Raw genomic sequence first — 87254 nt, 5'->3', positions numbered from 1 at the left:
GCGCGGCTTCTTCTTCCCCATGCTCTCCATGATGGACATCATCCTTCCGGGGCCGAAGCCCCTGATCTCAGGTGTCCGTCAAAGCGGATCAAGCCCACTCTGCCGTGAGCCGTGCCATGACCTTGTCGGAGCGGCGCTTGCGACTTGCTCGCGCAGCGAGAGCCCCTGTGAGACTTGCAACGGCCAGGGGGGAGAAGGCGGTTACTAGCTGCGCAACTGAGTCCAACTGCAATGGGGGCTCCACGGGGCATCATGGTGATGCGGCTCACGATAGCGCCTTGGGCTCTCCGAGCGACCGCCTCCGGAGGGCGGCCGGTCATCATGGGCTGTGACCTGGTCTTATGCCTGCTGGGCCGGTGCTGCTTGCTCTGCCTCTGAGGGGCCGCTGTTCCCCGTGGTTCCCCGCCCGATCGGGCACAGTTAGGGGCACGGGCTAGACTGCCGGTGCCCTGCGTCGATCGGTGCCACAACCCTAACGTGCCGGTCCGTTGTGGAGGGGGCCAGCCGGTTCGAGTCGGGCCAGGGGGGGCTATCGCGCATGCCCTGCGAATCGGTCTCACACCACACGCCCAAGCTGCCGCCGGCAGATCTCGGGCTGAGCGGGGTGGTTCCCTCCTCGATCGGGCAGCTTCGCCGCACCCGGGTTCTCCAGGGGCCGCCAAGGCTCACGTCGTGACGCTTGCGCTTGGCCTTGGCGGCCCCTGGAGGTTCCGGGTACGCCCTTGGGTGTCCGGTCGAGGAGAGGGCCGTCCCGCGACCCACCACGTTCACCACGACGACGGTGCACCCTCGCGCCTGCCGGCCTCCCCCTCCGAGAGAGGGCCGGGGTGTGGGGCAGAGCCCCATATCTGTCATGGCGGGCTTGCTACAGCCGCGTGCCCGGCGGAGCCGGGCCGGAAGCGGGGCGAAGACAGGAGCGTCGGCCCGGCGGTGAGCCGGGGCGCGCGCGGCGAGCGGTAGCGAGCCGCCTTGAGTAAGTGAAGAAGGTATACGACAGCCCCCGGGGCTGGCCGGTTTCCTGTGCTCCTTGGGCGCCGCGCCGAGTTCGGCAGGTTCGCGGATTCTCCGGATCTTGGAGACTGCACGGCGGTAGCGTCACCCTGGGCAATCAGTCCGTGACTCTCAGACCTGGAGGCATGCCGTGACCGACTCGGCCGATCAAATCAGTGCGAGTTACCCCGTCCCCACCTACCGCTTCAGGGTGGCTGTCGACGGGGAGGAGATGGCCTTCCAGGGCGTCTCAGGCCTGTCGCTGAGCTTCGAAAAGATCGAGTACAGGGATGGCATGGGTGGGCGGTTCCAGATGCCAGGCCAGCGGGAGGCACTGAACATCTCCCTGAAGCGTGGCGTCGTGAGCGGTCAAGCGCAGTTCTACGAGTGGATGAACTCCATCTCCCTGAACAAGGTGGAGAAGAAGGACATCTCCATCAGCCTGACCGACGACGCCGGCACCGGACTCTTCGTGACCTGGAACGTGGTCAACGCGTTCCCCGTCAAGTTGACCGCCCCTGACTTCGATGCAAGCAGCAACGAGATCGCTATCGAGCAGCTGGACCTTGTTGCCGATCGCGTTACCGTGCAGTTCCACCAGTGACGTTCCGTCAACCCGCTGGTCATGCTGCCGACCGCACGGCCGGCGAGACCTGCCCGTAGCCCGGTCTGGCCATAATTCGGGCCGTCATGTCCAGCCACGAGCACGTTCAGCCGTCTCCCATGGGCCACCATGCCGCCTTCCGAGCGAAGCGCGCCAGGTTCCGGGAGGCGGCTGCCTGCTATCCGGCCGCTTTGGCACGACGGTTGTGTTCTGAATCCTGCTGGGCTTCGAGCGGGTAGGCCAGTGCGACGGTCTCGGCGCCGAGGCGGGTCTCTTCGAGCATGAGCGCCCGGCCGTCGGCCTGGCCATAGGTGATGCGGTGGACCACGAGCAGTACAGCGGCTTCGGACAGCCGGAGGGCTTCGCGTTCGTCGGGCTGCGGGACACGGGCGCTGACCTGCTCGCGCCACGTCAGGTCATGGCCTGCGGCAGCGAGGACGGCATACGCCTTGGCTGGGATGACGCCGGGGGTCTTGGCGAGCGGGGTGTTCTCGATGCGTTCCATGGGGAGCCACTGGCGGTGGAGGGCGCGGCCGGGGCCGGCGGGGTCGGTGATCAGGCGGTCGGCGCCGATGAGCAGTTCTTCGGGGTCCATGCCGAGGAGGGGGCCGGTGATGGCGTCGGTGCGTGTTCGGAACACGGCGGGTTCCTCGGCGCTGTCGAACCAGGTGTCGGTGGGGGTCCGGTAGCGGGTGCCGCGCCGGGTGATGGTGCGGTCGATGGTGTGGGTGGGGCCGAGGGCTGTGGTGCGGACGAAGGTTCCCCGGCCCTGCTTCACGTCGAGCTGGCCTTCGCTGCGCAGGGCTGCGACGGCGAGGCGGACGGTGGGGCGGGAGACGCCGTAGAGGGTGGCGAGGTCGGTCTCGGTGGGGAGCTGGGTGCCGGGGGGCCACTCGCCTGAGGCGATGGACTGGCGCATCGCTGTCGCGACCTGCTTGTGGAGTGCCTCGTTGCGGATGATCGCCATGGCTGTGGCCCCTTTGGTGCGGGCGCCGGGGGATGCCCGCTTCGTGTGAGTTCTTTTTTGAGTGGCTGTGGGTGATCGTTCGCCCAGCTCGGGCGGCATGTGGAGAGTCTGTCGTCAGACGCTATGCGTCAAACGTAAGCATGAATCGCTTGCGCTCGGGCGTCAAGCAAGCGCATCATCAGGACAGCAAAGGTAAGTACGTTTGACGACAAGCGTCATGCGCCCTCTGCTGACCTGAGGAGAGTGCCCGATCATGCAGTCCATTCCCGTGGACGGAACCCGGCTCGGCACGATGACCTGCATCGTCGCCCCGGAGGTGCGGATCGCCAACCGGGAGACCGGTGAGGTGAAGAAGGACCGGGACGGTCAGACCGTCTACACGGTCGGCGTCGCGGTGCGCCAGGAGCAGCGGCGGGCGTCGCTGATCGAGATCAGCGTGTCCGGTGAGCCGGTGGGCGTCACCGAGGGCGTGCGGGTCGCCGTGACGGGTCTGACGGCGTTCTCGTGGGCGATGGGTGACCGGCACGGTCTGTCGTTCCGCGCGGACTCCATCACCCCCGCCCCCGCTGCCCCGGCGGCTCCCGCTGCTTCGGCCGCCGGTCGTAAGGGCGGTGACGCGTGAGCCCGCAGAACCGGGTGCGGCTGCGGTCGCTGCTCTGGGCGCTGTCCGACCTGGGCGACGACATCGACCCGTTCGACCCCGACGACTCCGGCACCGTGCTCTTCGAGGAGATCGCCGGCAAGGCGGACCAGGCGGCCGGGCTGGCCCGGGACCTGGCCACCGACGCCCACAACCGCACGGCTGAGAACGGGGGGATGAGCTGATGGCTGTTCAGCTGCTCTGGCTGGGCCTGCTCGCCGTGGTGCTGGGGCTGCTGATCGCCGCCCCGTCCCTGCGCCGCAATCACCCGTACGTCTGGTGGGGCCTGTTCGGCTACCCGCAGGCGGTGTTACGCATCCTGGTGACCTGGCGGCGCCTCACCACGAACGTGGGTCTGGCGGTGCCCCGGCGTCCGGCCCGCGCCATGGTCGGCGGGATGGTCGTCCGGGGTGATCCGTTGAAGCCGATGCCTCCCCGGCTGGGTGTGCCGAAGCTGCGGCGCGGCGGCCTGGCCGTGGGGGTGCGGCTGCATCCGGGGCAGGTCCCCGAGCACGTCACGGCCATCGTCGACGCCCTCACCCACGCCTGGCGGGTGCACTCGCTGCGGGTGGTCTCCGACGCGCGCGGCTTCGTCACCGTGACCGCGCTCGCCTGGGACCCGCTCGCCGCCCCCACCCTCCCGCACACCCTCGGCGCGCAGTTGCTGCGGGCGGTGGTCGGCCTGCTGGAGGACGGCCGGCCGTGGGTGGTCGACTTCCGGAAGGTCCCGCACTGGCTGGTCGTCGGCGCGACGCGCTCCGGCAAGTCCACCCTCATCGCCGCCCTCGTCAAGCAGCTCGCCCCGCAACGGGTGGCGCTGTTCGGGATCGACCTCAAGGGCGGCATGGAACTGTCCCTGTTCGAGGACCGGCTGTCCGCCCTCGCCTCCGACCGCACCCAGGCCGCCCGGCTGCTCGCGGAGCTGGTGGCGGAGGCGCAGGCGCGGATGGAACTGTGCCGCGCGGCCGGTGCTCGGTCCATCTGGGAACTGCCCGCCAAGCTCCGCAAGGTCCCGGTCATCGTGATCGTGGACGAGGTCGCCGAGCTCTACCTGACGGCAACCCGGGACGACAAGGCGGAGGTCGGCGAGATCTCCACGAACCTGCTGCGGCTGGCCCAGCTCGGCGCGGCGCTGGGGGTGCATCTGGTGATCGCCGGTCAGCGGGTCGGCTCCGACCTCGGTCCCGGGGTCACTGCCCTGCGGGCCCAGCTGGCCGGGCGGGTCTGCCACCGGGTGAGCGATCCGGGGACGGCGGAGATGGCGCTCGGCGACCTCGACAAGGACGCCCTGGCCGCCGCCCAGCGGATCACCCTCGCCGAACAGGGCGTCGCGATCACCGCAGGCGACGACGGCCGATGGATGCGGGCCCGCTCGGTGCACGTCACCCCCGCGCAGGCCCGGCGCGCCGCCAGGAAGTACGCGCACCTCGCCCCCTCGTGGCCGGGCCTAGCCGAACCGGAAGTCACCCACGAACCCACCGGCACCGAGCCGGAGGAAGGGGTGTACCTGTGAGCCTCGCCGCGCTCCTGATCTTCATCCTGGCGCTCGTCACCTACCTGCTGGTCCGCTCCGGTGAACTGCGCACCTGGCAGGTCGCGCTGGTCGGCCTGCTCGGGATCTACCTGGACCGGGTCCACTACACCGACCCGATCATCTACGCCGTCACCTGGCTCGCCGAGGGCCTCACCCACACCCACTGAGAGGACTGATCTCCGTGACACCCGCGACAACCACCGGCCGCACCACCACCAGCTCCACCCCGGCGCCTCGCGCCCCACTTCACCTCAATGCTGTCCCCGGCCCGGCTCCCGAACGCCTCGCCTGGCCGGGGCACAGCGCCCACCTGCCCTGGAGACACCCAACATGACCCCCGGCCCCGGCAACCCCTGGACCGACCCCACCGCGCGCCGCGCCCACCTCACCCGTGAGGCGCGGCTGCGCGCACTCCCCGACCTCGACCGCGACCTGGTCCGCCTCGGCGCCATGCCTGACCTCAACCGCTGGCTGGAACAGATCACCGCTACCGGCGGCTGCGCCCACCCCGTCTACCTGACCGGACACAGCACCACCACCGACCGGGCGACCGGTGATGTCCTGCGGCGCTACTCCACCGCCACCGAACCCGGCGGCCGCCTCGCCGTCCGCTGTCGCAACCGCCGCGCGTCCCGCTGCGCGCCCTGCTCCCGTGAGCACTCCGGGGACACCTTCCACCTGGTGCGCGCGGGCCTGTCCGGCGGCAAGGGCGTCCCCGAGTCGGTGCGCACGCATCCCCGGCTGTTCGTTACCCTCACCGCGCCCTCGTTCGGCCCGGTCCACCGCGCCGGTACCTGCCACCCGGTGCGGCGCGGATGCTGCGAGCACGGCGGGCGGCGCGGCTGTGGCCAGGCCCACCCGGACGGTGACGTGGTGACCGGTCAGCCGCTGTGCGCCGGCTGTTATGACTACGTCGGGCACGTGCTGTGGAACTCGGCCGCCCCGGCGCTGTGGAAGGCGTTCCGGGACAACCTGTACCACCACCTGGCCGCCCGCGCCGGGGTCGGCCGGACCGCCGTCCGCTCGCTGGTGAGGGTGTCGGCCGCCAAGGTCGCCGAGTACCAGAAGCGCGGAGCCGTTCACTTCCACGCCGTCATCCGCCTCGACGGACCCGACGGGCCCACCTCCCCGCCCCCGGCCTGGGCCACCACGGACCTGCTGCTGGAAGCGGTCCGGTCGGCGGCCGCCGCCGTGGCGCTGGCACCACCGGACTCGGCCGCCTACAGCGACGTGCGATTGCGGTTCGGCACCCAGCTCGACGCCCACCCGCTCACCGACGGGGACGGCGGGCGGATCACCGACGAAGCGGTGGCGGCGTATGTCGCCAAGTACACGTCCAAGAGCGTGGAGACGGCCGGGGCGGTGGACCGGCGCATCGACTCTTTCGCGGAGATCCGGCACCTGAAGGTCACGTCGCACGTCCGGGCGCTGATCTCGACCGCGTGGCGGCTCGGGGGCCTGCCGGAGCTGGAGCATCTGCGGCTGCGGGCCTGGGCGCACATGCTCGGCTACCGGGGCCACTGCCTCACCAAAACCCGCGCCTACTCCACCACCTACGGCCAGCTGCGGGCCGACCGCGCCGACCACGCCCGCACCCAGGCCGGCGGCCGTGAGCTGTTCGCCGACCGGGACGACGGCACGGTCACCGAAGCCGCCTGGCGCTTCATCGGGACCGGTCACACCCCCGCCGAAGCACTCATCGCCGCCGGAATCGCCGAAGACATCGCCACAAACCGCGAGATCGCGCGGGAAGAGCTGGCGACCAGCTCCCAAGCGGCCCGAAGTGCGGTCAGGAGTCCAGCATGACGACGGTCAAGGTCACTTGGACTCCCGGCAGACAACTGGCCCCCGAGGAGAGAGCTCGCCTGCTACGACTCCTGTTCGGGCCCCGAGTTGAGCAGGCAGACAACGTTCGAAAGACCAGATGACGCGTCAGATCTCGCTATAGGCTGCCGTCAACAATGTGCCCCGGCGACGGCTGCAACCGTCCCGGGGCTGGCCGACCGGTTGGAGTCGACATGGCCAATAAAAGCACACTCGCTCACGGCGCGGCCGGCGTAGTCGCGCGGGCAATCTCAGCTCCCGGGCTGCGTGCGGTGGACTACCTGAGGGTGAGCACCGAGGAGCAGAAGCGGGGCTACGGCATCGCAAGCCAGGGCAAGAAGACCAAGAATCACATTGCTCGCAAGGGCTGGGACCACCAGGGCACCTACAAGGACGAGGGTGTCAGCGGAAGCCTCGAAGCGGCCGACCGGCCAGACCTGAAACGGCTGATGGAAGACGCGGCCAGTGTCTCGCGCACCTTCGACGTAGTGGTGGTCAACGAAGGCCGGGCCATCGGGCGAACCGGACGCGCATTCTGGCGCTGGGTCTGGGCCCTCGAAGACATGGGCATCTTCGTGGCCATCGTGGACGGAGGCATCGACAACACCACCCCAGACGGCCGCCGCGAGATGCGTCGGCAGGCGGACTACGCCGAGACGGAATACGAAACCATCCGCACTCGCACTCAGGGTGGCATCCAGGAGAAGGCGGAAGAGGGCGGACTGACCGGAGGCAAGCCACGGTACGGGTACCGCATCGAGAACCAGGGCCAGAAGGGCCAATCTCGCATCGCCGTCGACCGGTGTGATCACGGAGCAGGCTGCCGGATTGTTCACGAGTACAACGTGCTGCACAGGGCATGGGAGCTGGTTGCCGTGGACAAGCTCAACATTCGCCGTGCAGCGCTCACTCTGAACGCCGAAGGGCTCCTCACCCGGTCTGGCAAGCCTTGGTCCAACAGGAACCTCTGGTCCCGCCTGACGGAGGCCGCCGACGAGCCTCAGGTCGTCTTTCGCCACCCGGGCCGGGCGAAACTTGGGGCGGATGGAACTCCGCTGTACGGAAATACGGTGGTGATCAATCTGGCTCCCCTCTTCACGCCGGAGGAGCGTGGGAGGCTGCGCGCTGCGATGGCCGATAACAGGCGCGGTCGCAAGTCCAGAGGGCCGAACGCGCATTATCCCCTCTCAGGGCACGTCGTCGGCCTGTGCAAAAGCCGATACAGCGGGCTCAAGCGGAAAGAGCGGGACGGCCGGGTCTACCGCTGCGCCGGCAAGGTCGAGAAGCATGCAGGCGCTGCGCTGTGCGCTTGCCCGACTATCAACGCCGACGAACTTGAGAAGCTCGTATGGGAGGAGACGTGCAAGCTCCTCGGTGATCCGAAACGTCTCAAGCTCATGTCCGAGGACTGGCTGAGGCTCGCAGACGGAAACCGCGTCAACTACGACGAACGGATCGCCGATCTTGGTCGCCAGATCGAGGAACAGGAATCGGCTCTGGCCATCACAATGGTTGTAGCTGCCAAGCAGGCAGCGCGACGCGGACTGTCGGGAGAAGCGGCCGAGGAAGCCGTACAGAGGGTATTGAAGCCCCTCGCTGACGAAGTGGGCGGCTTGGTCGAGCTGAGAGACGAAGCCATGGCGTGGAAGGCCGAGACCGAGCTCGCTGAGAAGCGCGCGTCAGACCTCCAGGAACTGGCAAGGGCAGCCCGCACGCGACTCCAGGACATGCCTTCCGACGACCAGGCAGAAGTCCTGGACCTTCTCAACATTCAGGTCACAGTCACCGGCATGCCGCCCATGGGCCGGCGGGTGGACTGCTCGCTGGCGAGGTGGTTCTCAGATCGCGAGCGTGGTGTTCCTGTGCTCTCGGATGCCGCGTGGCGGAAGGTCGAGCCTGTCCTCATGGCCTCGGAGAAGCGCCAGCGGAGCAACCGACTCCCGCACCGGACGGTCCTTGACGCACTTCTCTTCAAAGCCAGGACCGGGGTGCCTTGGGCTGGCCTTCCAGAGGAATTCGGGAACCCAACCGGTCTTCAGACCCGCTACCACCGATGGGTGACCACCGGAGTATGGGCCGAGGCGATGGAGCTGCTCGGGGCAGAGGAGAGCACTCCACTGGCCGAGACGGTCTACCCGCTGCCTCCCATGGAGATCGAGGGCGTGGTTGACCCAAGGCTGTTCGTAGGAGTTGACGGCGCACCCGAGGAAACCGTCCCGGTCGACGTGGTGGACGTGTTCGTGAACTCGTCGCTGGCCGGCGAGGTCGCCGACCAGGCGGTGGCGAAGGGCGCCAAGGCCGTCTGGTTCCAGCTCGACGTGATCGACGAGGCGGCCTACGCCCGGACCCGCGAGGCGGGTCTGGACATGGTGATGAACCGCTGCCCGGCGATCGAGCTGCCACTGCTCTGAGCCGGCATCAGCCACGGATGCCGGCGGAGCCGCTACGCGGCGAGGCGGATCCGCTCGCCCTCCGCGGGGTCGCCGTAGTGGGCCCAGATCGTGTTGAGCTCGTGCTGGTAGTACATCGAGTGCAGGCCGAAGACGAAGATCAGGATCAGCCCGATCCACGGGTTGCAGCTCTCCTGCATCCCTGCGGCGCGCTGCATCTGCGCGATCCGCTTGCCGGTGTTGAAGGTGGAGACGAACGGCGGGACGATCAGCACCCAGCCGATCAGGATCGCCAGGACCGAGACCATCGGGCTGGAGTCGATCCGGGCGTCGAACTCCTTGGCCTCCCGGTTGATCTTGTAGTACCAGACGAAGTGGTAGATCCCGAGTGTGATGAACGGCCAGATCAGCCACACCAGGACGATGTTGCGGTACTTTCCGGCCCGTCCGGTCACAGCGGTCTCCGTAGGCGCAAGGGGATGTGTCTCCCGCTCAGTCTGGGCGCCCGGCGGTGCCCGCGCCCGGTCCGGTGGTCCGTCCGGGCGCGGGGTGGCGGTCAGCCGTCGAGCTGGGTGATGGTGGCGATGGAGGGCCTCCGGGTGAGCTGGAGCTCGCGGGCGGCCGACTCCGCGTCACGGAGCACCCGTACCGCATTGTGCCAGGTCAGCTTCGCCAGATCGCCCTGGGACCAGCCCCGGCCGAGCAGTTCGGCGATCAGGTTGGGGTAGCCGGCGACGTCGTCCAGGCCGGACGGCGTGAACGCCGTGCCGTCGAAGTCCCCGCCGATGCCGATGTGGTCGATCCCGGCCACCTCGCGCATGTGGTCGAGGTGGTCGGCGACGGTGCCCGGGGTGGCGATCGGGCGGGGGTGGCCGGCCTCGAACTCGCGCTGGCAGGCCATCCCGGCAGGTGTGGTGTCGAGGTGGTGGAAGCCGTGCGCGCGCATGTTCTCGTCCGCCGCGAGGGTCCACTCGATGGCGGCGGGCAGGATGAACTTCGGGACGAAGGTGGCCATCGCGACGCCGCCGTTGACGGGCAGCTGGGCGAGTACGTCGTCCGGGACGTTGCGCGGGTGGTCGCAGACGCCGCGCGCGGAGGAGTGCGAGAAGAGGACGGGGGCCTCGGCGACGCGCAGCGCGTCCCGCATGGTGTCGGCGGAGACGTGTGAGAGGTCGACCAGCATGCCGAGCCGGTTCATCTCCCGGACGACCTCCTCGCCGAACCGGGTCAGCCCGCCGGCCACCGGCTTGTCGGTGGCCGAGTCGGCCCAGGGCAGGTTGTCGTTGTGGGTGAGCGTCATGTACCGCACGCCCAGCTGGTGCAGCGCGCGCAGGGTGGCGAGCGAGCAGTCGATGCTGTGGCCGCCCTCGGCACCCATCAGCGAGGCGATCCGCCCCTCGGCGCGGGCCGCCTCCATGTCGTCGGCGGTGAAGGCCAGGCGCAGCCGGTCCGGGTAGCGGTCGGTCAGCGCGCGGACGAAGTCGATCTGCTCCAGGGTCGCGCTGAGCGCGCGGTCGCCGGCGAGGTCGGAGCGGACGTAGACCGACCAGAACTGCGCACCGACCCCGCCCGCGTGGAGCCGGGCGAGGTCGGTGTGCAGCCGGGAGCGCTGGTCGGCGGCCAGGTCGAGCGCGTCGAGGTCGTAGCCGGCCTGTTCGCGCATCGCCCACGGCAGGTCGTTGTGGCCGTCCACCACCGGGGCTTCGCGGAGGACGGCACGGGCCTGGTCGATCAGTTCAGGGGTCATGACCCCTGTTGTACTACTTACCGAAACCGAAGGAGGCGGACCCCGCCACCTTGGCGCGGAGCTTCTTGCCCTTCTCGGTGGCCTGGCTGTTCAGCTCGGTCTGGAAGTCGATCATCCGCTCGGTCAGCTCGGAGTCGAAGGCGGCCAGCGTCCGGACGGCCAGCAGACCGGCGTTGCGGGCACCCGCGATCGAGACGGTGGCGACCGGCACGCCGGCCGGCATCTGGACGATCGACATCAGGCTGTCCATGCCGTCCAGGTACCGCAGCGGCACCGGGACGCCGATCACCGGCAGCGGGGTGACGGAGGCGAGCATGCCCGGCAGGTGGGCGGCGCCGCCGGCGCCCGCGATGATCACCTTGAGGCCGCGCTTGTGGGCGTTCTCGCCGTACGCGATCATCTCGTGCGGCATCCGGTGGGCCGACACGACGTCGACCTCGTACGGGATCTCGAACTCGTCCAGGGCCTGGGCGGCGGCCTCCATCACGGGCCAGTCGGAGTCCGAGCCCATGACGATGCCGACAAGGGGAGCAGTGGGGGTGCTCGTCATTCGGTGATCGTTCCTCGCAGGTAGGCGGCCGCGTGGCGGGCGCGCTCGCGGACGTCGTCGAGGTCGTCCCCGAAGACGTTGACGTGGCCGACCTTGCGGCCGGGCTTCACGTCCTTCCCGTACATGTGGATCCGCAGGCCCGGGTCGCGGGCCATGCAGTGCAGGAAGGCGTGGTACATGTCCGGGTAGTCGCCACCGAGCACGTTGACCATCACGGTCCACTTGGCGCGCGGGCGCGGGTCGCCGAGCGGCAGGTCGAGGACGGCGCGCAGGTGGTTCTCGAACTGCGAGGTGACGGCGCCGTCCTGGGTCCAGTGGCCGGAGTTGTGGGGCCGCATGGCCAGCTCGTTGACCAGGATCCGGCCGTCGCGGGTCTGGAACAGCTCGACCGCGAGGTGGCCGGTGATGTCCAGGTCGCCGGCGATCCGCAGTGCGAGCGCCTGCGCCTCGGCGGCGAGCTCCGGCGCGAGGTCCGGGGCGGGGGCGGTGACCTCGGCGCAGACGCCGTTCTCCTGGAGGCTCTCCACCACCGGGTACGCGACGGCCTGGCCGCTGGGCGAGCGGACCACGTTGGCGGCCAGCTCGCGGAGGAAGTCGACCTTCTCCTCGGCCAGCACCGGGACGCCCGCGAGGAAGGGCGCGGCGGCCTCGGTCTCGTCGGAGACGACCCAGACGCCCTTGCCGTCGTACCCGCCGCGCACGGTCTTCAGGACGACGGGGTAGCCCTCGCCCTCGCCGGCGAAGGCGGTCACGTCCGCCGGGTCGGCGACCAGGCGATGGCGCGGGCAGGGGACGCCGATCGAGTCCAGCTTGGCCCGCATCACGCCCTTGTCCTGGGCGTTCACCAGCGCCTCCGGGCCCGGGCGGACGGCGATGCCGTCCGCCTGCAGGGCGCGCAGGTGCTCGGTGGGAACGTGCTCGTGGTCGAAGGTGATCACGTCACAGCCGGCCGCGAAGCGGCGCAGCGTGTCGAGGTCGCGGTAGTCACCGAGGACGACGTCGGAGACCACCTGCGAGGCGGAGTCCTGGGGAGTGTCCGCGAGGAGCTTGAACCTGACGCCGAGCGGGATGCCCGCCTGGTGCATCATCCGGGCCAGCTGCCCGCCGCCGATCACACCCACCACTGGAAAATTCGCGCTGCCCGTGAAAGTCACGCTGCCCAGGATATCCGGGCCGGTGGGAGCCGTTGTACCGGCGGCCGCGCGACCGCCGCGGCACGACGGGTGCGGACGGGTGTGACCCTCCCCGTGCCGTCCGGTGCCAGGGGGCTCATGGAGTGCTCATCCGGAGCGAGTAGCCTGGATGGCCGGACCCCGGGAAAGCACTATCCGATCATGTGCGCATACGAGGGGCCGTTTCGCGCTGCGCCATCGCGCGAGTTCCGGGCACGCCACCTCGCACGCGAGCACAGGAGACAACACCAGTATGACCACCAGCACCGACACCAACCCCTCGCTGTTCGAGCGGCTCCGGGGGCTCTCGGGTGAAGTGATCAAGTTCGGCGTCGTCGGTGTGGTCGGCGTGGTCGTCAACGCCGGGATCTTCTGGATGTGCCTCCAGGGCACCGGAGCGGTCAAGTCGCTCTCCGGCTTCATCGCCACCTCGGTGGCCATCGGCACCAACTACCTGGGCTACCGCTACTGGCTGTACAAGGACCGGGACGCGGCCTCGCGCAAGCGCGAGATCACGCTCTTCCTGATCTTCAGCGGCATCGGGATGCTGATCGAGAACGGCATCCTCGCCTTCTCGGTGCACGTCCTGCACTACACCTCCTCGTCCAGCCAGCTGATCGCCAAGAACGTGGTCGGCCTCGCGGCCGGCACGATCTTCCGCTTCTTCTCGTACCGCACCTGGGTCTTCAAGGCGATACCCGAGCTGGCGGAGCCCGAGGTCGTCGCGGCGCCCGAGCTGCAGTACGCCAAGTAACGCGGAGCACCGAGCCGGGCGGTACGCGGAGCAGCGCGTCCGGCGGGGCGGGATCCACCACCGAACCACGAGGCCCACCGGGCGGGGAACCGCCGGGTGGGCCTCTTCGTGTGTCCGGGCCGCGCCCGTCCGGTCGCACCTCCCGGCACCACCGCTGCCTACTGCTCCTCCTGCTCCTCTTCCACGGCTTCCTGCGCCGTACGGCTCCGCCCGAGGAAGAGGGCGAAGACCGGCGGGTGGAGCGAGAGCAGTTCCAGCCGTCCGCCGTCCGCCTCGGCGAGGTCACGGGCGACGGCGAGGCCGATGCCGGTGGAGTTGCGGCCGCTGACAGCCCGCTCGAAGACCCGGTTGCCCAGTTCCGGCGGTACGCCCGCGCCCTCGTCCTGGACCTCGGCGACCACCGAGTTGCCGAGCGGCCGGACCCGCAGGGTGATGGTGCCGGCGCCGTGCATCAGCGAGTTCTCGATCAGGGTGGCGAGCACCTGGGCGACCGTGCCGGGGGTGCTGGTCACCAGGACGCCGTGCGGGCCCTCGATCCGCAGGCGGCGGCCGGTCTCGCGGAGCGACGGGCCCCACTCCTCGACCTGCTGCTTGATCACGTCGTCGAGGTCGAAGGTGACGGCCGTCGGGTTGAGCGGATCACGCTGGTTGGTCAGCAGCCGCTGCACCACGTCGGTGAGGCGTTCGACCTGCTGGAGCGCGATCGTCGCCTCCTCCTTGACCGTGTCCGGCTCCTCGGCGAGCGCGGTGATCTCCTCCAGCCGCATGGAGAGGGCGGTCAGCGGTGTGCGCAGCTGGTGCGAGGCGTCGGCCGCGAGCCGGCGCTCGGCCGTGAGCATCCGGGCGATCCGCTCGGCGCTGGTGTCCAGCACCTCGGCGATCCGGTCCAGCTCGGGGACGCCGTAGCGGCGGTCGCGCGGCCGGGGGTCGCCGGAGCCGAGGCGTTCGGCCGTCTCGGCAAGGTCGATCAGCGGGCGGGCGAGCCGCCTGGCCTGCCAGACGGCCAGCGCCACCGCCGCCTGGACGGCGAGCAGGGCCACCACGCCGAGCAGCAGCAGCATGTTGCCGATCTCGTGGTCGACGTCGCTGCGCGACTGGACGACGGTGACCACCTCGCCGCTCGCGCCGGTCTCGGAGGCCGTCAGCGCCGGGCCGGTGACCGGGCGCCCGGCCGCGATCAGGGGCTGGCCGGGGATGTCGACGGTGACGAAGGAACCGTCCGTGACCTGGGCGGCGAACTTCTCCCCGGTGACGGGCTCGCCGGCCGCCAGCCGGCTCTCCACCAGTCCGAGCACCCGCACCGACGCGGCGTCCACCCGGTCGTTGGCGGCGTTGACGATGCTCTGCTTCTCCACCAGCGCGAGGGGTACGCAGAACACCACCACGACCACCAGGACGACGCCCAGCAGTGAGTTGATCATCCTGCGTTTCACGCCGGTACGGCTCTTCTCAGGTCAGGCAACAGGTGCATCGATCGGGACGGGGCATCCGGGGTCGGCCCGCTGCGTCAGTTCTTCGCGTCAGTTCTTCTCGAAGCGGAAGCCGACGCCGCGCACGGTGGCGATGTAGCGCGGGTTGGCCGCGTCGTCGCCGAGCTTCTTGCGGAGCCAGGAGATGTGCATGTCGAGGGTCTTGGTCGAGGTCCACCAGGTGGTGTCCCAGACCTGGCGCATGATCTCCTCGCGGGTGACCACCCGGCCGGCGTCCCGCACCAGGACCCGCAGCAGCTCGAACTCCTTGGCGGAGAGGGTGAGTTCCTCCTCGCCGAGCCAGGCGCGGTGCGATTCGATGTCGATCTTCACGCCGTGTGCGCCGGTGGTGAGCTGGTCGACGTTGCCGCGGCGCAGCAGGGCGCGGACCCGGGCCAGCAGCTCCGCCAGCCGGAACGGCTTGGTGACGTAGTCGTCGGCGCCGGCGTCCAGGCCGACCACGGTGTCCACCTCGTCGGCCCGGGCGGTGAGCACCAGGACGGGGCAGCTCTTGCCGTCGGCGCGCAGTCGGCGGCACACCTCCAGACCGTCCATCTCGGGCAGGCCGAGGTCGAGGACCACGAGGTCGACCTCCTCGGTGAGCCCGGCGTTGAGCGCGGCGGGGCCGTCCTCGCGGACGAGTACCTCGTAGCCCTCGCGTCGCAGCGCACGGGCGAGCGGTTCGGAGATTGCCGGGTCGTCCTCGGCCAGCAGCACACAGGTCATGGGGCGATGGTAGTCCGCTGGGCGCCCGGTGATCAGTCCCCCTGGACAGCCCGCTCGGAATGCCCGGAGCCGCTGTGAGGTAGTTCACAGAGAGTCACCATCGCGGGATGACGGCCGACCGCCGAGCGGCCACCGCCCCTCCCCTTCTTCAGTGCGGATTCGCCGATTCGACCTTGGCTTCAAAGGGGCAAGCCCGGCACTACCATGGATTGGCACCCGCAGAGCCTGGTGCCCTTTGCTGAACTGATACGTATTTCACGGGTTTTGTCCGCCGATATCACCCAAAAGTGCGACGTACAGTGGTCCGGTCCCCGTGTCATGTACTGCGGCCCACCACTGCCACCAGCAGCGGGCGAAGCCGCCGCAGTGCTCGGACCCGTCCGCCTCCACCCCCCTTGGCGGACCGGTCCCACGCAGCAAGGAACCAGATTCATGGCGGCAACGACCCTGGATGTCGACTCCCCCCAGTCGACCTCCCCCAGTGGCGGCAAGACCTTCCTCGGGCACCCCCGTGGCCTCGCCACCCTCTTCATGACCGAGACGTGGGAGCGCTTCAGCTACTACGGCATGCGCGCGCTGCTGGTGCTCTACCTGGTCGCACCGACCGCGAAGGGCGGCCTCGGCTTCAACACCGCGACCGGTCTGGCCATCTACAGCGTCTACACCGCGATGGTCTACCTGCTCGCCCTGCCCGGCGGCTGGCTCAGCGACCGGCTCTGGGGAGCCCGCAAGACGGTCGCCGTCGGCGGCGGCATCATCATGGTCGGCCACTTCCTGCTGGCCGTCCCCGCCGAGGCGTCGTTCTTCGCCGGCCTGGCCCTGATCGCCGTCGGCTCGGGCATGCTCAAGTCCAACATCTCGACGATGGTCGGACACCTCTACCCGGACCGTAACGACGCCCGTCGTGACGGCGGCTTCACGATCTTCTACATGGGCATCAACCTCGGCGCCTTCCTCGCGCCGCTGGTGATCGGCACCGTCGGGCAGAAGGTCAACTGGCACCTGGGCTTCGCGCTCGCCGGTGTCGGCATGGCGATCGGCCTGATCCAGTTCCTGGTCGGCAGCCGCCACCTCAGCAAGGCGAGCGACGTCGTCGCCTCGCCGCTGCCCGCCGCCGAGCGGACCGCGATCCTGCGCAAGGCCGGCCTGTGGCTGGCCGTCGCGGTCGCCTGCTACGCGGCCGTCGGCCTGTCCGGCGTCTTCACCATCAACTGGGTGCTGACCCCGCTGTCGCTCGCCGGCATCGCCATCCCGGTCCTGGTCTTCACCCGGATCAAGCGCGACCCCGAGCTGAGCCAGGACGACACCCGCAAGGTCAGCGGCTTCATCTGGTTCTTCATCGCCGCGGCCGTCTTCTGGATGATCTACGACCAGTCCGGTTCGACCCTGACGGTCTTCGCCTCCGACAACACCGCGGGCACGCTGTTCGGCATCGGCTTCCCCTCCAGCTGGTTCCAGTCGCTGAACCCGCTGTTCATCATGGCGCTGGCCCCCGTGGTGGCGTGGCTCTGGGTGGCGCTCGCCAAGAAGGCGAAGAACCCGAGCACCTCGCGCAAGTTCGTCTACGGCCTGATGGGCATCGGCCTCTCGTTCGCGGTGATGATGGCCGCGATGGCCGCCGCCTCCGGTGGCGTCAAGGTCTCGCCGCTCTGGCTGGCCCTGGTCTACCTGGTCCAGACCGTCGCCGAGCTCTGCCTCTCCCCGGTCGGCCTGTCCGTCACCACCAAGCTGGCCCCGCAGAAGTACGCGAGCCAGATGATGGGCGTCTGGTTCCTGGCGGTCACCGCCGGTGACTGTGTCGCGAGCCTGCTCCAGCAGTTCCTCGGCGACGCCTTCCTGAGCACCGCCTCGTTCGCCGTCCAGGGCACGGCGGCCGCACTGGCCGGCTTCGCGGTCTGGATGTACCGCAAGCGGATCGGCGCCCTGATGGGCGACGTGCACTGACGCACCCGTAACGAAAGAGCGGCCCGGCACGGATTCCCCGTGCCGGGCCGCTCTTTCGTGGCGTCGGGCGCGAGCCCCACGCCCGTGGCGGTTCAGACCTCCCGTACGCCGGCCCGCCAGACGGCGGCGGTCAGCGGGACGCCCGGGCGGTAGGCCAGGTGGACGTGCGAGGGGGCGTCCAGCAGCAGCAGGTCGGCGCGGGCACCGACCGTGATCCGGCCGACGTCGGTACGGCGCAGCGCCCGGGCGCCGCCCACGGTGGCGGCGTGCACGGCCTCGTCGGGGGTCATGCCCATCTCGCGGACGGCGACGGCGACGCAGAAGGCCATCGAGCTGGTGAAGCTGGAACCCGGGTTGCAGTCGGTGGAGAGCGCGACGGTGGCGCCCGCGTCGATCAGACGGCGGGCGTCCGGGTAGGGGGCGCGGGTGGAGAACTCCGCGCCGGGAAGCAGGGTCGCGACGGTGTCGCCGCTCGCCAGCGCGGCCACGTCCGCGTCCGTGAGGTGCGTGCAGTGGTCGGCGGAGGCCGCGCCGAGCTCGACCGCGAGCTGCACGCCCGGGCCGTACGAGAGCTGGTTGGCGTGCACCCGGGGGATCAGGCCGCGCTTCGCCCCGGCGGTCAGGATCGCCCGGGCCTGGTCGCCGTCGAAGGCGCCGTTCTCGCAGAAGACGTCCACCCAGCGGGCGTGCGGGGCACAGGCGTCCAGCATCTCGCCGGTCACCAGGTCGACGTAGCCGGCCGGGTCGTCCGCGTACTCGGGGGCGACGACGTGCGCGCCGAGGTAGGTGGTCTCCGGGGTGTGTGCGGCGGCGATCCGCAGTGCGCGCGCCTCGTCCTCGACGGTCAGGCCGTAGCCGGACTTGCACTCGATGGTGGTGGTGCCCTGGCGCAGCGCCTCGCCGACGAAGCGGGCCAGGTTGGCGTCCAGCTCGGTGTCGGTGGCGGCGCGGGTGGCGGCCACCGTCGTCCGGATGCCGCCGGCGGTGTAGGCCTGACCGGACATCCGGGCGTTGAACTCGGCGGTGCGGTCGCCCGCGAACACCAGGTGGGCGTGCGAGTCGACGAAGCCCGGCAGCAGCGCACGGCCCTCGGCGTCGAACCGTTCGTCGGTGGCGGGCGCGGCAGCGGCCGGGCCGACCCAGGCGATCGTGCCGTGCTCGACCACCACGGCGGCGTCCTGGACGAGGCCGAGGAGGCCGCCGCTGCCCTGGGCGGGATCGTTGGTGACCAGGCTGCCGACGTTGGTGAGGAGGAGGCTCAAGGCTGACCTTTCGAGAGTGGTGCACTACAAGGGGCGCGTGGGGGTACCTCCCGGCCGAAGGCTGGGGGAGAACTGCGCGAAACCGGGAGGCGCGGACCTTCCACCGGTTACGGCGGGTAGTGCCACCGAGGTTCGGTTTCGAGTGCGGCATGGAGATCTTCCGGTTTCGCGCAGTTCCCCGCGCCCCTGAAGAACTCCCCCGCGCCCCTTAAGGAATTCCTCGCCGTTACTGCTGGAGGGCCGCGATCGAGTCGCGGAGGGCGGTCGGGACGTCCGGGACGAGTTGGTGGACGCCGTCGCGGACGATGTGCCGGCCGCCGACCACCACGTGGCGGACGTCCGCGGCCGAGGCGGCGAAGACCGCCGTCTCCGCGCCGAGGGCGGGCCGGGGGCCCGCCGTGCGGACGGAGTCCAGGGCCACCACGGTGAAGTCGGCGAGCGCGCCGGCTTCGATCCGCCCGGCCTCGGGGAGGCCGAGGGAGGCGTGGCCGGCCTCGGCACCCGCGTGCAGCAGCGCGGCGGCCGTCCAGTGCCCGCGGGTGCGGGTCCGCAGGCGTTCGTTCAGCTCCAGCGCGCGGGCCTCCTCGAACGGGTCGATCACCGCGTGGCTGTCGCTGCCGAGGGTGATCGGGCAGCCCGCGCTCGCCAGTTGCCGGGCGGGGCCGATGCCGTCGGCGAGGTCGCGTTCGGTGGTGGGGCACATGCAGATGTTGGTGGCGGACTCCGAGAGCAGCCGGATGTCCTGCTCCGTCAGGTGCGTGGCGTGGACGGCCGAGGTCCGGGGGCCGAGCGCGCCGTGGTCGGCGAGCAGCCTGGTCGGGGTGACGCCGTGGGCGGCGAGGCAGGCCTCGTTCTCGGCGGTCTGCTCGGAGAGGTGGACGTGCAGCGGGGCCTGGGCGGCCTCCGTCCACCGGGCGACGGTGCCCAGTTGGTCGGCGGGCACGGCGCGGACGGAGTGGATCGCCGCGCCGATCCGGGCGTGCCCGGCCGGCTTGAGCGCGGACACCCGCTCCGCCCAGGCCTCGGCGTCGCCGTCGCTGAACCGCAGCTGCGGTTCGGTCACCGCGGCGCCGAAACCGGAGGAGAGGTAGCAGGTGTCCAGCAGGGTGATCCGGATGCCCGCGCGCTCCGCCGCTTCGATCAGCGCGTGGCCCATGGCGTTGGGGTCGCTGTAGCGGGTACCGCCGGGCGCGTGGTGGAGGTAGTGGAACTCGCCCACGTTGGTGATGCCGGCCAGCGCCATCTCGGCGTAGACGGCGGTGGCGAGCGCCAGGTAGCTGTCCGGGTCGAGCGCGCCGGCGAACCGGTACATGGTGTCCCGCCAGGTCCAGAAGGTGCCCGAGCCGACCTGGACGTTGCCGCGCAGCGCGCGGTGGAAGGCGTGCGAGTGGGCGTTGGCCTGGCCGGGCAGCAGCAGGCCGTTCAGCCGGACCGCGCCGGCCGGGCAGGGGCCGCTGTCCGGGGTGACGGCGGCGATGGTGCCGCCGGGGCCGGGCGTGATCAGCACGTCCCGCTCGACCACCGGGCCGTCGGCGTGCGACACCCAGGCGTACTGGGCCCAGTAGGTCAGCTCTTGCATGCGAGGTCCTCCAGGACGTCGGCGAGCGCCGTGACACCCGTCAGGCAGTCGGCCTCCTCGGCGTGCTCGGCCGGGGAGTGCGAGACGCCGGTGGGGTTCCGCACGAACAGCATGGCGGTCGGGATCACCGAGGCCAGGATGCCCGCGTCGTGCCCGGCGCCGGTGGGCAGCACCGGGACGCCGCCGAGGCGCTTGGCCAGGCGGTCGCGCAGCGGACCGTCGAAGTCGACGACCGGCGTGTAGGACTCCCGGGTCAGCTCGACCCGGACGCCGTCCCGCTCGCCCCGCTCGTACGCGGCCTGCCGGATCTCCTCGACCACCTGCTCCAGGGTGGCCTCGTCGGCGGCCCGGGAGTCCAGCCAGCCCCGGATCAGCGAGGCGATGGCGTTGGTGCCGTTGGGTTCGACGGCGACCTTGCCGAAGGTCGCCAGGGCGCCCGCGAGCTTGGCCTTCTTACGGGCGGCGAGCACGGTGTTGGCGTACGTGAGCATCGGGTCGCGGCGGTCCTCGATCCAGGTGGTGCCCGCGTGGTTGGCCTCGCCGTGGAAGTCGAAGCGCCAGCGGCCGTGCGGCCAGATCGCACTGGCCACGCCGACGGGGTGCTCCTGGGTCAGGTAGCGGCCCTGCTCGACGTGCAGTTCGACGAAGGCGCCGATCCGGCCGAGCCGGTCCTCGTCCGCGCCGATCGCGGCGGGGTCGTAGCCGGCCTTCTCCATCGCGTCGGGCAGCCGGACGCCGTCGGCGTCGCGCAGCTCGTACGCCTGCTCGCGGCCGAGCACGCCGGCGGTGAGCCGGGAGCCGATGCAGGCCACGCCGAACCGGGCGCCCTCCTCGTCACCGAAGTTGACGATGGCCAGCGGCTTGTCGAACTCGGCTCCGCGGGAACGGAGTTCGTCCAGCGCGGCGAAGGAGGAGACCACGCCGAGCGGGCCGTCGTAGGCGCCGCCGTCCGGGACGGAGTCCAGGTGCGAGCCGGTGACGACGGCGTCGCCGGCGTTCGGGTCGCCGAGCCAGGCCCACTGGTTGCCGTTGCGGTCCAGCTCGTACGCCAGGCCGCGCGCGCGGGCCTGCTCCTCGAACCAGGCGCGGCACTCGGCGTCGGCGGAGTTCCAGGCGAAGCGGCGGTACCCGCCGGACGAGGCGGAGCGGCCCACGGGGAGCAGCTCCGCCCACATCCGACGGAAGGAGTCCGTCACAGCTCGCCCATGGGGACGCGCACACCGCGCTCGGCCGCGACGTCGCTCGCCAGGTCGTAACCGGCGTCGACGTGCCGGATGACGCCCATGCCCGGGTCGTTGGTGAGCACCCGGCGGATCTTCTCGCCCGCCAGCGCGGTGCCGTCGGCGACCGTGACCTGGCCGGCGTGGATCGAGCGGCCGATGCCGACGCCGCCGCCGTGGTGGATCGAGACCCAGGACGCGCCGGAGGCGACGTTGACCATGGCGTTGAGCAGCGGCCAGTCGGCGATCGCGTCGGAGCCGTCGAGCATCGCCTCGGTCTCGCGGTACGGCGAGGCCACCGAGCCGCAGTCCAGGTGGTCGCGGCCGATCACGATCGGGGCGGACAGCTCACCGGAGGCGACCATGTCGTTGAAGCGCTCGCCGGCCTTGTCGCGCTCGCCGTAGCCGAGCCAGCAGATGCGCGCCGGGAGGCCCTGGAAGTGCACCTTCTCCTGGGCCATCTTGATCCAGCGGTGCAGCGACTCGTTCTCGGGGAAGAGGTCGAGCACGGCCTTGTCGGTCTTGGCGATGTCCTGCGGGTCGCCGGACAGCGCGGCCCAGCGGAACGGGCCCTTGCCCTCGCAGAACAGCGGCCGGATGTACGCCGGGACGAAGCCGGGGAAGGCGAACGCGCGGTCGTAGCCCGCGAGCTGGGCCTCGCCGCGGATCGAGTTGCCGTAGTCGAAGACCTCGGCGCCGGCGTCCATGAAGCCGACCATGGCCTCCACGTGCCGGGCCATCGACTCGCGCGAGCGCTGGGTGAACTCGGCCGGCTTGGCGGCCGCGTAGTCCGCCATGTCGTCGAAGTCGACGCCGATCGGGAGGTAGGCCAGCGGGTCGTGGGCGCTGGTCTGGTCGGTGACGATGTCGATCGGGGCGTCCATCGACAGCAGCTGCGGGAAGAGCTCGGCGGCGTTGCCGAGCAGGCCGATCGAGAGCGGCTGCTTCTTGTCGCGGGCGTCGGTGGCCAGCTCCAGGGCGTGGGCGAGGCTGGTGGCCTCGACGTCCAGGTAGCGGTGCTCGATCCGGCGGGCGATCCGGGACGGGTCGCAGTCGATACAGATCGCCACGCCGCCGTTCATGGTGACGGCGAGCGGCTGGGCGCCACCCATGCCGCCGAGACCGGCGGTCAGCGTGATGGTGCCGGCCAGGGTGCCGTTGAACTTCTTGTTCGCGACGGCGGAGAAGGTCTCGTACGTGCCCTGGAGGATGCCCTGGGTGCCGATGTAGATCCAGGACCCGGCGGTCATCTGGCCGTACATGGTGAGCCCGAGGTTCTCCAGGCGGCGGAACTCCTCCCAGTTGGCCCAGTCGCCGACCAGGTTGGAGTTGGCGATCAGTACGCGCGGCGCCCACTCGTGGGTCTGCATCACGCCGACCGGACGGCCGGACTGGACGAGCATCGTCTCGTCCTGCTTGAGCGTCTGGAGCGTGCGCACCATCGCGTCGAACGAGCGCCAGTCGCGGGCCGCCTTGCCGGTGCCGCCGTAGACGACCAGCTTCGACGGGTGCTCGGCAACCTCGGGGTCGAGGTTGTTCATGAGCATCCGCAGGGCCGCCTCCTGCTGCCACCCCTGCGTGGTCAGGTTCGTCCCACGCGCCGCGCGCACCTCGCGCGGACCACTGCCCGCCTGCTGCTGCACCATGCTCCCGGCCTCCTTGCGGATGGATTCATTCAAGACTGACAAGACTGAATATATCCAATCAGTCCGCCTTCGGCCAGACCTCGGCACTGCACACGACATACGCACACACCGCGGGCGTGGGTGGGAGCCACGCCCGGACAGCCACCCGAACAGGGCAGCGACTGCATACCGCTATTCAGAACCCGAGGTCAGGCCGCCGCGTCCCCGTCCCAGTCGATGCCGTTCTCGGCGAGCCAGCGGCGGTCGGCGGCGTCCGGATCGGCGGGCTCGGCCGGGCGGGGCGGGCGGGGGATCTCCTGGACGGGCCCCAGGCCGTACTTCTCGGCGGCGGCGGAGGCGGCCGGGTTCGGTTCGATGACGCCGACGTGCACGGCGCCCTCGTCACCCGGTTCGAGGATGGTGAGCTTCGGATCGGGCGGGCGGCGCAGCGCGATGCGGCGGCCGCAGGTCGGGCAGGACCACTCGTCGGCCCCGCTGGCGAGTCTTCCGGTCAGCTTCATCTCGTGGATCACACGCATGACGAACCCCCCGTCCGGCCCCGGCGGTGGGGCCTGCTGAGGGGATGCCCGCTCACCGGCCGCTCCAGCCACGTCTACGCCAACCTGTGTCCATTTTCCGGGCGCGGGCCGGCCGGGCAGAGGCGCACGGGGACACCTGGTCAGGTCGGCCGCTACTCCAGGAAGAGCCCCCGCGCCGCCGCCGACTGCTCGATCGACTCCAGGCGGGCCTCCGCACCGGGGAGTTCGTCGCACATGGTCTGCAACAGGACCCGGCCGAGCATCATCGGCGCGCACGCGGTGTCGAAGACCAGCCCGGTGCCGACGGCGGCCGGGAGCAGCAGGTCGGAGAGCTTGGCGACGGGCGCGAACGCGCTGTCGGCGACGGTGAGGACGGTCAGCCCGCAGGCGCGGGCCGCGACCAGCGCGTCCATCAGCTCGCGCGGGTACCGCGGCAGCGCGAAGCAGAGCACCGCGGTGGCCCCCGCGGAGGCGGCCTGTTCGAGGCGGTCGGCGAGCATGCTGCCGCCCTCGTCGAGCAGCCGGACGTCCGGGTGCACCTTGGCGGCGAAGTAGGCGAAGCCGCGCGCCTGCGCCGACGCGGCCCGCAGGCCGATCACCGGCAGCGGCCGGGAGGCGGCCAGCAGCCTGGCCGCCCGGACGATCGGCTCCGGGTCGGCGAGCAGGTCGGCGAGCAGCCGCAGGTGGGCGATCTCGGCCAGCACCGCCTGCTGGTGCTCGTTGCGCACCACGTCGGCGGGGCTCTCGGGCGCGCCCTGCTCACCCGCGCCGAGGCCGAGTTCGCGGAGCTGCTTGCGCAGCGCGGGGTAGCCGTCGAAACCGAGGGCCACCGCGAACCGGGTGACGGAGGGCTGGCTGACACCCGCGAGTTCGGCGACCTCGACGCTGGAGAGGAACGGCGCCTCGGTGGCGTGCCGGACCAGCGAGTGCGCGATCCGGCGCTGGGTCGGGGTGAGCCGGTGCCCCTCGAACAGCTGGAGCAGCCGGGCCGAGGGCCCGACGGTACCGGTCTCGTCCGTCGCGGTCATCGGTCTCTCCTCCGAACGGTGGAACTGGGACGCGCGAACGCGTGCTCAGCAGCGTGCAGCAGTCCTGGCAGGTGGGCAACGACGTCTCGTACGGCGGGACAACGCCCGGCGACCCTGAGTGGCCCCTGATTTGTCCCTGAGAACGGGGGTTCCGGATGGACCGGGCCGCCGGGCGGCGGCCACCATGAGCGCATGGACACTCGCCAGGACGAAGTGAAGCGTGATCTCGACGCCGCCGTGCAGACCCGCAAGGAGCTGGGCAAGGAGTACGAGGCGGAGATCGTCGACTCCTTCCTGGCCCGGCTGGACAGCCGGCTGGACGCCCGGGTCGAGCAGCGGGTCGCCGAGCGGCTGGCCGGGGACAGCCCGCGCAAGCCGGGCAAGGACGGTACCAGCCAGCAGTTCAAGCTGCAGGTGGTGTCGCTGGCCATGGGCATTCCGCTGTCCGGCATCGCCGGGGGCCTCGGCGGCCTCACCGGCCTGGTGGTCTGCTGGGCCGGGATCGTCGGGGTCAACGTGGCCGGAGCCCTGTCCGACCGGCGTACGTCCCGGGAGCGCGCTCGGGGCGAGTGGTCCTGAACGCAATCGGGTTCCCAAGGGGCGCGGGGAACTGCGCGAAACCGGAAGTGACGGCGCCGCACCTTCCGCTTCGCGCAGTTCCCCGCGCCCCTGTTGTGGCTACCGTGAGCCGACCGCAGGTCAGGCCAGCGGGCCGGTGACGTTCTCGACGGCGCGGACCACGTCGCCGGAGGCGACCAGCGCGGCGGCGGCCTCCAGGTCCGGCGAGAGGTAGCGGTCCCGGCCGGGGCCCTCGACGCCGGCCGCGCGGGCGGCGGCGACGGCGGCGGCGGTGGCGGGGGCCAGCGGGCCGCTGCCGTTGTCGAGGCGGATCTCCAGCGCGCGGGCCGAGGCGGTCAGCTCGACGGCGAGGATCCGGCCGAGGTTCTCGACGGCCTGGCGCAGCTTGCGCGCGGCCGACCAGCCCATCGACACGTGGTCCTCCTGCATCGCGGAGGACGGGATCGAGTCCACCGAGGCCGGGACGGCGAGGCGCTTGTTCTCGCTGACCAGGGCGGCCTGGGTGTACTGGGCGATCATCAGACCGGAGTCCACGCCCGGGTCGTCGGCCAGGAAGGCCGGCAGGCCGTGCGAGCGGGCCTTGTCGAGCAGCCGGTCGGTGCGGCGCTCGGAGATCGAGCCGAGGTCGGCGGCGGCGATGGCGAGGAAGTCCAGCACGTACGCGACCGGGGCGCCGTGGAAGTTGCCGTTGGACTCGACGCGGCCGTCCGGGAGCACGACGGGGTTGTCGACCGAGGCGGCCAGCTCGCGGGAGGCGACCAGTGCGGCGTGCGCGAGGGTGTCGCGGCCGGCGCCGGCCACCTGCGGGGCGCAGCGGATCGAGTAGGCGTCCTGGACGCGCGGCTTGTCGTCCTGGTGGTGCCCGGTCAGGGCGGAGTCCTTGAGGACGGCCAGCATGTTGGCGGCGCTGAGCGCCTGGCCCGGGTGCGGGCGGATCACGGAGTGCAGCTCGGGGGCGAGCACCTTGTCGGTGCCGAGCAGGGCCTCCAGCGACATCGCGGCGGTGATGTCGGCGGTGGTGAACAGCCGGGAGAGGTCGGCGATGGCCATCACCAGCATGCCGAGCATGCCGTCGGTGCCGTTGATGAGGGCCAGGCCCTCCTTCTCCAGCAGCTCGACGGGGGTGATGCCGGCCTCGGCGAGCAGCTCGCCGGCGTCGCGCTCGGTGCCGTCCGGGCCGAAGGCGGTGCCCTCGCCCATCAGGACCAGCGCGCAGTGCGAGAGCGGCGCCAGGTCGCCGGAGCAGCCGAGCGAGCCGAACTCGCGGACGGCGGGGGTGATGCCCGCGTTCAGGACGGCGGCCATCGTCTGGGCGACCAGCGGACGCACGCCCGTACGGCCGGAGGCGAGGGTCTTCATCCGCAGGAACATCAGCGCGCGGACCACCTCGCGCTCGACGACCGGGCCCATGCCGGCGGCGTGCGAGCGGACCAGCGAGCGCTGCAGCTGGGCGCGCAGCTCCGGGCTGATGTGGCGGACGGCGAGCGCGCCGAAACCGGTGGAGACACCGTAGACGGGGCGCGGTTCGGCCGCGAGGGCCTCGATCCGGGCGCGGGCGGTCGCCATCTCGGCGAGCGCGTCCGGTCCGATCTCGACCCGGGCGTTGCCACGCGCGACGGCGAGCACGTCCTCGGCACTGACATCGGCCTTACCGACCTGGACGAGCGGCGCGTCGGGGTCCACAGCACTGTGCATATCCATATACACAATCACACCAGGTGAATGAAGATATGACAACCTGCCCACGGGGTCCGTCCTGCGGATCCACCCGGATTAACCAGTCTGCCCCGGCGTGACGCACGCTGGTGGGGCGGAACGAACGGAGGCAGAGAACTGATGGGGCGAGCGACGGCGCGACGGCTGGTGGTGCGGCTGGGTGGTGCGGAGCGGGCGGCACGGCCGGATTCGCTGGCGGCGGAGGAGCCGTTGGAGATCCGGGTCGGCGGCGAGGCGCTGACCGTGACGATGCGGACCCCCGGACACGACTTCGACCTGGTGGCCGGCTTCCTGGTCGGCGAGGGCCTGGTGCACGACGGCGACGGGCTCGCCGCGCTGCGCTACTGCGCCGGGACGGACGAGAACGGCGCCAACACCTACAACGTCGTGGACGCGACGCTGCGGGGCGGCGGCACGCTGCCGCTCTCGACCCACCGGAACCTGCTGACCACCAGTGCCTGCGGCCTCTGCGGGCGCGACACCGTCGAGGCCGTCCGCACCCACGTGCGCTGGCCGGTGGCCGCCGACGGGCTCCGGGTGAGCCCGGAGCTGCTGTACGGACTGCCGGACCGGCTGCGGGCCGCCCAGCGGACCTTCGAGTCCACCGGCGGGCTGCACGCGGCCGGGTTGTTCGACGCCGAGGGCCGGCTGCTCTGCGCCCGCGAGGACGTCGGGCGGCACAACGCGGTCGACAAGGTGATCGGCTGGGCCCTGCGCGAGGGACGCCTCCCGCTGACGGGCCACGTCCTGCTGGTCAGCGGCCGGGCCTCGTTCGAGCTGACCCAGAAGGCGGCGCTGGCGGGCATCCCGCTGCTGGCCGCCGTCTCGGCGCCGTCCTCGCTGGCGGCCGACCTCGCCGAGGAGCTGGGCCTGACCCTGGTCGGCTTCCTGCGCGGGCAGAGCGCCAACGTCTACACCCGCGCGGACCGGATCGGACCCCCGGAGACCACCTGAGCGACGGCTGCGCGGCCCGCCCGGCGTCGCGGCACCGCCCAGGGGCCGCGTGGGGGCCTTCGTCAGCGGCGGAGCTTCCTGCGGACGACGACGATCACGACGACCACCAGCGCGACGAACAGCAGCAGCAGCCCGATGATCACGCCGGCGACCTTGCTGAAGATGCTGGTGCCGGTGCTCCGGCCGGTGTTGCCGCCGTTGTGCGAGAAGAGGTGCGTGGTCGTGTGGGAGGTGGAGTGCGAGGAGGAGTGCGAACTCTTGCTGTGACTCTTCGACCTCTCGACGAAGGCGGCCGTGGCGGCCTCGGGGCGCGACGCGGTCGTGGCGACCGCAGGCCGTGCGGCGGCCGACGCCTGCGCGGCCGACGCCACCGTCGCCCCGCCGCCCGCGAGGGCCAGCACCAGCAGCAGCCCGGCCAGATGTCTTCGCATGTGCTCCACCCTGTTCCCTACGCGGACTTCGACGGCGCAACTGTGCCATGCGTGGGAGTGGGGCGGACAGCCCGGTCCGGCTCTGTTCCAGAGCCGTGACGCGCGGCCGTCGGCGGCTCAGGGCGGCGGGGAGGCCGGGCCGGAGAGGGCGACGGCGACCAGGGTGCGCAGTGAGCCCGCGATCTGGCCGAACGGCAGGGTCGCCTCGTCCGCGAACAGTTCGACCAGCCAGCCGCCGGCCGGGTTGCCGCCGCCGGCCACCACCATGCCCCGGTACCCGCTGACCACCATCATGGCCTCCTCCGCCGGGTCGTTCCCGGCCGCGCCGGCCCGGAGCGCGAACGAGCCGCCGCGCACCGCACGGCGGGTCTGCGGGTAGTGGCCGAGGTCGAAGACCGCGTCGGGCGCCTCGATCTGGGCTCGCTGGGTCTCCGCGCCGCTGCTGCTCGGGCCGCTGGTCATCCGGTACACCGCGTGCTGGGCCGTCCGCATCAGCTGGGAGCCCGGCGGTACGTAGCTCACCCACCAGCCCACGGCGTCGAGCAGCCGCGCGGTGGTCTCGGCGACGGTGACCAGCCGGGCGAGGGTGTCCGCCTGGCGGCCGGCCCGGGAGGCCGCGCTGCGGTCGAGGGCGGCGAGCACGACGGTGATCAGCTGTCCGGGGTCGGCGCTGCGGGTGGCGCCCCGGAAGCGGCGGCGGTCGCCGGCCCCGGCCCGGCCGGAGCCCGGCCGGGTGCGGCCGTCGGCGCGGTGGTGCGGGTCGGCCGCGTCGGCGAGCAGTACGGTCGGGTCCGGCGCGAGGCCGGGGCCGTGGCTGCGGCCGGCCACCACCGGGTGGGCGGCCCGGGCGGCCTTGGCGCGGTACTGCGCGGCGTCGGCGAGCCGGAACAGGCGGTCGGGCGTGGTGACCGGGCCGATCGCGTCGCCCGTCGAGGCGAGGCCGCAGGCGACGCCCTCGCCGTCGGCCAGCTGGAACGCGCGGGCGCACAGCTCCTCCGCGACGGCGACCACCTCGTCGGCCTTCTGTCCCTCCGCCAGCAGGCAGAACTCGTCGCCGCCGAGCCGGGCGGCCAGGCTGCCGGGGAGCTTGGCGGCGCACAGCGACAGCTGGTGGGCGAATCGTTCCAGCAGCCGGTCACCGACCTCGTGCCCGAGCAGGTCGTTGACCCGCTTGAGCCCGTTCACGTCGCAGACCACCAGGCTGACGACGGTGTTGTCCCGGTTGTGGGCCTGCAGGGCGCTCTCCAGCCGGGCGTCGACCGCCCGGCGGTTGGCCAGCCCGGTGAGCGGGTCGGTGAAGGCCAGGCGGCGCAGGTCGGCGAGCCGCTCGGTCTGGGACAGCCCGGCCGAGATCTGGGCGGCCAGCAGCGTCGCGTAGTCGGCGTCCGCCTCGGTGAAGACCGGCAGCCCGAGCTTCCGGGCGAGGTAGAGCTCGCCCCAGGCCTGTCCGTGCAGCACGATCGGCGCGACCAGGCAGCACTCCCGCCCGCGCCGGCGCAGCCCGGCGGCGCGCTCCCGGCAGAACGCGCCGGCGCCCGGGTGGGCGTAGGGGGCGTCCGCCGGTGCGCTGGGCGCGGTGTCCTCGGCGGTCTGCACCCAGGCGCGCGGCAGCCGCCGGGTGGTCCAGTGCTCCTCCAGGTACGTGACGATCTCGGGGAAGTCGGCCACCGGGTACGACTCGTCGGCCGGCAGTTCCTCCTCGCCGGCCGCCAGCTCGCCGTGGTTGGCCAGGACCCGCAGCCGCCCGGACTCGCGGTCCCAGACCGAGACGGCCGCCATCGTCGCGCCGAGTGCGGTGGTGGCCCGGACGGCGGCCGCCCGGACGGCTTCGAGCGGGGTGAGGGCCGCGGCCATGTCCTGGGCCAGTTCGACCACCGCCTGAAGCCGCAGATCCGTGGCCGACGGCACGTGCACGTGCTCCGCCATGGTCGCCTCACCGCTCACCGAGTCGCCTCATCCCTGCTGCTTGACCGCCGTTCTGGCTCAAGATTAGGGCGCTTTGACGGACAATTGCCCGATTTGAGCTTGCCCGTACGCAACTGGTCAACCCGAGCAGGGGCGCGTGGGGGCACCTCCCGGCCGAAGGCTGGGGGAGAACTACGCGACCAGGGCTCTACGGAGGTGCACGGTTGATCGCGCAGTTCCCCGCGCCCCTGATCTGGTTGACCAGTTGCGTACGGTTCAGTCCGCCCGCGTGTAGCGCGAGAGGAGCCAGGGCTCGACGAGGCCGAGGCCCCGGACGGGGCGGCGCCACATGGGCTGGAGGTGGAAGCGGTGCTGTTCGACGCCGTCCAGCCGGGTCGGGGGGCGGTCGGTGTCCGGGTCGGCCGCCGAAGGCGGTACCGCTCCGCCCAGCTCCAGCGCCGCGGCGAACTCGCCGTCCACCAGCACCGCGTCCTTGGGCGCGATCGAGGTGAGCCGGCTGGCCAGGTTGACCGTGGTCCCGAAGACGTCCCCCATCCGCGAGGTGACCGCGCCGAAGGCCAGCCCGACCCGCAGTTCGGGGATGGACTCCTCCTTGGCGAGCGTCTCCACCAGGGTGAGGGCGATCTCGGCGGCGGTGGCCGGGTCCTCGGAGACGAAGAGGATCTCGTCGCCCAGGGTCTTGATCACCCGGCCGCCGTAGCCGGCGATCAGGTCGGAGCAGGTGTTCTCGAAGCTCTCGACCAGCTCGCCGAGCTCCTCCTCCTCCAGCCGGCGGGAGAGCCGGGTGAAGCCGACCAGGTCGGCGAAGCCGACCGCGAGCCGGCCGCTGGTGATCTCGGTGTCCTCGGCGGCCTGCACCACCCGGCCGGTGACGGCGGCCAGCTGGCGGCGCCAGACGTAGACCAGGAACTGTTCCAGCTCCGGCAGCAGCAGCTCGACCAGCGGGTAGGCGACCTCGGCCCGGGTCAGACCGGGTTCGACGGCCTGGGTGAGGTTGTCGAGGAAGGTGTCCATCTGCCAGCCGGCCAGCCGGGCCGTGGTCTGACCGGTGGAGCGGGCCACCTGGATCGCCATCGACTCGCTGAGCAGACCGGACTCGACCAGCCCGGCGAGGCGGCGCAGCGCGATCACGTCCCCGTCGGTGAGCGCCCGGGACTGGCCGATGTCGGGGAAGCCCATCGCCCGCCAGAAGCGGGTGGCCAGCTCCATCGGCACGTCGGCGGCGCGGGCCGCCTGGTAGGGCGTGTACCGGCGCGGTGCGTCGAGGATCAGCCGTTCCAGGTCCAGCGCGACCGTCTGGTCCTCCGCCGGCCCCGCCTCGTCGCCGCCACCGAGCTCGTCTGTCACCGGTCCATCCCCGTGCGGTCGCCGCACTTGCCTCATGTCCTGCCTGTCCAGGGGCGCCCGACCACCGCGCGGGTAGTGGCGCGCCTCACACCGCTGCCAGGTGGAATGTTCGCACGGAATCGCGTAATCCGGGGCATCCTGCCGGGACAACGGCCCGCCGAGGGGTTCCGGCGGCTCGGGGTCAGGCCTCCTCGGGTCGTACGTGTACGACGTCGCCGGCCGCCACCGGGTGGCGGGTGCCGTCCGGGGTGCGGACCACCAGGCGGCCGTCGCCGTCCACGGCGACCGCCTCGCCGGTCAGCTCGCGGTCGCCGGGCAGCAGCACCCGGACCGGACGGCCCAGGGTGGTGCAGCGGGCCGCGTAGGCGGGCAGCAGGCCGCTGGCGTGCGGATCGCCCGCCGCCGCGACCCACTCGCCGTACAGCTCCGCGAACGAACGGAGCAGGGCGCGCAGCAGGGTCTCCCGGTCGGTGACGGCCGCGCCGGCCAGGACGAGCGAGCCGGCCGTCGGGACGGGCAGCTCGGCCTCGCGCAGCGAGACGTTGACGCCCAGCCCCGCGATCACCGCGCCGTCGCTCAGTTCGGTGAGGATGCCGCCGACCTTCCGTTCGGCGCCGTCCACGGTGACCTGGAGGTCGTTGGGCCACTTCAGCCCGATCTCGGTCTCGGCGACCCGGCCGAGAGCCGAGGCCGCCGCCACGCCGACCAGGATCGGCAGCCAGCCGTACCGCTCCATCGGCACGCCCGCCCGTCGCCCGCCACCACCCTCCGCCTGACGCGCTTCGCGCGGCACCTCCCCCGGCCGCAGCAGGACGGAGAGGAAGAGCCCGGAGCGCGCCGGGGCCGTCCACTGCCGCTCCAGCCGCCCGCGCCCGGCGCTCTGCGCCTCGGCGACCAGCACCGCGCCCTCGGCGGCGCCCGCCCTGGCCCGGGCCGCGAGGTCGGTGTTGGTGGAGCCGGTCTCGGCGACCACCTCGACCGAGGTCCACAGGCCGCCCGGGACGACCAGGTCGTGGCTCAGCCGGGCGGCGTCCAGCGGCGGGCGGTCGAGGTCGGTCCAGGGGGAGGACCCGGCGTGGCCGAAGCCACGCAGTCCACTGCGGCGCGGTCCACTCGGACGGGAGGGCTCGGTCATGCCTCAGAACTCTAGACCCGGCGGCCAGGTCGGACTCGGACGGCGCCAGGCCGCACCATCGTGCCGCAGAACGCGCGCCAACACACTGTGTCGCTGGCCATAACGGGAATCGCTCCGCGCTGGCTACGCTACTCAACGGTAGTTCGCTGCGCCGCCCTGCCCTCACCCAAAGTACCGACAGGTCGCGGCCCATGGATTCAGGGAGAGCCACCGGATGTCCGAGGCCCCGCACGACCCCCACACCACCGCCGGAAAGCTCGCCGATCTGCGGCGCAGGCTCGACGAGGCGGTGCACTCCGGCTCCTCCGCGGCCGTCCAGAAGCAGCATGCCAAGGGCAAGCTGACGGCCCGTGAGCGGGTGCTGGAGCTGATGGACGAGGACTCCTTCGTGGAGTTCGACGAGTTCGCCCGGCACCGTTCCGTCAACTTCGGCCAGGCCGCCAACCGCCCGTACGGGGACGGCGTGGTCACCGGTTACGGCACCGTGGACGGCCGTCAGGTCGCCGTCTTCGCGCAGGACTTCACCGTCTTCGGCGGATCGCTCGGCGAGGTGTTCGGCGAGAAGATCGTCAAGGTGATGGACTTCGCGCTGAAGACCGGCTGCCCGGTGATCGGCATCAACGACTCCGGCGGCGCGCGGATCCAGGAGGGCGTGGTCTCGCTCGGCCTGTACGGCGAGATCTTCCGCCGGAACGTGCACGCCTCGGGTGTCATCCCGCAGATCTCGCTGATCATGGGCCCGTGCGCGGGCGGCGCGGTGTACTCCCCCGCGATCACCGACTTCGTGGTGATGGCCGACCAGACCTCGCACATGTTCATCACCGGACCGGACGTCATCAAGACCGTCACCGGCGAGGACGTCGGCATGGAGGAGCTGGGCGGCGCCCGGACCCACAACGCCAAGTCCGGCGTCGCGCACCACCTGGCCGCCGACGAGAAGGAGGCCATCGAGTACGTCAAGAACCTGCTCTCGTACCTGCCCTCCAACAACCTCAGCGAGCCCCCGGCCTACCCCGAGGAGGCCGACCTCACGGTCTCCGACGAGGACCTCGAACTCGACGTCATCGTGCCGGACTCGGCCAACCAGCCGTACGACATGCACAAGGTGATCGAGCACATCCTCGACGACGGCGAGTTCCTGGAGACCCAGGCGCTGTACGCCGGCAACATCATCACCGGCTTCGGCCGGGTCGAGGGCCACCCGGTCGGCATCGTCGGCAACCAGCCGATGGACCTGGCCGGCTGCCTGGACATCGCCGCCAGCGAGAAGGCCGCGCGGTTCGTCCGGACCTGCGACAGCTTCAACATCCCGGTCATCACCTTCGTGGACGTGCCCGGCTTCCTGCCCGGCACCGGCCAGGAGTGGGACGGCATCATCCGGCGCGGCGCCAAGCTGATCTACGCGTACGCCGAGGCGACCGTCCCGCTGATCACCGTGATCACCCGCAAGGCCTTCGGCGGCGCGTACGACGTCATGGGCTCCAAGCACCTGGGCGCCGACCTCAACCTCGCCTGGCCGACCGCGCAGATCGCCGTGATGGGCGCGCAGGGCGCGGCCAACATCGTCTACCGCCGCGAGCTGACCCAGGCCGCCGCGGCCGGCGAGGACGTCGACGCCCGCCGCGCCGAGCTCGTCGCCGAGTACGAGGACACCCTGCTCAACCCGTACCTGGCCGCCGAGCGCGGGTACGTGGACGCGGTGATCGCGCCCTCCGAGACCCGTCGGCACATCGTGCGGGGCCTGCGGGCGCTGCGCGGCAAGCGCGAGGTGCTGCCGCCCAAGAAGCACGGCAACATCCCCCTGTAATTCCGCCGTCGCTGGGAGAGGATTGAGCATGACCCCGATCCAGGTGCTGCACGGGCAGCCGACCCCCGAGGAGCTGGCCACCGTCCTGGCGGTGGTCTCAGCCCGGGCCGCCGCCGAGGCCGCTGCGGCGGCCGGCCGCGCGGGCGGCGGCCCGGCCTCCGCATGGAACGACCGGGCCCGGCGGATGCGGCACACCCCCGCCCCCGGCCCCCACGCCTGGCGCACCTCCGGCTGGGCCGGATAGGCACTCGCCCAGCCACGGACGGGCTCCGCGACAAGGCAAGCGGGCAACCACAACAGGGGCGCGAGGAACTGCGCGAAGTCGGAAGGTGCGGACCGTTGCCTTCCGCCCTCGCGCAGTTCCTCGCGCCCCGGGCCCCTTAGGCTGTCGGCATGACCACCCGCACGCTCGTCCTCGCCTCCGCCTCCCCCGCCCGCCTCGGCCTGCTCCGGCAGGCCGGGCTGGACCCGCAGGTGGTGGTGAGCGGGGTGGACGAGGACGCCCTCAGCGCGCCGACCCCGGGCGAACTGGCCCTGGTGCTGGCCGAGGCGAAGGCGAACGCGGTCGCCGCCGGGCTGTCCGACGGGCAGCTGGTGATCGGCTGCGACTCGGTGCTGGAGCTGGACGGCCGGGCGCTCGGCAAGCCCGCCGACGCCGCCGAGGCGCTGGTCCGCTGGCAGTCGATGCGCGGCCGGGACGGCGTGCTGCGGACCGGCCACTGCGTGATCGACACCGCCACCGGCAAGCAGTCCTCGGCGACCGCCTCCACCACCGTCCGCTTCGGCACCCCGGACGACGCCGAGGTGGCCGCGTACATCGCCACGGGCGAACCCCTGCACGTGGCAGGGGCGTTCACCCTGGACGGGCGCTCGGCGCCGTTCGTCGACGGCATCGACGGCGACCCGGGCAACGTCATCGGCCTGTCGCTGCCGCTGTTGCGGCGTCTCCTCGCGGACCTCGGCATCCGGCTGACCGACCTCTGGACCTGAGCCGCCGCCCCGGCGGGGGTGCACGGCAGGGGTTCCGCGGTTTCCGCTGCGGATTCGGACAGATCCGGGCCCGTACATCTGTCGTACCGATCCACCTCCGCCGGTCCGCCCGGTCGCTAGGCTGGCGCCTGCCGTCGAGTCCGGGAAGGAGCTGGGATGACCGACAGTGTGCTCAACGTGCTGCTCGGCCTGGTCGCCAGCGCCATCAGCGCCGGCCTGGGCTGGCTGGCGCAGACCCTGCGCCGCCGCCGACGGCTCGGCCGGATCCGGGAGTTCTTCGGGATGCCCGGCGGTACCGAGTGCCTGCTGGTGGTGAACCAGCACACGGCCTCGGCCAGTTCGAAGAGCGTCTCGCGCAACGACGTGTACGCGCTGATGGAATTGGCCGCCCTGGTGAAGGAGTGCGGCGCCCGCGCCGAGATCGTCGTCCACGACCAGGTGCGCCAAGGGATCGGCGGCAAGGCCGAGTTCTGCCTCGGCGGCCCGACCAGCAACCAGCGCACGGCCGCCCACCTGACCTCCTGGCTGCCCGGTGTGCGGTACGGCATCGACCCGGGCCGGACGCGCTGGGAGACCATCGCGGTCGGCGGCGAGGAGTACGGCTTCGAGGCCGACCCGGCGGTGCCCGACAACGGGCGCTACGTCCTGCTGGCCCGGCTGCATGCCGGGCCGGGCAGCCGCCCGGTCTTCCTGATCGCGGGCCAGACCGCCACCTCGAACCACGCGGCCGTCCGCTACCTGACCACCCACCACCGGCAGCTGGCCCGCCGCTACGGCACGGACGGCACGTTCGTCCTCGTCCTGCGGGTGGTCAACCCCGCGGCGTACGGCCCGGACGTCGTCGAGCTCGCCGCGGACATCACGGGGCCGGCCACCGCCGCGGCGCCGGCCCCGGCCGCGGTGGCCGGATGAGCCCGGACGGGCGCCCGGTGTGGCGAAGGCCACGGCGCGGCGCGGACGCCTCCGGCCGGTCTCCGGCCATACCCCGGTGGTTCCCCGGCGCCGCGCGTAGCGTCTCTACCAGCAGGGTGTGCCACTCCGTGCGCGAGTGATCACGAATCCGCGTCACGCTCCGTGTGGGCAAGCTCACCACCTGGGGCTACTCGCCGGTATGACCTATCGATCCCTAGACTCAACGAGGTTCAAGAAGGGAGCCACAGTGCGCAAGGTGCTCATCGCCAACCGCGGAGAAATCGCCGTCCGCGTCGCCCGGGCCTGCTCGGATGCCGGTATCGCCAGCGTCGCCGTCTACGCCGAGCCCGACCGGGACGCGCTGCACGTCCGCGCGGCCGACGAGGCCTACGCGCTCGGCGGCGACACCCCCGGCACCAGCTACCTGGACATCGCCAAGGTGCTCAAGGCGGCCGCCGACTCCGGTGCGGACGCCGTCCACCCGGGCTACGGGTTCCTGTCCGAGAACGCCGAGTTCGCCCAGGCCGTCATCGACGCGGGCCTGACCTGGATCGGCCCGCCGCCGCAGGCCATCCGCGACCTCGGCGACAAGGTCACCGCCCGGCACGTCGCCCAGCGCGCCGGTGCCCCGCTGGTCGCCGGTACGCCGGACCCGGTCGCGGGCCCCGACGAGGTGCTCGCGTTCGCCCGGGAGCACGGCCTGCCGGTCGCCATCAAGGCGGCCTTCGGCGGTGGCGGTCGCGGCCTCAAGGTCGCCCGCACGCTGGAGGAGATCCCGGAGCTGTTCGAGTCCGCCGTCCGCGAGGCGGTCGCCGCCTTCGGGCGCGGCGAGTGCTTCGTCGAGCAGTACCTCGACAACCCCCGGCACGTCGAGACCCAGTGCCTCGCCGACCAGCACGGCAACGTGGTGGTCGTCTCCACCCGTGACTGCTCGCTGCAGCGCCGCCACCAGAAGCTGGTGGAGGAGGCCCCGGCGCCGTTCCTCACCGAGGAGCAGAACGCCGAGCTGTACCGGGCGTCCAAGGCGATCCTGCGCGAGGCGGGCTACGTCGGCGCCGGCACCTGCGAGTTCCTGGTCTCCCAGGACGGGCTGATCTCCTTCCTGGAGGTCAACACCCGTCTCCAGGTGGAGCACCCGGTCTCCGAGGAGGTCACCGGGCTCGACCTGGTGCGCGAGATGTTCCGGATCGCCGACGGCGAGGAGCTCGGGTACGACGACCCGGAGGTGCGGGGTCACTCGATCGAGTTCCGCATCAACGGCGAGGACCCGGGCCGCGGCTTCCTGCCCGCCCCCGGCACGGTGACGCTGTTCGCGCCGCCGTCCGGCCCCGGCGTCCGGCTGGACGCGGGCGTCGAGTCCGGCTCGGTCATCGGCCCCGCCTGGGACTCGCTGCTCGCCAAGCTGATCGTCACCGGCGCCACCCGCAAGCAGGCACTGCAGCGTGCCGCGCGTGCGCTGTCGGAGTTCAAGGTGGAGGGCATGGCCACCGCCATCCCGTTCCACCAGGCGGTCGTCACCGACCCGGCGTTCGCGCCGGAGGTGCACGGCTCCGAGGGCCCGTTCACGATCTACACCCGGTGGATCGAGACCGAGTTCGACAACACCATCCCCGCCTTCGTCGGCGCGGGTGGCGAGGGCGAGGAGCCCGACCAGCGCGAGACCGTGGTGGTCGAGGTCGGCGGCAAGCGGATCGAGGTCTCGCTGCCCTCGTCGCTGGGTGTCTCCTCCGCTCCGGCGGCGGGCGCCTCGGCGGGCGGCAAGACCAAGCGCCGGGTCGGCACCAAGAAGGCCGGTCCGGCGGCGAGCGGTGACACGCTGGCCTCGCCGATGCAGGGCACCATCGTCAAGGTCGCCGTCGAGGAGGGCCAGGTCGTCGCCGAGGGCGAGCTGATCGTCGTCCTGGAGGCGATGAAGATGGAGCAGCCCCTCAACGCCCACAAGGCCGGCACCGTCGTCGGCCTCAAGGCCGAGGTCGGCGCGAGCGTCACCAGCGGCGCGGCGCTCTGCGAGATCAAGGACTGAGTCTTTTCAGGGGCGCGTGGGGGTACCCCCGGCCGAAGGCTGGGGGAGAACTGCGCGAAACCGGAAGACTCCGGACCTGAACTGAATAGCTCCGAACAAGAGGCACCCTGAAGCGCTCCTGCGCAACGGGGTGCCTCTTGCTGTAAGTCGAAGCAGTAACGGTGCAGAGCCTGCCGTCCCGCGCAGTTCCCCGCGCCCCTGATGGCTCGCCAGTTACGATCAGCGCACGCGTGGCGCTCCCAGCTCCGCCAGGCGGGTCGGCGGCCCGCCGTGCGCGCCGGGGCGGCGTTGGCCCGGGAGGGGGGCGCCGCCGGGCGGCAGGGTGGGGCGGCGCTGGGCGGCCGGCGGTGCCTGCTGCACGGGCGGCGGCTCGGCCACGAGGCCGAGCGGGGCGATGACGACCTGCACGCCGCAGTCCGCCAGGGCGTCCAGCTCACGGGCCGTCGAGTCGTCGGCGGCGGCGTGCTCGTCCGTCACCAGGCGGGTGATGCCGTCGGTGGGGACGGTCTGGAACATGGTGTCCGCGCCGAGCTTGGTGTGGTCGGCGAGGACGATGACCTCGGTGGCCGACTGCACCAGTGCCCGGTCCACGCTCGCGGAGAGCATGTTGGTGGTGGACAGGCCGCGTTCGGCCGTCAGCCCACTGCCGGAGATGAAGGCCTTGGTGACCCGCAGGCCGTGCAGCGACTGCTCGGCGCCGCTGCCCACCAGGGCGTAGTTGGAGCCGCGCAGGGTGCCGCCCGTCATCACCACCTCCACCCGGTTGGCGTGGGCGAGCGCCTGGGCGACCAGGAGCGAGTTGGTGACCACCGTCAGCCCGGGGATCCGGGCCAGCCGGCGGGCCAGCTCCTGGGTGGTCGTCCCGGCGCCGACCACGACGGCGTCCCCCTCCTCGACCAGCCCGGCCGCCAGATCGGCGATCGCGCTCTTCTCGGCCGCGGCGAGGTGGGTCTTCTGCGGGTAGCCCGGCTCCCGGCTGAAGCCGCCGGGGAGCACCGCGCCGCCGTGCCGGCGGTCGAGCAGCCCTTCGGCCTCCAGGGCCCGGACGTCTCTGCGCACGGTGACTTCGGAGGTCTGGACGACGCGGGCCAGCTCACGGAGCGAGACCGCTCCGTTGGCGCGCACCATCTCAAGGATCAACTGGCGACGTTCTGCTGCAAACACAGAACCGACGGTAACCTGAATGACCGTCTGCTTTCAGGCGTTTGCAGCTGGTTACGGGAATTGCCCGCCTTGGAGCAGCGTGCGACCGTACAATACGCGCCGTCAGCAAGCGGTGGTACGCCCCGCCGTGCGGGTGACGCGGCCGGATACGGCGAAGGCGGCCGCCCCGGGGGCGACCGCCTCAACTCCGTTCAACGGATCAGGAATCCGCGCTGTCGCGCTTGCGGATGTGCAGCTGGCGGGCGGCCTCGGCGGTGGAGCCGGAGACGGACGGGTAGACCGTGAACGCGCTGGCCACCTGTTCGACCGTCAAGTTGTTGTCCACCGCGAGCGAGATCGAGTGGATCAGCTCGCTGGCCCGGGGGGCGACCACCACGCCGCCGACCACGATGCCGGTGCCGGGGCGGCAGAACAGCTTCACGAAGCCGTCCCGGATGCCCTGCATCTTGGCCCGCGGGTTGCCGCGCAGCGGCAGCTTCACCTCGACGGCGTCCATCTTCCCGCAGGACACGTCGGCGGCGGTGTAGCCGACGGTGGCGATCTCCGGGTCGGTGAAGACGTTGGAGGAGACGGTCTTCAGGTTCAGCGGCTGCACCGCGTCGCCGAGCGCGTGGTACATCGCGATCCGGCCCTGCATCGCGGCGACCGAGGCGAGCATGAAGACGCCGGTGCAGTCGCCCGCCGCGTAGACGCCGGGGGCGGAGGTGCGGGAGACCCGGTCGACCTTGACCTGGCCCCAGTCGTTCAGCCGGACACCGGCCTCCTCCAGGCCCATGTCGGCGGTGTTCGGGATCGAGCCGACCGCCATCAGGCAGTGCGTGCCCGAGATGACCTGGCCGTCCGCGAGGGTGACCTCGACCCGGTCGCCGACGCGCTTGGCGCCCTCGGCCCGGGAGCGGCCCATCACGTTCATGCCGCGGCGGCGGAAGACCTCCTCCAGCACCTCGGCCGCGTCCGGGTCCTCACCGGGGAGCACCCGGTCGCGGGACGAGACCAGGGTGACCTTGGAGCCGAGCGCCTGGTACGCGCCGGCGAACTCGGCGCCGGTGACGCCGGAGCCGACCACGATCAGCTCGGCGGGCAGCTCGTCCAGGTCGTAGACCTGCGTCCAGGTGAGGATCCGCTCGCCGTCCGGCTGGGCGTCGGGCAGCTCGCGGGGGTGGGCGCCGGTGGCGATCAGCACGGCGTCGGCGCGCAGCGCCTCGACGGTGCCGTCGGGGGCCTCGACCAGCACCTCGCGGGAGCCGTCCGCCGCCTGGCCGCCCGAGCCGAGCCGGCCCTTGCCGCGCAGGATCGTGACGCCCGCGCGGGTGACGGACTGGGTGATGTCGTGCGACTGGGCGATCGCCAGCCGCTTGACCCGGCGGTTGACCTTCCCGAGGTCCACGCCGACCACCCGGGCCGAGCCGTTCACCGGGGGGGTGTCGTCACGGACGATGATGCCCAGCTCCTCGTACGAGCTGTCGAAGGTGGTCATCACCTCCGCCGTGGCGATCAGCGTCTTGGACGGCACGCAGTCCGTGAGCACCGCCGATCCACCCAGACCGTCGCGGTCGACAACGGTCACCTCCGCGCCGAGCTGGGCAGCGACGAGCGCTGCCTCATAGCCGCCGGGTCCGCCACCGATGATCACGATCCGAGTCACGTGCACCATTGTCCCGTACGCCGGGAGCCGCGCCACGCCGGGGGCGCCACTAGGTCGAGTCAGGGTTCCCGGCTCCGCCGGGATGTGACGATCGACACTCCCCCGGGCCTCGGGCCCCATGGTCTCCCGTAGGCTGGCGCCATGCCCCTCTACGCCGCGTACGCCACCAATCTCGACGCCCGGCAGATGAGCCGACGCGCCCCGCACTCACCGCTGCGCGGCACCGGTTGGCTGGACGGCTGGCGGCTCACCTTCGGTGGTGAGCACCTCGGTTGGGAGGGATCGCTGGCCACGGTGGTCGAGGACGAGAAGGAGCAGGTCTTCGTCTCGCTCTACGACGTGGCGCCGATGGACGAGGAGGGCCTCGACCGCTGGGAGGGCGTGCAGCTCGGCATCTACCGCAAGACGAAGCTGCGGGCGCACACCCTGGACGGCGACATCCAGGTCTGGACGTACGTGCTGAACGACTACGAGGGCGGGCTGCCGGCCGCGCGCTACCTGGGGCTGATCGCGGACGCCGCCGAGAGCGCGGGCGCGCCGCACGACTACGTGCTCGATCTGCGGCATCGTCCCTGCTGAGACCGGTCGGGGCGCTGCCCGGAGGCGGGCTCGGGGGCCACTGTCGGTCTCTCCAAAGGTGTACAGCGGAATCCGGCCTTTTCCTGGCGTTTCGGGTCAACCGGGTAACGATCCGGCATGGCTTGGGCGGTTTGTTCTACGCGCGTAGGCGAATGCCGTCTATCCTCGGCGGTGTGAACGCAACTCCTCAGTCGATCGTCCCCACCGACCCCTACGCCGCCGCCCAGGCCGCCGCCGCGCGCCTGCGCGAGCTGACCGGCGCCGAGCGCCACGACGTCGCCCTGGTGATGGGCTCCGGCTGGGTGCCGGCCGCCGACGCCCTCGGCGAGACCGTGGCCGAGTTCCCCGTCACGGACCTGCCGGGCTTCCCCGCCCCCGCCGTGGCCGGCCACTCCGGCAAGATCCGGTCCGTCCGGATCGGCGACAAGCGCGCCCTGATCTTCCTCGGCCGCAACCACTACTACGAGGGTCACGGCGTGGCCACCGTCGTGCACGGTGTCCGCACCGCCGCCGCGGCCGGCTGCTCGACCATCGTGCTGACCAACGGCTGCGGCGGCCTGCGCGAGGGCTGGGTCCCCGGCCAGCCGGTCCTGATCAGCGACCACATCAACCTGACCGCCGACTCGCCGATCGTCGGCGCGAACTTCGTCGACCTCACCGACCTGTACTCGCCGCGCCTGCGGCAGCTGTGCCGCGAGGTCGACCCGTCGCTGGACGAGGCCGTGTACGTCCAGTTCCGCGGCCCGCACTACGAGACCCCGGCCGAGGTGCACATGGCCCGGGTGATCGGCGGCGAGCTGGTCGGCATGTCCACCACGCTGGAGGCCATCGCCGCCCGCGAGGCCGGCGCCGAGGTGCTCGGCATCTCGCTGGTCACCAACCTGGCCGCCGGGATGACGGGCGAGCCGCTCAACCACGCCGAGGTGCTGGAGGCCGGCAAGGCCAGCGCCGAGCGGATGGGCGCGCTGCTGGCGAAGGTCCTTGAGCGGATCTGAGCCGACACTGACGCAGAATCATGAGTAGTGGGGGTCTTCGGGCACAACCCGCCCGAAGACCCCCACTGTGCGTTGGTTTCCGCCCGGACCGCCCAGGCACCGGCCTCGGACGGAGCCGGCACCCGTGACTCCTCCCCCTCGTGGCGAGGGGGCTTCTCGCTTTGGCGACGGCCAAGCCCCGACCGGTACCCGGAGGTGCGCGGTGGCGCTACTACGGCGCTCCACGCCTTCGGCGACAGAGCATCTCAATTCCCCCCTTCGGATGACACCGAGGGTCTCCTGAGAAGAGACATGATGGCGCAGGCACCCACCACCGATCTCCTCACCCGGGCCCGGGCCTGGCTCGCCGAGGACCCCGACCCGCAGACCCGCGAGGAGCTGGCCGCGATGCTGGCCGCCGCCGAGGGCCCGGAGGGCAGGACCGAGGACCGGCTCGCCTGGTCCCGGCTGGCCGAGCGCTTCGCCGACCGCCTCCAGTTCGGCACCGCCGGCCTGCGCGGCGAGCTGGGCGCGGGCCCGATGCGGATGAACCGCGCCGTGGTCATCCGCGCCGCCGCCGGCCTCGCCGCGTACGTGCGTCAGGAGAACCTCGGCGACCTGGTGGTCATCGGCTACGACGCCCGCCACAAGTCGTACGACTTCGCCCGCGACACCGCCGCCGTGATGGTCGGCGCCGGCCTGCGCGCCGCGCTGCTGCCGCGCCCGCTGCCCACCCCCGTGCTGGCCTTCGCGATCCGCCACCTCGGCGCCGCCGCCGGTGTCGTGGTGACGGCCAGCCACAACCCGCCGCAGGACAACGGCTACAAGGTCTACCTGGGCGACGGCTCGCAGATCGTCCCGCCCGCCGACGCGGGCATCGCCGCCGGGATCGACGCCATCGGCTCGCTCGACGAGGTCCCGCTGGCCGAGAGCGGCTGGGAGGTGCTGGGCGACGACGTGGTCGAGGCGTACCTGAACCGTGCCGTCACCACCGTCGACCCGTCGACCCCGCGCGACCTGGAGGTCGTCTACACCCCGCTGCACGGCGTCGGCCGGGACACCCTGGTCGCCGCCTTCAAGCAGGCCGGCTTCCCCGCCCCGACGGTCGTCGCCGAGCAGGCCGAGCCGGACCCGGACTTCCCCACCGTGGCCTTCCCCAACCCGGAGGAGCCGGGCGCGATGGACCTCGCGTTCCGCACCGCCGCCTCGGTCGGCCCGGACATCATCATCGCCAACGACCCCGACGCCGACCGCTGCGCGGTCGCCGTGCCGGACGCCGCGAAGCCGAACGGCTGGCGGATGCTGCACGGCGACGACGTGGGTGCGCTGCTCGGCGCGGCGCTGGTCGCCAAGCACGCCACCGGCACCTTCGCCACCACCATCGTCTCCTCCACCCTGCTCGGCCGGATCGCCGAGGCCGCCGGCACCGGCTACGCCGAGACGCTGACCGGCTTCAAGTGGATCGCCCGCGCGGACGGCCTGCGGTACGGCTACGAGGAGGCGCTCGGCTACTGCGTGGACCCGGAGGGCGTCCGCGACAAGGACGGCATCACCGCCGCCCTGCTGGTCGCCGAGCTGGCCGCGACGCTCAAGCGGACCGGCCGCACCCTGACCGACCTGCTGGACGACCTGGCGCTGGAGCACGGCCTGCACGCCACCGACCAGCTCTCCGTCCGGGTGGAGGACCTCACCCTGATCGCCGACGTGATGCAGCGCCTGCGCGAGCAGCCGCCGACCGTGCTGGCCGGCCTGCGGGTGACCGGGGCCGACGACCTGGCCGCCGGCTCCGCCGACCTCCCGCCGACCGACGGCCTGCGCTACCGCCTCACCGGCGAGGGCGTCCGCTCGGCCCGGATCGTGGTCCGCCCCTCCGGCACCGAGCCGAAGCTCAAGTGCTACCTGGAGGTCGTCCTCCCGGTCGCCACCGCCGCCGACCTGGCCGGCACCCGGGAGCAGGCCGCAGGTGTGCTGGACGCGATCAAGCGCGACCTGGCGGCGGCCGCCGGCATCTGAGGCCACGGCCGAACGGCGACGGGCCCGGTGTCCAGCCCCTTCGATGGGGGCTGGACACCGGGCCCGTCGCCGTATCACGGCGTGCGCGTGCGCGGGAGGGTCAGCCGGTGGCGAGCAGGGCCGCCAGGGCGACCAGCCCGGCCAGCGTGGGGGCGATGACCCACCAGCACCAGGTCACGGTGACCGGACCGGCGGCGCCGGGCAGCCCGGCGTTGCGCTCGGCGGTCTCCTGGAGGGAGTCGACCACCTGGTCGGACCAGGCCCGGGTCGGGTCGGCCTCGTCGGGCCGGCGGGCCCGGGTCGTCCGGGAGGCCTCGGGGTCACCGCCGGCCGCCGCACGGGTGGCCCGCGCGGTGGCCCGCTTGCGCTGCTTGAGCGACACCGGGACGGCCCACACCTGGTAGCTCTTGCCGGCGGCGAACAACTCGACCGAGTACCCCGCCTTGAACCCCTCGACCGAGGCCCACGGCGCGTGGACCGTCCGGATCGGGTTCCGGACCAGCAGCCGGTCGTCGTTGGAGAGCACCACCGGGCGCAGCGTGTACGCGATGACGGGGAACGCGAAGAGCGGCGCGGCGGCGAGCGCGATCCACGGCGTGCGACCGCTCCCGGTCAGCACCGCGTCGATGATCAGCCAGGCCGCGACGGCCAGCAGCAGCACACCGGAGATCACACCGGGAACGGACCGGTAGACGCGGTCGGCGTACTTCGGCCCGGAAGCGGCGGGTGTCGCGGCCTTCGGCCCGGAGGCGGCGGGCGTCCCGGCGCCGGGGTCGGCGCCGGAGTCGGGTTCGGGCGTGCCGGGGTCGGGCGTGCCGTCGGATTCGGTCATGGGGACGATTCTGCCGCACGGGGTCGGCGATCGGCGCGGGCCGTGACGCTGTTGTGCCCCAAGGTTTCCCCACATGTGCCCAGGTCGGTCCGGGTGCACCACCCCGCGCCTCCGCCGCCGGCCACCCCGGCCCCGGCGGGACGATCCCCGCCGGGGCCGGGGCCTGCCGACGCTGCCCGCTCAGACGGCGGGGAAGTCCCCCGACCGGACGCCGGCGACGAACGCCGACCACGCGTCGGCCGGGAAGACCAGCACCGGCCCGTCCGGGTCCTTGGAGTCACGCACGGCCTGGCCGCGGCTCGACGTCAGGGCGGTCTCCACGCACTCGCCACCCGCCTGGGAGTACGACGACTTCTTGAAGGGGGTCACAAGGTCGGGTCGGGTCATGACGATTCTTCCTTTCCGTGGTCCTGCGAGAGTTCCCGAAGCGTCTTCCTGAGGAAGGCCGAGGTCTGTTCAGGCGTCCAAGCGGCTGACCTCAGGTTTTCGAGAGCGTGGACGTACCATCCCAACTCCTCTGCGGCTTCCACGACTACCAGGTTCGTGTAGCCCTCGAAGGAGACGGCTTCGAGGGTGGAGTGCTGGCCGAACGACATCCCCGTGAACGGACCGACCACTCGTGCGACATTGCCCGCACTCAGCGGCAGAATCTGAATCGTCACGTTGGGCAGCTTCGACGCCTTCAAGAGGTGGTCCAGCTGCTCACGGTGGACATCCGGACTGCTCATGGGCGCTGTGACGGCAGGTTCCCAGACGATGGCCGTCAAGCGAACCTCCCCGTCCTCGATCCGCCGCTGGCGGGCCGCGCGAACCTTGATGAACTCGTCCCTGTTCTCCGCCGGAACTACTGCCGGATTGGCATCGAGCACCGCCATGGCGAACGCCGGTGTCTGAAGCAGCCCCGGGATGAGCGCCAACTGCCAGGCCACTATGTGCGTGGCGTCGCTCTCCAACTCGATGTACGAGGCGTAGTTCGCGCTGACCGATCCGCCGTGGTCGAGCCACCACCCGCGCCGGTTGCCCTCGCGGGCGAGGGATTCGAGCCGCTCGCGCTCCTCCGGGTCGCTGACCTCGTACAGGTCCAGCAGGAGGCGGACCTCGATCGGGCGGGACGTGACCTTGCCCGTCTCCATCCGCGACACCTTGGCGACCGATCCCATGAGCTTCTCCGCTGCGGCGGCCTGGTCCATGCCGGCCGCCTGACGGTGCTTCCGGAGGGCCGCGCCGAGCCGTCGGCTGCGCACAGTCGGCCGTCCACCTGCGGGCATACCTCGTTCCCTTCTCAACTGAGGCCCCCAGTCTGCCCGTCCGACCGGCCGGAGGGGCACCGAATGCCCGGAGTGATCCAATAGCAAATTGCATCCGACCCACTTGCAGCAGTGCGCCGCGACGGAGCATGCTTACGGGGAGTAGTCCGTGCATTCACCTTAAGTGATCATGATGGCTCGCCGCCCGGGCATTCCTGTGCCCGCCTCCGGCCGTCAACGGGGCGTCCAACACGCCCGCTTCGCCCTCCCGTCGCGCCCAGAGGAGCTGCGCCATGCCCGAAACTCCCGACAGACCACTCGCCAGGGGTGACGAGCGCGCCTGCTGGCTGCCGCGCCACAGGAAGTCGGCCGGTGCGGCACGCAGGCTGCTCCGAAGCTTCCTCGGAGAGCTGGAGGGTGGCGAACGGGTGCTCGACACAGGCGAGTTGCTGGTCAGCGAGCTCGTCGCCAACTCTGTGCTGCATGCGCACGGCACGCGGGGACGGCTGATCCAGGTCCGGTTCGAACTGCACCTCGGACGCCTGCGGATCGAGGTGCACGACGCCGACAGTGTCCGCCCGGCGCTCCGGCCGGACACCTGCGCGGAGGACGAATCCGGGCGTGGCCTCTTGCTGGTACGGGAGTTGGCGGAGCGCTGGGGGTGCTGCCCGCGCGCGGGCGGGGTCGGAAAGTGCACGTGGGCGCTGATCGGCGCGACAGGCGACGGCGGGGAGACGGCCGGATGAGCCAGGTGATCGGGTTCGCGCTCGCGTTGGCCGAGGCGACCGGAGTCGGCGTGCGACTGGAACGCCGCCCCGACGACAGGTACCGGGTGGAAGCGGTCCTTCCGCAGGAGATGGACGGGGAGGGGCAGTTGGCGGTCCTCGCCGTCCTGGAGCGGGCGGACACGTTCGGGCATCACTTCCGGCCGGAGGAGCAGTCGGTGTGGGGCGAGTTCCCTCGCGATGCCGTGGACGGGCGGCTCGCCGCCCTCCTCGTCGGCAGTGACACCTGGAGCGTCGACGGCTTCGCGGCGGACCACCGGCTCGTGGTGGTGAGTGCCGTCACGAAGCGGCGGCGACGAGTGCGGAGTTGGCTCGGCCGGTGACCTGGCGGCCGGGGCTGCCTGGGTTGCCGGGCATGGCGGGGACCGGCTTCGGGGCGGGGAGCGTTCCGAAGCCGGTGTGACCGGCGAGGATGCGCCCCCGGCTGCCCGTACGCGGCCAGGGGGCGCATCGGCCCGGTTCACGCCGTGCGCCGCCGCAGGGTGGCCGCGCCCAGCGCGAGGGAGAGCAGCGCGGCCCCGGCAATGACCGCGAGGTCGCGCAGGACCCGGCCGTCGACGCCGGTGGTGCTGGTCAGCCGGTTCATCGCGTCGACCGCGTAGGAGAGCGGCAGCACGTCCGAGGCCCAGCGCAGAGCCTCGCCCATCCGGGCGCGCGGCACGAAGAGGCCGCAGAGCAGCAGCTGCGGCAGCAGGACCGCCGGCAGGAACTGGACCGCCTGGAACTCGGTGGCGGCGAAGGCCGACACGAACAGGCCGAGCGCCATGCCGAGCAGGCCGTCGCCCAGCGCCACCGCGAAGAGCAGCCAGGTCGGGCCGGCGACATGGAGGCCGAGCAGGCCGAGCGTCAGCGCCGAGGCGAGGGCGGCCTGGAGCAGCGCCACCACGCCGAAGGCGAGGGCGTAACCGAGCAGCAGGTCGAGCCTGCCCAGCGGCATGGTGAGCAGGCGCTCCAGCGTGCCGGTGGTGCGCTCGCGCAGCATGGCCACCGAGGTGACCAGGAACATCACCAGCAGCGGGAAGATCCCGAGCAGAGCGGCGCCGGTCCGGTCGAAGGCCGACGGCTGGCCCGCGAACATGTACTTCAGCAGGGTGAGCAGCAGGCAGGGGACGACCAGCAGCAGGGCGATGGTCCGGGGGTCGTGGCGGAGCTGGGCCAGCACGCGGCGGGCGGTGGCCAGGGTGCGGGTGGGGTTCACGAGGACGTCCCTGACTTCCCTGAGGGCGCTTGGGCTGAAGGTACTTGGGCCGAGGGTGCTTGGGCCGAGGGTGTGTGGGCCGCAGCCGGGGCCGGTCCGGCGACGAGGGCGAGGAAGGCGCTGTCGACGTCGGCGGCGCCCGTCCGGCTGAGCAGTTCGGCCGGGGTGTCGTCGGCCAGCAGCCGGCCCTCGCGCATCAGGAGCAGCCGGTCGCAGCGGGCGGCCTCGTCCATCACATGGCTGGAGACCAGCAGGGTCGCACCCGCGTCGGCGAGTTGCCGGAAGAGCTGCCAGAGCTCCTGCCGCAGGACGGGGTCGAGGCCGACGGTGGGTTCGTCGAGGACGAGCAGCTCCGGACTGCCCAGCAGAGCCGCCGCGAGCGACACCCGCGCCCGCTGGCCGCCGGACAGCCGGGCGGTGAGCGTCTCCCGGTGCGCCGAGAGCCCCACCTGGGCGATCACTCGGGCCGGATCGTCGGCGGGTGCGCCGAGGACGGCCGCGAAGTAGCGCAGGTTCTCGGCGACGCTCAGGTCGCCGTAGACCGAGGGCGCCTGGGTCACATAGCCGACCCGGCGCCGCAGCACGGCGCTGCCGGCCTCCGCACCGAGCACCTCGACCCGTCCGGCGGTGGTCTTCTGGACGCCGACGATCGAGCGCAGCAGCGTCGTCTTGCCACAGCCGCTGGGGCCGAGCAGCCCGGTGATCGAACCGGCCGCGACGTCGAGGGACAGGCCCTGGAGGACGGGGTTGCCGCCGCGCGTCACCGTCAGGCCGGTGACGCGGATCGCGGGGGGCGCCGCGACTGGCGATGAATTCATCATGTGATGAGTTTCTCCTCGCGGGGCTCGGCCGTCAAGCGACGCGGCAGGACGAGTCGGGCACCGGCAGCCCGGCGCCGGCGGGCGGGCATCCGGAAGCAATAGCGGAAGCAGTGCCGGGCAGCGGCGCCGGCAGCAGCGCCGACCAGCGGAAATTCGGCGGCGGGCACGCGGGCGGTGCGGCTAGGTTCGGCGCCATGACACTGGCGCGCATTGCCCTCCCCTCCGGCCGCTCGATCGAACTCTCCAGCGTGCAGCTGTCATCGACCTACGGCGGAATGCTGGAGGGGTACCCGCACGGACGCTGGAACGACCGCCTCCTCGAACGCCTGCTCAGGAACACCGAGCAGGCCCGGCCCGGCACTCCCGTGCACCTGGTCACGCCGGTCCGTGAGTATCCGGACACTTCCGCCGGGGGCTTCGGCCCCGTCGAACTGCTGCCCGCCGTCACCTGCGTCGGATCCTTCGAGTCGCACCCGGTCGACCCGCAGCTGGTGCAGGTACTGCACCGCTCCACGCTGACCGTCATATGGTTCCAGGCGACCCCGGACATGCCGTCGGACGACGCCCCCGACGACGGCCTGCGCGGCATCCGCTGGGACGAGCTCGCGAAGGACTACGAGCTGTAAGGGCGGGTCACCCCGTCCCCTCGGCGGCGGGCCGGGCACCGCCGAGGTACCCCTGGAAGGTCGGAGCAAGCAGCGGTACCAACTCCTCGCGGGTGGCCGAAGCGAGCGGCTCGATGCCGATCACGTAGCGGGCCATGGCCAGCCCGATGATCTGCGAGAGCATCAGCTCGATCCGCAACTCCGCCTGGTCGAGGCCGAGTTCGGCGGCAGCGCGGCGGACGAGCTCCTCCATGACGAAATCGCGCATGAGCTGTGCGACCTGCTCGGTGGTGGCCGCCGCCCGCACCAGCGCAAGCAGCCGGTCGAGCACCCCGGGCTGCTCCCAGAGGGCCAGAACGAAGCCCGCCACCCGCTCACCGACGGTCTCGCGGTCACCCGGGAGCACCTGCTCGACCACCGCCCTCGGGTCGACCGGGAGCTCAAGCGCGGCGAGGAACAACCGGTCCTTGCTGCCGAAGTAGTGGTGCAGCAGCGCCGCGTCGACACCCGCGGTGCGGCCGATCGCCCGCATGCTCGCCTTCTCGTAGCCGCGCGCGGCGAACTCGGCCCGCGCCGCTTCCAGCACCGTCCGACGGGTGTCGGCGGAGCCGGGCCGGCGGCCGGTCCGCTTCCGGGGGGCCGGGGGCTCGCCGGCGGTCGGGGTGGCGGCAGTCGACTCGGCATCGGTCGGTTCGGCGGCGGGCTGCATTTCGGAGGTCACCCGATCATTCTGCGCAGGACGGCGCGCGGGACGGCGTCGGGATGACGTCCGGGACGGCGCGCCGGGCTCAAGGCGGGGCTGCCGGAGACCGTCGGGCAGCTACCCGATATCGGACATCAGACGCCAGACATTGACCAACAGATATCAGATGACAGATTTTGAAATCTGTCATCTGATATCCGGCATCCGTCCGACATCCCCCGCCCTCCGCCCACCGAACAACAGCCCCAGCCCGCCCGCCGACCGGATCCGCACCCGAACCCCGCCCCGGCTCTCAGCCCGGATCTCAACCCGACCCCCCGCCCAGATCTCGGTCCGGCATCGAAAGGGGGGTGCCCTAGCGCATCGCTACGCGCGTAGATATGCTGCCCTGGTGACTATGTCCACTGTTGCAGCCAATGCCCCCGGCGCTGCGGGCGGCGGCCTTCAGGACGTTGCGGCGTCCGAGGCCTCGCTCCGCCGTTTCCTGCACGGCCTGCCCGGCGTCGACGCCGTCGGCCTGGAAGCCCGTGCCGCCTCCCTCGGTACTCGATCGATCAAGACCACGGCGAAGGCCTATGCCATCGACCTGGCGATCTCGATGATCGACCTGACCACGCTGGAAGGCGCGGACACGGTCGGCAAGGTGCGCGCCCTGTGCACCAAGGCCCGGAACCCCGACCCCAGCGACCCGAGCGCCCCTCGGGTCGCGGCGATCTGCGTCTACCCGGACATGGTCGCCACCGCGAAGGCGGCGCTCGCGGGGACGGACATCCAGGTCGCCTCGGTCGCCACCGCCTTCCCCGCCGGGCGCGCCGCGCTCCCGGTGAAGCTGGCCGACGTCGCCGACGCGGTCGCGGCCGGTGCCGACGAGATCGACATGGTGATCGACCGGGGTGCCTTCCTCTCCGGCCGCTACCTGTCGGTCTTCGAGGAGATCACCGCCGTCAAGGAGGCGTGCCGGCGCGCCGACGGCACGCACGCCCACCTCAAGGTCATCTTCGAGACCGGTGAGCTGCAGACGTACGACAACGTGCGCCGCGCCTCCTGGCTCGCGATGCTCGCGGGCGCCGACTTCATCAAGACGTCCACCGGCAAGGTCGCGGTCAACGCCACCCCGCCGGTGACGCTGCTGATGCTCGAAGCCGTCCGCGACTTCAAGCGGCAGACCGGCATCCAGATCGGCGTGAAGCCGGCCGGTGGCATCAAGACCACCAAGGACGCCATGAAGTACCTCGTCATGGTCAACGAGACCCTCGGTGACGACTGGCTCTCCCCGGACTGGTTCCGCTTCGGCGCCTCCAGCCTGCTCAACGACCTGCTGATGCAGCGTCAGAAGCTGACCACCGGCCGGTACTCCGGTCCCGACTACGTGACGGTGGACTGACCCTCATGGCCAAGAACAAGAACACCGCCCAGACGCCCGCCGAGCCGGCCGCCGCAGCCATCGCCGCCGCAGCCGTGCACCCGTCCGGCCTCTTCACGTACGCCCCCGCCCCCGAGTCCCCCGCGGCCGCGGGCGACATCGCGACCTCCTACGGCCACTTCATCGGCGGCGAGTTCGTCGACAGCAGCGGCAGCGAGGCCCTGAAGACCGTCAACCCGGCCACCGAGCAGGTGATCGCCGAGTTCGCGCAGGGCACCGAGGAGGACGTCGACCGCGCGGTCACCGCCGCCCGCAAGGCGTTCACCGACTGGTCGGCGCTGCCGGGCAGCGAGCGCGCCAAGTACCTGTTCCGGATCGCCCGGATCATGCAGGAGCGCTCGCGCGAGCTGGCCGTGCTGGAGTCGATCGACAACGGCAAGCCGATCCGCGAGAGCCGGGACTTCGACATCCCGACCGCGATCTCGTACTTCTTCTACTACGCGGGCTGGGCCGACAAGCTCGACTACGCCGGCTACGGCGCGAACCCGCGCCCGCTGGGCGTGGCCGGGCAGGTCATCCCGTGGAACTTCCCGCTGATGATGCTGGCGTGGAAGATCGCGCCCGCGCTCGCCACCGGCAACACCGTGGTCCTCAAGCCCGCCGAGACGACCCCGCTGACCGCGCTGCGCTTCGCCGAGATCTGCCGCCAGGCCGGTCTGCCGAAGGGCGTTGTCAACATCGTCACCGGTGACGGCCGGACCGGCGCCGCGCTCACCGCGCACCCGGACGTCAACAAGGTCGCCTTCACCGGTTCGACCCCGGTCGGCCGGTCCATCGCCAAGCAGATCGCGGGCACCCGCAAGAAGCTGTCGCTGGAGCTGGGCGGCAAGGCCGCGAACATCGTCTTCGACGACGCGCCGATCGACCAGGCGGTCGAGGGCATCGTGAACGGCATCTTCTTCAACCAGGGCCACGTCTGCTGCGCGGGCTCGCGCCTGCTGGTCCAGGAGTCGATCCAGGACGAGCTGCTCGACGCGCTGAAGCGCCGGATGGGCACCTTGCGGATCGGCGACCCGCTGGACAAGAACACCGACCTGGGTGCCATCAACTCGGCCGCCCAGCTGGCGCGGATCACCGAGCTGACCGCGATCGGCGAGGCCGAGGGCGCCGAGCGCTGGGCCCCGGAGTGCGAACTCCCGGGCGCCGGTTACTGGTTCCGCCCGACGCTGTTCACCGGCGTCAGCCAGGCGCACCGGATCGCCCGCGACGAGGTCTTCGGCCCGGTGCTCTCGGTGCTGACCTTCCGCACGCCCACCGAGGCGGTCGAGAAGGCCAACAACACGCCGTTCGGCCTCTCCGCCGGCATCTGGACCGAGAAGGGCTCGCGCATCCTCTGGATGGCGAACCAGCTCAAGGCCGGTGTGGTCTGGGCCAACACCTTCAACAAGTTCGACCCGACCTCGCCGTTCGGCGGATACAAGGAGTCGGGGTACGGCCGCGAGGGCGGCCGCCACGGCCTGGAGGCGTACCTCGATGTCTGAGCCCACCGCGCGTCTTGACGTGATGAAGACCTACAAGCTGTTCGTCGGCGGGAAGTTCCCGCGTTCCGAGAGCGGACGGGTGTACGAGGTGACCGACGCCAAGGGCCAGTGGCTGGCCAACGCCCCGCTCGGGACCCGCAAGGACACCCGCGACGCCGTCCTCGCCGCCCGCGCGGCGGTCAAGGGCTGGTCGGGCACCACCGCGTACAACCGCGGCCAGGTGCTCTACCGGGTCGCCGAGATGCTCGAAGGCCGCCGTGAGCAGTTCGCCGCCGAGGTGGCGACCGCCGAGGGCATCGGTGCCAAGAAGGCGCTGGCGCTGGTCGACGAGGCCATCGACCGCTGGGTCTGGTACGCCGGCTGGACGGACAAGGTCGCGCAGATCGCCGGCGGGGCCAACCCCGTCGCCGGTCCGTTCTTCAACCTGTCCGTGCCCGAGCCGACCGGCGTGATCGGGATCGTCGCTCCGCAGACCGGGTACGGGTACTCGCTGCTCGGCCTGATCTCGGTGATCGCCCCGGTCGTCGCGACCGGCAACACGGTCGTGGTCGCCGTCGCCGCCGACGCCCCGCTCCCGGCGCTGTCGCTGGGCGAGGTGCTGGCGACCTCGGACCTGCCGGGCGGTGTGGTCAACCTGGTCTCCGGCCGCACGGCGGACATCGCCCCGACGCTGGCCTCGCACCAGGACGTGAACGGGCTCGACCTCACCGGCGCGATTGCCGCCGACGGCCCCGGCGCGGCAGCCGCGCTGGAGGCGTCGGCTGCGGATACATTGAAGCGAGTGCTTCGCCCGGCGGAGGACCCGTCCGCTCTGGACTGGACCAAGTCCCCGACGACCGACCGGCTACTCTCCTTCCTGGAGACCAAGACGGTCTGGCACCCGATGGGCCTCTGACCAGGCTCTCGGCACAACTCCACAGACTGGCCGTCCCCAGTGCCCCTACCCCCCCGGGGGCCCGGACGTGCCTATGACGGACCCGCGCCTCTCCCCCCCCTGGCGCGGGTCCGTCGCCTTCTGGCTCCGGCACTCGACCAGGGGGCGGGACTCCGCTCCGTGGGAGGCTGCGGACCGTTGGCTTCCGATGTCGCGCAGTTCCCCGCGCCCCTGGCTGTGGTTGGCCGGTTGCGTTAAAGATCTCGCTACCGGCCGGTTTCGGCATCCGTGCCCGATGCGTCAGACTGGTGTCTCGTGAGTGACTCCTCCGCGAACCCCGCCCCAATAGCCCTCGCCCGGGTCGTTCTGCTCTCCGGGCCCTCCGGGTCGGGCAAGTCCTCGCTCGCGGAGCGGACCGGACTGCCGGTGCTCCAGCTCGACGACTTCTACAAGGACGGCGACGACCCGACGCTGCCGCTCTTCCCCGACGGCGGCACCGACTGGGACTCCCCGCTCGCCTGGCACCGCGACCAGGCCCTGGCGGCGATCCGCGCCCTGACGACCACCGGCCGGGCCGAGGTACCCGTGTACTCCATCCCGGACAACGGCCGGGCCGGCACCCGCGTCCTCGACCTCACCGGCTCGCCCGCGTTCATCGCCGAGGGCATCTTCGCCGCCGAGATCGCGGCCCAGTGCGCGGCCGAGGACCTGCTCGGCGACGCCATCTGCCTGCGGAACCGCCCGCTCACCACCGCCTGGCGGCGCTTCCGCCGGGACGTCCGCGAGGGGCGCAAGTCCGTCCCCTACCTGCTGCGGCGCGGCTGGCGCCTGATGCGGGCCGAACGCGGCATCGTGGGCCGGCAGGTCGCCCTCGGCGCGTACGCCTGCGCGGGCCCCGAGGCCGAACGCCGCGTCCGCGCGGCCGCCGTCCACCGCCCGGCAACCGTGGGCGTCTGACAGGGTGCACTGAACAGGATCGGGCACCCCCTCGCGCCCCTGTTGTGGCTGTTCGGCTGCCCCGTCCACCGGCGCAGCCACTGAAAAAGCAGTGGGCCCAGTGCCTCTCCCCGGCACCGGGACCACTGCTTCTGTCGGCTGCGGGGATCCCCCGTCGGTTGCCGCTCCCCCGAGCCGGCACCCGCGTTCCCGCGGCCGTGCACCCGTCCCCCGACGGGAGTCTGTTGTCGTTACGCGACGAGCTCGCCGAACGCGTGCGCCAGGTCACCGGTGCGGTTGAGCTGCTCGTCGTCGCGCAGGCGGCGCAGCGCGCGCCAGATGCTGCTCTTCACCGTGCCGACGCTGATGTTGAGCACGTCGGCGATCTCCGGGTCGGTCCGGCCCTCGTAGTACCGCAGCACCAGCATGGTGCGCTGGTTCTCCGGAAGCTTGGCGAGCGCCTGCCAGAGCACGGCGCGCAGCTCGGTGCCGCCCATCGCGTCGGTGTCGCCGACCGTCTCGGGCAGCTCCTCCGTCGGGTACTCGGCGACCTTGCGGCGGCGCCAGGCGGAGATGTGCAGGTTGGTCATGGTGCGGCGGAGGTAGCCCCCGACCGCCGCCTTGTCGGCGATCCGGCCCCAGGCCCGGTACGTGGAGAAGAGCGCGCTCTGCAGCAGGTCCTCGGCCTGGTGGCGGTCGCCGGTGAGGTGGTACGCGGTGGCGTAGAGGGAGGCGCGGCGCTCACGGACGTACGCCGTGAACTCCTCTATGTAGTCCTCCTCGACCGCCGTCTGCGCCTGCGGCACGACCGCCACGACCGGCGGCACGGCCGCCACCGGCGCCACGGGCGTCAGCCGCAGCAGGGTCCCGCCGGTGGTCTCACGGGCGGCCGGCTCCCCCGAGCCGATCGCCCGCAGGGTCAGCGTGGTGCCGGAGCCGGTCGCACTCCCCTTGCGACCGATGCCGTGCAGCTCCCCCGTCCTGCTCCCGCCGCCGAGGCTGCGGGTCCCGGTGCTGTGTGCGCACCCCCGTACGGTGACGGCACCGGAAGTCGCGTCCGTCCGCACCTCGAAGTGGGTGCCGGTCGACGAACACGCGTTCCTGATGCCCGCGGTCTTGCGGGTCTTGAGCGTGGTGTTCATCGTGCACCCCCATGGTCGGTACGAGCGGTTCCGTGTCTCTTCGCCGTCCTGCGGACCGGTTTGACCCGGTCCGTTCTTCGGCGACATGGAAAATCTTGCCCGGCTGTCGTCATGGGGCTGTCCGCCGACTGTCACAGCGGTGTCACAGCCGACGGGTCTTCGGTCCGCACCGCCGGCACTGTGGGGGACGCCGAAGCCGCGGTTCCGGTTGCACGGGAGGACGAGCACCACCCGGGTGGGTGATGAGACGCGCCGCGTGGGCCAGAATGAGCCCGTGCCTTTCCTCCTTCTGATCGAGGACGACGACGCCATCCGGACCGGCCTCGAACTCGCTCTCACCCGCCAGGGCCACCGTGTGGCCGCCGCCGCCTCGGGCGAGGACGGCCTGAAGCTCTTCAAGGAGCAGCGGCCGGACCTGATCGTGCTCGACGTCATGCTGCCCGGCATCGACGGCTTCGAGGTGTGCCGCCGGATCCGGCGCACCGACCAGCTGCCGATCATCCTGCTGACCGCCCGCTCGGACGACATCGACGTGGTGGTCGGGCTGGAGTCGGGCGCGGACGACTACGTGGTCAAGCCGGTGCAGCCACGCGTGCTGGACGCCCGGATCCGGGCGGTGCTGCGCCGCGGTGAACGGGAGAGTTCGGACTCCTCCGTCTACGGCAGCGTGGTCATCGACCGGTCCGCGATGACCGTCACGAAGGACGGCGAGGACCTCCAGCTGACGCCGACCGAGCTGCGGCTGCTGCTGGAACTGAGCCGCCGGCCCGGCCAGGCGTTGTCCCGGCAGCAGTTGCTCCGGCTGGTCTGGGAGCACGACTACCTGGGCGACTCCCGGCTGGTGGACGCCTGCGTCCAGCGGCTGCGGGCCAAGGTGGAGGACGTGCCCTCGGCGCCGACGCTGATCCGGACGGTCCGCGGGGTCGGCTACCGCCTCGACCCGCCTGCCTGAGCTGCGTCCCGGCCCTGTCGCCCCATGTCCCTGTCGCCTCACGCCCCTGATGCCCCGTGTCCCTGATGCCCCCTGCCCTTCTGCCATCGATGGTGAGCCCCGTTGACTGACCCTCAGACCCCTCGTTGCCCGCGCCCGGTGCGATGGCGGCACCTGCGCTCGCTGCGGGTGCGGCTGATCGCGGTGTTCGCCGCCGTCGCGCTGACCACCGCCGTGTCGGCGTCCGGGATCGCGTACTGGCTGAACCGGGACGCGGTGCTCCAACGGGCCCAGGACGCGGCGCTCAAGGACTTCCGGCTCTCGCTGACCCGCAACGTCTCGGACCTGCCGCTCAACGCGACCTGCCAGCAACTCGTCGACCTGGCCGGGCTGGTGGCCACCTCGGGGCTCAACTACCAGGTGGTACTGGTCGACGACGCCCAGCCCGGCTGCACCGCCTCCTCCGACCCGACGCACTTCACCGTGGACCAGGTCCCGGCGGCGCTGCGGGTCACCGTCGCCAAGCCGCGCCAGGTCACCTCGCACTCCCCGAACGCCTACCACCTGTACTGGCAGCGGGTGAACCTGAACGGCCACCCGTACGTGGTCGGCGGTACGAAGGTGGTGCCGACCGGGCCCACGGCCTACATGTTCAAGTCACTCGACACCGAACGGGCCGATCTCTACACGCTGAGCTGTTCACTGGCGATCGCCACCCTGCTCGCGCTGATCGGCTCGGCCCTGCTCGCCCAGGCCGCCTCGGCGACCGTGCTGCGCCCGGTCCGCCGGCTCGGGGACGCCGCCCGACGGCTCGGCGAGGGGCATCTCGACACCCGCCTGGAGGTCGAGGGGGCGGACGAACTCGCCGATCTGGCAAGGACGTTCAACCGGACGGCGGAGTCGCTCGCCGAGCAGGTCCAGGAGCTGAGCGCCCGCGAGGCGCAGAGCCGCCGGTTCGTCGCCGACATGTCGCACGAGCTGCGGACCCCGCTGACGGCGATGACGGCAGTGACGGACATCCTGGAGGACGAGGCCGACACCCTGGACCCGATGATCGCGCCCGCCGTGCGGCTGGTGGTCAGCGAGACCCGGCGCCTCTCCGACCTGGTGGAGAATCTGATGGAGGTGACCCGGTTCGACGCCGGCACCGCCAAGCTGGTCGCCGACGAGATGGACATCGCCGACCTGATCATGTCCTGCATCGACGGCCGGGCCTGGTACGACGCGGTCGAACTGGACGCGCCGCGCGGGGTACTGGCCGTGGTGGACCCGCGCCGGCTGGACGTGGTGTTCGCCAACCTGATCGGCAACGCGCTCAAGCACGGCGGCTCGCCGGTGCGGGTGCGGGTCCGTGAGACGGCGGACACCGTGGTGGTGGAGGTCTCGGACAGCGGCCCCGGCATCCCGGAGGACGTGCTGCCGCACGTCTTCGACCGCTTCTACAAGGCGGACAAGGGCCGGGCCAGGTCCGAGGGCAGCGGGCTCGGCCTGTCGATCGCGATGGCGAACGCACAGATCCACGGCGGCACCATCACCGCTGCCAACGGCGGGACCGGCGCGGTCTTCACCCTGACCCTGCCGCTCACCCAGCCGGTACCGGCCGAATCCACCGCCATCATCACCACCGGCACCACCACCCGCACCACACCGCCCGCCGGCCACGGGCGCAGCCAGGAGCAGAGCAAGTGAACGTACGAAGAGCGGCGGTGGGGATCATCGCGCTGGCCGCGCTGAGCGGCTGCGGCATCCGCCCGACCGCCGTACCGGTCGACGCCGGGGCACCCGCGAGCCGGACGGCCTGCCCGAGCCCCGTCCGGGTACCAGAGGCGGCCGACACGTCGGCCACGCCGAAGCCGTCCGGGTCCGTGACGCCGACCCCCGGAACCGTCCCGTCGGTGACGTCCGCGCCCTCGCAGGTGCCGAAGAGCGTGTTCAGCGCCGTGCCCACGCCCAGCCGTCCGTCACCGTCGCCGTCGCACTGCCCGTGACGGCCCGGCCCGGGGCCGCCCAGCCCGGGACCGTCCGGCCGGGGACCCGCCGGGAACCGTTCGCGGCCCGGTGCGCGTCCTCCCCGGCGTGCAGCGAGATGGCAGCCTGACGCACTCCGTGCGCGACACCGACGGACCGGCCCGGGACAGCCCGGCCGGCCGGCCGACGACCGCTCCCCAGGCCTCCCACCGGCTGCGGATGCTCGGCTTGGTCGCGCTCGCCGGACAGCTGACCGTGCTGGGCTGGCTGGCGCTGCGCCCGTCGGCCGCCGACTGGACCTCGCCCGCGAACCTGACACCCTTCGCCTCCGTAGGGCAGGCCATGACGCTGGGCCCGCTGGCAGGCCTGCGGCAACTCGCCGACGGCCTGCTGCCGCTGGCTCCGCTCGGGCTCCTGCTCCCGCTGGTCTGCGGACGGCTGCGGACGGCCTGGCTGCCGTCCTTCCTGCGCACCACCGGCGGCGCGGCGCTGCTGGCCACCGCGCTGGAGATCCTCAAGGGGTGGGCGCCGGGCCACCTGCTGAACGTCGACGACATCGTGCTCGGCACCCTGGGGGTGGCCTGCTGCCACCTGATCGCCGTCCCGGCGGCCCGGGCGCTGCTGCTCCGCGACCGGCCGGACCGGAACCACCCGCACGACGGGCACGACGGGCGTGACACCGACCCCCGCGAGCGGCCTACCCCGGCGGCGACCGCAACGACGACGGCACCGGCACCGGCGAGCGTCCGGACGTTGGAGCTGGCGGCGTCCGGCCTCGGTCAGGGACACCCCTGAGACCGTCCCTGACCTCGCCGTACACCTCCCCGGTGAGAAACCAGGGGTCGGGATCGGCACCAGGGCTGACGCCTCGGACGGGCGGCGCGCGGAGGATTGGATCATGCCCACCGGACAGTCCGGCACCGGGCCGAGACCCTTCGGAGCGCACCATGAGCTCGCTCGCCCGCCCTCGCCACAACCGCATCCTCGCCGGGGTCTGCGCCGGGATCGCCGCCCGCTTCGGGCTGGCCCCGTGGACCGTCCGCATCCTGTTCCTGGCGTCCTGCCTGCTGCCCGGCCCGCAGTTCCTGATCTACCTGGCGCTCTGGCTGCTGCTCCCGCAGGAGCCGTAGCCGTACACGCCCGAAGGGCTGTCTCCCCCCGATCTTGCGGGGGGAGACAGCCCTTCGGGCGCGGGGGCGTGGGGGCGCGCCCTGCGGTGGCGGCGGCGTCAGCCGGCCAGGCCGGGCAGCGGCAGGGCCCCGGTGAGCAGGCCCGCGCCCGGGACCTTGCTCAGGCCCTCGGAACCCGGCAGGCCACGGGTGGCGGAGGCGGCGGCAGGAGCGTCGGACGTCCCCGGGGAGGCCATCGCGGGGTCGACCTGCGCCGGGGCGGCCGGGGTGACGGGCGCGACCTGGGCGGCCGGGGCGTGCGCGGGCGCCGCTGCCGGGGCAGCGGCCGGAGCCGGAGCGGGGGCGGGGGCGGCGGCCGGGGCGGGGTGCAGGGCGCTGCCGACGCTGGGGTTGAGGCTGCCGACCGCGTCGGTGACCGGCGCGGCGGCCGGGATCTTGGAGACCGCGCCGGTCGCGGTGCCGGTGATGGCGTCGGAGTGGGCCAACGCACCCGTCGGGAGCCCGAGCCCGCCCGGGGCGAGCGGAGCGGCGGAGGCGGAGCCGGCCGCCACGACCGCCATCGCGACACCGAGCGCAGCAGTCCCGGCAGCCTTCAGAGTGGCCTTCTTCATGAGTTGGTCCTCAAGTCCTCGTCGGTGGCCGGCGCGCGGGCGGCACCCGGGGGCACCCACCGCTACACCGTGTCAGCGTTGACTGCCACACCGTAGTGACAAGGTTGCGCGCGGATCAAAGAGGAGCCCCTCGTTCGGATGAGTTGTCCGACCATCAGTCAAAAGCCGGACGGGCACGGGTCCCGGCGATGGACCCGTGCCCGCCCGACGCGCCGTCACCAGGACGGCGGCTCAGCTCCGGGCTCGCGCCCGGACTCTCAGAGACCCGCGCTGAACAGCCACTCCGCCTTGAGCTCGGCGTAGCCCGGCTTGATCACGTCGGTGATCATCGCGAGCCGCTCGTCGAACGGCAGGAAGGCCGACTTCATCGCGTTGGTGGTGAACCACTCCATGTCGCCCAGCGTGTAGCCGAACGCCTCGACCAGGTGGCCGAACTCCTGGCTCATGCTGGTCCCGCTCATCAGCCGGTTGTCGGTGTTGACCGTCACCCGGAACTTCAGCCGGCTCAGCAGCCCGATCGGGTGCTCGGCGTAGGAGGCGGCCGCCGCCGTCTGCAGGTTGGAGGTCGGGCACATCTCCAGCGGGATGCGCTTGTCACGCACGTACGCGGCGAGGCGGCCGAGCTGGACGCTGCCGTCCTCGTTCACGGTGATGTCGTCGATGATCCGGACACCGTGGCCGAGCCGGTCGGCGCCGCAGCACTGCAGGGCCTCCCAGATCGACGGCAGGCCGAAGGCCTCACCGGCGTGGATGGTGAAGTGGTTGTTCTCGCCCTTGAGGTAGTCGAAGGCGGCCTGGTGGCGGGTGGGAGGGAAGCCCGCCTCGGCGCCCGCGATGTCGAACCCGACCACGCCCGAGTCGCGGTGGCGGTTGGCCAGCTCGGCGATCTCGGTCGAGCGGGCGGCGTGCCGCATGGCGGTGATCAGCGTGCCGATCCGGATCCGGTGGCCGTTGGCGCGGGCGTTGGCCTCGCCGAGGCGGAAGCCCTCCTGCACCGCCTCGACGACCTGGTCGAGGGTCAGGCCGGCCTCGAGGTGCTGCTCCGGGGCGTACCGGACCTCGGCGTAGACGACCCCGTCGGCGGCCAGGTCCTCGGCGCAGTCGGCGGCGACCTTGATCAGCGCCTCGCGGGTCTGCATCACCGCGCAGGTGTGGGCGAAGGTCTCCAGGTAGCGCGGGAGCGAACCGGAGTCGGCGGCCTCGCGGAACCAGACGCCGAGCTTGACGGGGTCGGTGGTGGGAAGACCCTCGTAACCGCAGGCGGCGGCCAGCTCGACGATGGTCTCGGGACGCAGCCCGCCGTCGAGGTGGTCGTGCAGGAGCACCTTGGGCGCACGGGCGATCTGGTCTGCGGTGGGGATGCGGGGGCCGGTGGTGCCCGCGGTGGCGGTGGTCTGCTTCTCCATTGCGGGAGTGTAGCGCCTACGCGCGTAGAATGACCACGTCGATCACCGGCGAATCCCCCGGACGGCCCAAGGCACTCCCGGACGGCCGGACGGCCGCACGCCGGAGGACCCGGCAGCGGCCCCCGAAGGCCCGAGGGGCCTCAGAGGGCGCGGACCACCGCCACCAGCGAGGCCAGCTCCGGGCGGCCCTCGGCCGCGTCGAGCGCCTCGCTCAGCGCCGCGTCGTTGGTGGGCCTGGCCCGCTCCAGCAGCTCCAGACCGGCTCGGGTCACGTCCGTGTAGATGCCGCGCCGGTCGGTCGCACAGAGGTAGCGCGACAGCAGCCCCCGGTCCTCCAGCCGGGTGACCAGGCGGGTGGTCGCACTCTGGCTCAGCACCACGGCCTCGGCGACCTCACCCATCCGCAGGTGCCCCCCCTCGCCCGAGTTCTGCCGGCTGAGCACGTCCAGCAGCGAGTACTCCCGCACGCTCAGGCCGTGGGCGCCCTGGAGCTCGCGTTCGAGGTGCGCCTCGATCTTTCCGTGCAGCAGGGCGAGTGCACACCACCCCTGCGCCGAACCGCGTCCGCCGCCCTCGCCGTGCCCGTTCCTGTCGCCGTGCCACACCGTACGGCCCTCCTCGCGCGTGTCCTACGGACCAGGATAGACCCGGTCCCGAAATAGCCAGCGTTTGCAAGTATCCAGCGTCTGCATTTATTGTCGAAGCCGTTAACAGGTCTGCACAACAATCTGGAGGACGGGCCATGCCCCTCGCACTCCTGGCCCTGGCCATCGGCGCCTTCGGGATCGGCACCACCGAGTTCGTCATCACCGGCCTGCTGCCCCAGGTGGCCGACAGCTTCGACGTGACCATCCCGTCCGCCGGGATCCTGGTCACCGGCTACGCCCTCGGGGTGGTGGCCGGCGCCCCGCTGCTCGCCGCGCTCGGCAGCCGAATCCCCCGCAAGCGGATGCTGATGCTGCTGATGGGCCTCTTCGTCCTCGGCAACGCGCTCTCCGCCGTCGCCCCCGACTTCGGGCTGCTGCTCGCCGGACGGGTCGTCGCCTCGCTCGCCCACGGCGCGTTCTTCGGCATCGGCTCGGTGCTGGCCGCCGACCTGGTGGCCCCGCACCGGAAGGCCGGCGCCATCGCGCTGATGTTCACCGGGCTCACCGTCGCCAACGTGGTCGGCGTCCCACTCGGCACCCTGGTCGGCCAGCACTTCGGCTGGCGCACCACCTTCGCCCTGGTGGCCGCGATCGGCCTGGTCGGACTGGCCGGGATCGCCGCCCTCGTCCCCGCCCGGCCCGGGCCCGGCGCCGGTCACCGCCCGGGCCCCGGGCTCCGCCGCGAACTCGCCGCCTTCCGCAACGTCCAGGTCGCGCTGGCGATGGCGATGACCGTGCTGGGCTTCGGCGGAGTCTTCGCCGCGATCACCTACATCGCACCGATGATGACCGGCCCGGCCGGCTTCGCCGACTCCTCGGTGACCTGGCTGCTGGTGCTCTTCGGCCTCGGCATGGTGGCGGGCAACCTGCTCGGCGGCCGCTTCGCCGACCGCGCGCTGATGCCCCTGCTGTACGTCTCGCTCGGCGCGCTGAGCCTGACCCTGCTGCTCTTCACCTTCACCGCGCACCACCAGCTCGCGGCCGCGATCACCATCCCGCTGCTCGGCGCCTTCGGCTTCGCGACCGTCCCCCCGCTCCAGAAGCGCGTGCTCGACCAGACCGCCGACGCCCCCACGCTCGCCTCCGCCGTCAACATCGGCGCATTCAACCTCGGCAACGCGGTGGCCGCCTGGCTCGGCGGAGTGGTCATCTCCGCCGGGTACGGGTACACCGCCCCCAACCTGGTGGGCGCGGCCCTCACCGCCTCCGCGCTCGGACTCGCCGTCCTCTCCTCCGCCCTGGAACGACGCTCCCGCGCTGCGGTGCCGGTCCCGCTGGGGTAGCGGCCCGCGCCCCGGGTCCTGCCCCGCCCGCGCTCCCTGCCGCACTCGCCCGCCGGGTACCGCCCGCGCCCCCTTGCCGCACTCGCCCGCCGAGTGGCGCCCGCACAGCAGTCAGTCGTGCTCCAGGAGCCGTCCGCGCCGGGACAGGACGAAGTCGCGGAAGGCCGCCACCGGCGGGGTCAGGGGGCGGCCGGTGGCCCAGGCCAGCCCGATCGCCCGGCGGGTGCGCGGGGCGCTGACCTCCAGGTCCACCACGCCGGGACGCGGCACCAGGGACGGCGGCAGCAGGGCCACCCCGAGCCCGGCCGCGACCAGCCCGCGCAGGGTCTCCGCCTCCTCGCCCTCGAAGGTGATCCGGGGGGCGAAGCCGGCCTCCGCACAGAACCCGTCCGTGATCGCGCGCAGCCCGTACCCCTCCTCGACCGCGACGAACGGCTCGTCCGCGACCTCGGCCAGCCGGATCCGCCGCCGCCCGGCCAGCCGGTGGTCGGCCGGCACGGTCAGGTAGAGCCGCTGTTCGTCCAGCACCCGGGCCGTCAGGTCCGGGGCGTCAGGCAGCGGTGAGACCAGGCAGAGGTCGAGCTCCCCCGCGCGCAGCCGCTCCAGCATCGCCGTGACGTAGTCCTGCACCAGCTGGAACCGCACCTTCGGGTGCTCGGCCCGGAAGTCCCGCAGCAGCGCGGGCACCGCGTCCGTCCCCATGGTGTGCAGGAAGCCGAAGGCGACCCGGCCGGCCGCCGGGTCGGCCTCCGCGCGGGCCGCCTCCGCCCCGCGCTCCAGCTCGGCGAGCGCGCGCTCGACGCCGCCGAGCAGCAGCCGCCCGGCCCGGGTCAGCCGGACGGTACGCCCCTCCCGGGAGAGCAGCTGGACCCCGAGCTCCGCCTCCAGCCGGGCGACCGCCCGGGAGAGTGTGGGCTGCGGCATCCCGAGCAGCTGCGCCGCCTGCGTCACGTGCTCCAGCCGGGCCACCGCCGCGAACTGCGCCAGCTGCGGCGCGAGCCGGGCGGCCGCACTCTGCGGATCGACCTCGGCCGGGGCGAACGGCGGCGAACTGCTGTCATACGTCATGGCATCGATTGTCGGTGATCCATGCATTGGACGCATCAGACCCGCCAGTCCTACCTTCGAGGCATGCCGCCCGCCAGTACCGGGGCATCCGCGGTCGCCCTGCCGGATGCCGCCCACCAGCCTTCCCCCTCCCAGCCGTCCGCCTCCACCGACCTCCGGCACCGCCCGGGTGACCGCGCCTTCCGGCGCTCGAACCTCGCGCTGTTCGCCGCCGGGATCGCCACCTTCGTCCTGCTGTACTCCACCCAGGGCCTGCTGCCGATCCTCTCCGCCGACCTCGGCCTGACGCCGGGCCAGGCCAGTTGGACGGCCTCGGCCGCCACCCTGGGGCTCGCCCTCGCCCTGCTCCCCGCCAGCGCGCTCTCCGACCGGTACGGACGGACGGCGGTGATGACCGCCTCGGTGGTGACCGCCTCCGGGATCGCCCTGGCGCTGCCGTTCGCCCCCGACCTGCGCACGCTGATCGTGCTGCGCCTCCTCCAGGGCGCCGCGCTCGCCGGGCTCCCGGCCACCGCGATGGCGTACCTGGCGGAGGAGGTCCACCCGAGTGCGCTGGCCTCCGCGATGGGTCTGTACGTCGCGGGCAACAGCATCGGCGGCATGGGCGGGCGGCTGGTCTCCGGCTGGACGGCGGCGGCCTGGGGCTGGCGCTGGGGGCTGGCGGCCTCGGCCGCGCTGGCCCTGCTCGCCGCGCTGGCCTTCCGGCTGCTGATCCCGGCGGCCCGGCACTTCCGCCCGGCGCCGGTGAACGCCGCCGCGCTGGCCCGTACCGTCGGCGGGCACCTGCGCAACCCCCTACTGCTGCGGCTCTACGCGCTGGGCGCGCTGTTCATGGCGGTCTTCGGCGCGGTCTACAACACCGTCGGCTACCGGCTGGTCTCCGCGCCCTTCCACCTGCCGGAGTCGGTCGCGGCCTCGATCTTCGTGGTCTATCTGGTCGGTACCGCGTCCTCGGCGGGTGCCGGACGCATCGCCGCCCGCCTCGGCCGCCGGGGCGCCCTCTACGTCGCGATCGGCGTCTGCGCGGCCGGGCTGCTGCTCTCGCTCGCCGGCTCGCTGCTCTGCGCGCTGCTCGGCCTGGTCCTGATCACGGCGGGCTTCTTCGTCGGCCACGCCACCGCCTCCTCCTCGGTGGGCCGCACCGCGACCGAGGGGCGCGCGCAGGCCTCCGCGCTCTACCTGATCGCCTACTACCTCGGCAACAGCCTCGGCGGCATCCTCGGCGCCGACGCCTACCACTCGGTCGGCTGGGACGGCGCCGCCGCCGTCGGCCTCACCGCGATGACCCTGGCCGCCGCCGTCACCCTCTACGCCACCCGCCGGGCGATCACCACCCGACGGACAGCGGCCGCCGGTACGCTGCGGGCATGAGCATCGATCCGGCCACGTACGCCCGGCTGCGCGAGATCGCCGACCAGCTTCCGCAGATCCCGGGAATCGGAAAGATAGAGATCGCCGAGGGCGAGATCGTCATGATGATGTCGCCGGTCGCGCGCCACGAACTCGCGGTACGACGGATCGCTCAGCAGTTGGAAGCCCAGCTCCCGCAGACACACCCCGGCTACATCGCCCATGGCGGCGCGGACCTCGAAGACCCTGGACTCGGCCAGCTGCGGAACCCTGATCTCATGATCTTCCCTGACGAGTTCCTCGAAAGCGAAAGACGCGCGGTCCTTCCGCATCAGGTCCTCCTCGTGATGGAGGTCGTGTCGCGGTCCAACCCGGAGAACGACTACGAGAACAAGGTCCGCGACTACGCGGCCATGGGCATCCCGCACTACCTCCTGATCGACCCCCGGGACGGCACGGGCATCGTGCACTCGACCCCGCACTACGCCTCGCGCGAGAAGTTCGCCTTCGGCGACACCATCACCGTCGGCCCCTGGTCCGTCGACACCAGCGTCCTGCGTACGTACGCCTGACGGGCCGTACGTACGCAGGACGGAGCGTCACGCGATGCGGTCCAGCACGATCGGGTTCGGGGTGAACGCGGTGCCCGCCGGGGAGACGGTGACGGCGCCTTCGAGGGCCTCGATGGCGTAGTCGTAGCGCTCGGGGGTGTCGGTGTGCAGGGTCAGCAGGGGCTGGCCCGCCACCACGGTGTCGCCCGGCTTGGCGTGCATCTCGACGCCCGCGCCGGCCTGCACCGGGTCCTCCTTGCGGGCCCGGCCGGCGCCGAGGCGCCAGGCGCAGACGCCGACGCCGTACGCGTCGAGGCCGGTGAGGATGCCGGACGCGGGGGCCGTGATGACGTGCTGCTCGCGGGCGACCGGGAGGGGGGCGTCCACGTCGCCGCCCTGGGCGCTGATCATGCGGCGCCAGTGGTCCATCGCGGAGCCGTCGCGCAGCGCGTCCGCCGGGTCCTTGCCGTGCACGCCCGCGGCCGCGAGCATCTCGCGGGCCAGCGCGAGGGTCAGCTCGACCACGTCGGCCGGGCCGCCGCCGGCCAGCACCTCGACCGACTCGCGGACCTCCAGCGCGTTGCCGGCCGTGAGGCCGAGCGGGGTGGACATGTCGGTGAGCAGCGCGACGGTGTTGACCCCGGCCGCCTTGCCGAGGCCGACCATGGTGCGGGCCAGCTCCTGGGCGTCGGCGAGGTTCTTCATGAAGGCGCCGGAGCCGACCTTCACGTCCAGCACCAGGGCGCCGGTGCCCTCGGCGATCTTCTTGGACATGATGGACGAGGCGATCAGCGGGATGGCCTCGACCGTCCCGGTCACGTCGCGCAGCGCGTAGAGCTTCTTGTCGGCGGGGGCGAGGCCGTCACCGGCCGCGCAGATCACCGCACCGGACGAGCGCAGCACGGACATCATCTCGTCGTTGGAGAGCAGCGCCCGCCAGCCGGGGATGGACTCCAGCTTGTCGAGGGTGCCGCCGGTGTGGCCGAGGCCGCGGCCGGAGAGCTGGGGCACCGACGCGCCGCAGGCGGCGACGAGCGGGGCGAGCGGCAGGGTGATCTTGTCGCCGACGCCGCCGGTGGAGTGCTTGTCGGAGGTCGGCATGCCGAGCGCGGACCAGTCCATCCGGACGCCGGAGCGGATCATCGCGTCCGTCCAGCGGCTGATCTCGCGGAGGTTCATGCCGTTCAGCAGGATCGCCATGGCCAGCGCGGACATCTGCTCGTCGGCGACCTCACCCTTGGTGTAGGCGTCGATCACCCAGTCGATCTGAGCGTCGGTCAGCTCTCCGCGATCGCGCTTGGTCCTGATGACGGAGGGGGCGTCCATGGGCTCTCCAAGAATGTGGGTCAAAAGCGAAGAGTGTCGCGAAAGGGCGGAAATGACTCCCGCCGCTTCGCGACACTCTACGCGCGTAACAAATGGATCTGCCAGAGCATCTCCGGTCGAACCTCGACGAACTGCGGAACTGCCGGACTACACCGGACTACAGCCGCTCCGGCCCGAACGCGTCGGGCAGCACCTCGGCCATGGTCTTCACGCCCGAGGGCAGCTCGACCAGCAGGTCCGGGCCGCCGTGCTCGTACAGCAGCTGGCGGCAGCGCCCGCACGGCATCAGCAGCTCGCCGGCGCCGTCCACACAGGTGAACGCCACCAGCCGGCCGCCGCCGCCGGCGTGCAGCGCGGACACCAGGCCGCACTCGGCGCAGAGCGCGAGTCCGTACGAGGCGTTCTCCACGTTGCAGCCGGTGACCGTGCGGCCGTCGTCCACCAGGGCGGCGGCGCCGACCGGGAACTTGCTGTACGGCGCGTACGCGTGTGACATCGCGTCACGGGCCGCGGTGCGCAGCGCGTCCCAGTCCACGGACCGAGCGGCCGTCACTTGCCCTGGCCCTTACGGTAGATCTGCCCGTCGGCCTTCGGCGGACGGAGCCGCTGCGAGGCCAGCGCGAGCACCACCAGGGTGATCACGTACGGCGTGGCGACGATCAGCGGGCGCGGCACGGCGTCCGAGCCCGCGTACCAGGCCGCCAGACCGGCCGCCGCCACCAGGGTGATGGCCGCGGCGGTGAACCGGCGGCGGTAGACCTGCCAGAGCAGCAGCAGCGCCAGCGCGATGGAGACCACGATCAGCAGCACGTGCACCGAGTCGGGGTCGCGCAGCTGGAGGCTGTCGGTGAAGCCGAACAGCCCGGCGCCGACGGACAGGCCGCCCGGCATCCAGTTGCCGAAGATCATGGCGGCGAGGCCGATGAAGCCGCGGTTCTGGGTCTGGCCGTCCTTGTAGAAGTGCGAGGCGACCAGCGAGAGGTACGAACCGGCGAGGCCCGCGAAGGCACCCGAGGCGATGACCGCGAGGTACTTGTACTTGTAGACGTTGACGCCGAGCGACTCGGCCGCCGTCGGGTTCTCGCCGCAGGAGCGCAGGCGCAGGCCGAAGACGGTGCGCCACAGCAGGAAGTAGCTGCCGACGATGAACACGGCGGCGATCACGATCACCACGGACAGGTCGGTGACCAGGCCGCCCAGCACACCGGCGACGTCGGAGACCAGGAACCAGTGGTGGCCCTCGATGCCCGACAGCCAGGACGAGAGCCCCGGGACGGTGATGTACGGCAGCGGGTTCGCCGGCGGGGACTGGTTGGCGCCGGCGCCGACCGAGACGTAGTCGGTGTAGTAGATCTTGTTGACGTACGCGCAGATGCCGGGGATCAGCAGGTTGATACCGACACCGGAGACGATGTGGTCGACGCCGAAGGTGACGGTGACGACCGCGTGCAGCAGACCGCCGAGCGCGCCGCCGGCCATGCCTGCGAGCAGGCCGACCCACGGGTTGACCAGGTAGCCGGCCCAGGCCCCGCAGAAGGTACCGGCCACCATCATGCCTTCGAGGCCGATGTTGACCACGCCGGCCCGCTCGGACCAGAGACCGCCGAGGCCCGCGAGGGCGATCGGCACGGCCGAGCCGAGTGCGGCGCTGATCTGGCCGGAGGAGGTCAGGCCGTGGTTGCCCGTCACTATCCCGACGGCGGAGAACAGCAGCAGCGCGGCCGCGATCAGCAGCAGCACGACCGGTACGGACAGCTTGCCCTTCTTGGCCGGCATCTTGCCGGGGACCTTCGGGCGCGCAGTGGTTGCGGTGCTCACGCGGCCACCTCCTTGTTGGCGGCCGCAGCGGCCTGGGCGGCGAGCTCGATGCCGACCTTCTGCTGCTGGCGCTTGAGGCCGTAGCGGCGCACCAGTTCATAGGCGACGACGACACAGATGACGATGGTGCCCTGCATGACCTGGACGATCTCCTGCGGGAAGCCGCCCTGGAGCGGCAGCTGCACGGCGGTGACGTCCATGAAGGCGAAGAGCAGCGCCGAGAAGACGATGCCGATGGGGCTGTTGCGACCGAGCAGGGCGATCGCGATACCGGTGAAGCCCAGGCCCTGCTGGAAGCTCGTGCCGTAGTTGAACGAGTTCTGCAGCAGGTCCGGCATGCCGATCAGGCCGGCGAGCGCGCCGGAGACGGCCATGCTGGTGAGCACCATCCGCTTGACGTTGACGCCGGAGGCCTTCGCGGCGGTCTCCGAACGGCCGGTGGCCCGCAGGTCGTAGCCGAACCGGGTGCGGGTCAGCACGACCTGGAAGAGCACCCCGACCAGCACCGCGATCAGCACGAAGCCCCAGAGGGTGCCGCCCGCCGTGTTGAACGAGAAGAAGTGGCTGGAGGCCGAGATCGGGCTGGTCTGGACGCTGTTGCTGGTGCTGCTGACCTTCGGCGCGAAGACACCGGGCACCAGCAGCACGCCGACCACCGCGAGCGAGATCGCGTTCAGCATGATGGTCGAGATGACCTCGCTGACACCCCGGTACACCTTCAGCACACCGGCGATCGAGGCCCAGATGCCACCGGCCAGCATGGCGGTGACCAGCAGCAGCGGGATCTGGATGAACGACGGCAGGTTGAGCTGGGCGCCGACGTACGCCGCGAACAGCGCGGCGATCCGGTACTGGCCCTCGACGCCGATGTTGAACAGGTTCATCCGGAAGCCGAAGGCGGCGGCCACGGCGGCCAGGTAGTACACGGTGGTGCGGTTGATGATCAGCACCTGCCCGTCCGAGGCGGTTCCGTACGTGATCATCACGTTGAACGCCTTGAACGGGTCACGGCCCGAGGTGAGCAGCAGGACCGAGCAGATCGCCACGGAGAGCAGCACCGCGAGCACCGGTGCGGCGAGACCGAGCACGATGCGCTCGGTGTCGAACCGCTGGGCAAGCGTGCGCTTGGCAGGGTTGGGACTGGTCATGTGGGTTACTCCCCCGCCTGCGGGTCGGCTTCGGCGGTCTCGGTGGGCTCGGCCTCGGCCTCGGAGGTCCCGGCCTCGGCGACTGTCGCCTCAGCGGTCTCGGTTCCGTCCTCGGCGGCGACGGCGGTCTCGGCCGTGGTGCCCTCGGCGGCGACGGCCTCGGCGGCGGCCAGGGCATCGGCGTCCGACTCGATGTGGCCGGCGGCCGCACCGGTCATCGCGGTGCCCAGGTCCTCGGCCGTGACGGTCGCCGGGTCGGCGTCCGCGACCAGCCGGCCCCGGTAGATCACCCGGATGGTGTCGGAGAGCCCGATCAGCTCGTCCAGGTCGGCGGAGATCAGCAGCACCGCCAGGCCCTCGCGCTGGGCGGCCCGGATCTGGTCCCAGATCTGCGCCTGCGCGCCGACGTCCACACCGCGGGTCGGGTGGGCCGCGATCAGCAGCTTGGGGTTGTGGCTCATCTCGCGGCCGATGATCAGCTTCTGCTGGTTGCCGCCGGAGAGGGAGGCCGCGGTGACCTCGATGCCGGGGGTGCGGACGTCGTACTCGGCGACGATCCGCAGGGTGTCCTTGCGGGCCCCGGCCGGGTCCAGCAGGAAGCCCTTGGAGTTCGGGGCCTCGGTGACGTGCCCGAGCATCCGGTTCTCCCAGAGCGGGGCCTCCAGCAGCAGGCCGTGCTTGTGGCGGTCCTCGGGGATGTAGCCGATGCCGGCCTCGCGGCGGGCGCGGGTCAGCCGGTCGGAGATGTCGGTGCCGTCCAGCACGACCGTGCCGGCGTCCGGCGGCAGCATGCCCATGATGGCCTCGACCAGTTCGGCCTGGCCGTTGCCCTCGACACCCGCGATCCCGAGGATCTCGCCCTTGTGGATGGCGAGCGAGATGTCGTCCAGGACGACGCGCTCGATGCCCTCGATGTCGGCCTTGGCGATCCGCAGGCCTTCGACCCGGAGCATCTCGGTCTCGGTGACGGTCGACTCGCGGCTCTCCGGGGAGGGCAGCTCCGCGCCGACCATCATCTCGGCGAGCTGGCGGGCCGTGACGGTCTTCGGGTCCGCGTCGCCGACCGTGGTGCCGCGGCGGATGACGCTGATCGCGTCCGCCACCGAGAGCACCTCGTGCAGCTTGTGCGAGATGAAGATGACCGTGACGCCCTCGGACTTGAGGTCGCGGAGGTTGCCGAACAGCGCCTCCACCTCGTGCGGCACGAGGACGGCGGTGGGCTCGTCCAGGATCAGGATCTTCGCGCCGCGGTACAGCACCTTGAGGATCTCGACCCGCTGCCGCTCGGCGACACCGAGGTCCTCGACCAGGACCTCCGGGCGGACGCCCAGGCCGTACTGGTCGGAGATCTCCTTGATCTTCGCCTTGGCCCTGGCTCCTATGCCGTGCAGGCTCTCGCCGCCGAGGACGACGTTCTCCCACACCGTGAGGTTGTCGGCCAGCATGAAGTGCTGGTGCACCATGCCGATGCCGCGCGCGATGGCGTCGCCGGGAGTGTGGAACTCGACCAACTCGCCGTCGATGGCGATGGTGCCCTCGTCGGGACGCTGCATCCCGTAGAGGATCTTCATCAGGGTCGACTTGCCGGCGCCGTTCTCACCCATCAGGGCGTGCACGGTGCCTCGGGCGACGGTGATGTCGATGTCGTGGTTGGCCACGACGCCGGGGAAGCGCTTGGTGATGCCGCGCAGTTCGACGGCCGGTGTCGCCGTCCCCGCGCTGGGGGTGCCGCCCAAGTTCTGGGCGGGATCGGAAGCGGTGATGGCGATCTCCTGGTGATCGGGAGGCGCGTCGTTGCGCTGGAGGGCCAAGATCGGGGAAGGATCAGTGAACGGGAAAGGACGGGGCCCGGTGGGCGCGCGTCAAGCGCACCCCGCCGGGCCCCTCCCTGCTGCTACAGGTACTGCGGTACTCGTTCCCGGTGCCGCCGCCGCTGCGGCGGCACCGGTGCGTCAGTGCTCGGATCGGCGCCGGTCAGGTACAGCATCGACCAGGTGGGGCGCTGATCCCGGGACTGACTCGCGCCCGTACTTACGGGGCGGTCGGAACCTTGACGGCACCCGAGGTGATCTGCTGGGCGGCGGCGTCCAGCTGCGACTTGATGTCGTCGATGTGGTTGCCGGTGGTGGCCAGGCTGACACCGTTCGCCTTGAGGTCGAAGGTCTTGACGCCGGTGAGCGGGTTGCCGTTCTTGGCAGCCGTGATGTAGGCGAGCACAGCGGTGTCCACGTTCTTCACCATCGAGGTGAGGATGTGGTCCTTGTACTTCGACAGGGCCGGCTGGGCGGCCTGGTCGGAGTCGACGCCGATGGCCCACTTGCCGGCCATCGCGACGGCCTCGATCGAACCGGAGCCCGAGGAGCCGGCCGCCGAGTAGATGACGTCCGCGCCCTTGTCCAGCTGGCCCTGGGCGGCTTCCTTGCCCTTGCCCGGGTCGTTGAACCCGGTGAAGTCCGGCGGGGTGGACAGGTAGGTGGTCTCGACCGCGATGCTCGGGTCGACCGACTTCACACCCGCCTTGTAACCGGCCTCGAACTTCTTGATCAGCTCGGACTGCACACCGCCGATGAAGCCGACGTGCTTGGTCTTGGACTTCAGGGCGGCGGCGACGCCGGCCAGGTACGAGCCCTCCTGCTCGGTGAACGTCAGCGAGGTGACGTTGCTCGGCTGGGTGGTGGAGGAGGAGTCGATGATCGCGAACTTGACGTTCGGGTTGTCCTTGGCGACCTTCTCGACGGCCGGCTGGTAGACGAAGCCGACGGCGATGATCGGGTTGAAACCGGCCGACACCAGGCTGGTGAGGCGGGTCTCCTTGTCGGCCTCGGCCTCGCCGGTCTTGGCCTCGGCCTCGCTGACGGTGACGCCCAGCTGGCTCTTGGCGTTGTCCAGACCGCGGGCGGCGGAGTCGTTGAACGACTGGTCGCCACGGCCGCCGATGTCGTACGCCATGCCGACCTTGAGGGTCGAGCCGGAGCCGGCGGAAGTGGTGGTGTCGGTGCTCTTTGCGCCGCAAGCGGCGAGCGAGGCGATGCCCAGGGAACCCGAGAGCACTACCGCGGCGAGCTTCATTGAACGGCGCAAGGGAGTATCTCCTTCTCACACACCCGTATGGCGTGGTCGAGCGCCACCGTAACGCGCGTAGAACACGGTTGTGTTACGGCCTGCTAGGGCATTCGGGTTGTTATCAAAATGTGGTGCTACGTCCGGACTAATCGGACAAAGCGCGACACTTTGTAGGCCCCGTTGTCACTACCCAGTGGTAGTGAGTGAACACCCTGAGCCGCCTCCGACTCAAGCCGGGTCAGCTCCGGCCGTGCTCCAGGGCGAGCGAGGAGAACAGCTCGACGCCGACGCCGATGGCCCGTTCGTCCACGTCGAAACGGCCCTGGTGCAGGTCACAGCCGACCGAGTCGTGCGGCGGCCGGACGCCCAGCCGGGCCAGGGCGCCGGGGGCGTGCTCCAGGTACCAGGAGAAGTCCTCGCCCCCGAGGCTCTGCTCGGTGTCCTCCACCACCGGCCCGCCGGCGGGCACCGGGCCGCCGCCCGCGCCGAAGCGGGCCGTCATCGCCGTCTCGAACTGGGCGATCGAGTCGGCCTCGTTCACCACCGGCGGCACCCCCCGGTGGTAGTCGAGCGTCCACTTCGCCCGGTGGGTCTCGGCGATCCTCGCGATCAGCTCGTGCAGCACCTCGGGCGCCTCGCGCCAGCCCGCCAGCTCCAGGCAGCGGACGGTGCCCTCCAGCTCGGCGTGCTGCGGGATGACGTTCGGCGCCGAGCCGGCCGCGATCCGGCCCCAGACCAGGCTGACGCCCCAGCGCGGGTCCAGCCGGCGGGCCAGCGCCGGCGGCAGGTCGGCCGCCATCCGGGCGATCGCGGTGACCAGGTCGGTGGTCAGGTACGGCCGGGCGGTGTGACCGCCGGGGCCGTCCAGCTTCAGCGAGAGCAGGTCGCAGGCCGAGGTGATCGCGCCGGTCTTCAGCCCGATCCGGCCGACGCTCACCTTCGGGTCGCAGTGCACCGCGAAGATCCGGCCGACACCCTCCATCCCGCCCGCCTTGATGACGTCGAGCGCACCGCCCGGCATCACCTCCTCGGCGGGCTGGAAGATCAACCGCACCGGCTGCTTCAACTCCCCCGTCCGGGCGGCCTGCGCCAGGACCAGCGCGGTGCCCAGCACGACCGAGGTGTGCACGTCGTGCCCGCAGGCGTGCGCCCGGCCCGGAAGTGTCGAGCGGTAGGGGACGTCTGACTTGGCGTCATCGATCGGCAGTGCGTCGATGTCCGCCCGGAAGGCCAGCACCGGCGTGCCGGACTTGAGGCCGGCCGGTGCGATGTCGACGGTCATCCCGGTGCCGCCGGGGAGCACCCGGGGCGAGAGGCCGGCCTCCAGCATGCGCTCGCGGAGCAGCCGGGTGGTGCGGAACTCCTGACGGCCCAACTCGGGGTGCCGGTGCAGATCACGGCGGAAGGCGATCAGCTCGGCCTCGTAGGCGCGCACCCGCGCGCGCAGGTCGGAACCGGGGCGGGCAGGGGTGCGGGGCGCCTGATCGGCGTGCTGAGGATGGTTCACCTCAACAAGGGTAGGCCGGTGAGCTGCTTTTGGCTGGGTTTCTCCGATTTGGCTGCCCGGATGGACGCATACCGGCTCCGAAGCTGGGTATGACTTCACGTTTCAGCCGCCTTCCCGGTGATCACCGTCCTGTGCAACGACCGACGGTCGCACAGGACACGCACAGGAGACGCACGGGACGTGGACGGCGGGTGGCGAAGACGCGCGCAAGCCGAGCTACGCGCGTCCATGACCGATATGTCCGGCCGATTGGTCATGCGCTGGCAAAGCTTTGGTTCAAGGTCTTGAGCTGCGCACTCTTGTCCGAATAAACAACTACCGCACAGTCAACTTCGGTGTCATGGCTGATCACCGGCCGTGGCCCGCTCCGTCATGACCTCACGAAGGCGCATGACGGTCCGTCCTTACCGAGAAGTGGGGAACCCACGTGCCAGCAGCACGCAGCCGGCTCTCCCGGATAGCCGTCGCGGCTCCCGCCGCCACCGCGCTGATCCTGGGAACGCTCGCGGTCGCCAGTCCCTCCGTCGCCGCAACGCCGACGGGTGAGCAGACCGCCAAGCAGCTCCCGGGCAGCCACCCCTTCTGGGCCACCCCGCAGACCGACGCCGGTGTCGTCGCCGACGCCACCCCCGCCAGCGCCCGGGTGTACCTGGCCGGCCAGGACCAGGCCGGTCTGGCCGCCCTCGCCAAGTCCGTCTCGGACGTGAACTCGGACTCCTACGGGAAGTTCCTGTCCGCCGAGGACGCCAAGGCCCGTTTCGACGCCACCCCGGCCCAGGTCAAGGCGGTCACCGCCTGGCTGAAGAGCGCCGGCCTCACCGTCACGGCCAGCAGCAACCACTACCTGGACGTCGCGGGCAACACCGGCGCCCTCGCCAAGGCGTTCAGCGCGCCGATCCACTCGTACCGCACGGCGACGGGCATCCAGACCGCCCCCGCCAAGGACGCCGTCGTGCCCGCCGCGGTCGCCGGCGCGGTGCTCGGTGTCTCCAACCTCAGCAGCGTGCCCCACCGGGTCATCTCCGACGCCGTCTCGGTGAAGGACGCGGAGGCCGCGGCCAACGCGACCGCCGCCCGGACGGCCCCGAACGCGCTCGTCGCCAACACGAAGCCGGCCGCCGGCCTGCCCACCGTGGCGACCTGCTCGGAGAACGGCTACGGCACCAAGCCCGCCCAGGGCGCCCCGGCCGGCTACGAGAAGAACGAGCCTTTCGCCCCCTGCTCGTACATCCCGTCGCAGATCCGCAAGGCGTACGGCGTGACGGACGCGAAGGTCACCGGCAAGGGTGCCCGCGTCGCGATCATCGACGCCTACGGCCTCTCCACCATGGAGCAGGACGCCAACCACTTCTCCACCGCGCACGGCGACCAGCCGTTCGCACCGGGGCAGTACAAGGAGGTCGTCACTCCGGACAAGTGGAACAGCCAGAAGGACTGCGGCGACTGGTCGGGCGAGGAGTCGCTCGACGTCGAGATGGTGCACGGGCTCGCGCCCGACGCCCAGGTCACCTACGTCGGTGCCAACTCCTGCAACGACGGTGACCTCAACGCCGCCATGGCGTCGGTCGTCGACAACCACCTGGCCGACATCGTCTCCAACTCGTGGGGCGAGATCATGCACGGCAAGAGCGGGGACATCGACCCCGCCGTCGTCGCGGCCGACAACCAGATCTTCGAGCTGGGCGCGGTCGAGGGCATCGGCTTCACCTTCTCCAGCGGTGACTGCGGCGACAGCTCCCCCACCGCCGCCAAGACCGGTGTGAACTGCCAGGCCGACACCAACCAGGCGCAGGCCGACTGGCCGTCCGCCTCGCCGTGGATCACCTCCGTCGGCGGCACCGCGCTGGAGCTCGGCAACAAGGCCGGCCAGTACGGCCACGAGGTCTCGATGGGCGACCAGCGCTCGGTGCTCTCGGCCGACCAGAAGTCCTGGACCCCGATGCCCGGCTTCTTCTACTTCGGTGGTGGCGGCGGCGTCTCGGCCGACTTCCCGCAGCCGTGGTACCAGAAGGGCGTCGTCCCGGACTCGGTCTCGACCGTGGCCGCGAACGGCACCAAGTCGGCGACCCCGCTGCGTGCCACCCCGGACGTCGCGATGAGCGGTGACCTGGTCGCCGCCACCCTGGTCGGCTACACCCCGGCCGGCGGCGCGTACAGCGAGGGCGGCTACGGCGGCACCTCGGTCGCCGCTCCGGAGTACGCGGCCATCCAGGCCGACGCCATCCAGGCCCGTGGCGGCCGTGCGATCGGCTTCGCCAACCCGTCGATCTACGACCGGGCCGGCACCAAGGCGTTCCACGACGTCAACGACTCCGCCGTGCACAACAAGTTCGGCAACGTGGTCGACCTCGGTATGGTCGGCGGCGCGCTGAAGGTCCGCCTGTACAAGATCGGGGCCGACTACGGCCTCACCGCGACCAAGGGCTACGACACCGCGACCGGTGTCGGCACCCCCGACGGCCGCTACTTCTTCAAGTCGTTCCAGCTGCCCAAGCACTGACACGACCGTCTGAATGGCCCGGAGCTCCTGCTCCGGGCCATTCGGCGTTTCCGGGCCGCTCCCGGCGCTCCCGGGCTCTTCCCGGCCTCCCGGCCGCTCCCGGCACTTCCGGAGCGGGCGGCACGGCCGGGCCCGCGGGCGCGGGCCGGACGGCCATTGAGATGATCAGGCCGACCGAAGTTGACTGTCCCCAGGGAGTGGCAATGACCGAGCAGAAGGTGGCAGTGGTCACCGGTGCGAGCAGCGGGATCGGCGCGGCGACGGCGCGACGGCTCGCGGCCGACGGGTTCGAGGTGGTGCTGACCGCCCGCCGTACCGACCGGATCGAGGCGCTGGCCAAGGAGATCGCCGACCAGGGCGGTTCGGCCCGGACGGCCACCCTGGACGTGACCGACCGGGCGGCCGTGGACGCCTTCGCCGCCGCGATCGGGCGGGTGGACGTCCTGATCAACAACGCCGGCGGGGCGTTCGGCGCGGAGTCGGTCGAGCAGGGCGACCCGGCCGACTGGCGGGCGATGTACGAGGTGAACGTGCTCGGGGTGCTGCACATGACCCAGGCCCTGCTGCCCGCCCTGCGGGCCACCGGGGACGGCACCGTGCTGATCCTCTCCTCGACGGCGGCGCTGGCCTCGTACGAGGGCGGCGGCGGGTACATCGCCGCGAAGGCCGCCGCACACTCGATCGCCGGGACGCTCCGGCTGGAACTGTGCGGCGAGCCGGTCCGGGTGATCGAGATCGCGCCGGGCATGGTGAAGTCCGAGGGCTTCGCGGTCACCCGCTTCCGGGGTGACGAGGAGAAGGCCGCGGCGGTGTACGCGGGGGTGGCGGAGCCGCTCACCTCCGAGGACGTCGCGGACACCGTCTCCTGGGCCGTCACCAGGCCGCCGCACGTCAACATCGACCTCCTGGTGGTCCGCCCGCGTGCCCAGGCCGCCAACCACAAGGTCCACCGGGGCTGATCCGCCTGCCCACGGGTCCGCCCGCACGGGTCCGCCCCGCGTGGTCCGGGGGTGGACCCGTGGGGTGAACGGGGCTGACCTGCAAGTGTCAACGTCACAACTTGATAGCTCGATCGGGTGAATTCGGCGCGCTCCCTCCCCAACTGATTAACCCTCAACTACCGTGGTGCCGCTGCCCGGCCGGACGGTTTTCGGACTTTTCCGGCCCGCCTCCGCACGGCACTTCGCGCTACCGCACAGCACCTACGTTCGTCACTGCCGTTACCACTGCAGGACCCTTCACGGCCGGTGCTCCATGCTCGTGGAGGACCTGACACCTTCCCGCCCTCACGAGGAGGACCCGCTGGCCAGCGACGTCCCGCCGCAGCGTCTCGACCCTCCCCCGGCCCCTGACTGGGGGGACCCCCAGACGGTGCCGTCCCTGCTCGGGCTGCACCGTTTCAACGAGGCCGACCCCGGTGCGGCCGAAGAGGCCCTGCTGGCCTGTTGCGGTAGCCACCGCTGGGCCATAAGGCTCACCGCCCACCGCCCGTACCCCGACATAGGGTCACTCCTCGCCGCCGCGAGTGAGGCCTCCTACGATCTGCGTCCGGCCGATCTGACCGAGGCGCTGGCGGACGAGAGCTGGATGCCGCAGCCCCTGCTGGGCATGCGCGCACCCGGCAGCCAGGCGGCGCACACCGCTCTCCGGGCGGCACACGCCGCGTACGAGGCCAGGTTCGGCCACGTCTTCGTGGTCTGTCTGGAGGGCGTCGCCCCCGAGGAGATGCTCGACACCGTCCTCAGCTCGCTCCGGACCCGGCTGGCCAACGAGCCGGACGAGGAGCGGCTGGTCGCGGCCGAGGAGCTCCGCAGGATAGCGCTGACCCGGCTGGAGCACCTGGTCGCCTCGCACCACTCGGAGGCCGGCGCCGGCCGCTCGGCCTGACCGGCGGCGGCCACCGGGCCTCAGGCCTGCGCGGTACGGAGCTTGGCCACCTGCGCCCGGACGATCCGGTCGTCCGGCGCGGGGGCCTGCTCCTGGCCCGACCCGACGGTGCTGAACACCGCGAGCGCCGTACCGGTGCGGGTGAGCAGGGCGCGCTGGAGCAGCACCCCGGTCGCGGATTCATTCGTCAGGGTGAACGCCGTGGCCCCGTCCGCTCCCTCGGGAGTGGGCGTGTCGAGCCGGGCCAGCCGGTGCTTGGTCCGGACCCCCTTGTGCGCCGCCGACACGCCCTTGCCGCCCGTCGAGACCGAGGTGAAGGCCGTGCACTGGGCCAGCACTTTCTCCAGCCCCTCCTGGACCTGCGCGGCGCGCCCGGGCTGGAAGGCGAGCAGGCCCGCGTACACACCGGCGTCCGGTGCGGCCGCCGAGCTGACGCTCAGGTCGGTCTCGGCCAGCGGCCCGGCGGCCGGGTTCGTCTGGCCGACGGCGTCCAGGACGGGTTGGCAGGCGGGCACGTCGGCCGTCTCGCGCCCGGTGTCCGCCGCGACGGCGCCCGGCGGGGGCTTCATCACCGTGACGGTGTACCCCGCGCCCAGGTCGGCGTCCGAGAGCACGGCGGCGCGCAGCTGCACGGCGGTGAGCTCGCGGGAGGCGGCGGCCCGGTCGGCGGAGGCGCCCACGGTGGTGCACCCGGCGGTGAGGAGTAAGCAGAGGGCGGCGATCGGGGTGAGTCGGTGCGGCACGGAAGTCCTCGTCGAGTGGGCCGGCGGCGGGCAGGCGGTCACCGTAGCGCAGGCGGACGACGACTCAGCGTGACATAGTCCTTATTTATTAGGCCGAGAGTGCCTGATTGATCACACCTGACACCCCCGGAGGCGGTGGGCCGCACGGCGTCGATAGGATGCTCGCGGCCGGAGGACCGTACCCGGCCGGGCTGACCGACACCGAAGCCGGCCGAGCCCCCAATCCGCTTCCGGAGGGTTTTCCGTGCCGGCTGGAACGCTGTACCGCGGCCGGGAAGGCATGTGGAGTTGGGTGGCTCATCGAGTCACCGGCGTCCTCATTTTCTTCTTCCTGTTCGCCCATGTCCTCGACACCGCTCTTGTGCGGGTGTCTCCCCAGGCTTACGACTCCGTCATCCAGACGTACAAGACGCCGCTCGTGAACCTGATGGAGTACGGCCTGACCGCCGCCATCCTGTTCCACGCGCTGAACGGCCTGCGGGTCGTGGCGGTGGACTTCTGGTCCAAGGGCCCCAAGTACCAGAAGCAGATGCTCTGGTCCGTGGTGGGTGTCTGGGTCGTCCTGATGGCCGGCGCCTTCTACCCGATCCTGCAGCACACCCTTCGCACCTGGTTCGGGGGCTGATCCGCCATGTCCTCGACGGACTACTCGTACGCTGACGACGTCGTCGTCCCGTCCGCCCAGGCCCACACCGGCCAGGGCCTCGGGACCGGCAACCCGGCCGACGCCTTCGTGGTCGAGCCCCCGCGCACTCGCACCAAGAAGACGCCGCGCCGCACCCGGACCAACTTCGAGATGCTCGCCTGGCTCTTCATGCGCCTGTCGGGTGTCGTCCTGGTGGTGCTGATCCTCGGCCACCTGCTGATCATGCTGGTGCTGGACGGCGGCGTCTCCAAGATCGGTTTCGCCTTCGTGGCGGGCCGCTGGGCCTCGCCGTTCTGGCAGGGCTGGGACCTGCTGATGCTCTGGCTCGCCATGCTGCACGGCTCCAACGGCATGCGCACGGTTATCAACGACTACGCCGAGAAGGATTCGACGCGCTTCTGGCTGAAGGCCCTCATGGGTGCCGCGACCGTCTTCACGGTCCTGCTCGGCACCCTGGTGATCTTCACCTTCGACCCGAACATCTAATCGGCGTAGAACCCAGAGGCGAGCAGACACCCCATGCAGATTCACAAGTACGACACCGTCATCGTCGGCGCCGGCGGCGCCGGCATGCGCGCGGCCATCGAGTCGACCCAGCGCAGCCGTACCGCCGTGCTGACCAAGCTGTACCCCACGCGTTCGCACACCGGCGCGGCTCAGGGCGGCATGTGCGCCGCCCTCGCCAACGTCGAGGAGGACAACTGGGAGTGGCACACCTTCGACACGGTCAAGGGTGGTGACTACCTGGTCGACCAGGACGCCGCCGAGATCATGTGCAAGGAGGCCATCGACGCCGTCCTCGACCTGGAGAAGATGGGTCTCCCCTTCTCCCGCACCGAGCAGGGCCGGATCGACCAGCGCCGCTTCGGCGGTCACTCCCGCAACCACGGTGAGGCGCCCGTGCGCCGCTCCTGCTACGCGGCGGACCGCACCGGTCACATGATCCTCCAGACGCTGTTCCAGAACTGCGTCAAGCACGGCGTCGAGTTCTTCAACGAGTTCTACGTCCTCGACCTGCTGATCAACGACGGCAAGACCGCCGGCGTGGTCGCGTACGAGCTGGCGACCGGTGAGATCCACGTCTTCCAGGCGAAGTCCGTGGTCTTCGCCTCCGGCGGCACCGGCAAGTTCTTCAAGGTGACCTCCAACGCCCACACCCTCACCGGTGACGGCCAGGCCCTGGTGTACCGCCGCGGCCTGCCGCTGGAGGACATGGAGTTCTTCCAGTTCCACCCGACGGGCATCTGGCGCATGGGCATCCTCCTCACCGAGGGTGCGCGTGGCGAGGGCGGCATCCTGCGCAACAAGGACGGCGAGCGCTTCATGGAGCGCTACGCCCCCGTCATGAAGGACCTCGCGTCCCGTGACGTGTGCTCGCGTGCCATCTACACCGAGATCCGCGAGGGTCGCGGCTGCGGCCCGGACGGCGACCACGTCTACCTGGACCTGACGCACCTTCCGCCGGAGCAGCTGGACGCCAAGCTCCCGGACATCACGGAGTTCGCGCGGACCTACCTCGGCATCGAGCCCTACACGGACCCGATCCCGATCCAGCCCACCGCGCACTACGCCATGGGCGGCATCCCGACCAACGTCGAGGGCGAGGTGCTGCGCAACAACACCGACGTGGTCCCCGGCCTCTACGCGGCCGGCGAGGTCGCCTGTGTCTCCGTGCACGGCGCCAACCGCCTGGGCACCAACTCGCTGCTGGACATCAACGTCTTCGGCAAGCGGGCCGGCATCGCCGCCGCGAACTACGCCGAGACGGTGGACTACACCGAGCTGCCCGAGAACCCGGCCGAGAAGGTGCAGGCGCTGGTCGACGGCCTGCGCGAGTCCACCGGGACGGAGTCGGTCGCGCAGATCCGCAAGGAGCTGCAGGAGTCCATGGACACCAACGCCATGGTCTACCGCACCGGCGAGACGCTGAAGCAGGCCGTCTCGGACATCGCCGCGCTGCGTGAGCGGTACAAGAACGTCGCGATCCAGGACAAGGGCCAGCGCTACAACACGGACCTCCTGGAGGCCGTGGAGCTGGGCAACCTGCTCGACCTGGCCGAGGTGCTGGCGGTCTCCGCGCTGGCCCGTGAGGAGTCGCGCGGCGGTCACTACCGCGAGGACTTCCCGACCCGCGACGACAAGAAGTTCATGCAGCACACCATGGCGTACCAGGAGGTGGCGGCCGACGGCACCACCTCCATCCGCCTCGACTACAAGCCGGTCGTCACGACCCGCTACCAGCCGATGGAGCGTAAGTACTGATGAGCACTCCGACTGTGGAGAAGCACTCGGCCGCTCTGGACGCGGCCGAGCTGGGCGGCGTCAAGCTGATCACCGTCACGGTCCGGATCCGCCGGTTCAACCCGGAGGAGCACCCGGACCCGGTGTGGGTCGACTACCAGCTGGAGCTGGACCCGAAGGAGCGCGTCCTCGACGCGCTCAACAAGATCAAGTGGGAGCAGGACGGCACCCTCACCTACCGCCGTTCCTGCGCGCACGGGATCTGCGGCTCGGACGCGATGCGGATCAACGGCCGCAACCGTCTGGCCTGCAAGACCCTGATCAAGGACGTCAACCCGGAGAAGCCGATCACGATCGAGGCCATCAAGGGCCTCACGGTCCTCAAGGACCTGATCGTGGACATGGACCCGTTCTTCCAGGCGTACAAGGACGTCATGCCGTTCCTGATCACCAACGGGAACGAGCCGACCCGCGAGCGCCTGCAGACCGCCGAGGACCGCGAGCGCTTCGACGACACCACCAAGTGCATCCTGTGCGCCGCGTGCACGTCGTCCTGCCCGGTCTTCTGGAACGACGGCCAGTACTTCGGCCCGGCCGCGATCGTCAACGCGCACCGCTTCATCTTCGACTCGCGTGACGAGGGCGCCGAGCAGCGCCTGGAGATCCTGAACGACCGCGAGGGCGTCTGGCGCTGCCGGACCACCTTCAACTGCTCCGAGGCCTGCCCCCGTGGCATCGAGGTCACCAAGGCGATCCAGGAAGTGAAGCGGGCGCTGGTCACCCGCCGCTTCTAGTCCTTGAACACCTGAGGGCCCGTCCGGTACCCACCGGACGGGCCCTTCGGCGCTTCTGGGCAACCAATAGCGCGAAACCGGAAGGAACGGCGCCGCGCCCTCCGCCCAGCGCACCCTCGCGCCCCTGGCTGTGGCTGATCGTCTGTCTACTCGGTGCGGTCGGACCGCAAGCCGCGGAGGCCGACCACGCCGACCAGGACGCCGAGGACGAAGGACGTCACCGCGAGGGTGAGGTGGATCCAGAAGAACGCCGTCGGGTGGGAGTGGTCGCCGTTGGTGAAGGCCTGGTGCGCGGAGTCCTTCCAGAGATTCTTCACGAAAGTGGTCCAGATGATCATGGACCAGACGCCGAAGGCGGCGAGGAACCAGGAGGTGCGGCGGCTGAGCTTCATGGGGGAGGTCCTTGGGCGGGTCCGGGCACGGTCGCCTCCCAGTATGAGCACTCGGCCGGACGGCCCAGCGACCGGCACTCGTCCGGGGGACGCGGGCGGCGCGGCGGGCCTGCGGCCGGCCCGCTGGGTACGGTCACGAGGTGCCGACAGTCAGTAACCTCCCCCTTCGCTGCGCCGCGGTCACCGCCGCCGTCTCGCTCTGTGCCGCCGCCGGAGCCCCCCTGGACGCCCCCCGGGACGCCCCGCCCCCCACCCGGTCCGCGATCGGCGGCGAACGGCTCGGCCTGTCCGGTGTCCAGCTGGCCGCCAAGCCCGGCGCCCCCGCCCTGCCCGAGGACCTGACCGGCGAGTCCTGGGTGGTGGCCGACGCCGGGACGGGCGAGGTGCTGGCCGCGAACAACGCGCACCTGCGGCTGCCCCCCGCGAGCACGCTGAAGATGCTGTTCGCGGACACCGTGCTGCCCAAGTTCGACCGGACGGCGGTGCACCGGGTGACCCCCGCCGAACTCGCCGGCCTCGGCGAGGGCAGCAGCCTGGTCGGCGTCAAGGAGGACCTCGACTACCGGGTGGAGGACCTCTGGCGCGGGGTCTTCCTCAGCTCGGGCAACGACGCGGTGCACGTCCTCGCCCACATGAACGGCGGGATCGACCAGACCGTCGCCCAGATGCAGGCCCGCGCCGACGCGATGCAGGCCCGCGACACCCACGTGGTCTCCCCCGACGGCTACGACACCGACGGCCAGCTCTCCTCGGCCTACGACCTGACGCTGTTCGCCCGCGCCGGGCTGCGCAACGCGGACTTCCGGACGTACTGCGCGACCCAGACCGCCCAGTTCCCCGGCGCGGTGGACAAGACCACCGGGCAGCGCGCGAGCTTCGGCATCGCCAACACCGACCGCCTGCTCGGCAAGTACCCCGGGCTGCTCGGCGTCAAGAACGGCTTCACCACCAACGCCGGCTCCACCTTCGCCGGCGCGGCCGAACGCGGCGGGCGGACCCTGCTGGTCACCGTGATGCACCCGGCCACGTACATGAAGGTGTACGACGAGACGGCCGCGCTGCTCGACTGGGGATTCGCGGCAGCCGGCAAGGTCACCCCGATCGGACGCCTGGTCGACGAACCCGCCGCGGGGGCGCCTGCGGCGGCAGCGCAGACGCCCGCGCAAGCGCCCGCACAGGCGGCACCCGCGGCCGCCAAGGCACAGACGCACACGGCGGCGACGGCTCCGGGCGGCGGCGAGCGGGTCGGCGCGGTGGGGTGGCTGGCGGCCGGGGTCTGCTCGGCCGCAGCGGCGGCGGCGCTGCTCCGCTTCCGGGCGCAGCGCCGACGCCGGCGCTACCGCAGCCGGCAGCGGGCCGTCCTGCTCACCGACCCGATGACGGTCCCGGAGCCGGTGGGCGCGACCGCCCTCCGGCGTGGGTGACCCTCCGGGGGTGG

General features: G+C 71.6%; 80 protein-coding genes and 3 pseudogenes. 43 read left to right on the top strand and 40 right to left on the bottom strand.

The window, feature by feature from the left end; all coding sequences use genetic code 11:
* Nucleotides 1-1141: 1141 nt before the first annotated feature.
* Nucleotides 1142-1594, top strand: coding sequence for a phage tail protein (locus ABD330_RS02135; protein ID WP_344460002.1), 453 nt, complete (start codon nt 1142-1144; stop codon nt 1592-1594).
* A 178-nt stretch (nt 1595-1772) separates the two neighbouring features.
* On the opposite strand, the gene ABD330_RS02130 is transcribed toward ABD330_RS02135, so the two are convergent.
* A complete protein-coding gene (locus ABD330_RS02130; protein ID WP_344460000.1) occupies nt 1773-2561 on the bottom strand; it encodes a GntR family transcriptional regulator in 789 nt (262 codons plus the stop codon).
* A gap of 253 nt (nt 2562-2814) precedes the next feature.
* Here ABD330_RS02130 and ABD330_RS02125 point away from each other — a divergent pair, with 253 nt between their 5' ends.
* The 7 genes and pseudogenes from ABD330_RS02125 to ABD330_RS02095 form a co-directional block, all read left to right on the top strand.
* Nucleotides 2815-3183 (top strand): SCO3933 family regulatory protein, encoded by a 369-nt coding sequence (locus ABD330_RS02125; protein ID WP_344459999.1) that lies wholly within the window; start codon nt 2815-2817, stop codon nt 3181-3183.
* Nucleotides 3180-3386 carry a hypothetical protein gene (locus ABD330_RS02120; protein WP_344459997.1) on the top strand — a complete coding sequence of 69 codons (207 nt, stop codon included), beginning with the start codon at nt 3180-3182 and terminating at the stop codon, nt 3384-3386. Before ABD330_RS02125 ends, ABD330_RS02120 begins: the two co-directional genes overlap by 4 nt.
* Nucleotides 3386-4714, top strand: coding sequence for an FtsK/SpoIIIE domain-containing protein (locus ABD330_RS02115; RefSeq protein ID WP_344459995.1), 1329 nt, complete (start codon nt 3386-3388; stop codon nt 4712-4714). The genes ABD330_RS02120 and ABD330_RS02115 overlap by 1 nt, the downstream gene beginning before the upstream one ends.
* A complete protein-coding gene (locus tag ABD330_RS02110) occupies nt 4711-4902 on the top strand; it encodes a hypothetical protein (RefSeq protein WP_344459994.1) in 192 nt (63 codons plus the stop codon). The genes ABD330_RS02115 and ABD330_RS02110 overlap by 4 nt, the downstream gene beginning before the upstream one ends.
* 163 nt (nt 4903-5065) lie before the next feature.
* Nucleotides 5066-6541 (top strand): replication initiator, encoded by a 1476-nt coding sequence (locus ABD330_RS02105; RefSeq protein WP_344459992.1) that lies wholly within the window; start codon nt 5066-5068, stop codon nt 6539-6541.
* A 155-nt stretch (nt 6542-6696) separates the two neighbouring features.
* Nucleotides 6697-8628, top strand: a pseudogene (locus ABD330_RS02100) (recombinase family protein); the annotation flags it as partial.
* A gap of 147 nt (nt 8629-8775) precedes the next feature.
* Nucleotides 8776-8970, top strand: a pseudogene (locus tag ABD330_RS02095) (CoA-binding protein); the annotation flags it as partial.
* A 32-nt stretch (nt 8971-9002) separates the two neighbouring features.
* On the opposite strand, the gene ABD330_RS02090 reads toward ABD330_RS02095, so the two are convergent.
* The 4 genes from ABD330_RS02090 to ABD330_RS02075 form a co-directional block, all read right to left on the bottom strand.
* Nucleotides 9003-9404: a DUF4234 domain-containing protein gene (locus ABD330_RS02090; RefSeq protein ID WP_344459991.1), complete on the bottom strand. Its 402-nt coding sequence runs from the start codon at nt 9402-9404 to the stop codon at nt 9003-9005.
* Nucleotides 9405-9505: 101 nt separating this feature from the next.
* Nucleotides 9506-10696 (bottom strand): dipeptidase, encoded by a 1191-nt coding sequence (locus ABD330_RS02085; RefSeq protein WP_344459989.1) that lies wholly within the window; start codon nt 10694-10696, stop codon nt 9506-9508.
* Between the two features lie 13 nt (nt 10697-10709).
* Complete coding sequence (purE, locus tag ABD330_RS02080; protein ID WP_344459987.1) at nt 10710-11246, bottom strand: 5-(carboxyamino)imidazole ribonucleotide mutase; 537 nt, start codon at nt 11244-11246, stop codon at nt 10710-10712.
* Nucleotides 11243-12400 carry a 5-(carboxyamino)imidazole ribonucleotide synthase gene (locus ABD330_RS02075; protein ID WP_344459986.1) on the bottom strand — a complete coding sequence of 386 codons (1158 nt, stop codon included), beginning with the start codon at nt 12398-12400 and terminating at the stop codon, nt 11243-11245. The genes purE and ABD330_RS02075 overlap by 4 nt, the downstream gene beginning before the upstream one ends.
* Nucleotides 12401-12671: 271 nt before the next feature.
* Here ABD330_RS02075 and ABD330_RS02070 point away from each other — a divergent pair, with 271 nt between their 5' ends.
* Nucleotides 12672-13172 (top strand): GtrA family protein, encoded by a 501-nt coding sequence (locus ABD330_RS02070; protein ID WP_344459984.1) that lies wholly within the window; start codon nt 12672-12674, stop codon nt 13170-13172.
* Nucleotides 13173-13330: 158 nt separating this feature from the next.
* Here the strand turns inward: ABD330_RS02070 and ABD330_RS02065 are convergent, their stop codons facing one another.
* Together ABD330_RS02065 and ABD330_RS02060 are read right to left on the bottom strand one after the other, a co-directional pair.
* Nucleotides 13331-14605: an ATP-binding protein gene (locus ABD330_RS02065; RefSeq protein WP_344459983.1), complete on the bottom strand. Its 1275-nt coding sequence runs from the start codon at nt 14603-14605 to the stop codon at nt 13331-13333.
* An 87-nt stretch (nt 14606-14692) separates the two neighbouring features.
* Nucleotides 14693-15367, bottom strand: coding sequence for a response regulator transcription factor (locus tag ABD330_RS02060; RefSeq protein WP_280719586.1), 675 nt, complete (start codon nt 15365-15367; stop codon nt 14693-14695).
* 432 nt (nt 15368-15799) lie between these two features.
* Between ABD330_RS02060 and ABD330_RS02055 the strand changes: the two genes are divergently transcribed.
* The gene (locus ABD330_RS02055) at nt 15800-17311 is read left to right on the top strand and encodes a peptide MFS transporter (protein WP_344459981.1); all 1512 of its coding nucleotides are present in this window, start codon (nt 15800-15802) and stop codon (nt 17309-17311) included.
* Nucleotides 17312-17403: 92 nt separating this feature from the next.
* On the opposite strand, the gene hutI is transcribed toward ABD330_RS02055, so the two are convergent.
* The 6 genes from hutI to ABD330_RS02025 all read right to left on the bottom strand — a co-directional run bounded on the left by hutI (nt 17404) and on the right by ABD330_RS02025 (nt 24564).
* On the bottom strand, nt 17404-18573 hold the full coding sequence (gene hutI, locus ABD330_RS02050; RefSeq protein ID WP_344459979.1) for an imidazolonepropionase: 1170 nt from the start codon (nt 18571-18573) through the stop codon (nt 17404-17406).
* Between the two features lie 226 nt (nt 18574-18799).
* The gene (locus tag ABD330_RS02045) at nt 18800-20152 is read right to left on the bottom strand and encodes a formimidoylglutamate deiminase (protein WP_344459977.1); all 1353 of its coding nucleotides are present in this window, start codon (nt 20150-20152) and stop codon (nt 18800-18802) included.
* Nucleotides 20140-21327: an allantoate amidohydrolase gene (locus ABD330_RS02040; protein ID WP_344460041.1), complete on the bottom strand. Its 1188-nt coding sequence runs from the start codon at nt 21325-21327 to the stop codon at nt 20140-20142. The genes ABD330_RS02045 and ABD330_RS02040 overlap by 13 nt, the downstream gene beginning before the upstream one ends.
* Before the next feature lie 17 nt (nt 21328-21344).
* Complete coding sequence (gene hutU, locus ABD330_RS02035; RefSeq protein WP_344459976.1) at nt 21345-23018, bottom strand: urocanate hydratase; 1674 nt, start codon at nt 23016-23018, stop codon at nt 21345-21347.
* Nucleotides 23019-23206: 188 nt separating this feature from the next.
* The gene (locus tag ABD330_RS02030) at nt 23207-23536 is read right to left on the bottom strand and encodes a hypothetical protein (protein ID WP_344459974.1); all 330 of its coding nucleotides are present in this window, start codon (nt 23534-23536) and stop codon (nt 23207-23209) included.
* 152 nt (nt 23537-23688) lie between these two features.
* Nucleotides 23689-24564: a MurR/RpiR family transcriptional regulator gene (locus ABD330_RS02025; RefSeq protein ID WP_344459973.1), complete on the bottom strand. Its 876-nt coding sequence runs from the start codon at nt 24562-24564 to the stop codon at nt 23689-23691.
* 192 nt (nt 24565-24756) lie between these two features.
* Between ABD330_RS02025 and ABD330_RS02020 the strand changes: the two genes are divergently transcribed.
* On the top strand, nt 24757-25143 hold the full coding sequence (locus ABD330_RS02020) for a hypothetical protein (RefSeq protein ID WP_344459971.1): 387 nt from the start codon (nt 24757-24759) through the stop codon (nt 25141-25143).
* A gap of 120 nt (nt 25144-25263) precedes the next feature.
* On the opposite strand, the gene hutH is transcribed toward ABD330_RS02020, so the two are convergent.
* A complete protein-coding gene (gene hutH / locus ABD330_RS02015; RefSeq protein ID WP_344459970.1) occupies nt 25264-26844 on the bottom strand; it encodes a histidine ammonia-lyase in 1581 nt (526 codons plus the stop codon).
* 135 nt (nt 26845-26979) lie between these two features.
* Here hutH and fdhD point away from each other — a divergent pair, with 135 nt between their 5' ends.
* On the top strand, nt 26980-27813 hold the full coding sequence (fdhD, locus tag ABD330_RS02010; protein WP_344459968.1) for a formate dehydrogenase accessory sulfurtransferase FdhD: 834 nt from the start codon (nt 26980-26982) through the stop codon (nt 27811-27813).
* A 62-nt stretch (nt 27814-27875) separates the two neighbouring features.
* On the opposite strand, the gene ABD330_RS02005 is transcribed toward fdhD, so the two are convergent.
* The 4 genes and pseudogenes from ABD330_RS02005 to ABD330_RS01990 form a co-directional block, all read right to left on the bottom strand.
* Complete coding sequence (locus ABD330_RS02005) at nt 27876-28244, bottom strand: hypothetical protein (protein ID WP_344459967.1); 369 nt, start codon at nt 28242-28244, stop codon at nt 27876-27878.
* Between the two features lie 702 nt (nt 28245-28946).
* A pseudogene (locus ABD330_RS02000) lies at nt 28947-30170 on the bottom strand (GGDEF domain-containing protein); the annotation flags it as partial.
* Nucleotides 30171-30425: 255 nt separating this feature from the next.
* Nucleotides 30426-31553, bottom strand: coding sequence for an adenylate/guanylate cyclase domain-containing protein (locus ABD330_RS01995; RefSeq protein ID WP_425555399.1), 1128 nt, complete (start codon nt 31551-31553; stop codon nt 30426-30428).
* A gap of 145 nt (nt 31554-31698) precedes the next feature.
* Nucleotides 31699-32652: a biotin--[acetyl-CoA-carboxylase] ligase gene (locus ABD330_RS01990; protein WP_344459964.1), complete on the bottom strand. Its 954-nt coding sequence runs from the start codon at nt 32650-32652 to the stop codon at nt 31699-31701.
* Nucleotides 32653-32866: 214 nt separating this feature from the next.
* Between ABD330_RS01990 and ABD330_RS01985 the strand changes: the two genes are divergently transcribed.
* The 5 genes from ABD330_RS01985 (at nt 32867) to ABD330_RS01965 (ending at nt 38384) form a co-directional block, all read left to right on the top strand.
* Nucleotides 32867-34459 (top strand): acyl-CoA carboxylase subunit beta, encoded by a 1593-nt coding sequence (locus tag ABD330_RS01985; RefSeq protein ID WP_344459962.1) that lies wholly within the window; start codon nt 32867-32869, stop codon nt 34457-34459.
* Between the two features lie 28 nt (nt 34460-34487).
* Nucleotides 34488-34703, top strand: coding sequence for an acyl-CoA carboxylase subunit epsilon (locus ABD330_RS01980; protein WP_344459960.1), 216 nt, complete (start codon nt 34488-34490; stop codon nt 34701-34703).
* A gap of 149 nt (nt 34704-34852) precedes the next feature.
* Nucleotides 34853-35449, top strand: a complete 597-nt coding sequence (locus ABD330_RS01975) for a nucleoside triphosphate pyrophosphatase (protein ID WP_344459959.1) — start codon at nt 34853-34855, stop codon at nt 35447-35449.
* 156 nt (nt 35450-35605) lie between these two features.
* Nucleotides 35606-36361, top strand: a complete 756-nt coding sequence (locus tag ABD330_RS01970) for a hypothetical protein (RefSeq protein ID WP_344459957.1) — start codon at nt 35606-35608, stop codon at nt 36359-36361.
* 247 nt (nt 36362-36608) lie between these two features.
* Nucleotides 36609-38384 (top strand): acetyl/propionyl/methylcrotonyl-CoA carboxylase subunit alpha, encoded by a 1776-nt coding sequence (locus ABD330_RS01965; RefSeq protein ID WP_344459956.1) that lies wholly within the window; start codon nt 36609-36611, stop codon nt 38382-38384.
* A 219-nt stretch (nt 38385-38603) separates the two neighbouring features.
* Here ABD330_RS01965 and ABD330_RS01960 read toward each other — a convergent pair whose 3' ends face one another.
* The gene (locus ABD330_RS01960) at nt 38604-39512 is read right to left on the bottom strand and encodes a DeoR/GlpR family DNA-binding transcription regulator (RefSeq protein WP_344460040.1); all 909 of its coding nucleotides are present in this window, start codon (nt 39510-39512) and stop codon (nt 38604-38606) included.
* A gap of 235 nt (nt 39513-39747) precedes the next feature.
* Entirely contained in the window at nt 39748-41202 is a 1455-nt protein-coding gene (locus ABD330_RS01955; RefSeq protein ID WP_344459954.1) for an NAD(P)H-quinone dehydrogenase, read from the bottom strand.
* Between the two features lie 132 nt (nt 41203-41334).
* On the opposite strand from ABD330_RS01955, the gene ABD330_RS01950 reads away from it, so the two are divergent.
* The 3 genes from ABD330_RS01950 (at nt 41335) to ABD330_RS01940 (ending at nt 44759) form a co-directional block, all read left to right on the top strand.
* The gene (locus tag ABD330_RS01950) at nt 41335-41772 is read left to right on the top strand and encodes a gamma-glutamylcyclotransferase family protein (protein WP_280719605.1); all 438 of its coding nucleotides are present in this window, start codon (nt 41335-41337) and stop codon (nt 41770-41772) included.
* 152 nt (nt 41773-41924) lie between these two features.
* Nucleotides 41925-42767 (top strand): purine-nucleoside phosphorylase, encoded by an 843-nt coding sequence (locus ABD330_RS01945; RefSeq protein WP_344459951.1) that lies wholly within the window; start codon nt 41925-41927, stop codon nt 42765-42767.
* Nucleotides 42768-43061: 294 nt separating this feature from the next.
* Nucleotides 43062-44759: a phospho-sugar mutase gene (locus tag ABD330_RS01940; RefSeq protein ID WP_344459949.1), complete on the top strand. Its 1698-nt coding sequence runs from the start codon at nt 43062-43064 to the stop codon at nt 44757-44759.
* A 100-nt stretch (nt 44760-44859) separates the two neighbouring features.
* On the opposite strand, the gene ABD330_RS01935 is transcribed toward ABD330_RS01940, so the two are convergent.
* From ABD330_RS01935 to ABD330_RS01925, 3 genes are all read right to left on the bottom strand, one after another.
* Complete coding sequence (locus tag ABD330_RS01935; RefSeq protein ID WP_344459947.1) at nt 44860-45591, bottom strand: PH domain-containing protein; 732 nt, start codon at nt 45589-45591, stop codon at nt 44860-44862.
* A 180-nt stretch (nt 45592-45771) separates the two neighbouring features.
* Complete coding sequence (locus ABD330_RS01930; RefSeq protein ID WP_344459946.1) at nt 45772-45978, bottom strand: DUF397 domain-containing protein; 207 nt, start codon at nt 45976-45978, stop codon at nt 45772-45774.
* The gene (locus tag ABD330_RS01925) at nt 45975-46859 is read right to left on the bottom strand and encodes a DUF5753 domain-containing protein (protein WP_344459944.1); all 885 of its coding nucleotides are present in this window, start codon (nt 46857-46859) and stop codon (nt 45975-45977) included. Before ABD330_RS01925 ends, ABD330_RS01930 begins: the two co-directional genes overlap by 4 nt.
* Nucleotides 46860-47131: 272 nt before the next feature.
* Between ABD330_RS01925 and ABD330_RS01920 the strand changes: the two genes are divergently transcribed.
* Entirely contained in the window at nt 47132-47584 is a 453-nt protein-coding gene (locus ABD330_RS01920) for an ATP-binding protein (RefSeq protein ID WP_344459942.1), read from the top strand.
* The gene (locus ABD330_RS01915; protein ID WP_344459941.1) at nt 47581-47946 is read left to right on the top strand and encodes a hypothetical protein; all 366 of its coding nucleotides are present in this window, start codon (nt 47581-47583) and stop codon (nt 47944-47946) included. The genes ABD330_RS01920 and ABD330_RS01915 overlap by 4 nt, the downstream gene beginning before the upstream one ends.
* A 137-nt stretch (nt 47947-48083) precedes the next feature.
* On the opposite strand, the gene ABD330_RS01910 is transcribed toward ABD330_RS01915, so the two are convergent.
* Nucleotides 48084-48821 carry an ABC transporter permease gene (locus tag ABD330_RS01910; RefSeq protein WP_344459939.1) on the bottom strand — a complete coding sequence of 246 codons (738 nt, stop codon included), beginning with the start codon at nt 48819-48821 and terminating at the stop codon, nt 48084-48086.
* A complete protein-coding gene (locus ABD330_RS01905) occupies nt 48818-49642 on the bottom strand; it encodes an ABC transporter ATP-binding protein (protein ID WP_344459938.1) in 825 nt (274 codons plus the stop codon). Before ABD330_RS01905 ends, ABD330_RS01910 begins: the two co-directional genes overlap by 4 nt.
* 194 nt (nt 49643-49836) lie before the next feature.
* Between ABD330_RS01905 and ABD330_RS01900 the strand changes: the two genes are divergently transcribed.
* On the top strand, nt 49837-50268 hold the full coding sequence (locus ABD330_RS01900; RefSeq protein WP_344459936.1) for a hypothetical protein: 432 nt from the start codon (nt 49837-49839) through the stop codon (nt 50266-50268).
* Between the two features lie 7 nt (nt 50269-50275).
* On the opposite strand, the gene ABD330_RS01895 is transcribed toward ABD330_RS01900, so the two are convergent.
* The gene (locus tag ABD330_RS01895) at nt 50276-50968 is read right to left on the bottom strand and encodes a TetR/AcrR family transcriptional regulator (RefSeq protein WP_344459935.1); all 693 of its coding nucleotides are present in this window, start codon (nt 50966-50968) and stop codon (nt 50276-50278) included.
* Between the two features lie 379 nt (nt 50969-51347).
* Between ABD330_RS01895 and deoC the strand changes: the two genes are divergently transcribed.
* From deoC to ABD330_RS01875, 4 genes are all read left to right on the top strand, one after another.
* Nucleotides 51348-52334, top strand: coding sequence for a deoxyribose-phosphate aldolase (gene deoC, locus ABD330_RS01890; protein ID WP_344459933.1), 987 nt, complete (start codon nt 51348-51350; stop codon nt 52332-52334).
* A 5-nt stretch (nt 52335-52339) separates the two neighbouring features.
* Nucleotides 52340-53854, top strand: coding sequence for an aldehyde dehydrogenase family protein (locus ABD330_RS01885; protein WP_344459931.1), 1515 nt, complete (start codon nt 52340-52342; stop codon nt 53852-53854).
* Nucleotides 53847-54749: an aldehyde dehydrogenase family protein gene (locus ABD330_RS01880; protein WP_344459930.1), complete on the top strand. Its 903-nt coding sequence runs from the start codon at nt 53847-53849 to the stop codon at nt 54747-54749. Before ABD330_RS01885 ends, ABD330_RS01880 begins: the two co-directional genes overlap by 8 nt.
* 294 nt (nt 54750-55043) lie before the next feature.
* Nucleotides 55044-55685, top strand: coding sequence for an ATP-binding protein (locus ABD330_RS01875; RefSeq protein WP_344459928.1), 642 nt, complete (start codon nt 55044-55046; stop codon nt 55683-55685).
* A 230-nt stretch (nt 55686-55915) separates the two neighbouring features.
* On the opposite strand, the gene ABD330_RS01870 is transcribed toward ABD330_RS01875, so the two are convergent.
* Complete coding sequence (locus ABD330_RS01870; protein WP_344459926.1) at nt 55916-56806, bottom strand: SigE family RNA polymerase sigma factor; 891 nt, start codon at nt 56804-56806, stop codon at nt 55916-55918.
* 274 nt (nt 56807-57080) lie between these two features.
* Here ABD330_RS01870 and ABD330_RS01865 point away from each other — a divergent pair, with 274 nt between their 5' ends.
* The 5 genes from ABD330_RS01865 (at nt 57081) to ABD330_RS01845 (ending at nt 60835) form a co-directional block, all read left to right on the top strand.
* On the top strand, nt 57081-57758 hold the full coding sequence (locus tag ABD330_RS01865) for a response regulator (protein WP_344459925.1): 678 nt from the start codon (nt 57081-57083) through the stop codon (nt 57756-57758).
* Between the two features lie 102 nt (nt 57759-57860).
* On the top strand, nt 57861-59426 hold the full coding sequence (locus ABD330_RS01860) for an ATP-binding protein (RefSeq protein ID WP_344459923.1): 1566 nt from the start codon (nt 57861-57863) through the stop codon (nt 59424-59426).
* Nucleotides 59423-59725 (top strand): hypothetical protein, encoded by a 303-nt coding sequence (locus ABD330_RS01855; protein WP_344459922.1) that lies wholly within the window; start codon nt 59423-59425, stop codon nt 59723-59725. The genes ABD330_RS01860 and ABD330_RS01855 overlap by 4 nt, the downstream gene beginning before the upstream one ends.
* A gap of 118 nt (nt 59726-59843) precedes the next feature.
* Nucleotides 59844-60500, top strand: a complete 657-nt coding sequence (locus ABD330_RS01850) for a VanZ family protein (protein ID WP_344459920.1) — start codon at nt 59844-59846, stop codon at nt 60498-60500.
* A 152-nt stretch (nt 60501-60652) separates the two neighbouring features.
* Nucleotides 60653-60835, top strand: a complete 183-nt coding sequence (locus tag ABD330_RS01845; protein ID WP_344459919.1) for a PspC domain-containing protein — start codon at nt 60653-60655, stop codon at nt 60833-60835.
* 98 nt (nt 60836-60933) lie between these two features.
* On the opposite strand, the gene ABD330_RS01840 is transcribed toward ABD330_RS01845, so the two are convergent.
* The 3 genes from ABD330_RS01840 to ABD330_RS01830 form a co-directional block, all read right to left on the bottom strand.
* Nucleotides 60934-61446, bottom strand: a complete 513-nt coding sequence (locus ABD330_RS01840) for a hypothetical protein (protein WP_344459917.1) — start codon at nt 61444-61446, stop codon at nt 60934-60936.
* 257 nt (nt 61447-61703) lie between these two features.
* Entirely contained in the window at nt 61704-62852 is a 1149-nt protein-coding gene (locus ABD330_RS01835) for an adenosine deaminase (protein WP_344459916.1), read from the bottom strand.
* Nucleotides 62853-62992: 140 nt separating this feature from the next.
* Complete coding sequence (locus ABD330_RS01830; RefSeq protein ID WP_344459914.1) at nt 62993-63457, bottom strand: MarR family winged helix-turn-helix transcriptional regulator; 465 nt, start codon at nt 63455-63457, stop codon at nt 62993-62995.
* Between the two features lie 137 nt (nt 63458-63594).
* On the opposite strand from ABD330_RS01830, the gene ABD330_RS01825 reads away from it, so the two are divergent.
* Nucleotides 63595-64782, top strand: a complete 1188-nt coding sequence (locus tag ABD330_RS01825) for an MFS transporter (RefSeq protein WP_344459913.1) — start codon at nt 63595-63597, stop codon at nt 64780-64782.
* Nucleotides 64783-64893: 111 nt separating this feature from the next.
* On the opposite strand, the gene ABD330_RS01820 is transcribed toward ABD330_RS01825, so the two are convergent.
* Entirely contained in the window at nt 64894-65850 is a 957-nt protein-coding gene (locus ABD330_RS01820) for a LysR family transcriptional regulator (protein WP_344459911.1), read from the bottom strand.
* 63 nt (nt 65851-65913) lie between these two features.
* Here ABD330_RS01820 and ABD330_RS01815 point away from each other — a divergent pair, with 63 nt between their 5' ends.
* Complete coding sequence (locus tag ABD330_RS01815) at nt 65914-67221, top strand: MFS transporter (protein ID WP_344459909.1); 1308 nt, start codon at nt 65914-65916, stop codon at nt 67219-67221.
* Nucleotides 67218-67772 carry a Uma2 family endonuclease gene (locus ABD330_RS01810; protein WP_344459908.1) on the top strand — a complete coding sequence of 185 codons (555 nt, stop codon included), beginning with the start codon at nt 67218-67220 and terminating at the stop codon, nt 67770-67772. Before ABD330_RS01815 ends, ABD330_RS01810 begins: the two co-directional genes overlap by 4 nt.
* A gap of 27 nt (nt 67773-67799) precedes the next feature.
* Here the strand turns inward: ABD330_RS01810 and ABD330_RS01805 are convergent, their stop codons facing one another.
* The 7 genes from ABD330_RS01805 to ABD330_RS01775 form a co-directional block, all read right to left on the bottom strand.
* On the bottom strand, nt 67800-69077 hold the full coding sequence (locus ABD330_RS01805) for a thymidine phosphorylase (RefSeq protein ID WP_344459906.1): 1278 nt from the start codon (nt 69075-69077) through the stop codon (nt 67800-67802).
* A 157-nt stretch (nt 69078-69234) separates the two neighbouring features.
* Nucleotides 69235-69630, bottom strand: a complete 396-nt coding sequence (locus tag ABD330_RS01800) for a cytidine deaminase (RefSeq protein WP_344459904.1) — start codon at nt 69628-69630, stop codon at nt 69235-69237.
* Nucleotides 69627-70853 carry an ABC transporter permease gene (locus tag ABD330_RS01795; protein ID WP_344460038.1) on the bottom strand — a complete coding sequence of 409 codons (1227 nt, stop codon included), beginning with the start codon at nt 70851-70853 and terminating at the stop codon, nt 69627-69629. Before ABD330_RS01795 ends, ABD330_RS01800 begins: the two co-directional genes overlap by 4 nt.
* 38 nt (nt 70854-70891) lie before the next feature.
* Nucleotides 70892-72043, bottom strand: coding sequence for an ABC transporter permease (locus tag ABD330_RS01790; RefSeq protein WP_344459902.1), 1152 nt, complete (start codon nt 72041-72043; stop codon nt 70892-70894).
* Nucleotides 72044-72048: 5 nt separating this feature from the next.
* On the bottom strand, nt 72049-73647 hold the full coding sequence (locus tag ABD330_RS01785; RefSeq protein ID WP_425555404.1) for an ABC transporter ATP-binding protein: 1599 nt from the start codon (nt 73645-73647) through the stop codon (nt 72049-72051).
* A 427-nt stretch (nt 73648-74074) separates the two neighbouring features.
* Complete coding sequence (locus ABD330_RS01780) at nt 74075-75124, bottom strand: BMP family lipoprotein (protein ID WP_344459901.1); 1050 nt, start codon at nt 75122-75124, stop codon at nt 74075-74077.
* Between the two features lie 220 nt (nt 75125-75344).
* Nucleotides 75345-76613, bottom strand: coding sequence for an amidohydrolase (locus tag ABD330_RS01775; protein WP_425555398.1), 1269 nt, complete (start codon nt 76611-76613; stop codon nt 75345-75347).
* 427 nt (nt 76614-77040) lie between these two features.
* On the opposite strand from ABD330_RS01775, the gene ABD330_RS01770 reads away from it, so the two are divergent.
* From ABD330_RS01770 to ABD330_RS01760, 3 genes are all read left to right on the top strand, one after another.
* Entirely contained in the window at nt 77041-79113 is a 2073-nt protein-coding gene (locus tag ABD330_RS01770; RefSeq protein WP_344459899.1) for a S53 family peptidase, read from the top strand.
* A gap of 203 nt (nt 79114-79316) precedes the next feature.
* A complete protein-coding gene (locus tag ABD330_RS01765; protein ID WP_344459898.1) occupies nt 79317-80072 on the top strand; it encodes an SDR family NAD(P)-dependent oxidoreductase in 756 nt (251 codons plus the stop codon).
* A gap of 295 nt (nt 80073-80367) precedes the next feature.
* A complete protein-coding gene (locus ABD330_RS01760; protein ID WP_344459896.1) occupies nt 80368-81000 on the top strand; it encodes a 2-oxo-4-hydroxy-4-carboxy-5-ureidoimidazoline decarboxylase in 633 nt (210 codons plus the stop codon).
* 20 nt (nt 81001-81020) lie between these two features.
* Here the strand turns inward: ABD330_RS01760 and ABD330_RS01755 are convergent, their stop codons facing one another.
* Nucleotides 81021-81743 (bottom strand): hypothetical protein, encoded by a 723-nt coding sequence (locus tag ABD330_RS01755; protein WP_344459894.1) that lies wholly within the window; start codon nt 81741-81743, stop codon nt 81021-81023.
* A 244-nt stretch (nt 81744-81987) separates the two neighbouring features.
* Between ABD330_RS01755 and sdhC the strand changes: the two genes are divergently transcribed.
* Genes sdhC through ABD330_RS01735 form a run of 4 tightly spaced genes read left to right on the top strand, consistent with a single transcriptional unit; the run spans nt 81988 to nt 85424 of the window.
* Complete coding sequence (gene sdhC, locus ABD330_RS01750) at nt 81988-82368, top strand: succinate dehydrogenase, cytochrome b556 subunit (RefSeq protein WP_344459892.1); 381 nt, start codon at nt 81988-81990, stop codon at nt 82366-82368.
* Between the two features lie 6 nt (nt 82369-82374).
* Nucleotides 82375-82875 (top strand): succinate dehydrogenase hydrophobic membrane anchor subunit, encoded by a 501-nt coding sequence (locus ABD330_RS01745; RefSeq protein WP_344459890.1) that lies wholly within the window; start codon nt 82375-82377, stop codon nt 82873-82875.
* A gap of 33 nt (nt 82876-82908) precedes the next feature.
* Nucleotides 82909-84651 (top strand): succinate dehydrogenase flavoprotein subunit, encoded by a 1743-nt coding sequence (gene sdhA / locus ABD330_RS01740; protein ID WP_344459889.1) that lies wholly within the window; start codon nt 82909-82911, stop codon nt 84649-84651.
* Nucleotides 84651-85424 carry a succinate dehydrogenase iron-sulfur subunit gene (locus tag ABD330_RS01735; RefSeq protein WP_344459887.1) on the top strand — a complete coding sequence of 258 codons (774 nt, stop codon included), beginning with the start codon at nt 84651-84653 and terminating at the stop codon, nt 85422-85424. The genes sdhA and ABD330_RS01735 overlap by 1 nt, the downstream gene beginning before the upstream one ends.
* 146 nt (nt 85425-85570) lie before the next feature.
* Here ABD330_RS01735 and ABD330_RS01730 read toward each other — a convergent pair whose 3' ends face one another.
* The gene (locus ABD330_RS01730) at nt 85571-85816 is read right to left on the bottom strand and encodes an SCO4848 family membrane protein (protein WP_344459885.1); all 246 of its coding nucleotides are present in this window, start codon (nt 85814-85816) and stop codon (nt 85571-85573) included.
* A 140-nt stretch (nt 85817-85956) separates the two neighbouring features.
* Here ABD330_RS01730 and ABD330_RS01725 point away from each other — a divergent pair, with 140 nt between their 5' ends.
* Nucleotides 85957-87240: a D-alanyl-D-alanine carboxypeptidase family protein gene (locus ABD330_RS01725; protein WP_425555397.1), complete on the top strand. Its 1284-nt coding sequence runs from the start codon at nt 85957-85959 to the stop codon at nt 87238-87240.
* Nucleotides 87241-87254: the final 14 nt, after the last annotated feature.

Origin of the sequence: Kitasatospora kazusensis (assembly GCF_039529945.1) — a bacterium.
In the GTDB taxonomy this organism is placed as follows: Bacteria; Actinomycetota; Actinomycetes; order Streptomycetales; family Streptomycetaceae; genus Kitasatospora; species Kitasatospora kazusensis.
This window is presented reverse-complemented; position numbering and strand designations above follow the sequence as displayed.

Bases quoted from the DNA above. Each gene is read 5' to 3' on its own strand.
- ABD330_RS01990 (WP_344459964.1), bottom strand. From the start codon at position 32,652: ATGACCGAGCCCTCCCGTCCGAGTGGACCGCGCCGCAGTGGACTGCGT.
- ABD330_RS01825 (WP_344459913.1), top strand. From the start codon at position 63,595: ATGCCCCTCGCACTCCTGGCCCTGGCCATCGGCGCCTTCGGGATCGGC.
- deoC (WP_344459933.1), top strand. From the start codon at position 51,348: ATGTCCACTGTTGCAGCCAATGCCCCCGGCGCTGCGGGCGGCGGCCTT.
- ABD330_RS02085 (WP_344459989.1), bottom strand. From the start codon at position 10,696: ATGACCCCTGAACTGATCGACCAGGCCCGTGCCGTCCTCCGCGAAGCC.
- ABD330_RS02125 (WP_344459999.1), top strand. From the start codon at position 2,815: ATGCAGTCCATTCCCGTGGACGGAACCCGGCTCGGCACGATGACCTGC.
- ABD330_RS02070 (WP_344459984.1), top strand. From the start codon at position 12,672: ATGACCACCAGCACCGACACCAACCCCTCGCTGTTCGAGCGGCTCCGG.
- ABD330_RS01950 (WP_280719605.1), top strand. From the start codon at position 41,335: ATGCCCCTCTACGCCGCGTACGCCACCAATCTCGACGCCCGGCAGATG.
- ABD330_RS01960 (WP_344460040.1), bottom strand. From the start codon at position 39,512: ATGGTGCGCGCCAACGGAGCGGTCTCGCTCCGTGAGCTGGCCCGCGTC.
- ABD330_RS02030 (WP_344459974.1), bottom strand. From the start codon at position 23,536: ATGCGTGTGATCCACGAGATGAAGCTGACCGGAAGACTCGCCAGCGGG.
- ABD330_RS01940 (WP_344459949.1), top strand. From the start codon at position 43,062: ATGGCGCAGGCACCCACCACCGATCTCCTCACCCGGGCCCGGGCCTGG.
- ABD330_RS01980 (WP_344459960.1), top strand. From the start codon at position 34,488: ATGACCCCGATCCAGGTGCTGCACGGGCAGCCGACCCCCGAGGAGCTG.
- ABD330_RS01995 (WP_425555399.1), bottom strand. From the start codon at position 31,553: ATGAGGCAAGTGCGGCGACCGCACGGGGATGGACCGGTGACAGACGAG.
- sdhA (WP_344459889.1), top strand. From the start codon at position 82,909: ATGCAGATTCACAAGTACGACACCGTCATCGTCGGCGCCGGCGGCGCC.
- ABD330_RS01820 (WP_344459911.1), bottom strand. From the start codon at position 65,850: ATGACGTATGACAGCAGTTCGCCGCCGTTCGCCCCGGCCGAGGTCGAT.
- ABD330_RS02130 (WP_344460000.1), bottom strand. From the start codon at position 2,561: ATGGCGATCATCCGCAACGAGGCACTCCACAAGCAGGTCGCGACAGCG.
- ABD330_RS02020 (WP_344459971.1), top strand. From the start codon at position 24,757: ATGGACACTCGCCAGGACGAAGTGAAGCGTGATCTCGACGCCGCCGTG.
- ABD330_RS01920 (WP_344459942.1), top strand. From the start codon at position 47,132: ATGCCCGAAACTCCCGACAGACCACTCGCCAGGGGTGACGAGCGCGCC.
- ABD330_RS02025 (WP_344459973.1), bottom strand. From the start codon at position 24,564: ATGACCGCGACGGACGAGACCGGTACCGTCGGGCCCTCGGCCCGGCTG.
- ABD330_RS01840 (WP_344459917.1), bottom strand. From the start codon at position 61,446: ATGAAGAAGGCCACTCTGAAGGCTGCCGGGACTGCTGCGCTCGGTGTC.
- ABD330_RS01880 (WP_344459930.1), top strand. From the start codon at position 53,847: ATGTCTGAGCCCACCGCGCGTCTTGACGTGATGAAGACCTACAAGCTG.
- ABD330_RS01870 (WP_344459926.1), bottom strand. From the start codon at position 56,806: ATGAACACCACGCTCAAGACCCGCAAGACCGCGGGCATCAGGAACGCG.
- ABD330_RS01760 (WP_344459896.1), top strand. From the start codon at position 80,368: ATGCTCGTGGAGGACCTGACACCTTCCCGCCCTCACGAGGAGGACCCG.
- ABD330_RS01765 (WP_344459898.1), top strand. From the start codon at position 79,317: ATGACCGAGCAGAAGGTGGCAGTGGTCACCGGTGCGAGCAGCGGGATC.
- ABD330_RS01915 (WP_344459941.1), top strand. From the start codon at position 47,581: ATGAGCCAGGTGATCGGGTTCGCGCTCGCGTTGGCCGAGGCGACCGGA.
- ABD330_RS01845 (WP_344459919.1), top strand. From the start codon at position 60,653: ATGAGCTCGCTCGCCCGCCCTCGCCACAACCGCATCCTCGCCGGGGTC.
- ABD330_RS01810 (WP_344459908.1), top strand. From the start codon at position 67,218: ATGAGCATCGATCCGGCCACGTACGCCCGGCTGCGCGAGATCGCCGAC.
- ABD330_RS01785 (WP_425555404.1), bottom strand. From the start codon at position 73,647: ATGGGTGAGAACGGCGCCGGCAAGTCGACCCTGATGAAGATCCTCTAC.
- ABD330_RS02115 (WP_344459995.1), top strand. From the start codon at position 3,386: ATGGCTGTTCAGCTGCTCTGGCTGGGCCTGCTCGCCGTGGTGCTGGGG.
- ABD330_RS01745 (WP_344459890.1), top strand. From the start codon at position 82,375: ATGTCCTCGACGGACTACTCGTACGCTGACGACGTCGTCGTCCCGTCC.
- ABD330_RS02105 (WP_344459992.1), top strand. From the start codon at position 5,066: ATGACCCCCGGCCCCGGCAACCCCTGGACCGACCCCACCGCGCGCCGC.
- ABD330_RS01930 (WP_344459946.1), bottom strand. From the start codon at position 45,978: ATGACCCGACCCGACCTTGTGACCCCCTTCAAGAAGTCGTCGTACTCC.
- ABD330_RS01970 (WP_344459957.1), top strand. From the start codon at position 35,606: ATGACCGACAGTGTGCTCAACGTGCTGCTCGGCCTGGTCGCCAGCGCC.
- ABD330_RS01945 (WP_344459951.1), top strand. From the start codon at position 41,925: ATGCCGTCTATCCTCGGCGGTGTGAACGCAACTCCTCAGTCGATCGTC.
- ABD330_RS01975 (WP_344459959.1), top strand. From the start codon at position 34,853: ATGACCACCCGCACGCTCGTCCTCGCCTCCGCCTCCCCCGCCCGCCTC.
- fdhD (WP_344459968.1), top strand. From the start codon at position 26,980: ATGGGGCGAGCGACGGCGCGACGGCTGGTGGTGCGGCTGGGTGGTGCG.
- ABD330_RS02055 (WP_344459981.1), top strand. From the start codon at position 15,800: ATGGCGGCAACGACCCTGGATGTCGACTCCCCCCAGTCGACCTCCCCC.
- ABD330_RS01835 (WP_344459916.1), bottom strand. From the start codon at position 62,852: ATGGAGAAGCAGACCACCGCCACCGCGGGCACCACCGGCCCCCGCATC.
- ABD330_RS01935 (WP_344459947.1), bottom strand. From the start codon at position 45,591: ATGACCGAATCCGACGGCACGCCCGACCCCGGCACGCCCGAACCCGAC.
- ABD330_RS01805 (WP_344459906.1), bottom strand. From the start codon at position 69,077: ATGGACGCCCCCTCCGTCATCAGGACCAAGCGCGATCGCGGAGAGCTG.
- ABD330_RS01985 (WP_344459962.1), top strand. From the start codon at position 32,867: ATGTCCGAGGCCCCGCACGACCCCCACACCACCGCCGGAAAGCTCGCC.
- ABD330_RS01735 (WP_344459887.1), top strand. From the start codon at position 84,651: ATGAGCACTCCGACTGTGGAGAAGCACTCGGCCGCTCTGGACGCGGCC.
- ABD330_RS01955 (WP_344459954.1), bottom strand. From the start codon at position 41,202: ATGGTGCACGTGACTCGGATCGTGATCATCGGTGGCGGACCCGGCGGC.
- ABD330_RS02005 (WP_344459967.1), bottom strand. From the start codon at position 28,244: ATGCGAAGACATCTGGCCGGGCTGCTGCTGGTGCTGGCCCTCGCGGGC.
- ABD330_RS01905 (WP_344459938.1), bottom strand. From the start codon at position 49,642: ATGATGAATTCATCGCCAGTCGCGGCGCCCCCCGCGATCCGCGTCACC.
- ABD330_RS02045 (WP_344459977.1), bottom strand. From the start codon at position 20,152: ATGCAAGAGCTGACCTACTGGGCCCAGTACGCCTGGGTGTCGCACGCC.
- ABD330_RS01795 (WP_344460038.1), bottom strand. From the start codon at position 70,853: ATGCCGGCCAAGAAGGGCAAGCTGTCCGTACCGGTCGTGCTGCTGCTG.
- hutH (WP_344459970.1), bottom strand. From the start codon at position 26,844: ATGGATATGCACAGTGCTGTGGACCCCGACGCGCCGCTCGTCCAGGTC.
- hutU (WP_344459976.1), bottom strand. From the start codon at position 23,018: ATGGTGCAGCAGCAGGCGGGCAGTGGTCCGCGCGAGGTGCGCGCGGCG.
- ABD330_RS02040 (WP_344460041.1), bottom strand. From the start codon at position 21,327: ATGTGGGCGGAGCTGCTCCCCGTGGGCCGCTCCGCCTCGTCCGGCGGG.
- purE (WP_344459987.1), bottom strand. From the start codon at position 11,246: ATGACGAGCACCCCCACTGCTCCCCTTGTCGGCATCGTCATGGGCTCG.
- ABD330_RS01790 (WP_344459902.1), bottom strand. From the start codon at position 72,043: ATGACCAGTCCCAACCCTGCCAAGCGCACGCTTGCCCAGCGGTTCGAC.
- ABD330_RS02060 (WP_280719586.1), bottom strand. From the start codon at position 15,367: ATGACCTGTGTGCTGCTGGCCGAGGACGACCCGGCAATCTCCGAACCG.
- ABD330_RS01900 (WP_344459936.1), top strand. From the start codon at position 49,837: ATGACACTGGCGCGCATTGCCCTCCCCTCCGGCCGCTCGATCGAACTC.
- ABD330_RS01885 (WP_344459931.1), top strand. From the start codon at position 52,340: ATGGCCAAGAACAAGAACACCGCCCAGACGCCCGCCGAGCCGGCCGCC.
- ABD330_RS01815 (WP_344459909.1), top strand. From the start codon at position 65,914: ATGCCGCCCGCCAGTACCGGGGCATCCGCGGTCGCCCTGCCGGATGCC.
- ABD330_RS01730 (WP_344459885.1), bottom strand. From the start codon at position 85,816: ATGAAGCTCAGCCGCCGCACCTCCTGGTTCCTCGCCGCCTTCGGCGTC.
- ABD330_RS01925 (WP_344459944.1), bottom strand. From the start codon at position 46,859: ATGCCCGCAGGTGGACGGCCGACTGTGCGCAGCCGACGGCTCGGCGCG.